The organism is Streptomyces sp. NPDC030296 (assembly GCF_055572815.1).
Window position 1 is genome coordinate 1,198 of record NZ_JBVICQ010000008.1, and the last position, 114,252, is coordinate 115,449.

The window sequence follows — 114,252 nt, forward strand, 5'->3', positions numbered from 1 at the left end:
CGTGAGGGGGAGCGTCCCTCGTACCGTCGTGACGACGACCGGGGTGGCTTCCGCCGTGACGACCGTGGTGACAGCCGTGGCGGAGACCGCGGTGGGTTCCGTGGCGGGCGCGACGACCGTCGTGACGACCGCGGCGGTCGCCCGCCGTTCCGCCGCGACGACCGACGCGACGACTTCCGGCGTGACGACCGAAGGGACGGCGACAGGCCGCCCTTCCGTCGGGACGACCGGCGTGACGACCGCGGCGAGCGGCGTGAGGGGGAGCGTCCCTCGTACCGTCGTGACGACGACCGGGGTGGCTTCCGCCGTGACGACCGTGGTGACAGCCGTGGCGGAGACCGCGGTGGCTTCCGCGGGCGGGACGACCGGGGTCGCGACGACCGTGGGCGTGGGCCCCGACGTGACGACCGGGGCGGTCGGCCCGGCGGTTTCCGCGGGCGTGACGACCGGCGCGACGACCGGCGGGACGACCGGCGTGGCGGTGGGCGCTTCCGCGACGAGCGGGACCGGGACCGGGAGCCCATCAAGCGGCTGCCGATTCCCGAGGACGTCACCGGCGAGGAGATCGACAAGGACGTACGGCAGGAGCTGCAGAGCCTGCCCAAGACGCTCGCGGACGATGTCGCCAAGAACCTGGTCATGGTCGCCCGGCTCATCGACGAGGACCCCGAGGGCGCGTACGGCTACTCCAGGGTCGCCCTGCGGCTTGCGTCGCGCGTCGCCGCCGTGCGGGAGGCGGCCGGCTTCGCCGCGTACGCCAACCAGAAGTACAGCGAGGCGCTCGCCGAGTTCCGGGCCGCGCGGCGGATGACCGGCAGCGTGGACCTGTGGCCCGTCATGGCGGACTGCGAGCGTGGTCTCGGGCGGCCCGAGAAGGCGCTCGACATGGCCGGGGCGCCCGAGGTGCACAAGCTGGACAAGGCCGGTCAGGTCGAGATGCGTCTCGTGGCGGCCGGAGCACGCCGGGACATGGAGCAGCTCGACGCGGCCATCGTGACCCTGCAGAGCCCCGAACTGGCCTCCAACTCCGTCCAGCCGTGGACCGCGCGACTGCGGTACGCGTACGCCGACGCGCTGCTCGCCGCAGGGCGTGACGGCGAGGCACGCGAGTGGTTCGCCAAGGCCGTCGAGGCCGACAAGGACGGCAGCACGGACGCCTCCGACCGGCTCGCCGAGATGGACGGCGTCGAGTTCGTCGACGCCCTCATCGAGGTCGAGGACCAGGACGAGCAGCAGGACGAGCAGCGGGACGTGCGGGATGGCGACGGCGACAGCCTGCCCGTGGAGGACGCCGAGCCTCGTGACCTGACGACCGCCGTGGACGAGGACGTCGTGGTCGTGGAGGAGGACTCCGCGGACGCCGAAGGCTCCGAGGGCGGCGTGGGCCGGGAGGCCGACAAGGACTGACCTCGGCTTGTAGAGGCACCGAAAGGGGGCGGGATCCCACGCGGATCCCGCCCCCTTTCGTATGTCGGAGGCGCCTACAGGTGCAGGGCGCGCAGGACCAGGCCCGAGGCCGGCTTCGGGCCGAACGACGTGGACTTGCGGGGCATGGTGACGCCCTGACGGGCCAGGTCGCGTACGACCTCCTCGCGTACCGGGTGCATCAGGACGGCCGTGCCGCCGTCGCGTTCCGCCTTCTCGACGGTGGCGGCCGTGTCATGGATGTACGCGACGTGTGCGGGGGAGTCCTCGGGGATGCGCCACACATGGCGCAGGAGCGTGGCGTGCAGGACCGTCGCGTCCAGGGTGCGCCAGGCCGGCGGGCGGTCGGCGGGGATCGTCCGGGCGAGGAGGTCCGCGTCCGGGCGGTCCACGAGGTGGAAGGCGCCGTCGCCGGCGAGGAGGAAGGCGTTGCCGGCGCGGGCCGCGTCCGCCAGGGCCGACAGGGCGTCCGGCAGCGGGACGTCCAGACGCTGAACGCGGAAGTGGCCGTCCAGGGCGGCCAGCGCGTCGGAGACCGGAAGGCCGTGCAGGAGGCGGTGGATCGCCCGGACCCGCAAGGGGTAGCGGGCCGTGTCCACCAGCAGGACCAGGCCGTAGTCCCAGGGGCTGGGGGACGGGTGCTCGGTGTGCAGGCGCAGATAGGTCGCCCAGCGGTGGTGGCCGTCGGCTATGAGGGCCTGGTGACCCGCGAGGTCCGCCTGGATCTCGGTGAGGTCGCCGGGGTCCGTGACCGCCCACAGGCGGTGGCTGAAGCCGTCCTCGGTGGTCGTGGCGAGGAGCGGGGGCCCTTCGACGGTCCGCTCGACCACGGCGGTCGCGCCGGTGGAACCGTTGCCCCGGTACGTCAGGAGCAGCGGCTCCATGTTGGTGGAGGTCGCCCGCATCAGGGCCGCGCGGTCCGTGATGACGTGCGGTATGACGTCCTCGTGGGGGAGGACCACGCCGTCGGCGGGCTCCGAGAGGCGCAGGGCACCGATGAGACCGCGCTGGAGGATGCTGCCGTCACCCTGTTCGTAGACGTACAGGCCGGGCTCGGGGTCGGCGGCCAGGACGCCGTCGGCGAGCCAGCTGCGCAGCGTCTGTGCCGCCTGTTCGTTTCTGGCGGTCGGGGTGTCGGCCTGGGGAAGGATCAGGCGGACGATGTTGTACGGGTCGGCGGACTCGAGGTGGAGCAGACCGTCCGGCCGCACGACCACGTCGTACGGCGGGGATGTCACGGCGGCCAGGCTGCCGACCCGGTCGGGGTCGTAGCGAAGGCCCCGGAACGGGGTCAGTTCGAGGCCGCTGCGCGCCGGGGTCTCCTCCGCGGGACCTGCGTTCTTCATTGGTGCATCGTATGTGTGTCAGTGCCATGCGCGATGATCGGGTGAAGCGATCGGACCGATGGACGACCGGGTGGGTACGCGCGCGTACCGGTGTCGAGCGAGGAGCGGTGTGCAATGAGCCAGACAGTCAGGACGCGGCCCGACGGCAGTGGGCAGGCCCTGAGCGAGGCCTACGACACGGCGCTGCTCGACCTGGACGGCGTGGTGTACGCGGGCGGCAGCGCGATCGCGCACGCCGTCGAGTCGCTCGCAACCGCCCGGGCGGGCGGGATGCACCTGGCGTACGTCACGAACAACGCGCTGCGGACACCGGACGCCGTGGCCGAACACCTCACCGAGCTGGGCATACCGACCGAGGGCGGGGACGTCATCACGTCGGCGCAGGCCGTGGCCCGGCTGATCAGCGAACAACTGCCGGCCGGTGCGCGCGTGCTGGTCATCGGCGGTGAGGGGCTGCGGGTCGCGCTGAGTGAGCGGGGACTGGAACCCGTCGAGTCCGCCGACGACGACCCGGCGGCCGTCGTGCAGGGGTACGGCGGGCCCGACCTGCCCTGGGGGCGGTTCGCGGAGGCGAGTTACGCCATCGCGCGCGGGCTCCCGTGGTTCGCGTCCAACACCGACCTGACGATCCCGAGCGCGCGGGGCATCGCACCGGGGAACGGGGCGGCGGTCCAGGTCGTACGGATCGCCACGGGAGCCGAGCCGCAGGTGGCGGGCAAGCCGCTGCCGCCGATGCACAAGGAGACCATCCTGCGGACCGGCGCCCGGCGGCCGTTGGTGGTGGGAGACCGGCTGGACACGGACATCGAGGGCGCGTTCAACGGCGAGGTCGACTCGCTGCTCGTCCTCACCGGAGTGACCGACGGCGCCCAACTCCTCGCCGCCCCGCCGCAGCACCGGCCCACCTACGTCGACGCCGACCTGCGGGGGCTGCTCACCGGACAGCCCGAAGTCGCCGCGGACGGCGCGGGGTTCCGGTGCGGGGGCTGGACGGCGACCGCCGACGGCGACCGGCTGCTGCTGGACGGCGAGGGCGAGCCGCTCGACGGGCTGCGGGCGCTGTGCGCGGTGGCGTGGACGGCGGCCGGCGGCGGCTCGTGCGAGCTGGACGGTGAGAAGGCGCTGGCGCGGCTCGGGTTGTGAGAGACGCGGGGGCGCGGTGAGGGTTCCCCGCCGGTGTGCAAGGGCGGGATCGAGCCGTAAGGGAGGATAGGCTAACCTAACCGGGTGTTGGTCGAGAGTCCCCCCGAACCGCGCGCGGAGACCGCCTCCGTGCCCCCGAAGCGCAGAGCAGCGATGCGTGCCGCCGGACTCCTCGTGTCCGTCGGCCTGCTGACCCTGGTCGCGCTGGCGAGCATCGCGATCGGCGCGAAGGAGCTGTCCCTCGCGCAGGTCTGGCACGGCCTGTTCGAGGAGACGGGGACGTACGGTGACGTCGTCGTGGGGGAGCGGATCTCGCGCACCCTCCTCGGGCTGCTCGCCGGGGCCGCGCTCGGCCTGGCCGGGGCCGTCCTCCAGGCGCTCACCCGGAACCCGCTGGCCGACCCCGGGCTGCTCGGCATCAACGCGGGCGCGTCCGCCTCCGTCGTCACCGCCATCACCTATTTCGGCGTCACCTCGCTGACCGGGTACGTGTGGTTCGCGTTCCTCGGGTCGGCGGCCGTGGGGGCACTGGTGTGGTTCCTCGGCGGCAGCCGGGGCGCGACACCCGTACGGCTCGCGCTGGCCGGTACGGCGATCAGCGCCGCCCTGTACGGCTACCTCCAAGCCGTGATGATCATGGACGGGGCGGCGCTGTCCAAGATGCGCTTCTGGACGGTGGGTTCACTGGCCTCGGCGACCGACGAGACGATCGAGCAGGTGCTGCCGTTCCTGGTGGTCGGCACGGTCGTCGCACTCCTGCTCGCCCGGCCGCTGAACGCGGTGGCCATGGGCGACGACACCGCCCGTGCCCTCGGCGCCGACCTCAACCGCACCCGGGCGCTCTCCATGGCCGCCGCCACCGTGCTGTGCGGGGCCGCCACCGCCGCCTGCGGGCCGATCGTGTTCATCGGGCTGATGGTCCCGCACGTCGTCCGCTCGTTCACCGGGCCCGACCTGCGCTGGATCCTGCCGTACGCGACCGTCCTGTCGCCGGTGCTGCTGCTCGGCGCCGATGTCATCGGCCGGGTGGTGGCCCGGCCCGCGGAACTCCAGGTCGGCATCGTCACCGCGATCCTCGGCGGCCCGGTCTTCATCTTTCTCGTACGACGGCGGAGGACGGCGCAGCTGTGAAGACGAGAGTCATGAGCAAGCCCGCCGTGCGCAACCGTGCGCTCCGCTCGCCCGGCGGCCTCTCCGTGCGCCTCGACGTACGGGCGTTCGTCGTCGTCGTCCTGCTGCTGCTCGCGGCCCTCGTCGCGAGTGTCGTGCTCATCGGCACCGGCGACTTCCCGATCCCCGCCGCCGACGTCGTCAGGACGCTGCTCGGCGACGGCGACCCGAGCCAGGAGCTGATCATCAACGATCTGCGGCTGCCGCGGGTCCTCGTCGGGCTGCTGGTCGGGGCCTCGCTCGGCCTGGGCGGGGCGCTGTTCCAGTCCATCTCCCGCAATCCCCTGGGCAGTCCGGACGTCCTCGGCCTCTCGCAGGGCGCCACGGCCGGAGCGCTCGTCGTCATCGTGCTGTTCTCGGGGGACGCCGACCAGGTCGCCCTCGGGGCGCTCGGCGGTGGCCTGTTCACCGGCCTCGCCATCTATCTGCTGGCCTGGAAGCGGGGCGTGCACGGCTACCGGCTGGTGCTCGTCGGCATCGGAGTCTCCGCGGTCGCCACGGCCGTCAACGGCTATCTGATCACCAAGGCCGACATCGTCGACGCGGCCCGCGCGGTCGTGTGGATGACCGGATCGCTCAACGGGCGCGACTGGGAGCAGGTCGGGCCGCTGCTCATCATGTGCGCGATCCTCGTGCCCACGGTCCTCGCCAACGCGCGCGGGCTGCGGATGATGGAGATGGGCGACGACGTGTCGTACGCCCTCGGCGTGCGCGTCGAGCGGGTGCGGATGCTGCTGATGGTGTCCGCCGTGCTGCTCACCGCCGGGGCCACCGCCGCCGCCGGACCCGTCAGCTTCGTCGCCCTGACCGCGCCCCAGCTCGCCAAGCGGCTGACCCGGTCCCCCGGCCCCAACCTGGTGCCCTCGCTGTGCATGGGTGCCGCCCTGCTCGTCGTCGCGGACTGGGCCTCCCAGCGGGCCTTCGGCGCCGACCAGCTGCCCGTCGGGGTCGTCACCGGCGTCCTCGGCGGCGTCTACCTGCTGTGGCTGCTGGTCACGGAGCGGAAGGCCGGGCGGATATGAGCCGCCCCCAGCCCAGCGCGTCGGTGACGTCGGCGGGGCCGGTGAACGAGAACAACCAGAGGAGCACTGTGAACCGCCTGTCCGCCGAGAACGTCACCCTCGCCTATGACCAGCGGGTCATCGCCGAGCAGCTGTCGGTGGAGATCCCCGACAACTCGTTCACCGTGATCGTCGGCCCCAACGCCTGCGGCAAGTCCACCCTGCTGCGCGCGCTGTCCCGGATGCTGAAGCCGTCCCGGGGGCGGGTGCTCCTCGACGGGCAGGTCATCCAGTCGATGCCCGCGAAGCAGGTCGCGCGGACGCTCGGCCTGCTGCCCCAGTCGTCGATCGCGCCCGACGGCATCACGGTCGGCGACCTGGTCGGCCGCGGCCGCTACCCGCACCAGGGCCTGCTGCGGCAGTGGTCGGCGCAGGACGAGCGGATCGTCCGGGAGTCGATGCAGGCCACCGGCGTCGCCGAGCTGGCCGACCGGTACGTCGACGAGCTCTCCGGCGGGCAGCGCCAGCGCGTGTGGATCGCCATGGCACTCGCCCAGCAGACCCCGCTGCTGCTCCTCGACGAGCCGACCACCTACCTCGACATCCAGCACCAGATCGACGTGCTCGACCTCTGCGCCGAGCTGCACGAGGAACAGGGCCGCACCCTCGTCGCCGTGCTGCACGACCTCAACCACGCCGCCCGGTACGCCACCCATCTCATCGCCCTGCGCGGCGGCGAGGTCGTCGCCGAGGGCGCGCCCGGCGACATCGTCACCGCGGAGCTGGTCGAGGAGGTGTTCGGGCTGCGCTGCCAGGTCATCGACGACCCGGAGACGGGCACACCGCTGGTGGTGCCGGCGGCCCGCCGGGCGCGGACCGGCGCCGAGGGGCGCGAGCGGGGCGTCGGCCGGGAGGCGCAGGCCGCCGCTACAGAAGCTTCCTGAGCTGGAGCAGGTCACGGAAGCCCGCCTCCAGCTTCACCCGGCCCGAACCCCAGGCCTTGGCGAAGTTCAGCTCCCCGTGGACGAGGGCCACCAGGTCGTCGCCCGTCATGGCGAGCCGGATCTGGGCCTTCTCGGACGGCGGGCCCTCAAGGGTGTCGTGCACCTCGATCCGGCCGTCGCGCATCCGGCCCACGAAGGTGACGTCGAGGTCCTTGATGTGGCAGCTCACCGAGCGGTCGAGGGTCGTCGCCTCGCGCACGTGTCCATCGGCGCCTGCCATGTTGTCCGAGAGCTTTTCGAGCGCGGCGCGGCACTCCTCAATCGTTGCCATCGCGGTCGACGGTACCCCAGGGCTTCGGGGTAGCGTCGGGGCATGAGCGACTCTGTGTCCGAGGCCACCGCGGGGGAGGAGACGGCCGACGCGGTCGTCGAGCCGGAGGACGACCCCGCGGCCCCGGCCCCGCTGAACGTGGCCCGCACCGCCACCGGCCACCCGGACGTGGACGCCGCCCTCGACCGGCTGGCCGACGCCGACCACCTCGCCACCGACGGCCACGTCGAGGTGTACGAGGATGTGCACCGGGGGCTGCGTGACGCGCTCACCGCGCTCGACGCCCGCCCGGGACCTCCGGCGCCCCCGACGCCGTACAGCACGAGGAGCTGAACCGAACGTGGCAGGTGTGGCACGACGCCGTCTCGACGCCGAGTTGGTCCGGCGGAAGCTCGCGCGGTCGCGTGAGCACGCGAGCCAGCTGATCGCCGCCGGGCGGGTCACGGTCGGCAAGACCGTCGCGACCAAGCCCGCCACCCAGGTGGAGACCGCGGCCGCCATCGTCGTCGCGAGCGACGACGGCGATCCCGCGTACGTGTCCCGAGGCGGCCACAAGCTCGCCGGGGCGCTGGAGGCGTTCGTCCCCCGGGGCCTGGCCGTCAAGGGGCGGCGGGCGCTGGACGCCGGGGCCTCCACCGGCGGCTTCACCGACGTCCTGCTGCGGGCCGGCGCCGCCCATGTCGTCGCCGTGGACGTCGGATACGGCCAACTCGCGTGGACTCTGCGGAGCGATGAACGCGTCACCGTCAAGGACCGTACGAACGTACGGGAGTTGACGCTCGAAGCGATCGATGGGGAGCCTGTGGATCTTGTCGTGGGGGATCTGTCCTTCATCCCGCTCGGCCTGGTACTGCCCGCCCTGGTGCGGTGCGTGAAGCCGGACGCCGATCTGGTGATGATGGTCAAGCCGCAGTTCGAGGTGGGGAAGGAGCGGCTGGGCAGCGGGGGAGTCGTGAGGAGTCCGGAGCTGCGTGCCGAAGCGGTGTGCGGGGTGGCGCGCCGGGCCGGTGAGCTGGGGCTCGGGGTGAAGGGCGTGACGGCGAGTCCGCTGCCCGGACCCTCGGGCAACGTCGAGTACTTTCTGTGGCTGCGTGCCGGGGCACCCGCGCTGGACCCGGCCGACGTCGACCGAGCAGTTGCGGAGGGGCCGCGGTGACTCTGGACCGAACTCGAACCGTTTTCCTGCTGACCCACACCGGGCGGCCGGCGGCCATCCGCAGTGCGGAACTCGTGGTGAAGGGCCTCCTCCACCACGGGCTGGGCGTACGCGTCCTGGAGGCCGAGGCGGAGGACATCCCACTCCCCGAAGAGGTGGAGCTGGTCAAGGAGGCCACCCCGCAGTGCCTCGACGGGTGCGAGCTGCTCATCGTCCTCGGCGGTGACGGCACGCTGCTGCGCGGCGCGGAGTTCGCCCGCGCCTCCGGGGTGCCGATGCTCGGCGTCAACCTAGGCAGCGTCGGCTTCCTCGCGGAGGCCGAGCGCGACGACCTCGACAAGGTTGTCGACCGCGTGGTGACCAAGGCGTACGAGGTCGAGGAGCGGATGACCGTCGACGTCGTCGTTCACCGGAACGGGGACATCGTCCACACGGACTGGGCGCTGAACGAGGCGGCCGTGCAGAAGGCCGGCGCCGAGAAGCTCCTCGAGGTCGTCCTGGAGATCGACGGTCGGCCGGTAACCGGGTTCGGGTGCGACGGCATCGTGCTGTCCACGCCGACCGGGTCGACCGCGTACGCCTTCTCCGCAGGCGGGCCCGTCGTGTGGCCGGAGGTCGAGGCGCTGCTGATGGTGCCGATCAGCGCGCACGCGCTGTTCGCGAAGCCGCTGGTGACGTCGCCGGACTCGGTGCTCGCGGTGGAGGTGCTGCCGCACATCCCGCCAGGGGTCCTGTGGTGCGACGGGCGGCGGACGGTGGAGTTGCCGCCGGGGGCCCGGGTGGAGGTCCGGCGGGGCGCCGTACCGGTCCGGCTGGCCCGGCTGCACCACGCGTCGTTCACGGACCGCCTCGTGGCCAAGTTCGCGCTGCCCGTCGCGGGGTGGCGGGGGGCACGGCACTAGCCGTTCGCAGCAGGGGGCGGGTGGCTTCCGGCGGCCGGGGGTTGCGTCGGAGCCGCTCGCGGGGCGCCTTGTACCTCCCCTGAGTGACATCGGGGACGGGGGGCGTCGCACTTCCCTCCCTCGACCTCGTATGGTCTTGTCCGTGTTGGAGGAGATGCGGATACGGTCGCTCGGAGTCATCGACGACGCGGTCGTCGAGCTGTCACCCGGCTTCACCGCGGTGACGGGTGAGACGGGCGCGGGCAAGACCATGGTGGTCACCAGTCTCGGTCTGCTGCTCGGCGGCCGGGCGGACCCGGCGCTCGTGCGGATCGGCGCGAAGAACGCGGTCGTCGAGGGCCGGATCGCCATGCCCGACGGCGCCTCGGCGGTCGTCCGGGCCGAGGAGGCCGGGGCCGAACTCGACGACGGGGCGCTGCTGATCAGCCGTACCGTTTCCGCCGAGGGACGGTCGCGGGCGCACCTCGGCGGGCGGTCCGTGCCCGTGGGCGTCCTCGCGGAGCTGGCCGACGAACTGGTGGCCGTGCACGGGCAGACCGACCAGCAGGGGCTGCTGAAGCTGTCCCGGCAGAGGGCGGCCCTCGACCGGTACGCCGGGGACGCGGTGGCCGTGCCGCTCGCCAAGTACGGCGAGGCGTACCGGCGGCTGCGTGCCGTCGCCGTCGAACTCGACGAGATCGTCACCCGTGCGCGTGAGCGGGCCCAGGAGGCCGACCTGCTGCGCTACGGGCTCGACGAGATCGCGGGCGTCGAGCCGCGCGCCGGCGAGGACGTGGAGCTGGCCGAGGAGGCCGAGCGGCTGGGGCACGCGGAGGCGCTGGCATCCGCCGCGACGGCCGCGCACGCCGCGCTCGCGGGCAATCCCGAGGACCCCGAGGGCGTCGACGCCTCGACGCTCGTCGCGGGCGCCCACCGGGCGCTGGAGGCCGTTCGTTCGCACGACCCGGCGCTGGCCGCGCTCGCCGACCGGATCGGCGAGATCGGCATCCTGCTCGGCGACGTCGCGGGTGAGCTGGCGGGATACGCCGACGACCTGGACGCCGACCCGCTGCGGCTCGCGGCCGTGGAGGAGCGGCGGGCCGCCCTCACCGCCCTCACCCGCAAGTACGGCGAGGACATCGCCTCCGTGCTCGCCTGGGCCGAGCAGAGCGCCCAGCGGCTCACCGAACTCGACGGCGACGACGAACGCATCGAGGAGCTGACCGCCGAGCGGGACGCGCTGCGCGTCGAACTGGGCGGTCTCGCACAGGCTCTGACGGACGCCCGGCAGGAGGCCGCGGAGCGGTTCGCCGCCGCCGTGACCGCCGAGCTGGGCTCGCTCGCCATGCCGCACGCGCGCGTGTCGTTCGAGATCCGGCAGACCGAGGACCCCGAGGGCGTCGAGGTCGGCGGACGCACGGTCGCGTACGGGCCGTCCGGCGTCGACGAGGTCGAGCTGCTGCTCGCCCCCCACCCGGGGGCGCCGCCGCGGCCCATCGCCAAGGGCGCCTCGGGCGGTGAGCTGTCACGGGTGATGCTGGCCGTCGAGGTCGTGTTCGCGGGGACGGACCCCGTGCCGACGTACCTCTTCGACGAGGTCGACGCCGGTGTCGGCGGCAAGGCGGCCGTCGAGATCGGCCGACGGCTCGCCCGGCTCGCGCGGTCGGCGCAGGTCGTCGTCGTCACGCACCTGCCGCAGGTCGCCGCCTTCGCCGACCGGCAGCTGCTGGTGGAGAAGACCAACGACGGCTCGGTGACCCGGTCCGGCGTGAAGGTCCTGGAGGGCGAGGACCGGGTACGGGAGCTGTCACGCATGCTCGCCGGCCAGGAGGACTCCGAGACGGCACGGGCACACGCCGAGGAACTGCTGGCGGCGGCGCGGGCGGACGCCTGACCGCCTGCGCGGCCCGCGCGGGCGTCGCCGTCCTCCGGGCCACGGCACCCGGTGGCGCCCCCCCGCTGGCAGCGCACCAACCACACCGGCCGGACCGTCACCCTGTACGCCGGACCGGGGGCCACGCTCGCTCGGCACCCTGCTCGCGGCCGGCCGGAGCTGCCCAGCCGCCGAGTTTGCGATCCTGGCCGCCGGGGCGTGCGGGACGGACGACGACGTCGTCGGCGCCGGGGATCCGAGACGCGGGTTCCGCGCCCACCCGAGGGGCTCGCTGCGGGCGTGGTGGCGGCGGGCGACGTCGGGGCCGTCCTGGCCCGGCCGCGGTCGCCGGTGTGTGGCGGGCAGGAGTGGGGCGGGAGTGGTGTGGAGGGGCAACGTCGTGCGGGAGTTCACTCGTGTGAGTGACGCTGGGTGTCGTGTTGCCCACGGGTGCGCCGTTCGTGCGGTCCGGCGGTGCCGGAACACCCGTACGGCCTGGCATCCTTGGACAGGTACGACGTAGCGAGACGTGCTACGCAGACCACGCAGAAGCGGCCTCGCGCGGTCCATCCTCGCCGCCGGATCCTTCTGTACGTTTCTTCGTGACCGTCCGACCCCGAACCAGGAGCCCCGGCCACGTGAGCCACGTGAGCAGCCACTCACCGCACGGCCAGTCGCCGCTGCGAACCGTGCAAGTGCTCGGCGGCGGCAGCGCGGTGAGCAGCGCGCATGTGCGGTCGCTGGCCTCGGGACTCGTCGCCCGGGGCGTGCGGGTCACCGTGTGCGCCCCCCACGAGACCGAAGGCGTCCACGACTTCACCGGCGTGGGGGCCCGCCACATCCACGTGCCCCGCAGCAGCGACCCCGCCTCCGTGGCCACCCTGCGCAACGCCTGCGCCGACGCCGACCTGGTCCACGCGCACGGCCTGCACGCCGGCTTCCGCGCCACCCTCGCGCTCGGCGGGCGGCGCACCCCGCTCGTGGTCACCTGGCACACCCGGTCCTACGCCGAGGGCGCGCGGGCCCATCTGCTGCGGCTGCTGGAGCGGCGGGTCGCCAAGGCCGCCGCCGTGGTGCTCGGGACCTCCTCCGAACTCGTCGACCGCGCCCGCAGCCGGGGCGCCCGCGACGCCCGGCTCGCCGCCGTCTCCGTGCCCGCGCTCCGCCGGAACGGCGACGACACCGACCGGCACCGCTCCAAGACCCGGGCCGAACTCGGCGCCACCGAGAGGCCGTTGCTGGTGGCCGCAGGCTCGCTCGACCGGTACCGGGGGTACGACACGCTCCTCGACGCGGCGCGGGAGTGGCGCGGCCTCGACCCCGAGCCGCTCGTCGTGATCGTCGGCGAGGGGCCGCAGTGGAGCGCCCTCCAGCGGCGCATCGAGGACGAGGAACTGCCCGTACGGCTCATCGGGCGGCACGACGACATCGGCGAGCTGGTCGCGGCCGCCGACCTGGCGTTGCTGCCCGGCGGACCCGAAGCGCGCTCGGTCCTCGCCCAGGAAGCGCTCCACGCGCGCGTACCGCTCGTCGCGGCCTCCGCCGGATCGGTGCCCGAACTCGTGGGCGACGCCGCCGCGCTCGTCCCGTTCGGGGACGCAGGGGCGTTCGCCGAGGCCGTGGCGTGCCTGCTCAAGGACCCCGCGCTCCAGGAAGAACTGCGCGACCGGGGCACCCGGCAGGCCGCGACCTGGCCGACCGAGGACGAGACGGTGGCCCAGGTGCTCAGCGTCTACGACGAGTTGACCGACCTCCGGCCCCTCATGTGAGGCCACACCCGCGTGCCTTGAGGTCGCCTCCTACGGCACGTGTCTGCGGGCCTTGAGCGCCAGGCTCAGGGCCAGGACCGTCTGCGGGTCGTCCAGGTCCGTGCCGAGCAGTTCGCCGATGCGGGCGAGGCGGTTGTAGAGGGTCTGCCGGTTGAGGTGCAGCTCGCGGGCCGTCTCCGCCTTGCGGCCCGCGTGGGCGAGGTACGTCTGCAGGGTCGGCAGCAGCGGCGGCCGGGAGCGGCTGTCGTGGTCGAGGAGGGGGCCGAGCGCGCGGTCCACGAAGGCGGCCAGGTCGGGTTGGTCGCGCAGCCGCCACAGCAGCAGGTCGATGTCGAGCCGCCGGGCGTCGTACCAGGGGCGGTCGGCCAGCCCCTGCGCGGCCGTCGCCGTCTCCGCCGCGTGCCTGAGCCCCGCCGAGGCGGCCGCCCAGTCCCCTGGCACCCCGACGACCACCACGGGCGGCCGTCCGCCCGGCCGCTGCAAACCGGCCCGCTCCACGCCCGCCCGCAGCGCCGCCGCGACCTTGTCAGCCACCGCCGGACGCTCCGCCTCCTCACGCAGGCCCACCAGCAGCGGGACGCGGCCCTCGACCGGCCGGACCCCCAGCAGGACGGGGACGCCCACCAGGGTCAGCTCCTCGGCGACCGCGCGGGCCAGCACCGCCCAGCCACCGCCCGGCGACAGGCCGTCGGCGAGCCGCATCACCACCGGCAGCAGGGGCCCGCCGCCCGGTCGGAAGCCCAGCACACGGGCCTGGGCGGGGGCGTCCTCCGCCTCGATACGGCCCTCGGCGAGATCGGTGAGGAAGTCGCCGCGCCCGCGCGCCGCCAGCTCCTCCTCCTGCCGGGCCTGCATCAGGACGACGGCGAGGACACCGGCCGCACGCTCGGCGGCCATCCGGTGCACCGGCGCCAGGGGAGCGACCACGGGCAGGAGGACCAGCCGGGCCCGTACCGAGCCCGTGCCCGGTCCGCCGCCCGGTACGTCGACGATGGTCGTCCCGGCCGGCGGCTCGTCCTGGTGCCGGTCCCGCAGCCCCTCCCACACCTGCAGCGGATCGGTGTCGGCGGGCCCGGCCCCGGCGGCGTACAGGAGCCGGCCGTCGGCGGTCTCCAGGAAGACCGGGTTGCGGCTGAAGTCGGCCAGGATGCCGAGGACCTGGGGCACCCCACCACCGCCGAGCAGCGCCTCGGTGCAGCGCCGGTGGACCTCCTCGGCCTGCTGCAGGAGCGCGTAGTGGCCGTTGACGATCTCGGTGTGGATCTCCTCGGTGACCGTCACGAACGCCACCTCGCGGTGCAGCTGGACCAGCGGGAGACCGGCCGAGCGCGCGGTCTCCACCAGGGCCGGGGGAAGGCGTGTGAACCGCGTGCCCAGCTCGACGACGAGTGCCGCGATACCGCGGTCGGCCAGCGTCCGTACGAACGCCCGCTGGTCGGCGGGGCGCGTACCGAGCCCGTAGCCCGTGGTCAGCAGCAGCTCGCCGCCCTTGAGGAGCGAGGCGATGTTGGGGACCTCGCCCGCGTGCACCCAGCGCACGGTCCGCTCCAGCCGGTCGGCGCCGGCCAGGACCTCCGGCAGCCCGCCGCGCAGCCCGGGCAGCTCCAGCGCCCGCCGCACGGTGATACCTGCCTGTGCCTCACGACCGTCGGCGGGTACGCGGCTGTCACGGGTGTCCATGGACCGGACGGTACCCGCGCGCGGGCCGACCGGGCATCTTCGCGCCGGGAGCCGCTCGCGGGAGCGCCCGGCGCGGAGCACTCAGTGGCCGGGGGAGGGGCGCTCAGCGGCCCGGGGGAGGGGCGCTCAGTGGTCCGGGGAAGGCGCGCTCAGTGGTCCGGGGAGCGCTCAGTGGGCGGCGGGCCGGCCCTTGGGGTCGCGCGGCGGGATGTTGTGGTTGAAGCGGAACACGTTGTCGGGGTCGTACTCGGCCTTCACCGCCATCAGCCGCCGGGCGTTCTCGGCGCCCAGGCCGGCCAGGACCCGGCCCTCGCCCTCGTCGCCGATGAAGTTCAGATAGACCGCGCCGGTGCTCCACGGCCGGACGTGCTCGCGGACGTCCCGTACCCACTGGACGGCCCGCTCGTCGTCCGCCGGGTCCTCCCAGACACCGAAGGGGTGCACGGCCCATGGCGCACCGCGGTACGGCACCGGGTACTCGGCGGGGCCGTCGGCGACCGCGCCGCCGTACGGGAAGAGGATGTGCTGCGAGTTGGTCGGCACGGGCATCGACCGGGCCTCGGCGCAGAAGACGTCGACCACCTCGTCCGGCAGGCCGGTCAGGTACTCAGCCGACCAGTAGTTCCGCAGTCCGGGCGGATCGTCGATCATGCACTGCACGTCCGCGTACGGCATCGCGCCGACGACCTCGGCCTCGTGCGGCAGCGCCAGCAGCGGCTGGGCGACCTTGCGCATGTCGTCCTCGGTGCCGGCGTACGTGAGGAGCATCCCGCAGACGAGCCGGCCCACCATGTGCTCCGGGACGAACTCCTCGGGTGGACCGGTGAAGTACAGGACACCCCCGCCGGCCTCGCGCGGGCCGTTCTCGAGGACCTCGCGGTAGACGCGGACGACCTCCTGGCCGTGCTCCGGCTCGTACAGCAGCAGGGCGATCGCGAAGGCGGGCAGTTCGTGCAGACGCAGGGTGAGGGCGGTGGCGACGCCGAAGTTGCCGCCGCCGCCGTGCAGGGCCCAGAACAGCTCCGGGTTCTCCTCGGCGGTCGCGTGGACCGCGCGGCCGTCGGCGGTCACCAGTTCCACGCCGAGGAGGTTGTCGATGGCGAGGCCGAAGGCCCGTTCGAGCCATCCGCTGCCGCCGCCGAGGACGAAGCCGCCGACTCCGGTGGTCGAGGCCCGGCCGCCGGTGGTGGCGAGACCGTACGGCTCGGTGGCGCGGTCGAGGTGGCTCATGGTGGCGCCGCCCTCGACCCGGACGCTGCGCGCGGCGGGGTCGACCGTGACCGAGTGCATCCGGCGCAGGTCGATGACCAGGCCGTTGTCGTTGAGGGCCGATCCGGCCACGCTGTGGCCGCCGCCGCGCACCGCGATGTTGAGGTCGAGGTCACGGCCGAAGCGCACGGCCCGTACGACATCGGTCGGGTTCTCGCACTGGGCGATCACCGCCGGACGTCGGTCGATCATCCCGTTGAACACCGTCCGGGCGTCGTCGTACCCGGGGTCCCCCGGGGCGAGCGCATCGCCGGTCAGATCCTCGCGGAGTTCGGTCAGCGCCGTGTGGGCCTTGGAAAGGGGAGCCATGACCGGCCCCTTTCAGCCAGGAGACAGGACTTCTTCCAGGCTAGGCGGGTACGGCGGATCGGTCCTGTTCGAACACGGGGGCGCCCATGGGGTGGACGCGAACCCCCGGACCAGGCGCAAGCGCTTGCTGCATGCGCCTGGTCGTGCGCCGATCCGCCGCCGTGCGCGACGGATCGGGGGGCGTGCGTCAGCCGCCGTACGCCCCCGAGGCGGTCAGGCGGAGGGCCGTGTCGATGAGGGGGACATGGCTGAACGCCTGGGGGAAGTTGCCGACCTGGCGCTTCAGCTCCGGGTCCCACTCCTCGGCCAGGAGGCCCAGGTCGTTGCGGAGCGACAGCAGCTTCTCGAACAGCTTGCGGGCCTCGTCGACGCGGCCGATCATCGCCAGGTCGTCCGCCATCCAGAACGAGCAGGCGAGGAAGGCGCCCTCGTCGCCCGGCAGCCCGTCCACGCCCTCGTCCGCACCGGCGGTCGGGTAGCGCAGGATGAAGCCGTCCGGGGTCGACAGCTCCCGCTGGATCGCCTCGATGGTGCCGATGACGCGCTTGTCGTCCGGCGGCAGGAAGCCCATCTGCGGGATCAGCAGCAGGGAGGCGTCCAGCTCCTTCGAGCCGTACGACTGCGTGAAGGTGTTGCGCTCCTTGTCGTAGCCCTTCTCACACACGTCCCGGTGGATGTCGTCGCGCAGCTCGCGCCACTTCTCCAGGGGGCCGTCCGCGTCACCGGACTCGATGAGCTTGATCGTGCGGTCCACCGCGACCCAGGCCATGACCTTGGAGTGCACGAAGTGGCGGCGCGGGCCGCGGACCTCCCAGATGCCCTCGTCGGGCTCGTCCCAGTGGTCCTCCAGGTAGCGGATCAGCTTCAGCTGGAGCAGGGAGGCGTAGTCGTTGCGGGCCAGACCCGTCATGTGGGCCAGGTGCAGGGCCTCGGTGACCTCGCCGTACACGTCCAGCTGGAGCTGGTGCGCGGCGCCGTTGCCGACCCGGACGGGCGCGGAGTTCTCGTAGCCGGGGAGCCACTCCAGCTCCGCCTCGCCCAGCTCCCGCTCACCGGCGATGCCGTACATGATCTGCAGGTTCTCCGGGTCGCCTGCGACCGCCCGCAGCAGCCACTCGCGCCAGGCGCGGGCCTCGTCCCGGTACCCGGTGCGCAGCAGTGAGGAGAGGGTGATCGCCGCGTCGCGCAGCCAGGTGTAGCGGTAGTCCCAGTTGCGGACGCCGCCGATGTGCTCCGGGAGGGACGTCGTCGGCGCCGCGACGATCCCGCCGGTCGGGGCGTACGTCAGGGCCTTGAGCGTGATCAGCGAGCGGACCACCGCCTCGCGGTACGGGCCGTGGTACGTGCAGTGCTCCACCCACTCCCGCCAGAACTCCTCCGTGGCCTGCAGCGACGGCTCGGGCTCGGGCAGCGGCGGCGGTTCCTTGTGAGAAGGCTGCCAGGAGATGGTGAAGGCGATGCGGTCGCCCGGGGTCACCGTGAAGTCGGAGTAGGTCGTCAGCGCCTTGCCGTAGGTCTCGCACTCGGTGTCGAACCACACGGAGTCCGGGCCGGCGACGGCCACCGTGCGCCCCTCGTGCTTGTGCACCCAGGGCACGACCCGGCCGTACGAGAAGCGCATCCGCAGCGCGGAGCGCATCGGGACCCGGCCGCTGACGCCCTCGACGATGCGGATCAGCTGGGGGGCGCCGTCACGGGGCGGCATGAAGTCGGTCACACGGACCGTGCCGCGCGGGGTGTCCCACTCGGATTCCAGGATCAGCGAGTCGCCGCGGTACCGGCGGCGGGATGCCGTCGGCGGCTCGGCGTCGGCCGCGTGGGCGGGGCCCAGGCGCCAGAAGCCGTGCTCCTCGGTGCCGAGGAGGCCCGCGAAGACGGCATGGGAATCGAAGCGGGGCAGGCACAGCCAGTCGACCGTCCCGTCCCGGCAGACCAGGGCAGCGGTCTGCATGTCTCCGATGAGTGCGTAGTCTTCGATGCGCCCGGCCACGTGCAACTCCAGTCGAACGGCCACGTCGCCCCCCGAGGGGCGGTCGCTGTGCGGTGTGCGGTCAAGGGACCCGAGGGATCGACAAAGGATCCATGCTTCCAGAGTGATCCAAGGGCTGGTGTCATGCGATGTCGCTCAACGATCCTCAACGCATATGAGGCCATCGTTGCTCAACGAACTGACGAGCTCGCATGTTTCCGGAGACGGGCGGGGGTGGTGCCGTTTCCCCGGCCGGGCTCGGCAGCGAGTGTCCGAAGAGGATACGACGCACCGGGGGGCTGCGCGTGCCGCTCCAGGCAACGTGAGTGGGCCGAACGAGTGAGCCAGGGGTGACCCGCGGCCGGTATTCGCCGACTGTCGTACGAAGTCCGTGGCGGCCCGTACGCGGAGAGTGGCCGGAAGCGATCGTGGCCGGTCGCTGATACCCTGGTAGCCCGTGGACCGGTGGGCGCCCCGACTCGCAAGGGACCCCCGAACCGCAGCGACGGCACCCCCCGACGACCCGATCGGGCGGCGGCCGACCCGCACCCAGAACCGCGACCACGGGAGCCCCCTCTTGGCCATGCCGCCCGCTGCTTTCCGAAACAGCACCACGACGACCAAGCACATCTTCGTCACCGGGGGTGTCGCCTCCTCGCTCGGCAAGGGGCTGACCGCCTCCAGCCTCGGCATGCTGCTCAAGGCCCGCGGCCTGCGCGTGGTGATGCAGAAGCTCGACCCGTACTTGAACGTCGACCCCGGCACGATGAACCCCTTCCAGCACGGTGAGGTGTTCGTCACCAACGACGGCGCCGAGACCGACCTCGACATCGGACACTACGAGCGCTTCCTAGACCGCGACTTGGACGGCTCTGCCAATGTCACTACAGGGCAGGTCTACAACACCGTCATCGCCAAGGAGCGGCGCGGCGAGTACCTGGGCGACACCGTGCAGGTCATCCCGCACATCACCAACGAGATCAAGCACCGCATCCGGCGCATGGCGTCCGACGAGGTCGACGTCGTCATCACGGAGGTCGGCGGCACGGTCGGCGACATCGAGTCGCTGCCGTTCCTGGAGACCGTCCGCCAGGTCCGCCACGAGGTCGGCCGTGACAACGTCTTCGTCGTCCACATCTCGCTCCTGCCGTACATCGGCCCCTCCGGGGAACTGAAGACGAAGCCGACGCAGCATTCGGTCGCGGCACTGCGCAACATCGGTATTCAGCCAGATGCGATCGTGCTGCGCTGCGACCGCGAGGTGCCCGCCGCGATCAAGCGGAAGATCTCCCTCATGTGCGACGTCGACGAGGCCGCCGTCGTCGCCTGCCCGGACGCCCGCTCGATCTACGACATCCCGAAGACCGTGCACGGCGAGGGCCTCGACGCGTATGTCGTCCGCAAGCTGGACCTGCCGTTCCGCGACGTGGACTGGACGACCTGGGACGACCTGCTCGACCGCGTCCACAACCCGCGGCACGAGATCAACCTGGCGCTCGTCGGCAAGTACATCGACCTGCCCGACGCCTACCTCTCGGTCACCGAGGCGCTGCGCGCGGGCGGCTTCGCCAACCGGGCGCGCGTGAAGATCAAGTGGGTCACCTCCGACGACTGCAAGACCCCGGCCGGCGCCGCGGCGCAGCTCGCCGACGTCGACGCCATCTGCATCCCCGGCGGCTTCGGCGACCGCGGTGTCTCCGGCAAGGTCGGCGCCATCCAGTACGCCCGCGAGAACCGCATCCCGCTGCTCGGCCTCTGTCTCGGTCTGCAGTGCATCGTGATCGAGGCGGCGCGCAACCTCGCCGACATCCCGGACGCCAACTCCACCGAGTTCGACTCCGCCACCGCCCACCCGGTGATCTCCACCATGGCCGAGCAGCTCGACATCGTCGCCGGTGAGGGCGACATGGGCGGCACGATGCGCCTGGGCATGTACCCGGCCAAGCTCGCCGAGGGCTCGATCGTGCGCGAGGTGTACGACGGCAAGGAGTACGTCGAGGAGCGCCACCGCCACCGCTACGAGGTGAACAACGCCTACCGCGCGGAACTGGAGAAGAAGGCGGGCCTGCAGTTCACCGGCACCTCGCCCGACGGCAAGCTCGTCGAGTACGTCGAGTACCCGCGCGAGGTCCACCCCTACCTGGTAGCGACGCAGGCGCACCCCGAGCTGCGCTCCCGTCCGACCCGCCCGCACCCGCTCTTCGCGGGTCTGGTCAAGGCCGCCGTGGAGCGGAAGACCGCAGGAAAGTGACAGCAAGTCGCGGCTGGTGACGGTCAGTTGCGCGACGCAGGAGTTGTACGGTGACCGGGGTGCGCCTCTTTCGGGAGGTGCGCCCCGGTTTCATGGCACGTGTGGGAGGACGAGTCGACATGACGATCAAGGACACCGCCGAGGAGTGGGAGGTCCGGGCGAGCGAGACGCCGTTCACCGGCAACAAGACCTCCGTGCGCACCGACGACGTGGTCATGCCCGACGGCTCGGTGGTCCGGCGGGACTACCAGGTCCACCCCGGTTCCGTCGCCGTTCTCGCCCTCGACGACCAGGACCGCGTGCTGGTGCTCCGCCAGTACCGCCACCCCGTGCGCCAGAAGCTGTGGGAGATCCCGGCGGGCCTCCTGGACGTGCCGGGCGAGAACCCGCTGCACGCCGCCCAGCGCGAGCTGTACGAGGAGGCGCACGTCAAGGCGGAGGACTGGCGGGTGCTGACCGACGTCTACACCACCCCCGGCGGCTGTGACGAGGCCGTCCGCGTCTTCCTCGCCCGCGACCTCTCCGAGGCCGACGGACGGCGCTTCGAGGTGGAGGACGAGGAGGCCGACATGGAGCTGGCCCGGGTGCCCCTCGACGAGGTGGTCCGGGGTGTGCTGGCCGGGGAGCTGCACAACAACTGCCTGGTGGTGGGCGCGCTGTCGCTGGTGGCGGCGCGCAGCGGCGACGGGGTGGACGCGCTGCGTCCGGCCGAGGCGCCGTGGCCCGCCCGCCCGTTCGAGTCGTAGGGGCCGTAAGGGTCGTTCTCCTCGTGGCGTCAGTCGTACGATCTTCTGATCCGATCGAGGGATCCGTCCGCCCCGCTCCGCCGAGATCGTCGCAGAGCGTGAACTAGGCTCGGGAAACGCCCGAACCGGAGTCCCGGCGGGCTGGCTCGTGCGGTGGGACGGGAGTGTGGCCCGTGGCGGATCAGGCGGTGGACACCGGGGGAGCCCCGGCGTCCGGAACAGGGCGGCCCCCGGCTGTCGAGGCCGCCCCCACGGACAGTCAGTTCCTCGGCAGGGCACGGGAGTTGAAGGAGCTGCGGGCCGACATCGACCGCGCCGGGCTCAACACCCTCGCCGGCCGCAAGGCACCGCACGCGCGCGTGCTGCTCATCGCCGGCCGGCCCGGCTTCGGCCGCACGGCGCTCGCCGAGGAACTCGTCCGGCAGATCGCCCACGGTTACCCCGACGGGGTGCTGCGGGCCCGCCTCGCCGAGCCGGACGGCACCCGCGTCCCGGTCGAGCGGGCTGCCGGTCACCTGCTCGGCGAACTCGGTCTCCCGGTCCCCGCCGGGGCCGACGAGGACGACCTCAGCGAGGCGCTCCGGGAGGCGCTGGCCGACCGCCGGGTGGTGCTGCTGCTGGACGACGCGGTCGACGCCGAGCAGGTCGACGCGCTGCTTCCGGACACCCCCGACTCCCTGGTCGTCGCGGTCTCCGGGGGGCCGCTGACGGGCATTTCCGACGTCCGCCCGTGCACCCTGGGCGGACTGGACACCAAGTCCGCGGTGGCCCTGCTGGAACGCTTCACCGGCTCGGTGCGCGTCACCGTCGACCCGCGCTCCGCCGAGATCCTCGCCGAGGTGTGCGCCGCCCAGCCCGCCGCGCTGCGGCTCGCCGGGGGATGGCTCGCCGCCCGGCCCACCGTCGCCGTCTCCGACCTGGCCAAACAACTGCGCGCCGAGGAGGACGAGGGCCCGGTTCTCGCCCGGGTCTTCCGGCTCTCGTACGCGGCGCTGCCGGGTGCCGCCGCCCGGATACTGCGCCTGCTCGCCCTCGCTCCGGCCGGCCTGGTCGACCCGCACATCGCCTCCGGGCTCGCCGGCTGCTCCGTCGGTGCGGCCCGCACCGCGCTGGACGACTTCGTGGCCCTGGGGTTCCTGCACCGGGCCGACTCGGCGATGCCCCAGTACGAGGTCCCCGGCTGCCTCCAGCCGCTGCTGCGCGCCGCCGCCGAGAGCCAGGAGAAGCCGCGCGAGCTCCAGCTGGCCCGGGCCCGGATGCTGGAGCGGACGGTACGGCTGCTCCAGTCCTGCCGGGCCATCACCGAGACCGACAGCCCGCTCGCCCGCGAGAAGCTCCTGGAGATGCCCAAGGCGCTGCGGTTCCCGAGCCCCAGGGCCGCCGAGGAGTGGCTGCGGGTGCGTCGGCCCGCGCTGCTCGCCGCCGCCCGGCTCGCCGTCGCCGACGGCCAGCTGGACACCCTCGCCCGACGGCTGATGTCCCAGCTCGTCCGGGCCCTGGTGGCGCACTTCGGCACCCAGGCCGTGGCCGCCGACCTGTACGGCGTCCACCGGCTGGTCCTCGATGTCGCCGAGCGCCGGGACCTGCCGCGCGAGAAGGCGGCGGCCCTGCTGAACCTGGGGGACCTGGACGCCCGCACCGGCCGGACGAGGGCGGCGCTCGCCCGCTACCGGGCCGCCCTCGACGCCGGACGGCAGGCGAACGACCCCTACGCGACCGGCCGCGCGATGGAATCCGTAGGCGGCGCCCACCAGGAGCTGGAGGACTACGAACGGGCCGCCGACTGGTACGGCAGGGCGCTCGCCCAGCGCCTGGCCCGGGACGAGCGCGAGGACGCCGCCCGGCTGTACGGCCGGATCGCCACCGCGTACACCTACGCGGGCCGCTACGGCGAGGCGCTGCGCAACTGGAGCTCGGCCCTCACCGGCCACCGCAGGCTCGGCGATGTGGGCGCCCAGGCGAGGGCGTTGAGCGAGATGGCCCGCGTCCAGGAGTACGCCGGGCGCCCCGAGGAGGCGCTGTCCACCTGTCAGGAGGCGGTGGAGTGGGCGCGGCGCGCCGGGGACGTCCGGTTGCAGGCCGCGCTCCAGATCCGGCTCGCTGACACCCTGGAACGGCTCGGCGACCCGGCGGCGGCCCGGCTGCACCGGGGGGCCGCCGAGCGGCTGCTCGACGGCGAGAACAGGCCACCCGAGACCGGCGGGACCGGCGAGACGGAGCCGGAACATGGCCCTAACGCCTACGAAATCCGTAGTGCATCCGCAAAAGATTGATGCATTGAAAGGCTAGACAGCGGGGATACCTTCATTAGACTGGCTGCGCCGCCGGTTCTCCTGCGGTGTCTCCCGGTGCGCTCCGATGCGTACGGGTATGTCCTGCATCGTGCGGGCATGTACCGATTATGCGTGCGCGCCCCCACACCCCTCCGATCCAAGGACCGTGATCGACGTGAAGGTCGGCATCCCCCGCGAGGTCAAGAACAACGAGTTCCGAGTGGCGATCACCCCGGCCGGTGTGCACGAGCTGGTGCGCCACGGCCACCAGGTCGTCGTCGAAGAGGGCGCCGGCGTCGGTTCGTCGATCCCGGACGCCGAGTACGTCGCCGCCGGCGCCCAGATCCTGGCCACGGCCGACGAGGTGTGGGCCGCCGCCGACCTGCTGCTGAAGGTCAAGGAGCCCATCGCCGAGGAGTACCACCGCCTCCGCAAGGACCAGACCCTCTTCACCTATCTGCACCTGGCCGCGTCCAAGGAGTGCACCGACGCGCTCGTCGAGTCGGGCACCACCGCGATCGCCTACGAGACCGTCGAGCTGCCGAACCGCGCGCTGCCGCTGCTCGCCCCGATGTCCGAGGTCGCGGGCCGGCTCGCTCCCCAGGTCGGCGCCTACCACCTGATGCGCGCCAACGGTGGCCGCGGTGTGCTCCCCGGCGGTGTGCCGGGTGTGCTGGCCGGGCGAGCCGTCGTGATCGGCGGCGGTGTCTCCGGCTGGAACGCCGCGCAGATCGCCATCGGCATGGGCTTCCACGTGACCCTGCTCGACAAGGACATCAACAAGCTCAAGGAAGCCGACAAGATCTTCGGTACGAAGATCCAGACCGTCGTCTCCAACGCCTTCGAACTGGAGAAGGCGTGCCTGGAGGCCGACCTCGTCATCGGCGCCGTCCTCATCCCGGGCGCCAAGGCGCCGAAGCTGGTCACCAACGAGCTGGTGTCGCGGATGAAGCCGGGAAGTGTCCTTGTCGACATCGCGATCGACCAGGGCGGCTGCTTCGAGGACTCGCGGCCCACCACGCACGCCGAACCGACCTTCAAGGTCCACGAGTCGGTCTTCTACTGCGTCGCCAACATGCCCGGCGCGGTGCCCAACACCTCCACCTACGCGCTGACCAACGCCACGCTGCCGTACATCGTGGAACTCGCGAACCATGGCTGGGTCGAGGCGCTGCGCCGCGACCCCGCGCTGGCCAAGGGCCTCAACACCCATGACGGGGCGGTCGTTTACCGCGAGGTCGCGGAGGCGCACGGACTGGAGCACACCGAACTGGCCTCGCTCCTCGGCTGACCGCAGGGCCGTCGACGGGCTGCTTTGAGTCACCTTTGAGTAAAAGGCGATACGTCAACACAGGTCGTCAACAGCGGTTTCCCGGCCGGATCTTGCCCGACAAGGTCCGGCCGGATGTGTGTATGGTCACTTTGCGACACTCGCGCAACTCGCCTCGAACGTAACCCTTCGGATGTTTCACGCACCGGTGAAACCTGCTGTGCGACGGCCCTACGCCCTTGACAGTCGCATGTTTCATTGCCGACACATCGGGCCGGGTCCGGCGGATTGTGTTGCTGCGGACCGCCGACACGCCATAGAGTCGCCAACCGTCGGCATGGTGCCACGCTGACCTATCTAGAAGTTTCCTGGTCACCAAGGAGGTAAGACGACTTGTGAATGAGTCGACATTTACTCCCGGGGGTGGTCAACCAGGAATGCCTGCGCGGGTCTCGGGACCCACGGGGTTCGCGGCTGTCGGCTCCGTCGCAGTCCGCACCTTCGCAGCCCACCAGGGTCACCAGTCCTCAGGGGTGACTCAGCCAGCACACCAGAGCATGGATGGCCAACACGTGAACGCCATGGCCGGCGACGGAAGTGGCGGGGTCCACAACCACTTCGCCGACTACGACGAGCTGCCCGACGGGCACTTCTACGACCCCGACGCCGAGTACGAGCCCGATCCGGAGTACGCGGCGACGCTCGCGCCCGACGCGGCCCGTCAGCGCCGCGAGCGCATCGGCCCGACCGGGCGCCCGCTGCCGTACTTCCCGATCCCGGGCCCGCTGACCGACCACGGCCCCGCGAAGATCATCGCGATGTGCAACCAGAAGGGCGGCGTCGGCAAGACCACGTCGACCATCAACCTGGGTGCCGCGCTCGCGGAGTACGGACGCCGGGTCCTCCTCGTCGACTTCGACCCGCAGGGCGCCCTCTCGGTCGGCCTCGGGGTGAACCCGATGGAGCTCGACCTCACGGTCTACAACCTGCTCATGGAGCGGGGCATGTCGGCCGACGAGGTCCTGCTGAAGACCGCGGTCCCGAACATGGACCTGCTGCCGAGCAACATCGACCTCTCGGCGGCCGAGGTCCAGCTGGTCTCCGAGGTCGCGCGCGAGTCCACGCTCCAGCGGGCGTTGAAGCCGCTGATGGCCGACTACGACTACATCGTCATCGACTGCCAGCCCTCGCTCGGTCTGCTCACCGTGAACGCCCTGACGGCCGCCCACAAGGTGATCGTGCCGCTGGAGTGCGAGTTCTTCGCGCTGCGCGGTGTCGCGCTGCTGACGGAGACCATCGAGAAGGTCCAGGAGCGGCTCAACCCCGAGCTGGAGCTCGACGGCATCCTCGCCACCATGTACGACTCCCGCACGGTGCACAGCCGTGAGGTGCTCGCGCGGGTCGTCGAGGCGTTCGACGACCACGTCTACCACACGGTCATCGGGCGCACGGTCCGCTTCCCGGAGACCACGGTCGCCGGTGAGCCGATCACCACGTACGCCTCCAACTCCGTCGGCGCCGCCGCCTACCGCCAGCTCGCCAGGGAGGTGCTCGCCCGGTGTCACGCCGAGTGAGTCTGCCGGGGGCCGACGAACTCTTCCGTACGACAGGGGGAATGGCGCTTCAGCCGTCCACTCCCCGACGGGGGGCCAACGGAGAAGCCCGTGTGCCCGCTCCCGCCGGGGAGAGCGACGTCGGCGCGACCGTGGAGGACGCGCCGCCGTCGGTGCCCGTGCAGGGCGGGGACGGCGAGGGGTCCGAGCATGTGGCCGCGGACGCCGAGTCCGACGAGCAGCCGCGCAGCCGGTCCGCCGCCGCCGGGGCCGAGCGGGCCGCCGCCGGGCGCCAGCCGAAGCCGCAGGAAGGTTCTGCCGCCCCGGGCGCGGCCGCCGGGGCCGCGCCGCGCAAGCGGGGGCGGGCCGCCGGACGCCGGCCCAGTGGGCGGGAGCGGCACGACGAGAAGATCACCGTGTATGTGTCCGCCGAGGAGCTGATGGACCTCGAGCACGCGCGGCTGGTACTGCGCGGGGAACACGGGCTGGCCGTCGACCGCGGGCGGATCGTCCGGGAGGCCGTCGCCGTGGTGCTGGCGGATCTGGAGGCCCGCGGGGACGCGAGCATCCTCGTACGACGGCTGCGGGGGCGGTAGGAGTAGCCTGCGGGGGCTATGACCTCGTATGACCCCTCGTCGTCGGCGGCGCCTCCCGGCGGTCCCGCCGGCCGTCGGCGTGCGCTGGGGAGGGGGCCGGTGGCTCCGCCGGGTTCGCCGGTGGGTGAGTCGTCGGCCGAGGAGCGTGTCCCGGCCGAGGCCGGTGGGGCGTTGTGCCCACCCCTTCCGCCCCGCGGAACGACTGCCCACAACGCAAGCGGCGGTGACGAGCATCCCTCCGCCGATGCCGATGCCGATGCCGATGCCGAAGCCGAAACCGCGCCCAGGGCCGGGAGTGAGTCGGTCGCCGGGGTCGATGCCGGGGGTGAGCCGTTGGCCGCCCAGGCGCGGGCGGCGACCGGCGCGCCGGAGTCCGGGATCGAGGCCCCTGCCGAGGCCGACGCCCCTGCCGGGGCCGGGGCCGGGGCCGGTGGGGCGTCGGGCCCACGCGTTCCGGCACGGGGGCCTGTCCACCACGCTGACCCCGGTGGTGAGACCACATCCGCCGGCGCACCGGCCGGCGTCGAGGCGCAGGGCGACGGCGACGACGACGGCGTCTTCAAGGTTCGGCTGGCCAACTTCGAGGGGCCGTTCGATCTGCTGTTGCAGTTGATCTCGAAGCACAAGCTGGATGTCACCGAGGTCGCGCTGTCCAAGGTGACCGACGAGTTCATGGCGCACATCCGCGGCATGGGACCGGACTGGGACCTCGACGAGACGACCGAGTTCCTCGTCGTCGCCGCGACGCTGCTCGATCTGAAGGCGGCCCGGTTGCTGCCCGCCGCCGAGGTGGAGGACGAGGGCGACCTCGCGCTGCTCGAAGCCCGCGACCTGCTGTTCGCCCGCCTGCTGCAGTACCGGGCGTACAAGCAGATCGCGGAGATCTTCAACGGGCGGCTGGAGGAGGAGGCCCGGCGCTACCCCCGTACCGTCGGCCTGGAGCCGCAGCACGCGGAGCTGCTGCCCGAGGTGGTCATCAGCATCGGGGCGGAAGGATTCGCCAGGCTGGCCGTGAAGGCCATGCAGCCGAAGCCCAAGCCGCAGGTGTACGTCGACCACATCCACGCGCCGCTGGTCAGCGTGCAGGAGCAGGCCGGGATCGTCGTCGCGCGGCTGCGGGAGCTGGGGGAGGCCAGCTTTCGCGTGCTCGTCGAGGACACCGACGACACCCTCACCGTCGTGGCCCGGTTCCTGGCGCTGCTGGAGCTGTACCGGGAGAAGGCCGTGGCCCTGGACCAGGAGACCGCCCTCGGTGACCTGATCGTCCGCTGGACGGGCGGGGACGGCGACGCGGAGCCCGTGGTCACGGACGAGTTCGACCGGCCGCCCGAGCCCCCCAAGGAGGAGAAGGCGTGAGCGAGGAGACGACCGAGGCGACCGTGGTGTCAGGGGGGCTGCGTACCGTCGCCGACCTCGACCTCAAGCCCGCCCTGGAGGCCGTCCTCATGGTCGTGGACGAGCCCGCGACCGAGGAGCACCTGAGCAAGATCCTGGAGCGGCCGAAGCGGCAGATCGCCAAGGCGCTGCGGGAACTGGCCGACGACTACACCGCCCAGGGGCGCGGCTTCGAGCTGCGGCTGATCGCCGGGGGGTGGCGGTTCTACACCCGCCCCGCGTACGCGGCCGCCGTGGAGCGGTTCGTGCTCGACGGGCAGCAGGCCCGGCTCACCCAGGCCGCGCTGGAGACGCTGGCCGTGGTCGCCTACCGCCAGCCGGTCAGCCGCAGCCGTGTCTCCGCGGTGCGCGGGGTCAACTGCGACGGGGTCATGCGGACCCTGCTCCAGCGCGGGTTGGTGGAGGAGGCGGGCACGGAACCCGAATCAGGTGCGATCCTGTACAGGACGACGAACTACTTCCTGGAGCGGATGGGCCTGCGCGGCCTGGACGAGCTACCGGAACTCGCGCCCTTCCTCCCGGAGGCCGAGGCGATCGAGGCCGAGACCCAGGAAGCCGTACCGTCGTTCGATCCGGATGCCCCGGACGCGGACGACGGACCCACGTCGGCCATGACTGACACGACGACGACGGAACTTTGATGCGAAGCAGCGGTAGCGGCAAGAGCGGCGGGCGCGGTAACCACCGCGGTGCCGGCAACAACAGGGACCAGAAGCAGGGCGGCCAGGGCCGTCCCCGCAAGCCCCGCCCCGAGGAGCGCCGCTACGACGTGGGCCCCGGCGGGACGCAGGACGGCCCGAAGTCCGGGCGGGGCGCCTCCGCGCGCGGCGGCGCCAAGGGCGGCCCCAAGCAGGCGCAGCAGCCCCGCGGGCGCGGCCGTTCGGCCCCGGCGACCTCGCGCGAGTACGACGCGCGCGCCGAGGAGCGCAACCGGGAGCGGTACGCGGGCAAGAAGGACATCAAGCTGCCCAAGACCTTCCCGGGCGCCGAGCAGGAGGGCGAGCGGCTGCAGAAGGTGCTCGCCCGCGCCGGCTACGGCTCCCGGCGTGCCTGCGAGGAGCTGATCGAGCAGGCCCGCGTCGAGGTCAACGGCGAGATCGTCACCGAGCAGGGCCGGCGGGTCGACCCGGAGAAGGACGAGGTCAGGGTCGACGGTCTGACCGTGGCGACGCAGTCGTACCAGTTCTTCTCCCTCAACAAGCCCGCCGGCGTCGTGTCGACCATGGAGGACCCGGAGGGCCGGCAGTGCCTCGGTGACTACGTCACCAACCGCGAGACCCGGCTGTTCCACGTGGGCCGCCTGGACACCGAGACCGAGGGTGTCATCCTGCTCACCAACCACGGTGAGCTGGCGCACCGGCTGACGCACCCCAAGTACGGCGTGAAGAAGACCTACGTCGCGCACATCGTCGGCCCGATCCCGCGTGACCTGGGCAAGCGGCTCAAGGACGGCATCCAGCTGGAGGACGGGTACGCGCGCGCCGACCACTTCCGGGTCGTCGAGCAGACCGGCAAGAACTACCTCGTCGAGGTCACCCTCCACGAGGGGCGCAAGCACATCGTGCGCCGGATGCTGGCCGAGGCCGGCTTCCCCGTCGACAAGCTGGTCCGCACAGCCTTCGGGCCGATCACCCTCGGCGACCAGAAGTCGGGCTGGCTGCGCCGACTGTCCAACACCGAGGTCGGGATGCTGATGGGGGAGGTCGACCTCTAAGCCTCCCTGTTCAGTGGTGGGCCGGTCCCGGGTTCGTGCCCGGGGCCGGCCCTTTGCCGTTTCCGGCCCCGCTCTTGGCGTTCCTTTCCCCGTAAAGGGTTGTGCGCCCACCCCCGCGCATTTATAGTCGGAATGACTATTAGTCAGGGTGACCATAAAGGAGGCGACGGGCATGACCTCACCCGAGGGCTACGACAAGTACGCCTTCGAGCCCTTCGCCGTCACCGTCGACCTCGCCGTCCTCACCCTCCGCGCGGGCACCCTTCAGGTGCTGCTCGTCGAGCGTGGCCAGGAGCCCTACGCCGGCCGCTGGGCGCTGCCCGGCGGGTTCGTGCTGCCGGACGAGTCCGCCGAGGAGGCCGCCTGGCGGGAGCTCGCGGAGGAGACCGGCGTCACGGACGCCTCGGGGCTCCACCTGGAGCAGCTGCGTACCTACAGCGAACCCGGCAGGGACCCCCGGATGCGGGTCGTCACCGTCGCGTTCGCCGCCCTGCTGCCCGACCCGCCCGTCCCGCACGGCGGCGGCGACGCGGCCCAGGCCCAGTGGCTGCGCTTCGACGCCGTCGGCCCGCTCGCCTTCGACCACGACCGCATCCTCGCCGACGCCCACGAACGCGTCGGTGCCAAGCTCGAGTACACCTGTCTCGCCACCGCCTTCTGTCCCCCCGAGTTCACGCTCGGCGAATTGCAGCAGGTCTACGAGACCGTATGGGGCACTCCCCTCGACCGGCCCAACTTCCGGCGCAAGGTGCTGGCCACGCCGGGCTTCGTCGAACAGGTGCCCGGCGCCGCCCGCCTGACCGGCGGACGCGGCAAGCCCGCCGCGCTGTACCGAGCGGGTGGGGCCACCGCCCTGCACCCGCCCCTGCTGCGACCCACCACGGAAGGACGGCCCCGATGACCATGACGCTGCTCGCGAAGCGCGCCGCCACCGGCTCCCTGCTCGGCCTCGCCCTCGGGGACGCGCTCGGCTTCCCCACCGAGTTCAACGACGTACCGTCGATCCTCGCGAAGTTCGGCCCCTGGCGGAACATGGAGCTGCCGAGGCCCGCGATCGTCACCGACGACACCCAGATGACCCTCGCGCTCGGCCACGGGCTGCGGGCCGCCATGGACCGCGGGGTGCTCGGCCCCGAGGCCCTGGAGAAGGCCGTCCGCAAGGAGTTCGTCGCATGGTCCCGCTCCCCGGAGAACAACCGCGCCCCCGGCCAGACCTGCCTGGTCGCCTGCGACCTCCTCGCACGGGAGCGCCACCCCTGGCAGTTCGCCAGCCAGATCCACTCCAAGGGCTGCGGCGCCAACATGCGGGTCGCGCCCCTCGGCCTCATCGGCCCGCTCAGCGACGAACAGCGCGCCGGCGCCTCCCAGTTGCAGGCCGCCCTCACCCACGGCCACCCCACCGCGCTCGCCGCCGCCGACCTCACCGCCCACGCCGTACGCCTGCTCGCCCAGGGCGCCGAACCGCTCGGCCTGGTCGGACAGCTGCGCTCGTACGCCTACGAGAACCGCTCCCGCTACCACGCCCGCTGGCTGGGCGACCTGTGGACCTACAGCCAGGACCCCTCGCCCGAGCACTACATCGCCCGCGGCTGGGACGAGTGCCTCGACGCCCTGGACCGCGTCCAGCAGGCCCTGCGCACCCCGTCCCCGGAGACCGACCCGTGCCTCGCCACCGGGGAGGGCTGGATCGCGGAAGAGGCCCTCGCCACCGGACTGCTGTGCTTCCTCCTCTTCGTCGACGAGCCCGTCACCGCGTTGCGCCGCGCCGCCTGCACCTCCGGCGACTCGGACTCCATCGCCTGCCTCACCGGTGCCTTCGCGGGCGCCCACCACGGTCCGGCCGCCTGGCCCGCGGAGTGGGCCGACCGGATCGAGTACCAGGGCGACCTCGTGTCGCTGGGGGCGCTCTGGGACGCTTGAGGGATGACCGACGCCCTCGACATCGACCTGGCACCCGTGGTCGCCGAACAGCCCGATCCCCTGCTGTTCGCCACCGTCTCCGGAGCCCACCTGTACGGCTTCCCCTCCCGCGACTCCGACGTCGACCTGCGCGGTGTGCATCTGCTGCCCGCCGCCGACCTGGTCGGGCTGAGGGAGCCGGAGGAGACACGGTCGAGGATGTGGGACCGGGACGGCGTCGAGATGGACCTCGTCACCCACGACCTGCGCAAGTTCGTACGGCTGATGCTGCGCCGCAACGGCTATGTGCTGGAGCAGCTGCTCTCCCCGCTCGTCGTGCACACCGGCGACGCGCACCGCGAACTGATCTCCCTCGTGCCGGGCGTCCTCACCCGGCACCACGCCCACCACTACCGGGGTTTCGCCATCACCCAGTGGCGGCTGTTCGAGAAGACCGGTGAACTCAAGCCGCTGCTCTACACGTTCCGGGTGCTGCTCACCGGCATCCACCTCATGCGCGGCGGCGAGGTGCAGGCCCATCTGCCGAGCCTGCTGCCGCTGGTCGAGGAGGCCCCCGCGTATCTGCCGGACCTCGTCGCGGCGAAGGCGGCACAGGAGCACGGCAAGGCCGAGGTGGATCAGGACCGCGTGGCCGAGGACGTGGAACGGCTGCAGAAGACGCTCGACGAGGAACAGGCACTGTCAGCGCTGCCGGAGACCCCCGCCGCGTACGACGCCCTGCACGACTTCGTGATCCGGGTCCGCCTCGACGGCCCGAAGGGCTGACGCGCGCCGGGTCCGGAAGAGAAAGTCCTCGACCCGGGCCCGGTCCGGTTCCGCCGGCAGCGGGGAGCGGGCCGCCGCCTCAGCGGTCTCCGCGGCCAGCCGGGCCATCCACGCCTCGACGCGGTCCCAGGAGACCTCGCCGCGCTTGACCGCCAGCAGGGGTTCGCGCTGGTCGCCCACGTCGATGGTGAGCGTGCCCGTGCGCAGCAGGTCGCGGCAGCTCATCAGCAGGCGCAGCAGATGCATGGCGTGCTTCCAGCGGGGCGCGCCGTGCGTGCGGACGTCCGCCTCCAGCTTCTTGCGCTGGCCGAGGGCGTACCGGGCGAACGTCTCCTGGGCCTGCCGCGACAGGAACGCCTCGCGCAGGGCCAGCAGCTCACGGCCCGTGTCGTCGACGTGTTCCACCAGAGGGGAGTGCAGGCACTCCAGGATGTTCGGGTTGGCCCGCAGGGCCAGCTCGCAGAAGCGCTCCAGCTCCCAGCCGAACTGCTCCTCGGCCGGCCCCTCCACATGCGTCGGCGGCTTCTCGAAGCGCCAGAACAGGGCGGTCGGCGCCAGGAACACACCCCGCCGGTCCGTGTCGCTGTCGTCCGTCGCGAGACCGAAGGCGCGTGAACCCATCACACAGGAGTAGATCGTGTGGTCACGGACCAGGGCGTGGGTGTGCGAGGGCTGCATGCCGGGAGCGTACGGGGCCGGTTCAGGCCAGCCGAATCGAATTTCCCGAGACCGTGATCTGCTCGGCGGGCAGCGGCCGCTGGGCCGGGCCGCTCTCCACCGCGCCGTCGGTGACGCTGAACTTGCTCTCGTGGCAGGGGCAGTTGATCGTGCCGTCCTCGACCGTGGTCACGAGGCAGGCGCGGTGGGTGCAGACCGCCGAGAACGCCTTGAAGTCGCCCTCCTGGGGTTGGGTGACGACGACCTTCTCGTCCTTGAAGATCCTGCCGCCGCCGACCGGGATGTCAGTCGTCGTCGCCAGCGCCTCGCCCCCGCCGCCCGCGCCGGTGCCCTCCGGGGTCGAGGTCCCGTCCGAACCGCCGTCGTCACCGCCCCCGCCGCAGCCCGCGAGCAGTGCCGCCGTGCCCGCCGCACCTGTCGCCAGCACCGCGCGTCGTGTCGTACCCGTCGTCATGTCGTCACTCCGAAGAACACCGCAGAAGCTTCAATTCAGGACAGGGTGCCACAAATGACTTCACGTGCGGGTGTCTCGGCAGGCGGGCGCCGCGCGCCCGGTCAGGCCGGGCTCACTAGGCTGGACGGGCAAGGAGCCGTGACGCACAGCAGGTAAGGAGCCAAACCGTGGCGGTACGAGCGGTCCGGGGCGCCGTCCAACTCGACGAGGACCAGGCGGCGCACATGGAAGAGCGGGTGGGTGAACTGCTCACCGCCGCCCTGGAACGCAACGGGCTCACCCAGGACGACCTGATCAGCATCTGGTTCACGGCCACGCCGGATCTGCACAGCGACTTCCCGGCCGCCGCCGCCCGCAAGCTCGGCATCGTCGACGTACCGCTGATCTGCGCGCAGGAACTCGACATCGAGGGCGCGATGCCCCGCGTCGTACGGATCCTCGCGCACATCGAGTCCGACCGGCCCCGCTCCGAGATCGCGCACGTCTACCTGGGCGCCGCGGCCGCACTCCGCAAGGACATCGCCCAGTGAGAACCGCACTCGTCATCGGCACCGGCCTGATCGGCACCTCCGCCGCGCTCGCCCTCGCCCAGCGCGGTGTGACCGTCCACCTCACCGACCACGACCCCGAGCAGGCCCGGACGGCGGCCGCGCTCGGCGCCGGCACCGACGAGCCGCCCACCGGGCCCGTGGACCTCGCGGTCGTCGCCGCCCCTCCCGCGCACGTCGCCGCGACCCTCGCCGACGCCATGCGCCGGGGCCTCGCCCGCGGTTACCTCGACGTGGCCTCCGTCAAGGGCGGCCCCCGGCGCGAGCTGGAGGCGCTGGGCATGGACCTCTCCGCCTACATCGGCACCCACCCCATGTCGGGCCGGGAGAAGTCCGGGCCCCTGGCCGCCACCGGCGACCTCTTCGAGGGCCGGCCCTGGGTGCTCACCCCGACCCGCGACACGGACACCGAGGTCCTGAACCTCGCCCTGGAGCTGGTCTCGCACTGCCGGGCCGTGCCCGTCGTCATGGACGCCGACGCCCACGACCGGGCCGTCGCCCTGGTCTCGCACATGCCGCACCTGGTCTCCAGCCTGGTCGCCGCCCGGCTGGAGCACGCCGAGGAGGCCGCCGTACGGCTGTGCGGGCAGGGCATCCGGGACGTGACCCGCGTCGCGGCCTCCGACCCGCGCATGTGGATCGACATCCTCTCCGCCAACCCCGGCCCCGTCGCCGACCTCCTCACCGACGTCGCCGCCGACCTCGACGAGACCGTCCAGGCCCTGCGCGCCCTCCAGGCATCCGACGAGGCCAAGCGCCGCGAGGGCACCACCGGCATCGAGGACGTCCTGCGCCGCGGCAACGCCGGCCAGGTCCGCGTCCCCGGCAAGCACGGCTCCGCGCCCCGCGTCTACGAGACCGTGGCCGTCCTCATCGACGACCAGCCCGGCCAGCTCGCCCGGATCTTCGCCGACGCGGGCGCGGCCGGGGTCAACATCGAGGACGTCCGCATCGAGCACGCCACCGGCCAGCAGGCCGGTCTGGTCCAGCTGATGGTGGAGCCGAAGGCGGTGCCCGTGCTGTCGGGCGCCCTGCGCGAGCGCGGGTGGGCGCTGCGGCAGTGACACCGGCCCGTCCGCTCGTCGGGCGGCCCGGAGCGGGGGCGCCGTCGCGGGCTGGGCCGGACGGGCTACGCGCACCCAGTACCCTTGTCCGGGGCGCCTTCCGTCTCGCCCCGCCACCTCGGAACAGGAAAGGTGCCCCCCAGTGGAACGCGCCACAGTGATCGTTGCCATCGACGGCCCCTCCGGCACGGGCAAGTCGAGCACCTCGAAGGCCGTGGCCGCACAGCTCGGGCTGAGCTACCTCGACACGGGCGCCCAGTACCGGGCGATCACGTGGTGGATGGTCACCAACGGCATCGACATAGACGACCCGTCGGCCATCGCCGCCGTGGCCGGCAAGCCGGAGATCATCTCGGGCACCGACCCCTCCGCGCCGACCATCACGGTCGACGGCACGGATGTCGCCGCCCCGATCCGCACCCAGGACGTCACCTCCAAGGTCAGCGCCGTCAGCGCCGTACCGGAGGTCCGCGCGCGGATCACCGAGCTGCAGCGTTCCATCGCCGCCGACGCAAAGAACGGCATCGTCGTCGAGGGCCGCGACATCGGCACGACCGTGCTGCCGGACGCCGACCTGAAGATCTTCCTCACCGCCTCCCCGGAGGCCCGCGCGGCCCGCCGCAGCGGCGAGCTGAAGAGCACCGACGTCCAGGCGACCCGCGAGGCCCTCCTGAAGCGGGACGCCGCCGACTCCAGCCGCAAGACCTCGCCGCTCGCCAAGGCGGACGACGCGGTCGAGGTGGACACCTCGGACCTCACCCTCCAGCAGGTCATCGAGTGCGTCGTCACCCTCGTCGAGGAGAAGCGGGCGGCGAAGTGAGCGAGGCGTCCCCGGAACGCGCCCCCTCGGGCCGCACCCCGTCGGCCGAGGCCCCCTCGGTACGGGGCGCCGAGGTCGGCCGGCGCATCGGCGTCGGCCTGATGTACGGGCTGTGGAAGCCTCGCGTGCTGGGCGCCTGGAAGGTCCCCACGACCGGCCCGGTGATCCTCGCCGTCAACCACTCCCACAACATCGACGGCCCCATGGTCATGGGTGTGGCGCCCCGGCCGACGCACTTCCTCATCAAGAAGGAGGCGTTCATCGGTCCCCTCGACCCCTTCCTGCTCGCCATCGGACAGGTCAAGGTGGACCGTTCGACCGCCGACCGCACCGCCATCACCCAGGCGCTCGCCGTCCTGGAGCACGGCGGTGTGCTGGGCATCTTCCCGGAGGGCACCCGGGGCGAGGGCGACTTCGCCTCGCTGCGCGCCGGGCTCTCCTACTTCGCCGTCCGCAGCGGCGCGCCGATCGTCCCGGTGGCCGTCCTGGGAAGCACGGAGCGACGCGGACGGTTGATCAAGGGGCTGCCCCCGCTGCGCTCCCGCGTCGACGTCGTCTTCGGCGACCCGTTCGAGGCGGGCGACGGCAGCGGCCGCCGGACGCGCAAGGCCCTCGACGAGGCGACCGAGCGCATCCAGAAGCAGCTCGGCGCACACCTGGACCACGCCCGCGGGCTCACCGGCCGCGGGTAAAACGCCGGGCGTCCGATCGGGCGCTGGGCGACACTGAGTAGTGGCTCGGCCGGCGGACCTGCCGGCCGCTCCACCGATCACCACGATGAACGACGAGGTACGGACTTCATGAACGACCAGTTTCCCTCCGAGCACGAGCACGGAGAGCTTGGCGACGCCGAGTACGCGGAGTTCATGGAGCTCGCCGCGGAAGAGGGCTTCGACCTGGAGGACGTCGAGGGCGCCCTCGACGAGGCGGGCCACGGCCCGCTGCCCGTCCTCGCCGTCGTGGGCCGCCCGAACGTCGGCAAGTCGACGCTCGTGAACCGCATCATCGGCCGCCGTGAGGCGGTCGTCGAGGACAAGCCCGGCGTCACGCGCGACCGCGTCACCTACGAGGCCGAGTGGGCGGGCCGCCGCTTCAAGGTCGTCGACACCGGCGGCTGGGAGCAGGACGTCCTCGGCATCGACGCCTCCGTCGCCGCCCAGGCCGAGTACGCCATCGAGGCCGCCGACGCCGTGGTCTTCGTCGTCGACGCCAAGGTGGGCGCCACCGACACCGACGAGGCCGTCGTCCGGCTGCTGCGCAAGGCCGGCAAGCCCGTGGTGCTGTGCGCCAACAAGGTCGACGGCCCGAGCGGCGAGGCCGACGCGGCGTACCTGTGGTCGCTGGGCCTCGGCGAGCCGTACCCGGTGTCCGCGCTGCACGGCCGGGGCACCGGCGACATGCTGGACGCGGTCCTGGAGGCCCTGCCCGAGGCCCCCGCGCAGAGCTTCGGCACCGGCGTCGGCGGCCCCCGCCGGATCGCCCTGATCGGCCGCCCGAACGTCGGCAAGTCCTCCCTCCTCAACAAGGTGGCGGGCGAGGAGCGCGTCGTCGTCAACGAACTCGCGGGCACCACCCGCGACCCGGTCGACGAGCTGATCGAACTGGGCGGCGTCACCTGGAAGTTCGTCGACACGGCGGGCATCCGCAAGCGTGTCCACCTCCAGCAGGGCGCCGACTACTACGCCTCGTTGCGCACCGCGGCCGCCGTCGAGAAGGCGGAGGTGGCGGTCATCCTCATCGACGCCTCCGAGTCGATCTCGGTGCAGGACCAGCGGATCGTCACCATGGCCGTCGAGGCGGGCCGTGCCATGGTCATCGCCTACAACAAGTGGGACACCCTCGACGAGGAGCGCCGCTACTACCTGGAGCGGGAGATCGAGACCGAGTTCGGCCAGGTCGCCTGGGCGCCCCGGGTCAATGTCTCGGCGCGTACCGGCCGGCACATGGAGAAGCTGGTCCCCGCGATCGAGACGGCCCTCGCCGGCTGGGAGACCCGGGTGCCGACGGGCCGCCTCAACGCCTTCCTCGGCGAGCTGGTCTCCGCCCACCCGCACCCGATCCGCGGCGGCAAGCAGCCCCGTATCCTCTTCGGCACCCAGGCGGGCACCAAGCCCCCGCGTTTCGTCCTCTTCGCCTCCGGCTTCATCGAGGCGGGCTACCGCCGCTTCGTCGAGCGCCGGCTGCGTGAGGAGTTCGGCTTCGAGGGCACCCCGATCCACATCTCCGTCCGTGTGCGCGAGAAGCGCGGCAAGAAGAAGTGACGGCGACGGGGCACACCCGAGGGGGCACGGGCGTGCACGCCTGATCGGACACGTACGAGGAGGGCGGCTCCCCGCAGGTCGGATGACCTGGGGGAGCCGCCCTCCTCATGCGTCCGCGCCGCTGCAAGGCGGAGGAGGGCGTCAACGCGGAGCGTCGGCAACCGACGACAACGCCGCAGATGCGCGTGCCAAGCCCCGCGACCCAGGCATGATCCAAACGGCAGGCCCCTAGAGGCCCCGGCGTGGGTTGGGTGGCAGTGGGGACGGGATGTGGTGCATCCCCGTGTGGCCGGTGGGGATCCGGCCGACCGCCTGCCACACGGTGGTCGTCGTGGTGGTCTGCCCGGACTGGCTGTCGCGCTGGGTCGCGAGGTGCCCGGTCGAGTGCCGGGCACCGTACGAGCCGGCGCGCTGGCCGCCCGAGCCGTGCTGGAGGTTCCCGAACCCGGTGAACCTCAGCTCCTCCTCGCCGTGCCGGTCACCCGGCAGGGCCCGATAGCACCTGACCCACTCCGCGTAGAGCGTGTCGTAGATCGGTGTGGTCGATGGGCCGCCCGAAGGGTCCTGCGTCGGCCGCATGGACGGGATCGACGAGTAGGACTGGCGGCGGGGAACGTCAAATGCGTGCACGTCTGTGCCAACGACCCCGCCGGGCAAGGGATGCGGGCCGTACACCATTCAGCCTCCGGCCCGGGGGCCGTGCCCGGGGCAGGGATCCGCGGGGTGCGGTGCGACCGGGCCGGCCGTCAGGTCCCGGCGAGCGGCAGCGTCGCGGCCACCAACTTGCCGTTCCCCGCGGCCTTGTCGAGCGCCTCCCGCAGCAGGTCCTCCCGCGGCTGCCGCCCGATCGACCCGACCGGCGCCGCGAACAGCAGCACCTGCTGGTGCTTGTTCGCCGCCGCCCGCCAGCTGTCGGCGACCTGGAGCGCCTGGTGCGCCTGCCACCAGGCGACCGGGGTGCCGCCGACGGGGCCCGGCTGCAGGATGGCGTGCAGCTGGCCCATCGCGAGCAGTACCGACCAGCCGTGCAGCACGGGCGGGACGGAGTCGATCTGGGGGAGCGGCATGAAGCCCTGCTCGATGAGCAGCGGCAGGAAGTCGTCACCGGCGCCGGTGGTGCCCGGGCGGGCGATCGGCGCGGTCGGCTCGACCACCAGCGCCGGGTGCAACTCGCCGCTGAGCAGGATCAGTCCGCTGGTGACGCCGAGCACGGCCTGCTCGGGGGCGGCCTGGGGGACGGCCGATCCGGCGATGGACCGGGCGGCGCCCTGCAACTGCTCCTCGGTGACCTGGACGACCTGGGAGGGCAGGCAGGTGGCGTGGGCGAAGGCGAGCACGGCGGTCTCGTCGCCGACGAACAGGACGGTGCTGGTGCGCTCCTGCTCGGAGTCCCCCGGGGTACGGCAGGACGTGCAGTCGTAGCCTCCGGGGGCGTTCTCTCCGGCGAGCAGCCGGTCGGCTTCTTCGTCGCCGATCTCGGCGCGTACCTCGTCGCTGACCTCGAGCATGCGCGGCACGGGTGGCTCCTCGGGATGCGGTGCGTGTCGGATGCCGGGTGGCGCCCGGCCCGTGAGCACGGAGGTTCCGGCTCATGAAGGAGACAACGGGCTTTCTGTGGCCGGAGTCACGCTCGAGGACGAATGGAATCGAACCATCCGGAGCGGAGGGTGAATTCGCCCGCGGAATCGGTTACTCAGCGTCAACTCGTTGAGCGGTTCAGGCACTTGCCCCGGTGAAGTGGCTCACAGAACACCAAGGCATCTGGCCGACAAATCCGGAAATCAGCGAATGAAGTGGGTGGCCGGAATTGGCTGCTACTGGCGGTAATGGTGAACTGGCCTCGGAGGACGGGCGATCAGTTGCTGACAACCAGTCAAGTTCCCTAGATTCCCGGCCGTGTGCAACGAGCACCGCTCGGGTACGTCCGCCGGCCGCACCACAGCCAGCTCGACCGCACCACCCCGCCGGCGGACGGGGCTGAGCGCGCACCCGCGTCCCGTGCGACGCGGAGCGCGCCCCGCCTTGGGGGACCCCGAGTCCTTCGAGAGGGAACTACATGTCCGCATGTGCCGACAACACACGCGAGAACACTCGCATCACGCGGAACGCCCGTAGGGCGAAGGCGCAGGACGCCCGCAGGACACGTACGACCGCGGTCGTCGCCGGGGCCGTGCTGCTCGCCCCGCTGGGACTGCTCACCGCCGCCGGCAACGCCGCCGCGGCCGACAGCGGAGTGTGGGACCGCATCGCCAAATGCGAGAGCGGCGGCAACTGGCGCATCAACACCGGCAACGGCTACTACGGCGGACTCCAGTTCGCCGCCACGACCTGGCGCGCCTACGGCGGCACCGCCTACGCGCCCACCGCCGACAAGGCGTCCAAGGCCCAGCAGATCGCGATCGCCACGAAGGTCCAGCGCGCCCAGGGCTGGGGCGCCTGGCCCGTCTGCGCCGCACGCGCCGGAGCGTACGGCAGCGCGCCGGCCGCGCCCTCGAACGGCTCGGCGACCACCGAGTCCACCCCGGCCGGCAGTACAGGGAACGCCGCCAAGCCTTCCAAGAGCGTGCCCTCGACGACGCCGTCGCGCTCCTCCGGCCACCCGGACCGCAGCGCCTCCCGAGGCGACTACACCGTCCGCCGGGGCGACACCCTGAGCGGCATCGCCGCCCGGCAGGGCACCACCTGGCAGAAGATCTACGCCGCCAACAAGGCCGTCATCGGGGCCGACCCCGGTCTGATCGTCCCCGGTCAGCGCCTCGACCTCTGAGCACCCCCCGGCTCCGTGCCCGCGGGTCCCGTCCGGCGCGCCGCCCGGACGGGCCCCGCGCCCTTCGCCCGAGCTCAGGGCAGTTCGCCGGCCTCGCCGCAGAACGCCACCGTGCCGCGCCGCAGTTCGTAGACGAGCGGGGACGCCTCCCGCAGCGCCGGCGGCAGGCGCTGCTCGGCGACGACCACACAGGCGTCCAGACCGCTCAGGAGGGCGTACGTGCGCGCCGCGACCGACGGTGACATGCCCTGGGCCGGCTCGTCGACGAGGACGACACGCGCGCGTGCCAGGAGGGCACGGGAGAGCGCGAGCATGCGCTGCTCACCGCCGGAGAGGGTGCCGGCGCGGCGGACGAGCAGCGGTTCGAGCGCCGGGTACGCCTCCAGGGCGGGGGAGACGTCCCGCGCGGCGAGTTCGAGGTTCTCGCGCACGGTGAGCGAGCCGAACACCGCCCGCCGCTCGGGTACGAGGACGAGACCCCGCCGGGCCCGCTCGTACGCCTCCAGCCGGGTGATGTCGGTGCCGTCCCACTCCACGGCCCCGGCGGTGAGCGGGACCGTGCCCGCGAGGGCCCCGAGCGCGGTCGTACGACCGGAGCCGTTGCGGCCCAGCAGGACGGTCAGACCGGGGCCGGGCGCGGCGACGGTGAGGCCGTGCAGGGCCTCAAGGGGGCCGTAGCGGACGCGGGCGCCCCGGAGCGCGATGAGGGTCATCGTCCGGCCGCCGGGTCGAGGGGGTCGCGTGGGTCGGCGGAGCCGAGGGCGCGCAGCACCTCGGCGGACGGGCCCGAGGTCACGATCCGGCCCGCCGCCATGACGTGCACGACGTCCGCGAGCCCGGCGACGAGGTCCAGGTCGTGCTCCACGACCAACAGGGCCGTGCCGTCGTCGGCGAGGGCACGCAGGACCCGGGCGAGGGCGGCCACCTCGTCGGTGTCGAGCCCGGCGGCCGGTTCGTCGAGCAGCAGCACGCTGGGGGACCCGGCGAGGGCCCGCGCCAGTTCGACCCGGCGCAGGGTGCCGGTCGGCAGTCCGGCGGCCGGGAGCGACGGCACCGGCCCGTCCAGCCCGAGCAGCCGCAACGTGCGCTCCACGGCCCCGGGGTCGGCGATCCGGCCCTGTTCTGCGCCCACCCTCACGTTCTCGGCCACCGTCAACGACGGGAAGACGGCCAGCTGCTGGAACGTCCGTGCGACACCGAGCCGGGTCCGGGCGTGCGCGGGCACGCGCGTGACGTCCCGTCCGCCGAGCCGCACCTCTCCCCGGCTCGGCCGCAGCGTTCCGGCGAGACAGTGGAAGAGCGTGCTCTTCCCGGCCCCGTTGGAGCCCACGACGGCACTGACCCGCCCCGCGGGGACATCGAGATCGACACCGTCCAACGCGATGAAACCGCCGTAGCTGACGCGGAGCGCTCGGGCCTGGAGGGGGACGGAGGGTTCCTGGCGAGGGGGTGGGGTCGAGGTCGGTGGAGCCGGCCGGGTGCTCGGGGTGGCCCTCCGGGGCGTCGGACCGGGCTTCCGGCCCCGGCCACCGCCGGGCTCGGCGGCCGGCGGTGCGGCGGCGTCAGGTGTCGGTCGGGGCGCCTCCGGTGGTGCGGCGGTGTGGGACGCAGGACGCCCGTTCCCTGCCGCGGCCCGCAGCCGGGCCCGTACCCGGGCCCCCAGCGGTGTCGGTGTGGGGCTCCGCTCCGGGCGCAGACGGGTGAGGGCCGTGCGGGCCGCCTCGTAGGGGCCGGCGGGGAAGCGGCCGATCAGGGCTGCCAGGACGCCGATCACCGCGGCGGCGACGCCGCCCCGCGTGCCCGCGTCCAGGCCGACGAGCAGGGCGGCGGCCGCGAGCGCGCCGAGCGTGCTGTCGGCGCCGAGGACGACGATCGCGGCGAACCACAGCAGGCCGCGGACGGGGTCGAAGGCGGCGGGGTCGAAGGCGCGGACGCCCATCGCGAGCATGCCGCCGCCGAGGGCGGCGAGGGCGGCGCCCACGACGAAGGCGGCCAGTTTGAGGGAGGGGACGGGGACGCCCGCCGCCGCGGCCCCGGCCTCGTCGTCCCGCATCGCGGCGAGGGCCCGGCCGGTGCGGCCCCGGCGCAGCGCGTGCGTGGCGAGGAGCGCGCCCCCGAGGAGGCCCAGCTCCAGGACGTAGTACGCGCGGTCGCCGTCGAGGCCCGCCGGGCGGCCCAGGGTCAGGCCGGACGTCGCGTATGGCTGGGCGAGGACGAAGCGGCTCACCCCGACGCCGACGGCGAAGGTCGCCAGCGCCAGGGCCAGGCCGTGGCGGCCGATGGCGGGCCAGCCGGTCAGCAGGCCCAGCGGCGCGACCAGCAAGGCCGCCACCAGCAGGGCGGCAAGCTCCGGCAGGGCGGCCGGCAGCGGGAAGCGGCCCGCCGCCAGCAGCGCCGTGAACAGGGCGCCCAGGCCCGCGTACGCCGCCTGCCCGAGGGAGATCTGGCCGCCCCGGCCCATCACCACGACCAGGGACAGCAGGATCACGCCCAGCGCCGGGACCTGGACGGAGGTGTGCAGGTCGCGGCCCGCGAAGCCGAGGGGGATCAGGAAGAGAAGGACCGCCACGATCCACGCCCCGGCGGGTGTCCGGGCGCGGCCGGTCGCCGGGCGCGGCAGCGCGTCGCGGGTGCCGACGCCGGGCAGGACCAGGGCGGCGACGAGGAGCGCCACGACGAAGAGGTTGGCGCCCATGGCCTGGATCAGGGGCTCCGTCCGGCCCGACGGGTGGAACCGGGTCAGCTGGCTCTGCGCGACGCCGATGCCCAGCGCCACCAGGACGGCCACCAGCAGGCTGCGCATCCGGGCGGCGACCGCGACGGCCACCACCTCCATCACCAGCAGCGGCATGCCGTACGGGTCGAGGCGTACGTAGGGGGCGAGCAGGACGCCCGTCAGGCCGGCCGTGAACGAGCCGAACGCCCAGCCCGCGGCGGCGACCCGGTCCGCGTCGATCCCGCCGAGGACGGCGAGGGACCGGTCGTCCACGACCGCTCTCAGCTCCCGCCCGAATCGCGTCCAGCGCCGGGGCGTCCGGCGCCCGCCGGAAGGGCGCAGTACCGCGCCCACCACCGCCGCGACGGCCAGGGCCACCCCCAGTTGCCCCCACGGGTCGGCCGCCACCAGCGTCGGCGCGTCGTCCCGCGCCCCTTGGCCCCACAGCAGCGCCGCCCCGCCGACGAGCAGCACGAACACGCCGATGGAGGCCACCAGGGTCTGCGCCGGGTCCCCGCCGAGCACGGCGAGCGGACGGAACACGAAGCGCTCCAGGGCGAGGCCGATCGCCGGGGCCACCACCAGCAGCGTCACCACGGCGGACGGCCACAGGGGCCAGTGCCACTCGACGGTGAACTGGCGGAGCAGATACGCGCAGACCATGGCGATCGCCCCGTGCGCGAAGTTGAGCACCCCGGTGGCCCGGTAGGTCACGACGAGGCCGATCCCGGTCAGGGCGGCCGCGCCGCCGACGGACAGACCGGCCAGCGTGAGGTCGTACGTCAGGGAGGCCATCAGCCCTCCGGTGGGCCGGCCGTGTCGTCGCGTCCGGGCGGGTCGCAGACGGGGCACGGGCGCAGTCCGCTCCCGGGCAGGGCCCCCGCGTCCACGGGCACCGCGTCGGCCTTGCCGGCGGCCAGCGGGCAGTCCGCCCGGTGCCAGAGGGTGCCGCCGGGCACGCGGAGCAGCTCGTCGCTGGTGGCGAGGGGCGTGGCCGCCGCCCGCCCGGACGCGTCGGCGTCGGCGGGCTCGGTGGCGACCAGGAGGCCGTACAGCTCCTCGACCCGGGTCGCGGCCAGGGCGCCTGGGCCGTGGGCGAGGAGGACCGCGCCCGCGACGATCAGGGCGGCGCCGGGGACGGTGCAGGAGGCGAGGTACGGCAGCTGGCGTTCGGCGAAGCGCTCGCCGGAGACGCCGTACCAGCCGACGACACAGAGCACCGCGCCGCCGGCGAGCGCGGCCCAGCCGGCCCAGAGGACGGGGTGCGCGGTCCGTGGAGGGGGTGTCCGCATCCGGGGCTCCCACACGTCGTGTCTGACGGGTTCTCAGATATGCCGATGGAGTTGCACTATGCCTTGTGCGAGCTGACCCTGAAAGAACCGGGCGCCTACCGCCCGGACCGACACCCGGTGGTGAGCCAGATGGTTCTCGGGAGCGACCTCAGGCGGGGGAACGCACGGCGGGGCCGCGGCCCTGGGGGAAGCCCCGGGAGAAGCGGGAAGGCCACGGCGCTGGCCGCCGCGCTGGCCCTCTTCCTCGCTCCGGCCCTCGCGGCGTGCAGCGACGACAGCGGCGGGGGTGGCGACGCCACACCGCCCATCCCCTCGGTGGAGAGGACGACGGGCGAGCCGGACGGGGCGAGCGCGAGCGGACCCGCGGACGCGACGGCGGCCGAGAAGGAGATCCGCCAGAACTGGGCGACGTTCTTCGACCCGACCAGCTCCAAGGAGGACCGGCAGGCCGTCCTGGAGAACGGCGAGCGGATGGGCCCGGTCCTCGACGCCTTCAGCGGCGACGAACGCGGACAGCGGGTCGAGGCGAAGGTCACGAAGGTCGAGTTCACGTCGGCGACGGACGCGGACGTGACGTACTCGCTCCTGATGAAGGGCGCCACGGTCCTGCCGGACTCGGCGGGCACGGCCGTCGAGCAGGACGGCACCTGGAAGGTCTCCGTCAAGACACTCTGCGGGCTGGTGGGGCTGAGCGGTGCGTCGGCGGTCCCGGGCTGCTGAGACCGTCGCCGCGGCCCTGCTCCTGCTGCTGACCGCGGCCTGCGGCAGCCGCCTCCCGGAGAGCGACTTCGAGGACCGGTCGACCGCGCCGCCGGCCACCGGGCGGCCCGGCGCCCCGATCCGCGTCGGCATCATCGCCAGCGCCACCAGTCCCGTCGGCGGCGACGCCTTCACCGGGCCGCGCGACGGGGCGAAGGCCTGGTTCACCGCCCTGAACGCACGCGGCGGCATCGACGGCCGCGAGGTCGAGGTGCGCGAGTGCGACGACGGCGGCAGCGGTGTCGGCAACAACGAGTGTGTCCACCAGCTCGTCGAGGAGGACCGGGTGGTCGCCCTGGTCGCGACCACCGCCCTCGACTACGCGGGCGCCACGCGTGTCTCCCACGCGCGCGTGCCCGACATCGGCGGCCAGCCCATCGGCCCGGCCTACGACACCTACCCGCACCTCTACAGCGTCTACGGCAGCCTCGCGCCCCGCGACGGCACCACCGGCTGGGACGGGAAGCAGTACGGCGGCACCGAGGTCTACCGCTACTTCAAACGCGAGCACGGCGCCCGCACCGCCGCCGTGGTGTCGTACAACCAGGCCGCGTCGGCCGCGTACGCCCGGCTGATCGTCGACGGGTTGAAGGCCGAGGGGTACGAGGTCGTCACCGAGCAGCTCGACTTCGCGCTGCCCAACTTCCGCGCGGCCGCCGCCGACATCGAGGAGCGGGGCGCCGACCTGGTCTTCGACGCGATCGACGGCCACGGCAACGCCCGGCTCTGCGCGGCGATGGACGAGGTCGGCGCCGAGGTGACGGCCAAGGTCACCAACGTGCAGAACTGGACCTCCACGGTCGCCGAGGACTACGCGGACGCCCCGCGCTGCCGCAACGCCCTGTGGGCCACCGGCTCCAGCCGCAACTACGAGGACACCGGCCATGCGGCCGTACGGGAGTTCAGGGACGCCACCGAGGGACTGGGGACGCACTCCCAGTGGCAGTTGGAGGGCTGGGCCGCCGCCATGTGGTTCACGGACGCGGCGCGCTCCTGCGCCGGCACCGAGGAGGGCGTCACGCGCGCGTGCGTCGACCGGTTCATGAACCGCGACGAGCCGTACACCGCCGACGGACTCCTCCTGCCCGTCCGCTTCGAGCGGCTCGCCGAGCCGCCGGCCACCCGCAGGACCTGTCTGTCGGTCGCCCGCTGGCAGGACACCCGCGGCTGGGTGAGCCAGGGGGACATGGACCAGAACTGCTTCGTGGTACCGCAGTTGCCCTACCGGCCCTGATGCGAAACGGCCCCGACGGGTTCCCGAAACCGGTTACCGATCGCGCAACCGTTCCGTGACGAGGGAAGGGGCGCGCCGCATGACGTCCCCGGCCCGCCGTCCCACGGCCCCCGGCTGCGAGGACGAGCCCGCCACGAGCCCGCGCGCCGACTGCGTCGCCGACTTCGCCGGCGGCCTGACCTTCGACCTCACCGACGAGGGCGGCCTCGACCCGGCCCATCTGCTCCTGCGCCGCCGGGGCGGCCGGGAGGAGGTGCGCCTGCCCCTCACCCCGGTCGGCGGCGATCGCCTGAGGGCGGCGCTGCCCGGCAGCGCGGCCCTGCCCGAGGGCCGCTGGGACGCCTATCTGCGAGCGGTGGGTGCCGAGCCGCGCCGGCTCGCCCCCGGCCTCAACGACCTGCGCTCCCTGGTCGACCGGACCCCCGGCGCGGCCGCCGAGCGGGTCGTCGTCCGCATCCCCTACGCCACCAAGCACGGCAACCTCTCGATCCGCAGCTGGGAGCGCGCTCCGCACGCCGAGGCCGGAGCCCTCCACATCGGCGACGGCGAACTGACCCCCAGCGCCCGCCTCTACGGCACCGAACCCGCCCCGGACGCGTACGCCGAGGCCGCCGACCGGCACAGCGCGTTCCCGCCCGTCCGGGCCGACGTCACCCCGGCCCCCGGCGGCCTCCGCTTCACCCTGGCCTACGGCGCGCTGCGGCCCGGCCTGTGGGACCTGTGGCTGCGACCCGGCGGCGAGGCCGGGCCTCGGGTGCGGATCGCACGGCTGCTCGACGACATCGTCGACAAGAAGCCCGTCCACGTGTACCCCACGGTCGGCGTCGACACGGAGCACGGTCCGGTGGAGGCCACCCCGTACTACACGGTCGACAACGATCTGTCGGTCACGGTCGCCGCCGTGGGCTGAGCCGCACCGGGCCGGCGACGGTCGAGGACAGTGACGGCCGAGGACAGTAACTGTCCTCGACCGCTGGCAGACTCGCCCCCATGTTGGAGACATCGGCACGTCTGCTGCGGCTGCTCTCGCTCTTGCAGGCCCACCGCGAATGGTCCGGCTCCGAGCTGGCCGACCGCCTCGGCGTCACCCCCCGCACGGTCCGCCGGGACGTGGACCGGCTGCGCGAACTCGGTTACCCCGTCAACGCCAGCCCCGGCACCGGCGGCGGCTACCAACTCGGCGCCGGCGCCCAACTGCCGCCGCTGCTCCTGGACGACGACGAGGCGGTCGCCGTCGCCGTCGGGCTGCGCACGGCCGCGGGCCAGGGCGTCGAGGGCATCGGCGAGTCCTCCGTACGGGCCCTCGCCAAGCTCGAACAGGTACTGCCGAACCGGCTGCGCCGCCGGGTCGGCGCCCTCAACGCCTTCACCGTGCCGCTGCTGCGCGGCCCCCAGCCCTCCGCCGTCGACCCGGCGGTCCTCACCGACCTCGCCCACGCCTGCCGGGACGCCGAGCGCCTGCGCTTCGAGTACCGCGACCACGGCGGCGCCACCACCCGCCGTACGGTCGAGCCGCACCGCCTGGTGTGCACCGAGCGGCGCTGGTACCTCGTCGCCTGGGACGTCGACCGCGACGACTGGCGCACCTTCCGCGTCGACCGCGTCACGCCCAGGCCGCCGCACGGGCCACGCTTCACCCCCCGCGAGGCACCGGCCGCCGACCTCGCCGCCTACGTCTCCGAGGGGATCTCCACGCGCGCGTACGCGGCCCACGCCGTCGTCCGGCTGCTCGTCCCCGCCGAGGAGGCCGCCGCTCGGCTCTCACCCGCGGCGGGCACCCTGGAGCCCCTCGACGACGACAGCTGTCTGCTGCGCACCGGGGCGGCGAACCTCGACGTGATGGCCATCCACGTGATGATGACCGGCATCGCGTTCGAGGTCGTCGAACCGCGGGCGCTGACCGAGACGATCAGGACCCTTCGCGACCGTCTGACGGCCGCTCTTGACCGAAGCGCGGATGAGGCGTCCGCTCCTGGCCCTTCCGAGTCTGGGGCGGCGTGATCGCGGCGAACCTCGGATGGTGCAGGTCGAACGCCGGGGACTCGGAGCGGACCCGGGGCAGCGTCACGAAGTTGTGCCGCGGCGGCGGACACGACGTCGCCCACTCCAGGGACCGCCCGAAGCCCCACGGGTCGTCGACCTGGACCCGTACGCCGTACCGGGAGGTCTTCCAGACGTTGTAGAGGAACGGCAGCGTCGACAGGCCCAGCAGGAACGCGCCGATCGTCGAGACCGTGTTGAGGGCGGTGAAGCCGTCGGCGGCCAGATAGTCCGCGTACCGCCGCGGCATGCCCTCCGCGCCCAGCCAGTGCTGCACCAGGAACGTGGTGTGGAACCCGATGAACAGCGTCCAGAACTGGATCTTGCCGAGCCGCTCGTCCAGCATCTTCCCGGTGAACTTCGGCCACCAGAAGAACAGCCCCGCGAACGTCGCGAAGACGACCGTGCCGAACACCACGTAGTGGAAGTGCGCCACCACGAAGTACGAGTCCGTCACGTGGAAGTCCAGGGGCGGCGAGGCCAGGATCACCCCCGTCAGACCGCCGAACAGGAACGACACCAGGAACCCGGTCGCCCACAGCATCGGCGTCTCGAACGACAGCGAGCCCTTCAGCATCGTCCCCGTCCAGTTGAAGAACTTCACCCCCGTCGGCACCGCGATCAGGAAGCTCATGAACGAGAAGAACGGCAGCAGCACCGCCCCGGTGGCGAACATGTGGTGCGCCCACACCACCACCGACAGCCCGGTGATCGCCATCGTCGCGCCGACCAGGGTGAGATAACCGAAGATCGGCTTCCGGCTGAAGACCGGGATGATCTCCGTGATGATCCCGAAGAACGGCAGCGCGATGATGTAGACCTCGGGATGCCCGAAGAACCAGAACAGGTGCTGCCACAGCAGCGCGCCGCCGTTGGCCGAGTCGAAGACCTGCGCGCCGAACCGCCGGTCGGCCTCCAGACAGAGCAGCGCAGCCGCCAGCACCGGGAACGCCATCAGGATCAGGATCGACGTGAACAGCGTGTTCCAGGTGAAGATCGGCATCCGGAACATCGTCATACCGGGGGCGCGCATCCCGATGATCGTGGTCAGGAAGTTCACCGCGCCGAGGATCGTGCCGAACCCGGACAGCGCCAGCCCCATGATCCACAGGTCGGCCCCGATGCCCGGTGACCGCTCCAGGCTGTTCAGCGGCGCGTAGGCGAACCAGCCGAAGGCGGCGGGACCGGACGGCACCAGCAGCGACGCCATGACGATCAGCCCGCCGAAGAGGAACAGCCAGTACGACAGCATGTTCAGCCGGGGGAAGGCGACATCGGGCGCGCCGATCTGCAACGGCATGATCTCGTTGGCGAACCCGGCGAAGGTCGGGGTCGCGAAGAGCAGCAGCATGATCGTGCCGTGCAGCGTGAACAACTGGTTGAACTGCTGGTTGTCCACGATCTGCAGGCCCGGCCTGGCCAGTTCGGCCCGCATCACCAGAGCCGTCAGACCGGCCGCCAGGAAGAACAGGAACGACGTGACCAGGTAGAGATGGCCGATCTTCTTGTGGTCCGTGGTGGTCAGCCAGTCGACCACCACCCCACCCGGCCGCCTGCCCCTCCGTACGGGTCGTGCCGACGCCGATACGGTCTCGGTCCCCATCGCTCGCCCCTTCGCTGCCGCGTCCCGGGCCCGTGATGCACGCCATGATGCTCGCGCCCCGGCCGCTCCGACAGGGGGCGTACGGGGGAAGTGTGCGGGAACCGTGTATTTCCCATGAGGTCCCCGCTTCCCGGAGCCGTCCGGGAAGCGGTGGGAAAAGGCCGGACATGCACCGGACGCACGGCCCCGGACCTGCTTTCCTACGGGCTATTCGAGATGGTGCCGAAGCCCTCCGGAATTGTGTTCGCCAGCGCGGACAAGGCCCGCGGAACCGCTCGTACGTGTGACGAAGTTGGGCCGAAACGCGTGTCGTGGTTCTGTGACAGAAGCGTGACTGCGGGGGGACAGCGCCCCCTTCGGCCGCCTAACGTGGCGGGCATGGCACCGATTCCGCACTCGCCCGAAGAGCCCCGGGACAACCCCGACTCCTACGTCGGTCTGGAGGCGCCGAGCGCCGAGCGACGCGCCCTGGAACACGGCTGGTCCACCGTCAGAAAGCTGCCGCCGGGCGCGATCATCACCATGGAGTACCGCTTCGGGCGGCTCAACCTGGAGGTCGAGGACGGCCGGGTGAAGCGCGCCTGGAAGGGCTGATCCCCGGCCTGGCAGAAGGCAGAAGGCAGAAGGCAGAACGGGCGAAGGCCCGGCTCCTGGTGGCCGGGCCTTCGCGGTGCGGGGCGTGGAGTGTGCGTACCCTGCCCCGCTGTCTCGTGTCAGCCGCCCGCGACCGGCCGGGCCGTGGAGGTCCCTCGCGTCATACGGTCCGCGTGGGGCGGCCGACGGTGGCCGAGCGGGGTGATCGGCGTCCGTTCCGACCTGGCCAGATGCGGGGTGGAGGGCAGGTGCAGCGGCATGATCGGGGCGTGGGCGGCGCGGGCCGCGATCCCCGTGTCGCGGACGCCCGCCGCCTCCTCGCCCGGTGTGCGCAGCGTGCTCGTGCCCACCGGCGCCGGGGTCGGGGCCGGCGCGGGGGCCGTCGTACGGCGGTCGCGCCAGGTGTCCCGCAGCGAGAAGATCCAGGCCTCGGCACGGGAGATCAGCGGTTCGAACCAGGGCAGCGCCAGCAGGATCAGCAGACCCGCGGCCCAGCCCAGCAGGACGTCGCTGAGCCAGTGTGTGCCCAGGTACACGGTGGTGAGGCCGACGCCGAGCGAGGTCACGGCGGACAGCGCGGACAGCCAGCGCCTGGCCCGCGGGGTCGACGCCAGATACGCCAGGATGCCCCAGGTCACCACGGCGTTCGCGGTGTGGCCCGAAGGAAATATGTCCCCGCCCAGCCACATCTCGTTGGAGCCGATCTCGGTCGCGTAGTGCGGGCCGAGTCTGCCCATGCCGAGCTTGGCCGCGCCGACCGTGATGTTCAGCAGCAGCAGCGAGACGCCGAGCGCGAGCAGCGGGCGCAGGGTGTGCTGCCGCCAGGAGCGCCAGCCCAGCCAGGCCGCGACCATCACGGCGGTGGGGCCGCGCTGGCCCAGGACGACGTAGTAGTCGAGGAAGGCGTGGATCTCCGGCCACTGCTGGTACGGCCGGAAGAACATGATCTGCCAGTCGAGCCGCACGAGCCACGAGGTGATGATCACGGCCCACACGATGGCCACGTAGAAGGCGAGGGTCGACGAGAACAGCACCACGCGGTGCCGCGTCATCACCGGCACGTCGATGTGGGCCGGTCGCTCAGGCTCACGGTCCAGCCTGGAGAAGACCCGGTCCAGACGGGTCGGCTTTAGTTCGGTACGCACTCAATCGACGTTACAGCGAGTGAGCTCCGGTGCGGCGTGAATCACCGGCTTTGTGATGACGCCGTGATGTGGGATTGCTCTCAGATTGATGTTTATCTCTGCTGAATGTCGAATGGATGGACCGCTCAGCCTTCAATTCCATGGCCGAATGATGGTCGGTCGTTTTGCGGTCCTTTTGAATTCGTTCACCGTGTGCTTGCGCCGAATTACGCAACCGCTTCCGGCCGCCGGGTGACGCTCAGGGCGGACCGGAGCCATTCAGCCAGAACGCCCCGTAGGCCGCCGACACGGCCGCGACGCCGCCCAGCACCGCGGTCGACCTCGGGGTCCGCACCCGGGCCAGGGCCAGGGCGAGGGGGAGGAGCAGCGGGAAGGCGGGCATCAACAGGCGCGGTTTCGAGCCGAAGTAACTCGACGCGCACAGGGCCAGCGCGGTCACGACCCCCGCGTAGACCAGCAGCGGGAGCGGCTGGCCCTGCCGGACGCAGATCACGTACAGCCACACCACCGCCGCCACACCGGCGACCAGACCGACGCCCGCCAGGGCCGACGGGAACGACGTGAACTTGTCGGCGACGAACCGGGCGAAGGCGTAGCCCCCGTCGAAACCATTGCGCCAGCCCGCCTGGACGTCGAGATAGCCGAGCGGCCCCTTGCCGGTGCGCTCGCCGACCCACAGCACGTAACCGGCGGCCCCCAGGGGCGCGAGGAGCATGCCGAGGGCGCGCGGCCACCAGGGAGTGCCCCCCGACGCCCCCGAGCTCCGGTTCCGTACGAACGAGGGAGCGGCATCGGGGGCGCCGGAAAGCGAGAGAGTCCGGTCCGGGGCGCCGGCGGGCGAGGGGGCGGTGGCCGGGTCGTGGTGTCGCTGCCGTACGTACGACGTGATCGCCGCCGTCCATACCGCCGCGACCACCGCCAGGCCCACCGGGCGGGTCAGGCCCGCGAGGGCGGCCAGGGCGCCCGCCGTCACCCAGCGGCCGGTCAGGACGGCGTACAGGGACCAGGCGGCCAGCGCGGTGAACAGCGCCTCCGTGTACGCCATCGACTGCACGATCCCCACCGGCAGCACCGCCCACAGCAGCACCGCGCACACCCCGGCCCGCCGGCCGTACACCAGGTCGACGACGGCGAAGATCCCCCAGGCCGCCCCGAGCGAGGACAGCGTGCCGACGGCCAGACCGGCGTGCGCGTACGACAGCGGCGTCACCGCCGACACCCCACGCTCCAGCCACGGCAGCAGCGGGAAGAAGGCCAGGTTCGAGTGGACGTCGCCGTTGGGCAGGCGCACCTCGTAGCCGTAACCGAGCTCGGCCACCCTCGTGTACCAGAGCGCGTCCCAGCGGGCCGACAGCAGCGTCAAGGCGCTCTTGTCGCGCGCCGCGCTCCACAGGGTGAGCACGACGATCCCCAGGGCGCGCACGGCGGCGTACCCGAGGAGTGCGGGGGCGGCCCGCCGGAGGAGGGGCGGCGCCGGGCGCGTAGCAAGATCGGTCACGCGCTCGATTATCGGCGGTGCCCGGAACCGGCCGGGAGGTCCGCCCGTGATGGTCGGTGAGGGACCGTGACGGACGACCCACCAGCGGGCGATGGAGGAGCCATGGAGAACCCGTGGACGGTCGGCGGGGTGTCGCACGCCACACACCCCCGAAGCCGTCCATGAGACACCCGCCACGCTTCACCGGCCGGAACTCGCGTACCCTGACGGCTCACTCGCCTTTCGTTGCGCGGGTCCGGGCCGCCGCTCTCCCGGGCCGCAGCCGCCGGGGAGTCCCCGCCCCGCGGTCCCGCCGAACGCGAGAGCATCTGGGAGGTACGTACATGTCCGGGACGCCCACGGCCGCCGAGCGATGCCGTAGGGAGGCCGGGGCCGGTGCAAACCGATGGGTCGTCCTCGTCGTCCTCTGCGTCAGCCTGCTGCTCGTCGCCGTGGACGCCACCGTGCTGCACGTGGCGGTGCCCGCCGTCACCGAGGACATCAAGCCCGGCGCCATCGAGCTCCTCTGGATCGTCGACGTCTACCCGCTCGTCTGCGCCTCGCTGCTGATCCTCTTCGGCACCCTCGGCGACCGCGTCGGCCGCAGACGCGTCCTGCTCCTCGGCTACGCCCTGTTCGGTGTCGCCTCCGGACTCGCCGCCTTCGCCGAGAACCCGCAGGTCCTGATCGCGGCCCGGGCGCTGCTCGGCGTCGGCGGCGCGATGATCATGCCGGCGACGCTGTCGATCCTGCGGCAGGTGTTCCCCGACCGGCGCGAGCGCGCCCTCGCCATCGGCGTCTGGAGCGCCGTCGCCGCGGTCGGCGCGGCCGTCGGACCCCTGCTCGGCGGGTTCCTGCTGGAGCACTTCTGGTGGGGCTCCGTCTTCCTCGTCAACATCCCCCTGATGCTCGTCAGTCTGCCCGTCGGACGCCTGCTGCTGCCGGAGTCGACCGGCGACCGCGACGGACCGTGGGACGTCGTGGGCGCGCTGATGGCCGCCGTCGGACTCTTCGGTGTCGTCCTCGGCGTGAAGCGGCTCGGCGGCGGGCACCCCCCGTTCGACCCGGCTACGGCGGTGGCGCTTCTCGGGGGCGGGGTCCTGCTGGCCGCGTTCGTGCGCCGGCAGCGGCGCCGGAGGCATCCGCTGGTCGACCTGCGGATGTTCGCGCGGCCCGCGTTCAGCACCTCCGTCGGCTGCATCGTCCTCGCCATGCTCGCGCTGGTGGGCCTCGAACTGATCGCCGCGCAGTATCTGCAACTGGTCCTCGGGCTCTCCCCGCTGGAGACCGGGCTGCGGCTGCTGCCGCTGACCATCGCGGCGATGGCGGCCGGGCTCGTCGGCTCCCATCTGCTGCACCGCTTCGGCCCGCGCCGCATGGTGTCACTGGGCTTCTGCCTCACCGCGTTCGCCGTGGTGCTGCTCACGGCGATGGGCCGCCAGGACAACGCGGCGCTGCTGCTCACCGGGTTCGTCCTGCTGGGCTTCGGCCTGGAGACGACCTTGTTCGCGGCGTACGAGTCGATGCTGAGCGAGGCGCCCGCGTCGTCCGCCGGCGGGGCCGCGGCGATCGGTGAGACCTCCTACCAGCTGGGCGCGGGCATCGGCATCGCCCTCCTCGGCAGCGTGATGAACGCGGCGTACGCGCCGGGGTTGTCGTCGGTGTCGGGGGTGCCCTCGTCGGCGTCCGCGGCGGCGGGGCACTCGCTCGGGGAGGCGTACGAGGTCGCCGGGCGGTTGGGCGGGCCCGCCGGGGAGGCGCTGCGGCACGCGGCCCGTGACTCCTTCGTGCACGGTCTGCATGTGACGCTGCTGGTGAGCGCGGGCCTGTTGGTGCTGGGCGCGGTCATGGCGCTGCGGCTGCCGCGGGCCATGGAGTGCGAGGCGGACGTCCCGGGGCCGAGGGAGGCGACGGCGACGCCCGTCCGGGCGGAGTCGGTGCGCTGAGCCGTCCGGCACTGGGCGTGGCCGGGGCGTGTGGGTAACCTGCCTAGCGTTGCTAGTTTTAGTGAGCCGGAGGTTGCCCTCATGTCCGTGCCCGCGAAGTCGCCGTCCTTCGACCCCGCCGATCCGCTCGGCATCGACGACCTGCTCGAACCCGAGGATCTCGCGGTGCGGGACACCGTGCGCAGCTGGGCCGCGGACCGGGTGCTGCCGTTCGTCGCCGAGTGGTACGAGCGGGGCGAGCTGCCGGAGATCCGCGAGCTCGCCCGGGAGCTGGGGACGATCGGGGCGCTGGGCATGTCCCTCGAGGGGTACGGGTGCGCGGGGGCGAGCGCCGTGCAGTACGGGCTCGCCTGTCTGGAGCTGGAGGCCGCGGACTCCGGGATCCGGTCGCTGGTGTCCGTGCAGGGCTCCCTCGCCATGTACGCCATCCACCGGTTCGGCAGCGAGGAGCAGAAGGAGACCTGGCTGCCGCGGATGGCGGCCGGCGAGGTCATCGGGTGCTTCGGGCTGACCGAGCCCGACCACGGGTCGGACCCGGCCTCGATGCGGACGTACGCCAAGCGCGACGGCACCGACTGGCTCCTCAACGGGCGCAAGATGTGGATCACGAACGGGTCCGTCGCCGGGGTAGCCGTCGTGTGGGCGCAGACGGACGACGGCATCCGCGGGTTCGCCGTACCCACGGACACCGCCGGGTTCTCGGCGCCGGAGATCAAGCACAAGTGGTCCCTGCGTGCCTCCGTCACCAGCGAACTCGTCCTCGACGACGTCCGGTTGCCCGCCGACGCCGTACTGCCGGAGGTCAAGGGGCTCAAGGGGCCGCTCAGTTGTCTGTCGCACGCCCGGTACGGGATCGTGTGGGGCTCGATGGGGGCGGCGCGGTCGAGTTTCGAGGCCGCGCTCGACTACGCGAGGACCCGGGAGCAGTTCGGGAGGCCGATCGGGGGCTTCCAGCTCACCCAGGCCAAACTCGCCGACATGGCGGTCGAGTTGCACAAGGGGATTCTGCTCGCCCACCACCTGGGGCGGCGGATGGACGCGGGACGACTCCGTCCCGAGCAGATCAGCTTCGGCAAGCTGAACAACGTACGAGAGGCGATCGAGATCTGCCGTACCGCCCGCACGATCCTCGGTGCGAACGGGATCTCCCTGGAGTACCCGGTGATGCGGCACGCGACCAACCTGGAGTCCGTGCTCACGTACGAGGGCACCGTCGAGATGCACCAGCTCGTGCTGGGCAAGGCGCTCACCGGGCTCGATGCCTTCCGGTGACCGGGGGCACCGGAAGGCAGGGCGGTGAGCCGCCCTGCCTCAGCTCTGGTTGAAGAAGCCGTCGGCCGGCCGGCCGACGGCCTCGCCGCTGACGATCTCCGTGTCGGCGGGGGTCAGCAGGAACACGCGGTTGGAGACCCGCTCGATCGAACCGCGCAGACCGAAGATCAGGCCGGCCGCGAAGTCGACGACACGCTTGGCGTCGGCGGGCTCCATGTTCGTGAGATTCATGATGACCGGGACGCCGTCCCGGAAGAGCTCGCCGATGTGCCGTGCGTCGCGGAAGCTGTCCGGGGTGACCGTGCCGATCCGGCGGCCCTGCTCGTGGGCGGACTCGGACGCGACCTTCACGCGAGGGTCGGTGACCCATGCCTCGCCGGACCCGGACTCCCGCTCATCGGCGTAGTCGTCGTCGTAGTAACGCTCGTCATCGTTGTCGTCGACGAGGCCAAGCCAGGCACTCGCCTTGCGCACCGATCCCATGGACGCCTCCTCTCACAGCGGTCTTTTTCTCTTTCCGCATCCCTATCGTCGTCCATGATGCGGATGTCTCGCCAAGTGGATAGACGCCGCACGGGGGTTTCGTGACGGTACTGGTGCAGAACGAATTCGTCGAGAGTCCATGTGCCCCAAGGGCTGTGCTGTACACGTCTGCTGACTGGGAGTGAAATAATATTGTTCGCGGCGTTTGGGTGAGTGTCGAGCGTCCGGGTGAACGTTCCGGCGGCTACGATGCGGCGCAGTTCAGGCAGGTGCGCGTGGCCGTTCGGAGCGCGCGACAGACACGGGGGACGTCGTGTTCGGAATCGTGAGGCCCTGCGGCCATCGGCTCGGCGAGGGGCTGAAGACCCAGTGGATGGCACATCTGTGCGGACTCTGCCTCGCGCTGCGCGGGGATCACGGGCAGTTCGCGCGCATCGTCACGAACTACGACGGTCTGCTGGTCTCGGTTCTGACGGAGGCTCAGGCCGAGCGCACCACCGACTGGCGGCGCACCGCCGGGCCCTGCCCGCTGCGGGGGATGCGCACCGCTTCCGTCGCGCAGGGCGAGGGCGCTCGGCTCGCCGCCGCCGTCTCACTGGTCCTCGCCTCGGCCAAGGTGCGCGACCACGTGGCCGACGGCGACGGACTGCTGGCGCGCAAGCCGGTCGCGTCCGCCGCGCGCCGGGTCGCGACGAGCTGGGGGCGCGCGGGCGCGCGCACCGGCTCGGACCTCGGCTTCGACACGGCGGTGCTGGTCGACGCCGTGGACCGGCAGCTCGGCATCGAGGCACTCGCCGGGCCGGGAACACCGCTCTTGGCGGTGACCGAGCCGACCGAGACGGCGACCGCGGCGGCCTTCGCCCACACCGCGGTGCTCGCCGGACGCCCGGACAACGTCGAACCGCTCGCCGAGGCCGGCCGGCTCTTCGGACGGCTCGCCCATCTGCTGGACGCGGTCGAGGACCGGGCCGACGACGCCGCCTCGGGCGCGTGGAACCCGCTGACCGCGACCGGGACGTCCCTGCCCGAGGCCCGGCGGCTCGCCGAGGACGCCCTGCACGGCATCCGACTCGCCCTGCGCGGGGTCGACTTCGTCGACGGCAAGCTGGCCCATCTGCTGCTCGTGCACGAACTCCGGCGCTCCGTCGACCGGGCGTTCGGCACGGTGCCGGTCTGCGCGGCGCACCAGCACGGCGGGCCCCCGCAGCACGGCAACCCGTACGGAGGCGGCACCGGGAACCCGTACGGCGGGGCGGGCGGGAACAATCCCTATGGCGGGCCCGGCGGAAGCCCGTACGGGGGCGGCGGCGCCTATGGGGGCAGCGGCGGCGGGCCCGGCGGCTTCGGCGGAGTGCCGCAGCCGCAGCCGCCGAGGCGGCGGGGGTTCTGGGCCGGTTGCGGGATGTTCTGGTTGCTGTGCTGCACCTGCCAGTTGTGCTGCGCGAAGGAGTACGAAGGGCCGTGGTCCCGGAAGAAGCGGGAGGGCTGCTGCCGGGACTGCGACTGCTGCGATGCGTGTGACTGCTGCGACTGCTGACCCGCGGCCGGGCAGGGGATGCCGCTGCCGGCCGCGCGTGCGTCGTCGCGGGTGAGCGTGGTGAGGGGCGTGCGATGAGGGGTGCGCGTGTGAAGGCGAGCGTGCGGGATTGAGGGAGAACGCGAACGGCGCCCCGTGCTACGGGCGGGGCGCGCGGTGGGGTCGGCTCAACAGGAAGAGGACCACACGCGACCGAAGTCGATGTGGGAGCGCTTGACCAGCCACTGCTGCGAATGCATGAGCCCCAGTGGAACAGGCATCCGGTTGTGCGTCAACCGACTTGAGACGTAGCGCTCACAGTGCGGACAGCCTTGACAGTGCGGGGAACCGCCCCCGTACTCTCGGCACAGACCGCTGCTGAGGGGCTCGGTCGTGCGCGTCCCGGTACGCGCCGCGTGTGAAGGCGCCGTGTTCGACTCGACGTGCCACGGAGCCTTTCGCATGCCCTTTGCCTTTTCTCCTCCCCTTTCCCGCCGCCTTGTCGCCGCTTCCGCCGCTCCTGGGCGTTTCTCCGGGTCACGGCGGTCGCGATGAGCGACGCCGGTGGGAGCCCGCCGCGACCGTCGCTGGTGATCGTCGGGGCCGGGCCGCGGGGGACCGGGATCATCGAACGCATCGCCGCCAACCTGGGCGGGGCCCACGACGGACCCGGCTTCGACATCCATCTCGTCGACCCGTACCCGCCGGGCGCCGGACGCATCTGGCGGGCCGACCAGTCGCCGCTGCTGTGGATGAACTCGCAGGCCGAGGACGTCACGATGTTCACCGACGAGACGGTACGGATGGACGGCCCCGTACGGGAGGGGCCCACGCTGCACGAGTGGGCCGGACTCGACGGGCGGCACTTCACGGACCGGCGGATCCAGGGCGCCTATCTGAAATGGGTGTACGAGCGGGCCGTCGCCGACCTGCCGCCGGCGGTCACCGTCCGCCACCATCCGCGGCGCGCCCTACGGGTGGACGGTCCCCGTGACGGCCGGCAGCGGGTGTGGCTGGAGGGACGCCCCCGACCGCTCCCCGCGGACCTCGTCATCCTCGCGCTCGGCCACCTGGATGCGGAACTCGACGACGAGCAGCGCGCGTTGGGTGCGTACGCCGAGGCCCACGGACTGGTCCATCTGCCGCCGGACTTCACCGCCGACAGCGACCTGTCCCGGCTCGCGCCCGGTGAAACGGTGCTCGTACGGGGCTTCGGGCTCGCCTTCGTCGACCTCATGGCGCTGCTGACGGAGGGGCGCGGCGGACGGTACGAGGGCGACCCGGACGGCGAGCTGACCTACGTCCCGTCCGGGCGGGAGCCCGTCCTGCACGTCGGGTCGCGGCGCGGCGTGCCGTACCGCTCGAAGATCGGGTACGGGCTCGAGGGCGAGCGGCCGCCGCTGCCGCGGTTCTTCGGGCCGACCGAGGTCGACGAACTGCTCGCGCGTCAGGGCGGGTTCGACTTCCGGCGCGACGTGTGGCCGCTGATCGAGAAGGAGCTGGGGTTCGCTCACTACCACCGGCTGTACACCGCCCACCCCGAGCGGACGGCCATGGACCGGGCCGGTTTCGAGGAGAGGTACGCGGCGATCGAGGACGCGGCGGAGCGCGCGGCCCTGGTGGCGTCCGCGGTGCCGGACCCCGCCGACCGGCTGGACCTGGCCGCGCTGGACAGACCGTTGGCCGGGGCGCGCTACGGGTCGTACCGGGAGTTCCAGGAGGGGCTGCGGGCCCATGTCGAGGGGGACCTGACGCGCCGTCACGACCCGGCGTACAGCCCTGACCTCGGCGTCTTCCTCGGGCTGCTGTCGGTCTACGGGCAGCTGATCCGGCTCGGGGACATCGGCCCCTGGTGGCACGGGTTCTTCAGCTACCTCGCGTCGGGACCGCCCGGCCCCCGGCTGCGGCAGCTGCTCGCGCTGTCGCGGGCGGGCGTCCTCCACTTCGTCGGCGCGGACATGGCCGTCGCCGCGGAGGACGGGGTGTTCCGCGCGTCGAGTCCCACGGTGCCCGGCGCGACGGTCGAGGCGAGGGCGCTGGTGGAGGCACGGCTGCCGGAGCCGACGGTCGCGCGGGCGCGGGACGCGTTGCTGCGCGAGCTGTACGACGACGGGGGTGTGACCGAGACACCGGAAGGGCTGCTCGCCGTGGACCCGGCGGACGGGCGGCTGCTGGACCGAAAGGGGCGCCCCCACCCTCGGCGCTTCGCGCTCGGGCCGTACACCGACAGCCGCGCACCGGGCGCCTTCACCCGGCCACGCACCGGCGGCCCGGCGTTCCGCCAGAACGACGCGACCGCCCGCGCCGTCCTGGCGTTCCTCGGGCAGTCGTCGTATCGGTCGGTGGCGTGAGGGGAGGGGGAGGCGCCGGCTGGGTGAGCCGGTGCGGTGAGGGGGCCTGTGAGGGCTGTGGGGCGGCGGGGCGACCCGGGTGAGTGGGCGTGAGGTGGGGGGCGGGAGCGGGAGTCGGTCGGGAGTCGTCGGGCGGTGGTGGTGAGCGGTGGAAGGGGTTGGTCGTATGGGGTCGGGGTTCGGGCGGGGGGTGTTGCATCTGGCGGCGGGGGTGGATCTTCGGGGGGCCTGGGAGGGCGGCGCGTTCGTGGAGTTGGGGCGGCTCGCGGAGCGCGGGGCCCTGGACTTCGTGACACTCGGGGCCACGGGTGGGCGGCCGGGGCCGGACCCCTCGGCGGTGATGGCGCGCATGGCGCCGGAGACCCGGCGGATCGGGCTCGTGCCCACGCTCACGACGACACACGCCGAACCGTTCCGGGTGGCGGCCGCCGTGGCGACGCTCGACTGGGTCAGCCGGGGCCGCGCGGGCTGGTGGATCGACGTCTCGGCCACGGTCGCGGAGGCCCGGCCGCCGGGGCGCGGCCCCGCCCAACTCGGCGAAGCGCTGTGGCAGGAGGCCGGTGAGGTCGCGGACGCCGCCGCCCGGTGGTGGAGCGGCGCGGAGGACGGTGCCGCACGGTGGTGGAACGGCGCGGAGGACGGTGCCGCACGGTGGTGGAACGGCGCGGAGGACGGTCCCGGGGCGGGGAACGCGGCGAAGGGGGACCTCGCCGAGGGGGATGCCGAAGGAGCCGCCGAGGGCGGTGCCGAGAACAGATACGCCCGGACCGTCGGGGTCGTGGGTGGTGAAGGCCCCGGTGCCGGGCCGTCGGCCGTGCCCCCGTCGCCTCAGGGGCGCCCCGTACGGGTCGTCGACGCGACCGGGAGTGAAGCGCGGGGGACCGCGGCCCGGTGCGCGGACGTGGTGCTCGTGCGGGCCGCCGCCCCCGAGCAGGCCGCCGCCGTACGGGAGGAGGTGCGGGGTGCCGCGGCCGGGTTCGGCCGTGACCCCGACGAGGTGCGGACGCTCGCGGCGCTGCGTGTCGATCTCGGCGGCGGTGAGCACGCGGCGGAGCCGGGGCACGGCGGCGGTGGGCCCCGGTGGAGCGCACAGGGCCCGCTGTACCGGGGCGGGCCCGTCGACCTGGCCGAACTGGTCATCGCCTGGCACCGGGCCGGTGTCGTCGACGGCTTCCACTTCACCCCCGTCGAGCCGCGCCGTGATCTGGAGCGGCTCGTCAACGGGACCGTGGCCCTGCTCCAGCACCGTGGTCTGTTCCGTACCTTCTACCCCGGCAGCACCCTCAGGGAGCACTTGGGCCTCGCCCGTCCGGCCGAAAGGTGTACCGCCGCCGGGCGGTGGTGACCCTGCCCGACGGGGCGTCATGAGCCTGCAGCCTCAGGGGTGTGCCAGCATGGGCCGCGGGACGTCCGGGATTCACACAGAATCCCCACAACTCAGTCAGTGAGATCAACTGCCTTGCCCCCTGGGCCGGTTGGTGTTCGAGCGGCCGAAAGGCACTCTTGCGGGGATCGGTGGTACGGCCGAATACTTCCCCGCAGCGCCTTGTCAGGAGCACGGCATGTACGGAATCCGGACACGTGCCCCTGATTCGCGCCTCACGGGCCCAAACCCCACGCGGGCCCCCGACTTCCCTTTAGGAGGGAACGAACAGTGAGGATCAAGCGCACCACTCCCCGCAGCGGTATCGCGAGACGGACCCGGCTGATCGCCGTGGCCACCGGACTCGTGGCCGCGGCCGCCGCGACAGTCCCCACCGCCACCGCGGCAGACGCCCGAACGTTCAGCGCGGCGGAGCTCAAGAGCGCCAGCGCCGCGGTGCTCAAGGCGGACATCCCCGGTACCGCCTGGGCGGTCGACGAGAAGACGGACAAGCTCGTCGTCACCGTCGACAGCACCGTCTCCCAGGCCGAACTGCTGAAGATCAAGGAAGCGGCGGGCGACAAGGCCGGCGCTCTGACGATCAAGCGGACGCCGGGCAAGTTCAACAAGCTCATCAAGGGCGGCGACGCCATCTATGCGAGTAGCTGGCGCTGCTCGCTCGGCTTCAACGTCCGCAGCGGGAGCACCTACTACTTCCTGACCGCCGGTCACTGCACCGACGGCGCGGGCACCTGGTACTCCAACTCCGGTCGTACGACGGTCCTCGGCCCGACCACCGGGTCGAGCTTCCCGACCAACGACTACGGCATCGTGCGCTACAGCAACACGTCCATCGCCAAGGACGGCACCGCGGGCAGCGTGGACATCACCAGCGCGGCCACCCCGAGCGTGGGCACCAACGTCATCCGTACCGGCTCCACCACCGGTACCCGCACCGGACGCGTGACCGCTCTCAACGCGACCGTGAACTACGGTGGCGGCGACATCGTGTACGGCATGATCCAGACCACGGTCTGTGCCGAGCCCGGCGACTCCGGCGGCCCGCTCTACGGCAGCAACGGCGTCGCGTACGGTCTCACCTCCGGCGGCAGCGGCAACTGCAGCTCCGGTGGCACGACCTTCTTCCAGCCGGTCACCGAGGCCCTGAGCGCCTACGGCGTCAGCGTCTACTAGGCCGACCGGATCAGTCGGACCGCCGACCGGCCGCCGTGCCGGTCGGGCGGGCCGGCCCCGAGCGGGTGCTCTTCCCCCCGGCACCCGCGTCCGACCGTATGGCGTATCGCGGTCAGTAGTTCGAGCCCCCGCACGTGACGACGTGCGGGGGCTCGTCCTGTTGCGGCGGAGGGACCACCGACGGGAACTTCCGTCACAGGACGCTCCGCAGGGAACTGGGCCTCGGAGGGTCGACTTTCAGACAGGACCAGACCTCACCCGTTGCGCGGGAGGTCGTTGCGTTCTGTGTTTGCACTGTGAATTCGCATGGGGCATTACCGGACGGTAATGACATGGGAGGCGTGCGCCCACGGTGTGTGCTCGTCCTGAAGTCGACCTTGTGTGCTCCCTGTGCGCCTCGGAATAGTTGGCGCCGCACAGTTGGCATGGACGCGGCGTTTTTACCGTCCGCCGCCTCCATGTCCGTATTCCTTACGGCCGAACGGGGTCCCCACAACCTCTTCGGCCGACCCCCCACAGGAGGACGTGAGTTGAAGCACCGACGCATACCCAGGCGCCGTGCCGTCGTGACGGGTGCGGGCATCGCCGCGCTGGTCGCCGCGGGAGTGACCTTCCAGACTGCGAACGCGAGCGAGACCGCGCCGACCGCCCAGCCGAAAGCGCTCTCCGTGCTGGCGGCCGGAAAGCTCGCCTCGACCCTCGGTGAGGACCTCGGCGCCGACGCGGCGGGAACGTACTACGACGCGAAGAGCAAGCTCCTCGTCGTGAACGTGCTCGACGAGGCCGCCGCCGAGACCGTCGAGGCGGCCGGCGCCAAGGCCCGGATCGTCGAGAACTCCCTCGCCGAGCTCAAGAGCGCCCGTACGACCCTCAAGGACGACGCCACCATCCCCGGCACCTCCTGGGCCACCGACCCCACCACCAACAAGGTCGTCGTCACCGCCGACCGCACCGTCTCCAAGGCCGAGCTGGCGAGACTGACCGAGGTCGTGGACGGCCTCGGCGCCACGGCCGAACTCAAGCGCACCAAGGGTGAGTTCAGGACGTTCGTCGCGGGTGGCGACGCCATCACCGGCGGCAGCGGGCGCTGCTCGCTCGGCTTCAACGTGGTCAAGGGCGGCGAGCCGTTCTTCCTGACGGCGGGTCACTGCACCGAGGGCATCTCCACCTGGTCGGCCGGTGGCCAGGTCATCGGCCAGAACGCGGACTCCAGCTTCCCGGGCGACGACTACGGCCTGGTCAAGTACACGGCGGACGTCGACCACCCCAGCGAGGTCAACCTCTACAACGGCTCGACCCAGGCCATCAGCGGCGCCGCCGAGGCGACCGTCGGCATGAAGGTGACCCGCAGCGGCTCGACCACCCAGGTCCACAGCGGCACCGTCACCGGCCTCGACGCCACCGTGAACTACGGCAACGGCGACATCGTCAACGGCCTCATCCAGACCGATGTCTGCGCCGAGCCCGGCGACAGCGGCGGCTCCCTCTTCTCGGGTGACAAGGCGATCGGCCTCACCTCCGGCGGCAGCGGCGACTGCACCTCGGGCGGCGAGACGTTCTTCCAGCCGGTCACCGAGGCGCTGTCGGCGACGGGCACACAGATCGGCTGAGCAGATCGGCTGAGGCCGAGCGCGCGCCGGGCCTCCGGATCGGTTCAGAGCCCGGCACGCCGGAGGGCCGCCGTACGACCGGGGCCCGCGGCTCACGCCTCGGCGGGCCGGCGATCCGGCTCCCGTCTCAGGGCCGCCATCACCAAGGTGATGGCGGCCCCCGCCGTTGCCCAGACGGAGAGCACCAGCAGGGGACGGTGGTGTCGTTGCCCTCGAAGTACGCGATCGAGCGGGCCATCCGGACGCCCGCGCCCGGCGGGAGCGCCGGACCGATCGCCGCCCGCGCTCGGGTTGCCGGCGACCACCACCAGCGGCACGGCGACCCCGATACCGGCGATCCCGAAGACGCACTGGAGCGCCGGCGTCGCCGCGCCCACCACGAAGACGACCAGTGCCCCCAGACCCCACAGCGCCGCCACGCTTTCGGGTAGGGCGTGTTGGCGTCCCCGAGGCCGGCCGGGGCCACGTCCACCGTCCGCAGCGTGCGCCCCTCGGACCGCTCCGACACGCCGACGAGGGCGGCCGGCGCGTTGGCGAGGGAACGGCCGCCGCCGGAGGCGACCAGCAGGTCCCGGTGCTTCGGGTGGTGCAGGGCACCCACGTACGAGGCGATGAAAAGCAGCTGGAGGGCGAGTACGCCGACGACCAGCAGGGTGGCCCGCGGGGTGACCCCGTCCCTCAGCTCGTCGAGGAAGGACGGCGGGGAGGACGGTGGGGAGGCCGGGTCCGGTGCGGAGGCGGGGTCCGCCGCGGGGGACGGGCGGGGGCTGCCGGCCGGCTGCGTCATGTCGTCAAGGTCCGAGCCGCCGCGTGTTTGCGCAGGTGGGGCGGGGCCGAACGGATGTCGTACAGAGGTTCGAAAAGTGGTCTATGGTGGAGACGAGCAGGCTGTGAACTGATGTTCGATTGATCGAGTGCGGGAGGTGCGGTGCCAGGCTTCACGCATCTGCACACCGCCTCCGGGTTCTCCCTGCGGTACGGCGCCTCGCACCCGGAGCGGCTGGCCGAGCGTGCCTCCGAGCGCGGTATGGACGCCCTCGCGCTCACCGACCGGGACACCCTCGCGGGCGCGGTCCGGTTCGCCAAGGCCTGCGCGGCGGCGGGTGTCCGTCCGCTGTTCGGGGCCGAGCTGGCGGTGGGGGCGCCCGCCCCCTCCGCGCGGCAGGCGCGACGCCGGGCCCCCGTGCGGGGCGGTGCCTTTGTCGATGAGTCGACTCCGCGGGTGACGTTCCTCGCCCGCGAGGGGGCCAAAGGGTGGGCCGAGCTGTGCAGAATCGTTTCGGCGGCACATGGGGGGAGCGATGAGGACGGCGGCGGCCGGGGGACGGGCGGCGGCGCGGCCGGTGGCCGGGGTGACGCAATCGGTGTTCGGGGCGCGACCGGTGTTCGGGGCGCGGCAGCCGGCCGGGGAGAGGGGCCGCCCCTGCTGCCTTGGACGGAGTGCGCCGGCGACGGCCTGACCGTGCTGCTCGGCCCCGCCTCCGATGTGGGCCGTGCGCTCGCCGCCGGGCGCCCCGACCGTGCCGCGAAGCTCCTCGGCCCCTGGCGGGAGCGGTTCGGCGACGCCCTGCGGCTGGAGGCGGTGTGGCACGGTCGTCAGGGCACCGGCCCCGGCTCGTTGCGGCTGGCCGCCCGGACCGTCGGCTTCGCCGCCGAGCAGCGGATCCGCCCGGTGCTCAGCAACGCCGTCCGGTACGCCGACCCCGGTATGGGTCCCGTCGCCGACGTGCTGGACGCGGCCCGCCGGCTGGTCCCCGTCGACCCCCGGGGCGAGCTGGACTCCGGTGAGGCATGGCTCAAGGACGCCGGTGCCATGCTGGCCGCCGCCGAACGGATCGTCGAGGCCGCGGGCTACCGCCGCGACACCGCGTACCGCCTGCTGGAGCAGACCCGCGCCACGGCCGCCGAGTGCCTGGTCGACCCGGAGGACGACCTCGGCCTCGGCAGCGTCCACTTCCCGGAGCCGCACCTCGTCGGCGCCGGCCGCCGCACCGCCCAGCGTGTCCTCGCCTCCCGGGCGGCGGCGGGCATGCTGCGGCTCGGCTACGACACCCGGCGCGACTACTGGGAGCGCGTGCACCAGGAGCTGGACGTCATCGCCCACCACGGCTTCGCCTCCTACTTCCTCACCGTCGCCCAGGTCGTCGACGACGTACGGCGGATGGGCATCCGGGTCGCCGCGCGGGGTTCCGGCGCGGGCTCCCTCGTCAACCACCTCCTCGGGATCGCGCACGCCGACCCCGTCGAGCACGGGCTGCTGATGGAGCGGTTCCTGTCCAAGCGCCGGGTGGTGCTGCCCGACATCGACATCGACGTGGAGTCCGCGCGCCGGCTGGAGGTCTACCGCGCAATCATCGGCCGCTTCGGCGCCGAGCGGGTCGCGACGGTGGCGATGCCGGAGACGTACCGCGTCCGCCACGCCGTCCGCGACGTGGGCGCGGCCCTGTCCATGGACCCCGCCGACATCGACCGGATCGCCAAGTCCTTCCCGCACATCCGGGCCCGCGACGCCCGCGCGGCGCTGGAGGAGCTGCCCGAGCTCAGGGAGCTGGCGGGGGAGAAGGAGAAGTACGGCAGGCTGTGGGAGCTGGTCGAGTCCCTCGACGCCCTGCCGCGCGGGGTCGCCATGCACCCCTGCGGGGTCCTCCTCTCCGACTCCTCCCTCCTCGCCCGTACGCCGGTGATGCCGACCAGCGGCGAGGGGTTCCCCATGTCGCAGTTCGACAAGGACGACGTCGAGGACCTCGGGCTGCTCAAGCTCGATGTGCTGGGCGTGCGGATGCAGTCGGCGATGGCGCACGCGGTGGCCGAGGTGGAGCGGGCGACGGGGGAGCGGGTCGACCTGGACGCGCTCGACTTCGAGCGCGGTGAGGGCGACCCGGCCACGTACCGGCTGATCCGGTCCACCGAGACGCTGGGCTGCTTCCAGATCGAGTCGCCCGGCCAGCGGGACCTGGTGGGGCGGCTCCAGCCGTCGACCTTCCACGACCTCGTGGTCGACATCTCCCTGTTCCGGCCCGGTCCGGTCGCCGCCGACATGGTGCGGCCGTTCATCGCGGCCCGGCACGGGCGGGCGCCGGTCCGCTACCCGCACCCCGATCTGGAGGCGCCGCTGCGGGAGACGTACGGCGTCGTCGTCTTCCACGAGCAGGTCATCGACATCGTGCACCTCATGACCGGCTGCGGCCGGGACGAGGCGGACCGGGTGCGGCGCGGGCTCTCCGACCCCGAGTCGCAGGGGCGGATCCGGGTGTGGTTCGCGCAGCACGCCGCCGCGAAGGGGTACGACGCCGAGACGATCGCCCGGACCTGGGAGATCGTCGAGGCCTTCGGCTCGTACGGTTTCTGCAAGGCGCACGCGGTGGCCTTCGCGGTGCCGACGTACCAGTCGGCGTGGCTGAAGGCGCATCACCCGGCGGCGTTCTACGCGGGGTTGCTCACCCACGACCCCGGGATGTACCCGAAGCGGCTGCTGCTGGCGGACGCGCGGCGGCGGGGGGTGCCGATCCTCCCGGTGGACGTGAACCGGTCGGCGGCCGCCCACCGCATCGAACTGGTGTCTGAATCAAGGGGGGCGGAGGGGCCTTCCACGAAAATCTGGGGGCTGCGGTTGGCCCTGTCCGATGTGCACGGCATCAGTGAGGCCGAGGCGGCGCGGATCGCGGACGGACAGCCGTACGCCTCGCTGCTGGACTTCTGGGAGCGGGCCCGGCCGAGCCGTCCGCTCGCCCAGCGGCTGGCCCAGGTCGGCGCGCTGGACGCCTTCGGCGCCAACCGGCGCGATCTGCAGCTCCACCTCACCGAACTGCACCGGGGCGCCCGGGGCATGGGCGGCGGGGGACAACTCCCGCTGTCCGGCGGCCGTGGCACCGCCCCGGCCGGGCTGCCCGACCTCTCCTCGGCGGAGCGGCTCAGCGCCGAGCTGGGCGTGCTGTCGATGGACGTCTCCCGCAATCTGATGGACGACCACCGCACGTTCCTCGACGAGCTGGGCGTGGTGTCGGCGCGACGGCTGCGCGAGGCGCGCCACGGCGAGACGGTGCTGGTCGCGGGCGCCAAGGTGGCGACCCAGACCCCGCCGATCCGCTCCGGCAAGCGGGTCGTCTTCACCACCCTCGACGACGGCACCGGCCTGGTCGACCTCGCCTTCTTCGACGACTCCCACGAGGCGTGCGCCCACACCGTCTTCCACTCCTGGCTGCTGCTGGTGCGCGGAGTGGTGCAGCGGCGCGGCCCGCGCAGCCTCAGCGTGGTGGGGTCGGCCGCCTGGAACCTCGCCGAGCTGGTGGAGCTGCGGCGCGAGGGCGGCCTCGACGCGGTCGCCCCGCGACTGGCGGAGCCGGCGCCCCCGAGCGGCGGCGACCCGACGCACGGCCGCCGCATCCAGCTGCCCACCGGCTACGAGATGCACCCGTGGGCCGATCTGCGGCCCGCGGGCGAGGAGCCCTCGAAAGTACGGAAGTTGTGGCACCAGAGTCCAGGGAGTGCGGGATGACCATCCTCTGCGTACGTTTCCAGCTGCCGCCGAAGTACGAGGCCGCCCTGCCCGGGCTGCTCGGTCTGCTCGAGGACTTCACCCCGGTCGTCCAGGCGCTGCCGCCCGACGGCGCGCTGGCCGATCTGCGGGGCGCCGAACGGTACTTCGGCCGGGGCGCCGAGGAGCTGGCCCGGCTGATCCGGGTCCGCGCCCTCGCGCTGTACGGCATCGACTGTGTGATCGGCGCCGGGCCGGGACCGCTGCTCGCCCGGATGGCCCTGGGGCAGGCCGAGCCCGGCGAACCGTGCGCGGTTCCCGAGGGCCTGGTCGTGGACTTCCTCGCCGAGCGGCCCGTCGCCGCGCTGCCCGGCGTCGGCACCGCGACCGCCCGCACCCTGTGCGAGTACGGCCTCGACACCCTCGGCCGGGTCGCCGCCGCGCCCCTGTCCACGCTCCAGCGCCTGGTCGGCGCGCGGACCGGCCGCGAACTGCACGAGAAGGCGAACGGCGTCGACCGGGGCCGGGTCGTCCCCAACGCCGTCTCCCGCTCCCTCGCCGCCGAACACCCCTTCCCGCACGACGAGCTGAACCCCGACCGGCACCGCCGCGCGCTGCTCCTCGACGCCGAGGAGCTGGGCTCCCGGCTGCGCGCCCTGGACAAGGTGTGCCGCACCCTCACCCTCACCGTGCGCTACGCCGACCGGTCCTCGACGACCCGCACCCGCACCCTCCCGGAGCCGACCGCCCACTCGCCGGAACTCACCCGCACCGCCTACGGGATGTACGGCGCCCTCGGTCTCCAGCGCGCCCGCGTCCGCGCGATCGCCCTGCGCGCCGAGGGGCTCAGCCCCGCCGAGGAGGCCTCCCACCAGCTCGCCTTCGACCCCACCGACGACAAGCTCCGCCGGATCGAGGAGGTCGCGGACCGGGCGCGGGCGAAGTTCGGCCCGCGCGCGATCCTGCCGGGGACGCTGGCGGCGTGACATCCACGGGGGGCGCTGCCTGGGGATCCGCGCCGAGGGTGAGTCGACGGGGGCCCCCACGGGGCGTCAGTTGGCCCACGGCGGCACGATCCGTGTGCCGTCGGCCAGCTCGGCCTCCAGGCCCAGGGAGGTGGTGACCCAGGTGACGGCGGTCTCCGCCGTCGGGTTCTCCACGGTGAGGGTCGTCCCCGCGTTGACGATCAGGGTGTCGCCCGCCCCGACGCGCTCGGTGCGGCCGTCGAGCGTGATCAGCAGTTCCCCGTCGAGCAGATGGAGGATCTCCTCCTTGGTGACGGTATGGGCGGGCGCCTTGGTGCCGGCGGGGATCTCCCCCCGCCAAGCCGCCAGTTCCCTGCTGCCGGTACGGGGCGCGGCGTACGAGACGAAGCGGGCGCCGTGGATCTCATGGGCGACGGCGTCGGACGAACGGACTACGGGCATAAGGGCCTCCTGAGAAGATGGTCAAGCAGCTTGACTATATGCATCGATGGTCAAGCAGCTTGACCAGTTCGTCAAGAGTGTTTCAATGCGGGCATGCAGAACTCCGAGGCCCTCGGGCTCACCGCCGCCCTGCTCGCCGTCGCGGGTGAGCTGACGCAGCGCATCCATGACGGGGTCGTCGCCCGGGGCTTCGAGGGGCGGCCCGCGTACGGGTTCGCGTTCACCCGGCTCGCCCCGGACGGTGCGACGGTCACCGAGCTCGCCCGCCATCTCGGAGTGACCAAGCAGGGTGCCAGTCAGCTCGTCGAGGAGCTGGTCGCCAAGGGGTACGTCGAGCGCCGGTCGCACCCCCGTGACGCCCGCGCCCGGCTGGTCGTGCTGACCGAGCGGGGATGGGCCTGCACCCGGGCCGCGGAGGAGGCGGCGGCCGAGGTGGTCGAGGGGTGGAGCGGCGCGCTCGGCGGGGAGGCGGAAGTGCGGGCGCTGCGCGAACAGTTGGCGCGCATCGCCCCCTATGGCCCCATCAGGCCCGCCTGGTGACGGTTTCGCCGTCCCATATCAGCGTCCACGGGCACCGCTTGAAGTTTTTACTGACGCGTAACTTCCCAGTTGTACTACCCGCCCGTAACTTGGCTGGATAGAACAGCATCCTCGTGATCCGGATCACAGGGCGAACGTCGTCGCACGTCCCTTGAGCCGCAAGGAGATCACCCGATGCTGCCCTGGAAGCGCCTCATCAGACCGCTGGCCGCCCTGCTCCTCGCCGCCGCGGCGACCACCGTCCCCGCCACCTCCGCCGCGGCCGCCGACACGGCCGCCACCTCCAGCCGTGGCTGGAACGACTACGCGTGCAAACCCTCCAGCGCCCACCCCCGCCCCGTCGTCCTCGTCCACGGAACGTTCGGCAACTCCGTGGACAACTGGCTGGGCCTCGCCCCGTACCTGGTCAACCGCGGGTACTGCGTCTACTCGCTCGACTACGGACAGCTCCCCGGCGTCCCCTTCTTCAACGGCCTCGGCCCGATCGACAAGTCGGCGCGACAGCTCGACACCTTCGTCGACAAGGTGCTCGCCTCGACCGGCGCCGCCGAGGTCGACCTCGTCGGCCACTCGCAGGGCGGCATGATGCCCCGCTACTACCTCAAGTTCCTCGGCGGGGCGGCGGAGGTGAACGCCCTCATCGGCATCGCCCCCTCCAACCACGGCACCACCCTGGGCGGCCTCACCCAACTCCTCGACTACTTCCCCGGCGCGGGCGATCTGCTGTCCACCGCCACCCCCGCCCTCGCCGACCAGGTCGTCGGCTCCCCGTTCCTGACGAAGCTCAACGCGGGCGGCGACACCGTTCCCGGCGTCACCTACACGGTCCTCGCCACCAAGTACGACGAGGTCGTCACGCCCTACCGGTCCCAGTTCCTCGACGGCCCGAACGTACGCAACGTCGTCATCCAGGACCTGTGCGCCGCCGACCTCTCCGAGCACGCGGCGATCGGGCTCCTCGACCGCATCGCCTTCCACGAGGTCACCAACGCCCTCGACCCCGCCCACGCCACCCCTACGACCTGTCTGTCGGTCGTCGGCTGACACGTGCACACACGCCGGGTCACCCGTGGCGCGGGTGACCCGGACGTACACCGCCGGGGCCTGTCCGACCTGAGCCGCCGGGCAGGCCCCGGAGTCCGTCAGCCGCCGTGCCGGCCAGCGTTGGCGGCACGGCGGCGGGCCGCGGCGAACAGCAGCGAGGAACCCGCCGCCAGGACCGCCGCGCCACCGATCGCCACATATGCGGTCACGCCGACCCCACCCGTCTCGGCGAGGTTCTCCCGGGCGCCGTCGGGCTCCTCCTCACCGGGGGCGTCACCGCCGTCGACCGGTCCGTCGGCCGACCTGGCGGCCGTGCCCCCGGTGTCGGTCCCGGCGGAGGACTTCGCGGCCCCCGCCGGGGTCGGGTCCGTCGTCGTGGCCGCGTCGTCGTCACCGTGGCCGCCGTGCTCGACGGTCGACTTGTCGGCGCCGTCCGCGATCTGCTCGTCGGAGGGCGCGCTCGGCGGCGCGGACGTCTCGCCGCCGGAGCCGGAGCCGGAGCCGGAGCCCGTGCCTGCACCTGTGCCCGTGCCCGTGCCTATGCCCGTGCCGCCGAAGGTGACGTCCGAGCAGGAGTAGAACGCCTCCGGGCTGTCCGAGCGCTGCCAGACCGTGTACAGCAGATGCCTGCCGGAGCGCTGCGGGAGCGTCCCGGAGAACGTGTAGAAGCCGTCCGACGCGGCCGGGTCGGTGGAGGTCGCGACCGGGTGCGCGAGATCCAGGTCGTCCCACGCGAGCGGCTGCGAGGGGGCGTACCCGGGCTTGGTGACGTACACCTTGAACGTCCCCTTGTGCGGCGCGGTCACCCGGTACTTGAACGTGTACGAGCCGCGGCGCACGCTTGTCGCCGGCCAGTCGGCGCGGGCCAGGTCGAGGCCCTTGAACGCCCCGTTCCCCGCGCTGCACAACTCCCCGTCCGGTACGCGCTCCTGGTGCCGGCCGGCGACATCGCCGATCCGTACGCCGTTCCAGTCGTACAACGCCTGTGTGCCCCCGGCCGCGACCGCCGCCCGGCACGCCGCAGACCGCGGGTTCTCGGGGCCCTCCGCGTAGCACTGCGCCACCCGGCTCACCGGGTCGCCCAGCGAACCGTGCGCCGCGGCGGACCCGGCGGCGCACACGGCCAGGGCGAACGGGGCGGCACCGACGACACCGGCGGTGACGAACGCGGCGGCCTTGCGGCGGGCAGCGGGCATGGCGGTACTCCTCGAAGCGGTTCCGGGTTACCGGGTTCTCCGGGCGGGCCGGGATTCCGGTCGATCAGCAAGCTAGCCCCAGGGAACCGCGAGATCGCCTGCTGAGGGCGGGTGCGGGAGATCCTTATGGTCGCGTTAAGGAAGGGCTAACCGGGGGCTCAGGAACACCGGCCGCCGAGCCGTCGATGATCCCGTTCTTACCCGGGCGCGGAACAATGCGACCACCTATGACGGGTTGACGACCGGTTGACGACTGGTCGGAGTGACGAAGAGGAGCATCCATGACCGACGTACGGGGAACGACCGTGGACATCCCCACCCAGGACGGCACCGCCGACGCCTACTTCGTCCGTCCCGACGACGACGCCCCGCACCCCGCGGTGCTGTTCTACATGGACGCGTTCGGACTGCGGCCGCACCTGAGGGCGATGGCAGACCGGCTGGCCGGGGCCGGCTACGCGGTCCTCGTGCCCAATGTCTTCCACCGCAGTGGTCGCGCCCCGGTCTTCGACCTGCCCGACTTCATCGACCCCGGTGCGCGCCCCGAGCTGTGGGACCGGATCCTCCCCGTGATGCTGGCGCTGACACCGGACCTGGCGGTGCGGGACGCCGAGACCTACCTCACGTGGCTGGCGGACAGCCCGCACACGACGGACGGGCCCGTCGGCATCACCGGCTACTGCATGGGCGCCGGGCTGGCCCTGCGCACCGCGGGCGCCTTCCCGGAGCGGGTCGCGGCCGTGGGCGGGTTCCACGGGGGCCGCCTGGCGACCGACGCCCCGGACAGCCCGCACCTGACGGCGGACCGCATCACCGGCGAGGTGTACCTCGGGTACGCCGACAACGACTCCTCCATGCCGCCCGAGCAGATCGAGCTGCTCGACAAGACGCTTGCCGAGGCGGGCGTCACCCACCGCACCGAGGTGTACACGGGAGCCCCCCACGGCTACACCCAGGCCGACACCGCCGCCTACGACGCCGAGGCGGCGGAACGCCACTGGACGGCCCTGCTCGACCTGCTCGGCCGCACCCTCGCGTGCCCCCGCCCATGACGGACGGGGCGGAAGGGGCGGTCGGCGAGGGCGTCAGAAGGGCGGTGCGCACGGACGTCGACGCCGTGCGGGCCGTCACGGACGCCGCGTTCCGCCCCTACATCGAACGCATCGGGGTCGTACCGCAGCCCATGGAGGCGGACCACGCGGCGAACGTGGCCGCGGGCCGCGTCTTCGTGACCGGCGACCCCGTGACCGGCCTGGTGGTCGTCGAGGCACACGACGACCACCTGTTCCTCGACGTCATCGCCGTCCACCCCGACGCCCACGGAGGGGGCGTCGGGCGACGGCTCCTGGACTTCGTGGACACACACGCGCGTGCCCTCGGTCTGCACGAGATCAGGCTGTGCACGAACGCGATGATGTGGGAGAACCGGAAGATCTATCCGAAGTTCGGATACGAGGTCGTGGAGCGGCGGGTGGAGGGGCCCTACGACAGGATCCACTACCGCAAGCGGCTCGGCTGACCGGCCGGGGGCGGGGTCAGCCGTCCGGCCACCAGGTGCGCGCGATGTCCTTCCGCACTTCCCGGCGCTCGACGGGGCGCTCGTCGGCCTCTTCCCGCACCCGGCGGGAGTCGGACTTCCTCAGGGGCTTCTGCACGGTCGTACGGCGCATGGCTGCCTCCTTGCGTCTACCGTGTTCCGCGATTTCACGGAGGTAGACCTCTTCCGGGAGCGTTACTCATCGGGTCGTGCTGTGTCAGTGGCGGCTGTCACCCTCTGGACTGTCAGTGGCAGGTGTCACTCTGGCGGCATGACCAACATCGACGACGGCGAAACCTCCCGGAGCCCCGAAACCGCGAAGAAGTCCGTCCCGAACGACCCGTCCCCGCCCGTCGACTGGGACGCTCGGGCAGCCGTTTTCGACGACGAACCCGATCACGGCCTGCGGGATCCCGTCGTCCGGGAGGCGTGGGCGGCCCGCCTGCGCGACTGGCTGCCGCGCCGCCCCTCCGACGTCCTGGACCTCGGCTGCGGCACCGGCAGCCTGTCACTCCTCGCGACCGAGCAGGGGCACCGGGTGACCGGCGTGGACTCCTCCCCGGCCATGGTCGGCCGCGCCCGCGCCAAACTCGCCGGGCACCCGGCCGTGTTCCTCGTCGGCGACGCGGCGGCACCGCCCGTCGGCGAGGAGCGCTTCGACGCCGTCCTCGTCCGGCATGTCCTGTGGGCCCTGCCCGACCCGGCCCGCGCACTGCGCCGCTGGTGCGGGCTGCTGCGGCCTCGGGGACGCCTCGTGCTCGTCGAGGGCGTGTGGGGGACGCTCGGCCCGGTCGGCATACCCGCCGAGCGGCTGCACGGGCTCCTCGCACCGCTCGTCTCCGACGCGGTGGTGGTCCGGCTCGACGACGACGCGCGGCTGTGGGGCAAGCGGGTCGAGGACGAGCGGTACGCGGTGGTCGCGGACCTCTGACCCGCCGGGCGCGGCACACCACGCTCCCCGCCCCGCTTCTCCCGGTCAGCTCAGCAGGGCCGTGAAGCCGCCCTCCTTCGCGAGGAGTTCCAGCTCGTCCAGCGCGGCCAGGGCCGCCGCCGCGGCCCGCGGGTCGGTGGTCAGGAGCCCGCTGTCCGCGAACTCGTCCTCGTCCAGGCGCACCACGGCCGTGCCGTCCGCGGAGCGCCACAGGTCCAGGTCGAGGTCCTCGACGACGAGTTCCCCGCCGGACCGCACGGCGGGACGGGTGATGTCGCAGTACCAGCCCTTCAGACCGCCCCGCCCGTCGCGGACCTCCTTCACGGCGTACCACCGGTCGCGCCAGTAGTACTCGGTGAAGACGTCACCGGGCTCGAACCGCACGAAGCCGAAGTCCCGCACCCCGGGGCTCGCCCAGTCGGCGCGGACGACGACCCGGACGCCGTCGTCGCCCAGCAGCCGGGCGGGATAACGGATCTTCGTGCGCCCCGCCTTCAGCAGGACGACCTCCAACTCGCCGGTCGGCTCAACCGAGTTCCCGGACATGGCGTACCTCCGTCGCGCACACTTCGTAACCGAACCACTTGTTGATCGCGATCATCGGCCCGTTCCCCGCGTCGTTGCCGGTGAACGCCTCCGCGTAGCCGGCGGCACGCGCGCGGTGCAGCGAGTCGTTCTTGGCGAGCTTCGCCAGGCCCCGGCCGCGGAAGGCGCGGGCCGTGCCCGTCATGCCGGTGGAGTAGCGGGCCCCGCCGTCCGTGCGGGCCGCGGTGAACGCGGCCGGTGTGCCGTCCACCACGACCACCGTGCTCAGCGCGTGGTCGAGCAGCGGATGGCGGAAGGTCCCGGTGAGCCACTGCTCGTAGTCGTCGAACTCGGCGCCGATGTCGCTCGGTTCGTCCGCCGTGGTCTCCGCGTCCAGCACGAACAGCGGGCGCGGGTCGTCGGCGAAGTCGGCGACCGTCCGCAGCTCCACACCGGCCGGCGGCTCCCGCAGCGGGGGCAGGGTGCCGGTCGCGAGGTCCAGCCGCAGGAAGTGGGCGGACCTGCTGCCCGTGTAGCCGCGCCGCTCGGCGAACGCCCGGTCGTCCGGGGTGTCCAGCACCCACGAGAACAGCCGCGTCGCCCCCACCGCCGCGAGCCGCTCCTCGGCGGCGCGCACCAGCAGGGAGCCCGCGCCCCGGCGTACGCGCTCCGGGTGCACGTACACGTTGAGGTAGCCCTGACCCGGCATGGGGCTGTCGTGGGCGACGCCCAGCTGCGCGGTCCCGATCACCTCGCCGTCCGCCTCCGCCACCAGATGCCCGACATGGGCCTCGGGGACCGCGTGGGCGGCCTCGTGGACGACCGCCTCGGGGGTGCTGACCAGGAAGGGGAGGGCGCGCCCGCGTACGTCGACGAAGGCCTCGGTGTCCGCGGGGTCCGCGATCCGGAGGTCGCGCACGATCACTGTCATGGGGTCGCACGGTACGTGGACGGTGTCGCCGGTCGCCTCCGAATTTCCGGTGGGCGTGCGACGACCGGGGCCTGTGCGTACGGGACAATCGCCGCGTGACCTTGAACATTCGCATCGTGGAGGGGGGCGCGCCCTACGAGCAGGTGCGCGCCCAGATCTCGGAGCAGGCCCGGTCCGGGGCGCTGCCCGTGGGGTACCGGCTGCCGACCGTGCGGGGGCTCGCCGAGCAGCTCGGGCTCGCGGCCAACACCGTCGCCAAGGCGTATCGCGCGCTGGAGACCGACGGGGTGATCGAGACGCGGGGACGCAACGGCACGTTCGTGGCCGCCGCCGGGTCGGCCGCGGAGAAGGAGGCGGCGACGGCCGCCGCGGGGTACGCGGAGCGGGCGCGGCGTCTGGGCCTCGGCGAGGCGGAGGCCCTCGCGGCGGTCCGGGACGCCCTGCGGGCGGTCTACGGCGACTGAGCGGCCCGGCGTGGCCCGGCGGGGGCGTCAGCCGGGCAGCCGCTCGGGGGTTCTCGTGACCGTCAGCCCCGTTCTGCGGGCCGCCCGGGCGAAGGTCATGGCGTCCAGCACGGCCGCCGCGTGGGGGTCGTTGTTGAAGTAGGCGTGGACGTCGGCGCTGTCGGGCCAGGTGGCGGCGATGCGGTGGACCCAGGTGGTGAGAGCCTGGCGGCCGTAGTGGGGCCAGGTGTGGGCGCGGCCGACATGGAAGCGGACGTAGCCCCAGTCGGTGGTGCGCCACAGGGGTGTCGCGGGGCGGGAGCGGACGTCGGCCCAGCACAGGGCGGCGGAGCGGGCCTCCAGGATCCCGCGCACCTCGTCGGTCCACCACGACTCGTGGCGGGGCTCCACGGCGACGCGTGTCCCGGCGGGGAACCGCGCGAGGCAGGCGTCGAGGAGGGGCGGGTCGGCGCGGAGGGTGGGCGGCAGCTGGAGGAGGACCGGACCCAGCCGGTCCCCGAGGCCCTCGGCGCGGCTCATCAGGCGCTCGACGGGTTCCTCGGGGTCCTTGAGCCGTTTGATGTGGGTCAGGAAGCGGCTCGCCTTCACCGCGACGACGAAGCCCGGCGGGGTCCGGTCGTGCCAGGCCCCGAAGGTCTCGCGGGACGGCAGCCGGTAGAAGGCGTTGTTGTTCTCCACCGTGGCGAAGCGCGCCGCGTACTCCTCCAGCCAGAGGCGGGTGGGGCAGCCCTCCGGGTAGAAGGCGCCCCGCCAGTCCTTGTACTGCCACCCCGACGTGCCGACGAACAGGGTCATATCTCCATCAAAGCACCCGGGCGGCGGACCTACGCACTCGGCGGCCGGGGCGCGGGCTACAGGTACAGGCCCGCGTCCGCGCCACCGCGGGGTTCCGGGAGGGACGTGGGCGAGGTGCCCCGGCGCAGGGCGTACAGCTCGGCCAGGGTCGCGCCCTCGCGGCCGACGCCCTCGTCCGTGCCGAGCCAGTTCACCGCCTCCTGGCGGGTCAGCGCGCCGACCTCGATCCGGGCGAGACAGCGGCCGGGGCGGACGACGGCCGGGTGCAGCCGCTCCAGGTCCTCGTTGGTGGTGACGCCGACCAGGACGTTGCGCCCCTGGCCGAGGAGGCCGTCGGTGAGGTTGAGCAGCCGGGACAGCGCCTGGCCGGCGGTGTGCTTGGCCTCGCCCCGGATCAGCTCGTCGCAGTCCTCCAGCAGGAGCAGACGCCAGCGGCCCTTGCCGGTGGCGTCCTCCTCGCCGATCGCGATGTCCATCAGATAGCCGACGTCGGAGAAGAGACGCTCGGGATCCAGGACGCAGTCGACCTGGCACCAGTCCCGCCAGGAGCGGGCCAGCGTCCGCAGGGCGGAGGTCTTGCCGGTGCCGGGCGGGCCGTGCAGCAGCAGGAGCCGGCCCGCGATGTCCTCCGGGGTCGTCTTCATCAGACGGTCCATCGCGTCCGCCACCGGCGCCGTGTAGTTGGGCCGCACCTCTTCCCAGGTGCCAGCCGAGATCTGCCGTGTCGTACGGTGCGGGCCCCGGCGCGGCGAGACGTACCAGAAGCCCATCGTCACGTTCTCCGGCTGCGGTTCGGGCTCGTCGGCCGCGCCGTCCGTGGCCTGGCCCAGCACCTTCTCCGCCAGTTCGGCGGTGGTCGCCGTCACGGTGACGTCCGCGCCCCGGTTCCAGCGGGACACCAGCAGCGTCCAGCCGTCGCCCTCGGCGAGGGTCGCGCTGCGGTCGTCGTCCCGCGCCACGCGCAGGACGCGCGCGCCCGGCGGCAGGAGAGTCACACCGGTGCGCACCCGGTCGATGTTCGCCGCGTGCGCGTACGGCTGCTCGCCCGTCGCGAAGCGGCCGAGGAACAGCGCGTCGACGACATCGGACGGGGAGTCGCTGTCGTCGACGTTGAGCCGGATCGGCAGAGCGTCGTATGGGTTCGCAGACATGCCGCCATGATCCGTCACGCAGGGCTCGCCGTGCATCCGCTTTGCGTGGCGAGTCGTTTGTCGGTGACAGAAGCTCCCCCACCGCCACCCCGCGCCGTTACTGTTGCCCATGATGCGACGGCATGGGTGGAATTCGGGGGACCGGCGGTGGCGGCTCACCGCGCTCCTCGGCGTGGGGGCGGCCGTGCTGGCCCTGATCGTGACCCTGCTCAACACGCTGCCCGGCGAAGGCGGCACCGCCGGCACCTCACGCGACGGCGACAAGGTGCACGGCACGCCCGCCGTCCCGCCCGACGGCCTCGGACCCGAGGTCGGCTGGGGTTTCACCCACACCCAGTTCAGCGCGGACGAGGGCAGCCGGGCCGCCGTCGAACGGGTCGAGAAGCGCCTGGGCGAGCGGCCGCTGCCGCAGATCCAGCACATCATGGGCTGGGGCTCCGGCAACCCCGAACCGGTCGAGGGGCGCTACGACTTCGACGAGATGGACCGGCGCATCGACTTCGTCCGCGCCACCGGCGGCACGCCCGTCGTCACCCTGTGCTGCGCCCCCGACTGGATGAAGGGCGGAGAGTCCGGGGCCGGCGACACGGACTGGAGCCAGTCCGCCCTGGAGACCGCGCCCGAGCCCGAGCACTTCCAGGACTTCGCCGACCTCGCCGCGACCGTCGCCAGGCGCTACCCGGACGTACGGCACTTCATCGTCTGGAACGAGTTCAAGGGTTTCTGGAACAACGCCGAGGCCCGCTGGGACTACGAGGGCTACACCCGCCTGTACAACCTCGTGTACGAGACCCTGAAGAAGGTCGACGAGGACATCATGGTCGGCGGTCCCTACCTCGTCATGGACAGCCTCGACCCCCGGCAGAAGCAGGACGCGTCGACGTCCCTGACAGGCCCCTGGGGCGCCATGGACCAGCGGATCCTCGACGCCTTCGACTACTGGAACGAGAACAGGGCGGGCGCGGACTTCGTGGTCGTCGACGGCTCCAGCTACACCGCGGACGACGAGCTGCTGCCGGACGAGTTCGCCGCCACGGAGAAGTTCACGGCCGTGAGCGAGTGGGTGCGGGGGCGCGCCCCGGGGCTGCCGCTGTGGTGGGCGGAGTACTACGTGGAGCCCGCCGACGCGAACGACGACCGCCACGGCTGGTCCGAGACCCGGCGGGTCGCCGTGCAGGCCGCCGGGCTGATCGGCATGGCGAAGGGCGGCGCGACCTCCGCGTTCTACTGGAACCCGGAGGAGCGCAGCGGGGAGTGCCCCGGATGCCTGTGGACCCCGACCGACACGAGCGGCGGCGGCAGGGCGCTGCCCATGTACGACCTGCTGGCCCGGTTCGGCGCGGAGTTCCCGCCGGGCACGAGGTACGAGACGGTGTCGGTGGCCGAGGACGACCGGCCGAACGTGCGGGTGCTGGCCGACGACGACGCGGTGCTGGTGGTCAACACCCTCGACCGGAAGATCAGCGCGAAGATCGACGGGCGGCGGTTCGCGATGGGGGCGTACGAGGTGCGGTGGCTCAAGCGGTGAGCCCCCGCCGCACGCCCCTCATGGGGCGCCTCCCATGGTCAGGAACCGCTGCACCAGTGACGCGAGGAGCAGGGCCAGCAGAGGCAGGCTGAACCAGAAGCTGCCCTGCAGCCACCGGAGTTGCCGGACGCTGGGGCGGACCGCCACGCGTACCACCTCACGGGTGGTCAGCAGCACGATCAGGGCGATCGTCGCCAGACCGCCGACCACGGACCACGGGGTCCAGGTCACCTGTGGGCCGATCGGCCCGGGATCGGGCGCGGGGGCCTTGCCCGTCCGACCGCGCAGGGCGAAGATCGTCGCGTCCTCGTCGGCGAAGACTTTTTTGAGTTCCTCGCGCGCGTCGAGGTTGCGGATGAGCCGGGCGTCCCAGTTCGCGGGGTAGCCCGAGTCCAGCTGGAGGGACGTGGCCTGGCCGCGGTTGACGATGAGGTAGGAGTTCGGGCCCGCGTCCTTGAGCGACTTGACCAGGCCCGACACCAGGACCGGGTCGACCGGTGCGAGCGTCGGCACGTACTCGACCTTCTCCATGTCCCGGGCGCCCCACGGCAGCGCGGGCGTCACCGAGTTCACCGGGTCGTCGCTGAGCCAGAGGAGCCGTACGGTGGGCTCGTCGTGGGCGTACACGTACTCCATGGCGGCGACCTCGCCGGTGCGGACGCGCTCGAAGGGCTCGTTGCCCCAGCGGGCGACGAGGAAGCCGCCGATGAGGACGAGGCCGGCCACGAGGGCGGCCAGCGGGGCGAGGCTGCGCCGGTCCTTGGCACGTTCCCCGGTGGTCGCGCCGGAGCGCGGGAACAGGGCGAGGGCGGCGAGCAGCGCGGCGCCCGGCAGGGCGAACATGAAGACCCGCAGGGCCATCTCGCCGCCGTACGACTGCATCCCGAAGCCGAGGAACGGTACGAAGGCCAGGACGAGCAGGGAGCGTTCGCGGTATCTGTTCGAGCGGCGGCGCAGGAAGCCGTGGCAGGCCAGCAGCATGACCAGGCCGGCGAGGGCCACGCGCGCGTACAGCACGAGTTTGTGCGTGGAGCTTCCCTCGCCGATACGGCCGGAGACCGAGGAGGTGACGTTCCCGCCGACGCCGCCGACACCGCCGAAGAGTTCGTCGAAGTGGCCCGACCAGTACGGCTCGGCGAGGAAGCCCACCCAGACGGCGACCAGGACGGCGAACAGGAGGGGCAGACCGCGCAGTTCGCAGCGGCCGACCAGGACGAGGGCGGCGAGGACGCCCAGCATCACGAACGGGGTGAGCTGGTGGGCCGGGACGGTCGCCGCGTACAGCGCGATGAGGACCACCAGCAGCACCGCGCGCTGCCCGCGGTCGGTCGGCTCCACCTCGGCCTCGCCCGGCCGGACCTCGGCCCACAGCATGCGCGGGGCGCGGAACCACACCAGGAGGATCGCCACGAAGGCCAGGTAGAGGAGGTAGGTGAAGCCCTGCGGGGAGAAGTAGTCCTGGCCCACCCAGCCGCTCAGCACGAAGATCCACACACCCGTCCACCTGGCGCGCCAGTTCGCGCGCACATGGCGGGCGAGGAGGAACATCGGGGCCAGGTAGAGCAGCTGCATGGCGGTGGGCCACCAGCGGATGATCTCCGTGAAGTCGTCGACACCGCAGGCCCTGCCCACGAACGCGGCCGCCGCGAAGAAGCCCGGCCAGCTCCAGCGGGCGTCCAGGTCGGGGACCGCCGAGCCGGTGCGGTCGATGTGGTCGAGGAAGCCGAGGTGCTGCCAGGCCGTCGCGAACCGCGGCTCGGTCTCGATCACGGCGGGCAGCGCGTGCAGGGACACGACCGTGGCCAGCAGCGTGACCAGCAGCAGACCCCGGTGTTCGCGGCGCAGCCACAGCAGCGCGGCGAACACGCCGGCCAGCAGCGCGGTCCCGGCCAGCGTGGGCAGGGGCAGCACCGAGACGAGGCCGAGCCCGTCCATGCCGTCCAGTGCGGAGTCGTCCAGCGCGAGCGCGGGCACCCAGTACAGCAGCAGCGCCACCACCAGGAGGCAGCCGAGGACGACCCCGGCGCGGGTGGGGCGCGGCAGCCGTTCCCGGCGGGCCCCGGGCGACGGTGGCTCCGCCGGGGGCGGGGCGGGCGGTGGTGCCGGTTCCCGCACGTCGGGCTCCCCGGCGGCCTCCGCCACGGGGGATGCCGGTGGCCGGTTGAGGTGGAGCGGCCGGGTCGGCCGGTCCTGGGCCCAGGCCGGCCGGTGGTCCTTGCGGACGGCCGGGGTGCCGGCGGGCGGGGTGCCGGGGCCGGGGCGTACGTCGGGGCGGCGTTCCATGTGGTCGAAGTCGAGATGCGGGCCGAGGGCGAGGGTGTCGGAGTCGAGCCGCCGGGACCAGGCGCCGCTCTCCTTCCTCGCGGCGGACGCCACCCGGCCCAGGTCGGCGAGGTCGCCGTCGGGCGCCGCGTCCTCGGGGACCGCGGCGGGCGGCGCCGTGCGGACGATCCGCCAGAGCCGGGGCGCGGCGATCAGCACGATCACCGCGAGACTGGAGATCTCGGCGACACCCGCGCCCAGCAGACCCATGCGGGGGAGCAGCAGCAACGTCAGCCCGAGGACCAGGGCGCACAGCAGGCCCTGCAGCCACGCCAGTCCGGCGGTACGGCTCTGGGCGCGCAGCACCGCGAAGTACGTCTCCATCACCACCCGCAGCACGGCGCCGACCGCGAACCAGCGCAGCAGCCCCGTCGCCGCGTCCGCGTAGCCCGGCCCGAACACGGCGAGGATCCACGGCGCCCCGAAGAACAGCACCCCGCACACCGGCAGCATGATCCGGGCCATCCGCCGCAGCGCGGCCCGGGTGTTCGCCGCGAGCCGCGCCGGGTCGTGCGCGCCCTCCACGGTCAGCGAGGCACCCATGTTGATGGCGAGGAGGTTGACGGTGCCGCCGATCGTGGTGGTGATGTAGAAGTACGCGTTGTCGGTGGAGCTGACCTGGGCCGCGACGATCACCGGGACCAGGTAGACCACCGCGAGGGAGAACAGCGAGCCGGTGTAGTCGCCCGCGAGGAAGCGGCCGATCTCCCGCAGCGACGGCGGGTGGGCCCGGCCCTCGGTCGCCTTCACATGCCGGGGGACGAGCCGCCGGAACACCAGCCAGCCCAGCGGCAGCACGGACACCGCGATCGCCGCGACCCAGGACACGAACACACCCATGGTCGGGATCGCCGCGGCGAACACCACCAGCAGCACCAGCTTCACCGCGGAGAACACGGTGTTGCCGACGGGCACCCACAGCGCGCTCCGCAGCCCGGTCAGCACCCCGTCCTGAAGGGTCAGCAGTGACCAGGCGACCACCGCGAGCACGAAGAACACGGCCTGCCGCGGGTCGTGCAGGAAGCGGTACGAGGACCCCCACAGGCCGAGCGTCAGCAGGAACACCCCGGCCGCGAGCGCCACCGCCACCGAACTGCCCGCGTACGTACGGAAGACCAGCCGTCCCGTGGCACGCCCCGCGACCGGGATGAACCGGGCGAGGGCCCCCGTCAGCGTGAGCGCGGCGAGCCCCGCCAGGAGCTTCATCGCGGCGATCGCGGCCGAGCCCTGCCCGACCGCCGCCTCGGTGTAGTACCGGGCCGCGGCCAGCCAGAAGCCGAGGCCGAGCACGGCCGAGATGCCGGTGTTCAGCATCAGGGCGTAGGCGTTGCGGAACAGCTGGTTGCCGCCGGCCCCCCTGCCGAGGCCGGGCAGCCGCAGCCGGCGGGCGGGGCCGGGCCGTGGCCCGGTGGTGTCCGACGTGCCGGTGTCGGCCTGCCCGGCCGTGGTGGTCGTCGTGTCAGACACGGGAACGGATGGCCTTTCCCACCTGTCGTGCTCTTCGGACCATGGCGTACCCCTTGGTCAGGGCGCGGTCCCGGGCGAAGCCGCGGGCGAGGGCGCGCCCCTGGACCAGCCGCTCGAACTCCTCGGCCCCGGTGGAGCGCCGCACGGTGACCCGCCGCAGCGCGTACGGACCCTGCCGGCGCCGGGCGAGCGCGTTGCCGACGGCGAGCGCCTGCGCGAACCCCGTCTCCCGCACCGCGACCCGCACCCGGCGGCTGGAGTAGCCGTACGGGTAGGCGAACGAGACGGGCGGGGTGCCCAGTTCGTCGGCGACGATCCTGCGGCAGCGCCGCAGCTCGAACCGGAGCCGGTCCTCGTCGAGCATGTCGAGCTGCGGATGGGTGTGGCTGTGTCCGCCGATCTCCACGCCGTGGTCGGCGAGTTCCCGGACCTGGTCCCAGTCGAGCATGGTGTCGAGGGCGCCGCCGTCGTCGTACGGGCCCTTGATCCAGGCCGTGGAGACGAACAGGGAGGCCGCGAAGCCGTGCTTGGCGAGGACGGGCAGGGCATGGCGGTGCACGCCCTCGTAGCCGTCGTCGAAGGTGATGAGCACGGGCCGGGCGGGCAGCGGGCGACCTGAACGCCAACTGTCCGCCAGGGTGACCGTGTCGACCGGGGTGAGACCGAGGTCCCCGATCACCGCCATCTGCTCCGCGAACGCCTCCGGTGCCACGGACAGGGCACGGGTGGCGTCGCTGGGCGCGGTGGCGACGGCGTGGTACATCAGGACCGGTACGGCGTCCTCCGTCATGACGAGCCCCCCTCGCCCCCCTCGGCGGCCGGGATCCCGCCGACGGAGAACGTGACGTCCCCCCGGCGGGCCCGGACGCTCCCCACGACGTACCCCCCGGCCGCCGCCGTGACCCCCGCGACGATGGCACCGGCGCGGCCCGCGCCGCCCCGGCGGCCGAGCAGCGCGTCCCGCAGGCCGCGCGCCACCCCGGCGGGCAGGACGCGCGTGGTGTAGCGGCGCTCCGACTCCAGGCCCTTGCCGGCGCCGACGCTCCGCGCGACCAGCGCCTTCGACAGGCCCTCGGCGTAGGTGCGCGCGCGGAAGTACCCGAAGCGCTCGCGCGCGCCGGGCACCCGGTGGTGGATGACCGCACGGTCGTCGAGGAGGAGGATCGCGTCCGGCCTGGCGCGGGTCAGCCGGATGCACAGCTCCGTCTCCTCGCAGCCGAGGGGGTGTCTGTCCCCGTCGCGGCCGATCCCGGTGGCGAAGCCCCCGGCCGCGTCGAAGGCGGCGCGACGGAACGAGGCGTTGCCGCCGAGCACATTGCGCACCCGGGCGACCCCGCCGGGCAGGCCCTTGTAGGCGCAGCCCACCACCCAGTCGAACTCCTCGGGGAACCAGGCCGGGCGGCGGCCGGAGGCCCAGACGGGCACCGTACGGCCGCCGACGGCCATGACGCGGGGGTCGGTGTACCCCTCGGCGAACCAGCGCAGCCAGTCGCGTTCGGCGACGGCGTCGTCGTCGAGGAAGGCGATGATCTCGCCGGACGAGGCGGCGATGCCCGTGTTGCGGCCGGCGGACAGGCCGCGGGGGCCCGCGTTGGCGAGCACTCGGACCTCACCGCTCTCCCGGTGTTCCTTGTACTCCCTGGTCAGACGCTCCAGCAGGGCCTGGTTGTGGTCCACCACCAGGAGCGTCTCCAGGGCCGGCCGGGACTGCGCGCGGACCGAGGCGACCGCCGCGAGGATGTCCTCCCAGCGGTCCTCGGTGTACGCGCAGATCACGACCGACACGGACGGTCCGTTCAAGACGCCTCTCCTCGGCCGGAGACGAGCATCGTCGCGCGCGAACGCCGCCGCAGCGCACGCCGGTTGGAGCGCTCCTTCAGGATCACCCGCAGCACGCGCAGCCCGTCGCGCACGGCCCGCAGATTGCTCGCGCCGTGGATGCGGAGGTACTCGTGGCTCGGAATCTCCTGCACCCTGAGACCGGCCTTGACGACCCTGATGTTCATCAGGGTCTCGACCTCGAACCCGGTGCAGTCGAGGTCGATCTTGTCCAGGCAGTGCCGCCAGAAGGCGTTGTAGCCGTAGCAGAGGTCGGTGTAGCGGGCGCCGAACTTGCGGTTGACGACCGTGCAGAGCGCCCAGTTGCCGAACTTGCGGATCAGTGTCATGTCGTCGGTGGCGCCGCCGTTGGCGAAGCGCGACCCCTTGGCGAAGTCCGCACCCGAGACCAGGGCGGAGACGTACGACAGGATCTCGTGGCCGTCGGCCGAGCCGTCCGCGTCGACCATCACGATGATGTCGCCGGTGCACGCCTCGAACCCGGTGATCAGGGCGTCCCCCTTGCCCTTGCCCTGCTGTTGCACGACCTTGACGCCGGGCCACACCTCGCGGGCCACCTCGACGGTGTTGTCGGTGGAGTTGCCGTCGACGAGGATCACTTCGTGGATCCAGTCCGGCAGTGTCTTGAAGACGTACGGGAGGTTCTCCGCCTCGTTCATGGCGGGGATGACCACGCTCACCGGGGGAGCGATGGCCAGATGGGTGGAGACCGGCCGATAGGTGCCTGAGGCGACCGTGATGGTGTCGTCGGGCTCCTCGGCCGTGTCGGTATCGGATATCGCCGGGCGCAGAACTGAGCTCATGAGTCTGGTCCCTCTCGTCCGGTGGACCGCCCGCCCCTGGGCGGTCCGGCTATGTGTCCGGTTCGAAAGGGGGGTTCTCACCCACGGCACGCGAAATCGATCTCCGTATCGACCCCTTGGTGCATGACAGGGTGAGCTGGCAAAGCTGGCCGACTGTCGCGACTCGGCAGTCGGTCGCGCGGCACGACTCGGCGACCGATGCGGTCACCGAGTGCGGCACCCCCCTACCGCGCCCCGCGCCGGGACCGTCACGCCCCTCGAGCCCTCCCCTTGGGACCACTGTCGACGGACCGATGCGGGTGGATGTAAGACGGTATTGATGGTTGAGCCCGTATGGCAAGGCCTACTGCGAGGCCTCACATTTTTGTTGTTGTGTCCGTTACCTACAGCCCTGACCGGATTCTACCCATCCGTTTCAGTGCTCTGTCCGCCGACGCGAACAGCTCCGGCCGGGCCAGCACGGCGTTCCGCAGCGCCCGGACGGGGGCGCGACGGGCCCGGTGCCCCAGCGCCACGGGGTGACGCCGGGTGACCCACCCCTCGGACACGGAGATCTCCCGTGTCTTCAGGGAGTCCTTGTACTGCTTCTGGCCCCGGCCGAGATCCAGGTACGCGATCCCGTCCGCGGCGCCCTCCTCCGCCATGTGCAGATGCAGCAGCAGCCCCGGCGAGAACCTCGCGAACGCCGGGTCGTACGCCGGGAACCAGCAGGTCAGCACCCGCTCGGAGCGGAGCCCGAAATGGGCCGCGACCGGCTTGCCGTCCGCGTACAGCACGGACAGCTGGCCGGCGAAGGAGTCGGAGCGGGTGTGGAACAGCTGCTGGACGAGCCGGATGATCCACGGGTGCGCGAAGCGGTCGCTGCGACCGGTCCTGCGGTACTGGGCGGACTTCCAGGCCATCAGGGTGCGCAGGATTTCCGGGTCGCGCTCGTCGTGCACATAGCGGACCTCGCGCACCGCGCGGCCGAGCCTGCGTTCCTTGGCGAGCGTCGAGCGGACGAACTTCGGGGAGGCGGCCCGCAGTCGGCCCAGATAGGCCTCGTAGCCCTGTTCGAGGTCCATGACCGGTGACGGGAAGGTCCCGGTGACGTGTGCCGCGAACGGCGTCTGTCCCTCCGCCAGGTGGTCGAACTCCCAGACGGCGAGCCCGCAGGCCCGCAGCAGCGCCTCGGCGTCCCAGGTGAACCCGGGGCGGTGGACGACACCCTGGCAGTCGGACAGTCCCAGGCCGACGGCCCGGCCCACCCCGACGGCGGATCTCTGGAACGGGAAGAACGCCGCCGGTTCACCGCCCTCGCGCAGGACCGCGATCCGCACCCCGCGCCGGCACCGGCCGACGGCGAGGGCGAACTCGGGGGACAGGAACGGGTTCGCCAGCTCGGGCGCGCCGTGGAGGTGTGCCTTCGACTGCAGGGCGGTCCAGGCCGCCCGGTCGGCGGCGCTCAGTTCGCCTGGGCGGTACACGCTGATGTCCACGTCTCAGGTCCGTCTTCTCTCCGTACGGTCGCGCACGCGCCGTACCAGGCTCAGCAGGAGAACGAGCGAACTGATCACGGTCACGGCCGCGATCCCGCCGGTCACCGACCAGGAGTGGGTGGCGATCATGCCTTGTGCGACGAGGAGGTTCACCGCGATCGCGCCCGCGACGGACGCCACGACGCGGCCGAAGGGTTCCAGCCCGCGCAGCGCGGCCCCGATGGCGGCTCCGGGCGCGGCGAGGAGGAAGAACAGCGTGAACGGGCCGCGCAGGACCGAGTCCGCGTCGGCGAACGCGAGCACCGCGCCGGTCCCCGCCACGGCCGTGGCCACGCCCGCGAGCAGTGGCCCGCCGCTGTCGGACAGGGATGGCTTGGTACTCAAGGTCTGCATTGGCGACTTTGCCCCCCGAAGCGCCGGATGCCGGGCTTCAATGTCGCTCAGCGGGCGCGGGACCGTCAAGATGCGGAACCCGACGGTGCGCACTCGCGCGGAAGGTCGGCGGAGAAGCGACGGCGGGGGGATCTCCGGGCCCGGGGACGAGGACTCCCCGGAGACGGCGGGCGCCTCCGGGGAACTCGAGTGCGGACGGACCGTCCCGTGTCGGAGACCTCAGGAGACCTCAGGAGACCTCAGGGGACCTCACACGGGCTCAAGGGCTCAAGGGCTCAGGGGCCCTCGGGAGACCGGGGACGGGCCGGCCGGTGTCACGGGACGATCTGGAGCAGGCGGTTCGGGGAGCCGGAGCCCGGGCTGGTGACCTTGCCCGTGACGGCCCCGCCGGTCAGTGCCGTGGCGACCTGGGCCGGGGTGGCCGAGGGGTGGCCGGTCAGGTAGACGGCGGCGGCGCCCACGACGTGCGGGGTGGCCATCGAGGTGCCCGAGATGGTGTTGGTGGCGGTGTCGCTGGTGTACCAGCCGGCCGTGATCGACGAACCGGGGGCGAAGATGTCCAGGACCGAGCCGTAGTTCGAGTAACTGGCCCGGGCGTCGGTGTTGGTGGTCGCGCCGACAGTGATCGCCTCGGTGACCCGGGCGGGGGAGTACGAGGAGGCGTTGGCGCTGCTGTTGCCGGCCGCGACGGCGTAGGTCACGCCGCTGGCTATGGAGTTGCGGACGGCCGTGTCGAGGGCCGCGGACGCGCCGCCGCCGAGCGACATGTTGGCGACCGAGGGGCCGCTGTGGTTCGCGGTCACCCAGTCGATGCCCGCGACGACGCCGGCCGTGGTGCCCGAGCCGGAGTTGTTCAGCACGCGCACCGCCACGATCTTGGCCTGCTTGGCGATGCCGTAGGTGGAGCCCGCGATGGTGGTCGCCACGTGGGTGCCGTGCCCGTTGCCGTCCTGTGCCACGTTGTCGCCGTCGACGGCGTCGTAGCCGTTGGTGGCCCGGCCGCTGAGCTGGGAGTGCGTGATGCGGACGCCGGTGTCGATGACGTACGCCGTCACGCCGCCGCCCGCGGAGTCCGGGTAGGTGTACGTGCCGGAGAGCGGAAGTGACGCCTGGTCGGAGCGGTCCAGGCCCCAAGGCGCGTTGGACTGGGTGGCGTCGGCGGTGAGGATCTGGTTCTGCTCGACGGAGGCGACCGCCGGGTCGGCGGCCAGTCTCCTCGCCTCGGCCGCCGAGAGCTCGGCCGAGTAGCCGTTGAGCGCGGACCGGTAGGTCCGCTTCACCGTTCCGCCGTACTCCTTGACCAGACTCTTCCCCTCGCTGGAGGCGGCCTTGAGGCCGGTGCCCTTCTTCAGGGTGACGAGGTAGCTGCCCTTGATGGCGGTGGGGGAGTTCGCCGCGAGCACCGTGCCCTCGGCGGGGGCGGCCTGGGCGGGCAGTGCGGTGGGGCCGCCGAGCAGGGCGGCCGTCGCCAGGGCGGTGACGGCGGTGACACGGATCCTCTTGCTGCGCAGGTGTGCCATTACGAGGGAGTCCTCCTCATGGGCGGCGCACGCCAGATGGGGGGCGTGCGTCTGTGGGGGGCGTGCGGGATCGCACTCGCGACCGGGAGCGTCACGTTCCGCTCACGGCTCCCAGCAGCGTGGTGGCCGCACAAGCGCGGCACAAGGGAGTTGGGGTCTTGTCATGCGTATGTCACACGCTCGCAATCGAACGGGAGTTGAACGAGGTGGCATTGGGTTGATTGGGGCCCAAAAGTATTGACATGAACACTTCCGATCAACACGCGTAGTCGCTACGACAGTTGATACAGAGTTCCTGCTAAAGGGAGGTTCCATGAGACGTTCCCGATTTGCGGTCTTCACGACCTCACTCCTCCTCGCCGTCGCCGCCACCCTGACCGGGACCGCGGCGGCGCAGGCATCCGAAGAGGCCGCCGCCACCGGCTATGTGGCCCTCGGTGACTCCTACTCCTCCGGTGTCGGCGCCGGGAGCTACATGTCCTCCAGCGGTGACTGCAAGCGCAGCACGAAGGCCTACCCGTACCTCTGGGCGGCCGCCAACTCCCCCTCCTCCTTCGACTTCACGGCCTGCTCCGGCGCCCGAACGGGTGATGTTCTGGCGAGTCAGCTCGGCCCGCTGGGCGCCGGAACCGGACTCGTGTCCCTCTCCGTCGGCGGCAACGACGCCGGGTTCGCCGACGTGATGACCACGTGCGTGCTCCAGTCCGACAGCTCCTGCGTCTCCCGGATCAACACGGCCAAGGCGTACGTCGACTCGACGCTGCCCGGCCAGCTCGACAAGGTGTACTCGGCCGTGCGGGCGAAGGCACCGGCCGCCCACGTGGTGGTGCTCGGCTACCCCCGCTTCTACCAGCTGGGCGGCACCTGCCCCGGGCTGTCCCAGACGAAGCGGTCCGCCATCAACAACGCGGCCGACTACCTGAACACCGCGATCGCCAAGCGCGCCGCCGACCACGGATTCACCTTCGGCGATGTCCGCTCGGCCTTCACCGGGCACGAACTGTGCTCCGGCGACCCCTGGTTGAACAGCCTCAACCTGCTGAACATCGGCGACTCGTACCACCCGAAGGCCGCGGGGCAGACGGGCGGCTACCTCCCGGTGTTCAGGAACGTGGCCTGACACCGGCCACGGCCCTCACGAGCACGCCCTGTACCCACTCTGGACACGCCCTGAGTACGCCCTGAGCACGTCGACCGGACCGGCTCCCGGCTCCCCGGGGCCGGCCCGGTCAACCCCGTACCGAGGCTCGGTCGTGATCCTCGCGACCGGCCTTACGCCTGCGGCTTCACCGCGCGGTCGTAGGCCCCGGCCTCGTCGTCCGAGTCGCCGGGGTCCCCCGAGTCCGAGGGGGTGCCGCCCGTGGTCGGGGGCTCCTCCTCGCACGTCACGGAGAACGCGACGGAGTTGGACTTCGTCCGCACCGGCCCGCGCACCTCGACGGTGATCTCGTCCTCGTAGGTCGTGTCCGGCGCGTACGTCGTGACGACGATCCGGTCCTGCCGGCTCTTCCCGCCGCCCTCCGGGAACGACAGCGTCTTCCACTCGGTGTCCGGCGCCTTGCTGCTCGCGGTCACCCAGCGGTACTCGACCTCCACGGGCACCCGGCCCACGGTGAACGTCGCCGTGAAACGCGGGGCGTCGCCCTCGGACGGCGGACAGGCCCCCGAGTAGTGGGTGGCCTCGCCCGCGACCACCACCTTCACGGACTGGGCCGGCGGCTTGCTGGTCGTCGGCCCGTCGTCCGGAGTGTCGGAGGGCCCGTCGTCCTCGGTGGTGGGGTCGTCCCTCGGCTCGTCGGACGTACCACCGCCGCTCGTTCCCCCGTCGCTGCCGCCCGAAGTGCCGGCCCCGTTGGTGGTGTTGCCGTCGGCCCCGCCGTCGTCCCGGTTGACCCAGGCGTACGTCAGCCCCGCGACGGCCAGGGCGAGCGCCGCGATACCCGCGATCAGGAAGACGAGGGCACGCCGCTCGCGTCCCCGCGCGCCGGCGGGCACCGCCGAGGGGCCCGTCGCGACGGCCGGGCCCGTGTACGGCGGCGTCGGGGCCGCGTACCCCGCCGTGTCCCGTCGGGTGGGCCCGCCACCGGCCGGGGACGTGGTCACCGTCGGGGCGTACGGGGCCGCCCCGGCCGTGGTGGTCCCGGAAGGGGTGCCCCCGGTGGCGATGATCCGCAGGTCCCGTTCGGCCTGCTCGGCCGGGAGCCGCTCCGCCGGGTCCTTGCGCAGCAGCCCCTCGATCACCGGGGCCAGCGGGCCCGCCCGGCGCGGCGGCGGCAACTCCTCGTCGACGACCGCGCGCAGCGTGCTCAGCGGAGTGTCCTGCCGGAAGGGGGAGTTGCCCTCGACCGCGGCGTACAGCAGCACACCCAGCGACCACAGGTCCGACTCGGGCCCCGGCGTCCGGCCGAGCGCGCGCTCGGGGGCGAGGAACTCGGGCGAGCCGATCACCTCGCCGGTCATCGTCAGCGCGGAGCTGCCCTCCACCGTGGCGATGCCGAAGTCGGTCAGGACCACACGGCCGTCGTTGGACATCAGCACGTTGGCCGGTTTCACGTCCCGGTGCAGGACCCCCGCCTCGTGCGCGGCGCGCAGCGCGGCCAGCACCTCGGCGCCGATCTGCGCGGTGCGCTGCGGGGAGAGCGGTCCCTCGGCGTCCAGGAGGTCGGCGAGCGACAGGCCGCGCACCAGCTCCATCACGATCCAGGGGCGGCCGTCCTCCAGGGCCACGTCGTACACCGTGACGACATTGCGGTTGGCGACCCGCGCGGCCGCCCACGCCTCCCGCTCCAGCCTGGCGTACATCCGCTCGACGTCGGACGTCGGGATACCGGCCGGGGCCCGTACCTCCTTGACCGCGACCTCACGGTGCAGCACTTCGTCACGGGCCCGCCACACCGTTCCCATGCCGCCCTGGCCGAGCGGGGTCAGCAGACGGTAGCGGCCCGCGATCACACGTTCACTGCCCGGTTCTTCGGACACGGACATCCCCCATCATTCGCATCCGCGCGACGTCTCCACTCCGTGCGATTTCTCCCCAAAAGTAGCTCAGAGGAACGCGGATGCCGCCCCCTTGACCACCAAACCCGCCCCGAGGGCGACGACCAGCAGCGCCGACGCCAGCGGGACGGTGCGGCGGACCAGCGCCGCGGTGGGGCCGCCGAGCCGGCCCTGACCCTTGTCCATCACGCGCGCGGCCCAGCCGCCCGCCTTCACCACGGCGTACCCGGCCGCGGTCAGCGTGAGCGCCAGACCGATGCCGTACGCCAGCACCAGCAGCAGGCCGAACCACGCCTTGCCCATCGCCGCCGCGCCGACCAGTACGACCACCGCGGAGGGGCTCGGCACCATGCCGCCCGCGAAACCCAGGAGGATCGTGCCGCGCAGGGTGGGCGCGGTGGGGTGGGTGTGGGTGAAACCACCGTGGGTGTGGGTCAGACCACCGCCGAGCAGGGAGCGCTTGGGGGCGGGGGTGTGGTCGTGGTCGTGGTCATGGCTGTGACCGTGCTGGTGCCCGTGGTCATGGCTGTGCTCGTGGGCGGTGCCATGGCTGTGGGTGTGTGCCTCGGCCGGGGCCGTTTCGGGCTCGTGGGTGTGGGCGTGGGCCTCGCCGTGTGTACGCGGGTGCGCGTGCGCGAGGACGAGCTGCTTCTGGGGCTCGGGCTCGGGCGCGTGGTCGTGTGTGGGGGAGTGGCCGCCCCCATGGCTGTGGTCGTGGCTGTGGCTGTGGCTGTGGCTGTGGGAGTGCCCGTGCCCATGGCTGTGGGTGTGACCGTGACCGTGGTCATGGTCGTGGTCGTGCGTGTGCTCGTGACCTTGGCCGTGCCCATGTCCATGTCCATGTCCATGTCCGTGTCCCGGCGTCAGCGCGAGTTTGCGGTTCAGCCAGGCACGGCGGGCCAGGGTCACGCCCGCCGTCATCACGAAGAGACCGCTCGCGATGCCCAGCCAGGTGATGACGGACGGGGCGGCGGCGGAGCCGGCGAGGACCAGCAGCCCGAGGGCGACCACGCCCAGGGTGTGGGTGATCGTCACCGACGCGGCCATGGGGAGCACATCGCGCATCCGGGCGCGGTCGCGGGCGGCGGCGGTCGCGGCCATGAGCGTCTTGCCGTGGCCCGGGGCGAGCGCGTGCATCGCGCCGAGGAACAGGGCGATGCCGAAGGCCAGCGCGCCGAAGCCGAGGGTGAGGTCGTGGCTGGAGACCAAATCGTCCAGGGCCCGTGTCCAGCGGTCCGCGCCGCGCGGGAGGATCGAGGCCCCCGGCGCGTCGCCCTCGCGCTCCGCCAGCGCGGGACCGCCGGGCCGCACCTGGAGGGACGCGGCCGCGGTGTCCTCGGGGGACTGGAGCAGTTCCTGGGGGTAGTCGGTGAGCCGGTCGGACACCGACTCCTCCGGCACGTCCGACCCGGTCAGGGTCATCCGGTCGCCCTGCGCGGTGACCTCGCGCCAGCCGGGTCCGGAGTCCACGGCGGCGTGGAAGCGCACGTCGACGGCCCGGTCCGGCAGGGCGGCCCGCAGCCGGCACTCCACACGGAGGGTCCTCAATCCGGCCTGGCCCGGCCGCTCCTGGGCCCGGCTCGACGCGACGGTCACCTCGACGGCCCGTCCGTCGACCGTCACCTCGGTGTCCCCGGCGGCCGTCGCGCACCGCTCGCGGGCCCACCCCGCCCTGCCCAGGCGCTCGATGGCGGGCTCGGCCTGGGTGGCGGGGATCTCCGCCAGGTCCTCCACATGGAGGATCCTGAGCTGTCCGGGGGCGGCGACCAGCCCGTCGTACCGGTTGACGGTGAAGTTGCCGAGAGGGTGCGCGCTGGCGGTTCCGCTGGGCACGAGCACCAGGGCACAGGCGGCCGTGAGGACCGCCGCGCAGGAGGCGAACAGGCGCCTAGGGGCGGTCACTTGGCCTCCAGAGCCTTCAGGGCCGTACGGGCCTCGGCGGCGCCGCGCGGTGCGAAGCCGGGGTTCAGATCGAGTGCCGCTTCGAGGGAGGCCTTCGCCGCCTTCTTCTCGCCGGCGCCGTACTCGACCATCCCCCGGTGGTACAGGAACGTGGCGTCCTTGTAGCCGGGAGCGGTGGCCCGCCTGGCGTACGGCAGGGCCTCCTTGTCGCGGCCGTTGACGTGCAGTGCCCAGGCGAGGGCGTCCGCCGTGTGAACCGTCTCGCGGCGCTTCCACTCCGCCTCGGCCGCGCGCAGGGCGGCCTTCTTGTCGCCGTGGTCGGCGGCGGCGAGCGCCGTGTCGAGGTCGGCGTTGACGCCGTTGGCGCGGGCGATCGCGGTGTAGGCGTTCACCAGCGCGTACTGGTCGCGGGCCGCCGACTTGTCGCCCTTCGCGTCGTACAGCTCGCCGAGCAGGACCAGCGGGCCGGGCAGCGGGTAGGCGGACACGACCTGTTCGAGTCCGCGGACGGCCTCGGTGGTGTCGCCGCTCGCGGCCTGGGCGCGGGCGCGGCCCTCCAGGGCGGGGAGGTAGGTGTCGTCGGCGCCCAGGGCGCGCGCGTAGTGGTCGAGCGCCGTCTTGACGTCGCCCTGCTTCCAGGCCAGTTGGCCGAGCTGGGTGGCCACGTAGGCGATGTCACCCCGCGTGACCGCCGAGTCGAGCGCCTGCCGCAGGACGCGGCGGGCGGTCTTCACATCGCCCCGCAGCTCGTGCACATAGGCGTAGCGAGTGAACACGGGGATGCCCGGGCGGCGGGTGTCGGCGACCTTCGCCGCCTTCAACGCCTCGTCGTAGCGGCCGAGTTCGACGAGGGCGTCGATCCGGCTGCACAGCGCCCGTTCGCTGTACGGGTTCTCCTTCAGGGCCCGGTCCGCGTAGCGCAGGGCGTCCTCGAACTCGTGCCGGGCCGCGGCGAGCGCGGCGAGGCCGACGAGGGCCGGGTCGTTGTCCGGGCGCAGCTTCAGGGAACGGTTCAGGGCCTTCTCGGCCTGCGGGTAGCGGGAGGGGTCGCCCTTGGTGCGGGCCTGTTCCACATAGGCGAGGCCGAGGGTCGACCAGGAGCCGAAGTCCCGCGGCTGGTCCTTGAGATGGGCCTGCAACGCCTTGACCGACGTGTCCAGGTCCCCGCCGGCCAGCTGCGCCGCCGGGAGTCCCGGCGAGGAGGAGAGAGCGACCGTCCCGTCGTCGTCCCGGGCGCCCAGCGCGATCGCGAACCCGGTGAACGCGACGGCCAGCGCGGCCGCGCACGCGGTGAGCCGCAGCAGCCGCCCCCGGACGGGCTCACGAACCGGCTCACGAACGGGCGCGACGTCGCCGGAATCGGTACCCGACTCGGTGCCATCGTGCCCGTCGGCCTCGGGAGCCCCCTCGTCGGGGCGCGGACGTCCGTCCTGCGACGCGCTGTCGTTCGTACGCGGGGACATGCCCTCTCCTCAAAGTCCTTGCCGAGCAACGGTGGTGACGTCGGTGGGGCGCGGCCCGCGCCGTGGGGGATGGATACGAGCGGACCGCGCCGGTCGGTGGGCCGGGCCCCCGTGGGACCCGGCCGGGGTGGGCCTAGTAGTAGGCCCGGTCGTTCCGGCGGCGCCACCACAGCAGGCCCGAGCCGATGAGCAGGACACCGACCGCGCCGGCACCCGCGGAGGCCGCGATCAGCGTGGTGTCGTCCATGCCGGCCTCGACGCCACCGCCCAGCGCGCTGCGCACGTTGTTCGTGGTGTTGCCCTTGACCGTCTTGCCCCGGGAACCGGCCGTCGGCAGACCGACGTACGGGAAGGACTTGCCGAACTTCTTGTCGTTCTTGTCGACCGCGTCGCCCAGGTCGTTCTTGGCGCCGACCAGTTCGCCCTCGACCACCTGGAGCGCGATGTCGATCACGTCGTCGGTGAGCCGGCGCCCGTTCGGGAAGCCCTGGTTGTCACCGTCGAGGACACCGAGCCGCTTCGGGTTCGCGGTGGGCTTGATGGAGGTGTTGAGGCGCAGCTGCTCCGACGGGGTCACGTGCGGCGGCTGGTTGAGGCCCTTGACACCCTTCAGGAAGACGTCGACGAGGTCGTTGCGCGGCGTCTTCGGGGCAGGGATCTTGTAGATCGCCTCGATCAGCTTCGGCAGCTCCGGCTCGGTGACGTTCTTCAGGAACTGGGCGTCCTCCGTGGGCGAGGACGCGTTGAACCGGTCCTTGTCCTTCAGCGGGTTGACGACCTCGTTCACCAGCGGCATGCCGAGGCGCGACACCTGGTGGAAGCGGCCGTTGGCGCCCTTGCGCTGCGTCGTCGACCATATGCCGACGATCGGCTGGTCCTTGGAGTAGGCGAGCGCCTCGCTCGGCACCTGGAGCGCGATCGAGTTGACGTTGTAGCCCTTGAGGGTGTCCCGCCCGACCTCGGAGAGGTCACCGCCGTACAGCAGGTCGAAGACCCGCAGGTCCAGGAAGAACGGGTCGTCGGCCTGGCCGGCGAACGTCGTCACACCGCTCGCGGTCTTGTAGACGGCCTCGTCGCGCAGCTTCTTGAAGTTCGGCATCGACGCCTTGCCGACGTTGGAGGGCGCCACCCACACGTCGTCGGCGAGCTTCGTCCGGGACACCGGGCGGCGGTCCCGCAGCTTGATCAGCTCGATGTCGTACGTCTGCGTGATGTTGAGGTCCGGGTCGTCCAGGCTCTCCACGACCCCCGTGTTGTACAGGAACGTCCTGTCGTTCTTCGTCTTGGTGTCGAACGTGTAGCGGAAGATCAGGTCTTCCTTCGCGTCGCCGTCCTGGTCGACGCGGATGTCGTACTGGGCGTCCTCGGAGAACGGGAAGAAGTTCGGTCCGCCCGCCGGCTCCTCGAAGGGGATCCAGTTCGCGACGATCGTCGTCGTGTCCGGCCTGTCCGGGCTGACGAACGCGTACACGTCGGTGTTGTCGAACTGCGGCTCCCCCGAGATCAGGGGGGCCTCACGGTGACTGGAGGCGGAGGCCGTCCCCGGCTCCAGCACGGTGACGCCGGCGGCTGCGAGCCCTCCGGCGGCCAGCGAAGCACAGATGAGGGCCGCGATGCTCCGCCGCCCCGCGCCGCTCTTGGAAGTAGGTGTCGTCATGCCGTCCGTCCTCTGTCCCAACTTGCCTGACGAACGCCATTCGGAGCGGTCGGCAGGGTGGATTGGTCGAATCCCAAACGTTCTTACGGCGCGTTTGAAAGGTTGTCTCAGCGGAAAGCGGGATTCCTCGATCGAGATCGCGTTCGGAGCCCGGCACGAGCCCAACCGGAGCCCGTCAGGAGCCGATCCGGCCGGATCCGATCGGATTCGTCGACGGGGGACCCGCGTTTTGGGCACGCTGATCCGTAACCCCATCCGGAGGTGGGTCGGTTGCGAATGCCTTACGCGCGGGGATGGCCGTGCTCGGCCGGAGGCGAGGGGGAGCGAGTGGAGGCGGACAAACTCCTGGTCCGGGTGGCCGGAGGTGACCAGCGGGCCTTCGAGGAGCTGTACACCCTGGTGTCCGGGCCGGTGTTCGGTCTGGTGCGCCGGGTCGTACGCGACCCCGCGCAGTCGGAGGAGGTGGCCCAGGAGGTGCTGCTCGAACTCTGGCGCTCCGCCGGCCGCTTCGACCCCGCCCGGGGCAGCGCCCTGTCCTGGATCCTCACCCTCGCCCACCGGCGCGCGGTGGACCGGGTGCGCAGCGCGCGCGCCGCCACCGAGCGCGAGCAGCGCGAGGGCCGCCGGGCCCACGCCACCGCCTTCGACCAGGTCGCCGAGGAGGTCGAGGCGGGCCTCGAACGCCAGTGGGTGCGCCACTGCCTGGAACGGCTCACCACGCTCCAGCGCGAGTCGGTCACCCTCGCCTACTACGACGGCTACACCTACCGTGAAGTGGCCGAGCGGCTCTCGCTGCCCCTCGGCACGGTCAAGACCCGTATGCGCGACGGACTCACACGGCTGCGCGAATGCCTGGGAGGAGTCGCATGAGCGCCCTGATCGGCCTCGTGGCACATGAGGCCCCGTTCGGTTCCACGGCGCACCGCGCCCGGGTGCCCGAGGGAGGCGCGGCATGAGCCTGTTCCGCCGCGAGGACCTCCACTCGCTCGCCGCCCCCTACGCCCTCGACGCCCTGGAACCCGACGAGCGCCGCCGCTTCGAGAAGCACCTGGAACGCTGCGACCGCTGCCCCGCCGAGGTGCGCGCCCTGGCGGAGGACGCGGTCCGCCTCGCCTGGTCGACGGCCGTCCCCGCGCCGGCCGCGATGCGCGACCGGGTGCTCGCCGCCGTACGGAGCACTCCCCAGGAGGCCCCGGCGCAGGCGCGGCCCCAGCAGCATCTGCCGCCGCACGTCTGGGGCACCGCGCCGCCACCGAAGGCGCGCGCCCGTACGCCCCGGATGCGCCCTTTGTTCATGCCGCTCGCCACCGTCACCGCCGCCGGCGCGCTCGTCGTGGCGTCGTTCTTCGCCGTCGAGGCGAACCGGACACAGGATCAGCTGGACGCGGAGCGCGCGCAGTCGCGTGAGATCGCCCACGTTCTCACCGCGCCGGACGTCCGGGCGACCCGGGAACAGGACGCGAAGGGCAATGGAATCGGAGTGATCGCTTCCGCCGAGGAGGGGACTGCGATCGTGACCCTCGCCGGATTCGAGGACCTCCCCCGCGACCGGGTGCACCAGCTCTGGCTCATGCGCCCCGACGTGCAACCACGCTCCCTGGGCCTCTTCGACGGCGACACGCCCTTGGTCACGAACGGATTGGACACCGATGCGACGTCACTCGCCGTGACCGTCGAGCCCGACGGGGGATCAGCACAGCCCACCAGCCAGCCAATTGTCCAACTCGCCCTGAAATCAGTAGGATTCGGAGAGTAATCGACAACGCCCTTACGGGGTAGGTGTATACCGGGACCGTGATTCCCGAGTGCTCGGGTGGGGCGATATGGTTACGCTGCCCGGGCCGGGTGGACTCGAACGGGTGGGGAGTGACATGGAACAGATAACAGTCCGCAGGGCGCGAGTGCCTGCGATCACCTGCGGGAGCAGTGCGACCAGTTCGCGCCTCGACCGCCATCTCTCGGTGCTGAGCGGCCCCGCCGTGCCGCAGCGTGAGACGGCCGAGGCGACCTCGCTGATGCGCGAGATAACGGCGCGTTCCCCGCACGAGAAGCGTGCCGCCAAGGACACCCGCGTCGGCCGTGTCTCGCTGTTCGCGCCCCTGAGGCGGTTGCGCCGCTCGCTCTTCGGCAGCCGCTAGCACCAAGGATCTTCAGCAGGAAGCCCGCGCTCAGGCGATCACACCGTCCCGGCGCAGCGCTGCGATCTCGTCGCCCGTCATCCCCACGGCGCGCAGCAGCGACTCGGTGTGCTCCCCGAGCGCGGGTACCGCCCCCATCCGTGCCTCGTCCCCGCCCGGCAGCGTGATGGGCGGCAGCAGCGCCCTGAGCGGCCCCACCGGTGAACCCACTTCCCGCCACCGGTCCCGGGCCGCCAGTTGCGGATGCTCCGCCAGGTCGTGCACGTCCCGCAGGCGTGCGCACGCGATCCCGGCCGCCTCCAGTCGCGCCACCGCCTCGTCCGCGTTCAGGACGCCCAGCGCCTTCGCCACCGCCTCGTCCGTACGGTCCCGGTGCGCCACCCGGGCCGGGTTGGTCGCGAACGCCGGGTCATCGGCCAACTCGGGACGCCCCAGCACCTGTTCGGTGAGCCGTCGCCACTCGCGGTCGTTCTGCACCGACAGCAGCACCCGGCCGCCGTCCGCCGTCGGATAGGCGTCGTAGGGCGCGATCACCGCGTGCGCGAGGCCCGTCCGCACCGGGGGAGTGCCGCCGTGCAGGGTGTGGTGCAGCGGGTGCCCCATCCACTCGGCGAGCGCCTCCAGCATCGACACCTCCACCGGCCCGCCCCGACCGGTGGTGCCCCGGCGGACGAGCGCCGCGAGGACCCCCGAGAACGCGTACATCCCGGCGGCGATGTCCGCCGCCGGGATGCCCGCCTTCACCGGCTGCTCCGGGGTGCCCGTCACCGACACCAGCCCGGCCTCGCACTGCACGAGCATGTCGTACGCCCGCTTGTCCGCGTACGGCCCGGACGCCCCGTAGCCGGAGATGTCCACCGCGATCAGCCGGGGGTGCGCGGCGCACAGGGTGGCGGCGTCCAGACCGAGCCGGGCCGCCGCGCCGTGCGCGAGGTTCTGCACGAACACGTCGGCGTCCGCCACCAGCCGCCGTACGACGTCCAGGCCGCGTGGGTCCTTCAGATCGAGGGCGAGGGACTCCTTGCCCCGGTTGCACCACACGAAATGGGAGGCGAGGCCCCGCGCGGCGGTGTCGTAGCCGCGCGCGAAGTCACCGCCGTCCACCCGCTCGACCTTGATCACACGGGCGCCGAGGTCGGCGAGCTGCCGGGTGGCGAAGGGGGCCGCCACGGCCTGCTCGACGGCGACGACGGTGAGGCCGTCGAGGGGCAGGGGATCGCCGGTGCCGGTCGGTGAGCGCATGCCGTGGATCATGTCCCCGGCGGGGTGCCGTTGTCAGCAGGGCGTGCCGAGCGTCACGTGCCCCGCCCCGTCCTCCGCCTCCTGATCACCTGAGGCCGGCCCGTCCCCCGAACGGGCCGGAGGTCACCTGGGGCCGGCCGCGTAGGTCCGCACCGCGAGCGGTACGAACACCGCGAGGAGGACGGCGCACCAGGCCAGCGAACCGGCGACCGGGTGGGCGACCGGCCAGGCGGCGCCGTCGGGGACGGGCGCGTTCCCGAACAGGTCGCGCAGGGCCGTGGTGACCGCGCTGATCGGGTTCCACTCGGCGGCGGTGCGCAGCCAGCCCGGCAGACCCTCGGTCGGGATGTACGCGCTGGACAGCAGCGGCAACAGGAAGGTCGCCCCGCCCAGTTGGCCGGCCGCTTCCTCGTCGCGGGTGAGCAGGCCCAGGAAGACACCGATCCACACCGCCGTGAACCGGAACAGCAGCAGCAGGGCGAACGCGCCGGCCGCCGCGAGCGCGCCGCCCTCGATCCGCCAGCCGACCGCCAGCCCCACCAGCAGGAACGGCACCGTCCCCGCGGCCGTGAGGACCAGGTCCGCCGCGACCTGGCCGAGCGGGACGGCGGCCCGGCTCATCGGCAGGGTGCGGAACCGGTCCATGACGCCCCGGTGGGTGTCCTGCGCGGCCTGGAACATGCCGGTCATGATCCCGCCGGCCGCCGTCGCGACCAGCAGACCGGGCACCAGGAACCGCCGGTACTCCTCGCCCGGCACGGCGAGGGCGCTGCCGAAGACGTACCCGAAGAACAGCAGCATCGAGATCGGCATCGTCTGGGTGAGGATGAGCAGCCCCGGATTGTTCCGGGCCCGCCGCAGCTGACGGCCGAGCATGGCCGCGCCGTCGTACACCAACGCGCTCATGCGGCATGCTCCTTGACGTCGGAGTGGTCGGAGTGGTCGGTCGCGGGTGCCTCCGTGAGGCGGAGGAACACGTCGTCGAGGGTCGGTGGGCGCAGGCTCGCGTCGAGCAACGGCACCCCGGCCGCGTCGAGTTCGCGGACGAGACGGGGAAGCGTCAGCGTCGGGTCGAGGGAGACCGCGCCGACAGCGTGCCGGTCGCGGTCGAACGACGGCTCGGCCCCGGTGAGTTGGTCGAGGACGCCCGCCGCCGCGACCATCGCGTCGGCGTGCGCGACGACCACCTCCGCGTACGACCCGATGAGCGCCTTGAGCTGGGGCGGCGAGCCGCTGTGCGCGATCCGGCCCCGGTCCATCAGCACCACCTGGTCGGCGAGCCGGTCGGCCTCCTCCAGATACTGCGTCGTCAGCAGCATGGTCGTCCCCTCCGCCTTCAGGGCGCCCACGGCGTCCCAGATCTGGCTGCGGCTGACCGGGTCGAGCCCCGTGGTCGGCTCGTCGAGGAAGAGCACCGCCGGGTGCCGTATCAGGCTCGCCGCCAGGTCGAGCCGGCGGCGCATCCCGCCCGAGTACGTGGAGACGGGCCGGTCGGCGGCCTCGGCCAGCCCGAAGCGGTCGAGGAGTTCACCGGACCGGGCGGCGGTGTCGCGGACGCGGTGCAGCCGCGCGAACAGCCGCAGGTTCTGGCGCCCCGTGAGGTCCCCGTCCACCGACGCGTACTGCCCGGTCACCCCGATCGCCCGCCTTACGGCGTGCGGCTCCCGTACGAGGTCGTGCCCCGCGATCCGCGCCGAGCCGGCGTCCGGCCGCAGCAGCGTCGCCAGCAGCCGTACGGCGGTGGTCTTGCCCGCCCCGTTCGGGCCGAGCATCCCGACGACCGAGCCCCGCGCCACGGCCAGATCCAGGCCGCGGACGGCACGGACCTCCCCGAAACGCTTCTCCAGACCTTCACTAAGTACAGCGTACGTAGAAGTCATGGGTCGACCATAGCGCACTACGTACGCTGTACGTAACTAGGATGGTGGCCGAGGTGATGATCGATGGCTGGCCGACCGGCCGTACCCCACGTGATCTGGGCGCGCCCCGAGCGCACCGGCCGCGGCCCGAGGCCCGCGTTCAGCCGGGCGGACATCGCGGCGGCGGCGGTCCGGCTCGCCGACGAGGGCGGGCTCGACGCCGTGTCGATGCGGCACGTCGCGGCCGAGCTGGGCTGCGGCACCATGTCGCTCTACAACTACGTGCCGCGCAAGGAGGACCTGTACGAGCTGATGGTCGACGCCGTCGGCGGCGAGCACGAGCTGTGGGAGCCGAGCGGGGACTGGCGGGCCGACCTGCGCCGGGTGGCCCACCAGACACGGGAGCTGATGCGCCGGCATCCGTGGCTGCCGCGGCTGATGTCACCGGTGTACGGGTTCAGTCCGAACGCGTTGCGGTTCCTGGAGCACTGCCTGGCCTGCATGGACCCGCTCGACGCGCCGTACGGCACGAAGCTCCAGCTCCTGGCCCTGCTCAACGGGTGTGTGACGACCTACGTCGCGAACGAGCTGGCGACGGCGGAGCGGACGCGCGCGCTGCCGTGGTCCGAGGAGCAGGAGAACCAGGTGCGGATCGCGTACCTGGGCGGGCAGATCGCCTCCGGGGCGTATCCGCGGATGGCGGCGGCGTTCACGGAGGACGCGGGGCCGATCGACCTGGAGGCCGTCTTCGACTGGATGCTGGACAGGGTGCTGGACTCGTTCGCACCCTGAGGCCGTGCCGGGCGGCGGGCCGCTCACAGCAGGGTGAACTGGCCCTCCGGGCCCTCCTCGTCGTGGTCCAGCACCGAGGCCGGCCTGCGCGCCGACTCCACCACGGGGAGGACGCCGGCTGTGTGCAGGTCCTCCGATGAGAGGTGGTCCTTCACCGTCAACCCGTTCTGCTCCGGACGTAGTTCGGCGAGCAGTGCCAGGACCGTGATCAGCTCCAGGAGTTCCGACGTCCAGCTCTGGGGCCAGGTCGCGGGGCGTACGGCCTCCAGGGTGCCGGGTTCGGCGGGCTCCGTGCGGCGGGCGAACCACGCGTCGAGGATGCGGACACCGCCGACATGGAAGTCCCAGGCCCCGGCGGGCACCGGTGAGACGCGGCCCTCGTCGAGCAGGAGCGCCTCCTCGTCGGGGTCGTAGCGCAGTTCCACGGGGCGGGCCGGGAGCGGGGCGCGGACGTAGGGGCGCCGGCCTCCGGGGAGCTTGGGGCGGTCGCCGTCGCGGCGCATCAGCCAGAGGGCGCGGCGGCCCAGCCCGACGCCACGGGACCAGGTGTCGGCGTCCGCGGTGAGCGGGACCTCGATGCCCCGGGGGCCCGGACGCGCGGTCACCAGGATCCAGCCGAGGACGTCCAGGGGGTCCAGGCGGTCGGCGCCGACGCGGTCGGCGAGGAACTCCGTGAGACCCGGTGCCAGATTCGGTTCCCGGCCACCGGGCCGCCGGTACAGGGGGCGGACCCGGCCGACGCGCGGACCGTGCGGGGGAGTCAGCGGCAGGACCGCCGTGGCGAGGAGCAGCGGCCCGGACGGTTCGGGCGCGGGCGTCTGCTCCACCACGAACACCTGGTGCTCGTCCACGACCCGCCACAGCTCGGGGCGGGCCGCGTCGATCAGACGGTGGTCGGGGATGAGCCACTGCTCGTCGAAGGGCGCGGCGAGGACCCGTACCGGCTCGGGGCACGGGCCCGACTCGCGGACCAGCCGCCCGGTGCCGCCGGACCGGCCCGGCAGGCCCGGGACGGCGGACGTGAGGGTGCGGGAGCGCGTGGCGCCGAACAGGGCCTCGCGGTCCGGGCCCTCCGCCTTCATCAACGCGTCCCAGCGGGCCCTCAAGGCCGCCGCGTCGGGCGCCGCCGGCCACGCCCGGCCCAGCCGTGGCGGTGCGACGGACCACGGCATGAGGTCCGCCAGGAGCGGAGCGTCGTCGTGCGTCACGCGGGGCATCGTACGACCTCGTCAGTGGGCGTCGAGGGTGACCGTGAAGGAGAAGCGGTCGCCGCGGTAGTGGATGACCGCGACGTCCAGGACGCGGCCCGACTCGTCGTAGGTGACGCCCGTGTAGTGCAGGATCGGGCTGAGCAGGGGGATCTGGAGCAGACGGGCCGTCTCCGGGTCCGCGAGGCGCGCCTCGACGGTGTCGGTGATCCGGCTGATGGCCACGCCGACGGCGTCCCGGAGCACCTTGGTCATCGGCCAGCGGAGCAGGTCCTCCCGGTGGATGCGTTCGGCCAGCTCGGGGCGGACGTAGTTGCGGGCGTGGTTGGTGGGTTCCCCCGTCCGCTCGTCGCCGCGCAGCCGGTGATAGGTGGCCACCTCCGTCAAGTCGGGGAAGTAATCCGAGAGTTCACCCGACAGAGGGGTGCTTCCCTCGTCCAGCAGCTCGGTCGTCATACCGGACTGCTGGGCCACGATCGCGTCCACCGAGCCGAGCAGCCGCACCGGCGTGCCCCGTTGCGCGCCCGGCTCGATGAACGTGCCGCGCCGCCGGTGCCGGCTGATCAGCCCCTCGTCCTCCAGCTCCTTGAGCGCCTGCCGCATGGTCAGCACGCTCACCCCGTAGTGCCCGGCCAGTTGCTCCTCGGTGGGCAGGCGCAGCGGATCGTGGGGCGACCGGCCCAGTATCGAGGCGCGCAGGGACTGCGAGACCTGATACCAGAGAGGCAGCTTGCGGTTCAGGACGATCGAGTCCGGGGCGAAGGAGGTCACGACGCTATCCGTACCCGGCCCGGCGCGTTCAGCGCAACGGACCGAAGTGACGCTGGAGGCCCGACCACACCTCGTCGTACCCCTGCTGGAGGTGGTCCGCCCCGGCCGCCTGCGCGGTCGTCAGGATCGGCCACCGCGTCTCGAACATGAAGGCAAGCCCGTCGTCGACCTTCTGCGGCGCCAGCTCGGCGGCGCTCGCCCGGTCGAAGGTCTCCCGGTCGGGGCCGTGCGCGGACATCATCGTGTGCAGCGAGCCGCCCCCGGGCACGAAACCCCCTTCTCCGGCCGTCTTGGCGTCGTACGCGCCCTCGATGAGGCCCATGTACTCGCTCATCACGTTCCGGTGGAAGTACGGCGGCCGGAACGTGTCCTCGCCCACCAGCCAGCGCGGAGCGAACACCACGAAGTCCACACCGGCCAGCCCCGGGGTGTCCGACGGCGAGGTCAGGACGGTGAAGATCGACGGGTCCGGGTGGTCGTACGAGATCGAGCCGATGACGTTGAACCGGCGCAGGTCGTACACGTACGGCGTGTAGTTTCCGTGCCAGGCCACCACGTCGAGCGGCGAGTGGTCGTAGGTGGCCGTCCAGAGGTTCCCGCAGAACTTGTTCACCACCTCCACCGGGCCCTCCACGTCCTCGTACGCCGCCACCGGCGCCCGGAAGTCACGGGGGTTCGCCAGGCCGTTGGCGCCGATCGGGCCGAGGTCGGGCAGGCGGAAGGGGGCGCCGTAGTTCTCGCAGACGTAGCCGCGGGCGGTGGCGTCGAGGAGCTCGACACGGAAGCGGACCCCGCGCGGGACGAGGGCGACGTCGCCGGGCTCCGCGTGGAGCAGGCCGAACTCGGTGCGCAGGAGCAGGCCGCCGCGCTCCGGCACGATCAGCAGCTCGCCGTCGGCGTCGCTGAAGACCCGCTCCATGGAGGACGTGGCGTGGTACAGGTGCACGGCCATGCCGGCGCGCTGGGCCGCGTCGCCGTTCCCGCCGAGCGTCCACAGCCCGGCGAGGAAGTCGGTGCCCGCCGGGGGCTCCGGCAGGGGGTTCCAGCGCAGCCGGTTGGGGTCGGGGACCGTCTCGGTGAAGGGGGCCGTGCGCAGCGTGCCGTTGTCCGCGCGGGTGAAGGCCGGGTGCGCGGCCGACGGGCGGACACGGTAGAGCCAGGAGCGGCGGTTGTGCGCCCGCGGCTCGGTGAAGGCGGTACCGCTGAGCTGCTCCGCGTACAGGCCGAGCGGGGCGCGCTGGGGTGAGTTGCGGCCCTCGGGCAGCGCGCCCGGGACCGCCTCCGAGGCGTGCTCGTTGCCGAAACCGGAGAGGTACTCCAGCCCCTCGGCGGTCTTCCTCGCGTCCCCGCTCATGATCGCTCCCTCGCGCTCCTGATTCCTATGCATCACCGTAGGATTCGGGTCGGGCGGGCGCAAGAGGGCCGGTGGCCGGGCGCGGCACGCCGCGCCGGGCCGTGTCGCCACATCGGGTGCCATCGGGACGCCGCGGAGAACCGGAGTCGAGGTGGATCCGTCTTGTCAGTGCGGTGCTCTACGCTCCCGGCAGGGCCCGGACGTGCGGATGTTCGTCGTCCGCCGTGTTCGACCGCTGAGCGGGAGTGGCGGTACCGGCCGTACCTGTATCCGGAAGCTCATCGGACCTCGGCGGAAAGGCATCATGAAGCCCGTGTCCCAGGCGACCTCCTTGCGCCGCGCACCCGTGCAGCGGCGCAGTGCCGAACGACTGACCAGGATCCTCGACGCCTGCGCCGACCTCCTCGACGAGGTGGGCTACGACGCGCTGAGCACCCGTGCCGTGGCGCTGCGCGCGGGTGTGCCCATCGGCTCCGTCTACCGCTTCTTCGGCAACAAGCGCGCGATGGCCGACGCGCTCGCCGAACGCAACCTCGCCCGCTTCACCGAACGCGTCGGACGCCGGCTGGAGGGCACCGGCGACCGGGACTGGCGCACCGCCATGGACGCCGTCCTCGACGAGTACCTCGACATGAAGCGCCACGCCCCCGGCTTCGCCCTCATCGACTTCGGCAACCAGATCCCCGTCGGCGGCAGCCGCCAGGAGCCCAACACCCGCGTCGCCGACCGCCTCTCGGAGCTGCTCTCCGACTACATCGGCCGCACCCCCGACGAGGAGCTGCGCCGCGTCTTCCTCATCGCCGTCGAGACCGCCGACACCCTCGTCCACCTCTCCTTCCGGGTCTCCCCCGAGGGGGACCCGCGGATCATCGAGGAGATGCGGCAGCTGTTGCGGGCCTATCTCGCGCGCGTCCTGGACTGACCGGATCCGCCCCGTCCCCGCTCGCCCCTCCCGCTGATGCATACCGGTCGGTATGCTCGGCTGCGGCGCCGCGCCCTCCGTGCGCGCGGCGCCCGTCCGAGCGCCAACGCCGTCGCCCTCCGGGAGGACCCGTGTCCACCACCCCCGACTCCCGCACCGCCCTGCGGATCTGCCCGCTCTGCGAGGCCACCTGCGGGCTCACCCTCACCATCGAGGGCACCCGGGTCACCAAGGCCCGCGGTGACCGGGACGACGTCTTCAGCAAGGGGTTCATCTGCCCGAAGGGCGCCTCGTTCGGCGCGGCCGACGGCGACCCCGACCGGCTGCGCACCCCGCTGGTCCGCAAGGACGGGGAACTGCGGGAGGCCACCTGGGCGGAGGCCTTCGACGCCGTCGCCGCCGGACTGCGCCCGGTCGTCGAGGCGCACGGCCCGCACGCCGTCGGCGTCGTCCTCGGCAACCCCAACGTGCACACCATGGCGGGCGCCCTCTACCCGCCCGTCCTCCTCGCCGGGCTCGGCACCCGCAGCCTGTTCACCGCCTCCACGGTCGACCAGATGCCCAAGCACGTCTCCAGCGGACTCCTCTACGGCGACGCCCACGCCATCCCCGTACCGGACCTCGACCGCACCGACCACCTGCTGCTCCTCGGCGCCAACCCGCTGGAGTCCAACGGCAGTCTGTGCACCGCCCCCGACTTCCCCGGCAGGCTCAAGGCGCTCAAGGCCCGCGGCGGCACCCTCACCGTCGTCGACCCGCGGCTGACACGCACCGCCAAGCTGGCCGACCGGCACGTGGCCGTCCGCCCCGGCACGGACGCGCTGCTCCTCGCGGCGATGGCGCACGTCCTGTTCGAGGAGGACCTCGTCGACCTCGGCGATCTCGCCCCGAACGTCCTGGGCGTCGAGGAACTCGCCGCAGCCGTGCGGGCTTTCAGCCCCGAGGCCGCCGCCGACGCCTGCGACGTGGACGCCGGCGTGATCCGGGCCATGGCCCGTGAACTGGCCGCCGCGCCCACCGCCGCCGTCTACGGCCGCATCGGCAGCTGCACCGTCCCGCACGGCACCCTCGCCAGCTGGCTGGTCGACGTCCTCAACATCCTCACCGGCAACCTCGACCGGCCCGGCGGCGCCCTGTTCCCCCTCGCCGCCACCGACAAGACGCCACGGCCCGCCGGACCCGGCCGCGGCTTCGCCCTCGGCCGCTGGCACAGCCGGGTGAGCGGCCACCCCGAGGCCAAGGGCGAACTGCCGCTGTCCGCGCTCGCCGAGGAGATCGACACCGCCACACCCGAGGGCAGCCCCGTCCGCGCCCTGGTCGTCGTCGCCGCCAACCCCGTGCTCTCCGCGCCCGACGGCGACCGCCTCGACAAGGCGCTCGACTCGCTCGACTTCATGGTCAGCGTCGACCCCTACCTGAACGAGACCGCCCGGCACGCCGATGTCGTCCTGCCGCCGCCCCCGCCCTCGCAGGCCCCGCACTTCGACTTCGCTTTCAACGCGTTCGCCGTCCGCAACCAGGTCCGCTACAACCGGGCCGCCGTACCCCTGGAGGACGGCCGCCTGGCGGAGACCGAGATCCTCGCGCGCCTGACCCTCGCCGCCACCGGCATGCACGGCGCCGATCCCTCCGCCGTCGACGACCTGGTCATCGGCCAGACCCTCGGCAGGGCCGTCAAGGAGGCCCACTCGCCCGTCCACGGCCGGGACCCCAAGGAGTTGGCCGCCCTGCTCACCGGTGAGAGCGGCCCCGAACGGCGGCTCGACATGATGCTGCGCCTCGGCCCGTACGGCGACGGCTTCGGCGCCGACCCCGAAGGCCTGAACCTGGAGCGACTGCTCGCCCACCCGCACGGCATCGACCTCGGGCCCCTCCAGCCCCGGCTGCCCCAGCCGCTCAAGACGGTCAGCGGCAAGGTCGAGCTGCTGCCGGGGCCGATCGCCGACGACCTGCCGCGGCTTCGCACGGCCCTCGGGGAACGCCCGGACGGCCTCGTCCTCATCGGCCGCCGCCACCTGCGGTCCAACAACAGCTGGCTCCACAACGTGCCCGCCCTCACCGGCGGCACCAACCGCTGCACGCTGCACATCCACCCCGAGGACGCCGCACGCCTCGACATCACCGACGGGGACGCCGTACGGATCAAGGGCGCCGGGGGAGAGGTCACCGCCCCCGCGGAGGTCACCGACGGCGTACGCCGGGGCGTGGTGAGCCTTCCGCACGGCTGGGGACACGACCGGCCGGGCACCCGGATGAGCCACGCCGCGCTCGACCCCGGCGTCAACGTCAACCAGCTCCTCGACGGCTCGCTCCTTGATCCACTGTCGGGCAACGCGGTCCTCAACGGAGTGCCCGTGGAGCTCGCGCGAGCAGGCGCAACGCTGTGACCTGGAGTTTTGCGCTTATTGCTCGCATGTCAACATCTTGTTAACGCTTGTGGAGCCGCCCTAACGTCGTCGCACCGCCGGTGCCCTGGTGGGAGTTCAAGGGCGAACGTTAGGTATCCACATGTTGACCATCCTCGGCTTTGCCATGATCGCGACCTTCCTGGTCCTGATCATGATGAAGAAGATGTCGCCGATCGCGGCGCTCGTGCTGATCCCCGCTCTCTTCTGCGTCTTCGTAGGGAAGGGCGCCAAGCTCGGCGACTACGTCATCGAGGGGGTGGGCAACCTCGCGCCCACCGCCGCGATGCTCATGTTCGCCATCGTCTACTTCGGCCTCATGATCGACGTCGGCCTCTTCGACCCGATCGTCCGAGGCATCCTGAAGTTCTGCAAGGCCGACCCGCTGCGCATCGTCGTCGGCACGGCCCTGCTCGCCGCGATCGTCTCGCTCGACGGCGACGGCTCCACCACCTTCATGATCACCGTCTCGGCGATGTACCCGCTGTACAAGCGCCTGAAGATGAGCCTCGTCGTCATGACCGGTGTCGCCGCCACGGCCAACGGCGTGATGAACACGCTGCCCTGGGGCGGCCCGACCGCCCGCGCCGCCACCGCGCTCAAGCTCGACGCGGGCGACATCTTCGTCCCGATGATCCCGGCGCTCGCCGTCGGCCTCCTCTTCGTCTTCGTCCTCTCCTACTTCCTCGGTCTGCGCGAGCGCAAGCGCCTCGGTGTGCTGAGCCTCGACGAGGTCCTGGAGCAGGACAAGATCGTCAAGGACGAGGAGCAGGAGCAGTCCGAGGAGACCGTGCTCGTCGGCGCGGGCGCCTCCGCCGCCGGCTCCGGTGACGACAAGGTCCGTACGGCGAAGACCGCCGGCGGCGCCGGCTCCGGCACGGACGCCGACCCCGAGGGCGACGACGCCGACGACGTCCGCCTCCAGGGCCTGGACCCCGATCGCCCGACGCTGCGCCCCAAGCTGTACTGGTTCAACGCGCTGCTCACGGTCACGCTGCTCACCGCCATGATCATGGAGTGGCTGCCGATCCCGGTGCTGTTCATCCTCGGCGCCGCGCTCGCCCTGACGGTCAACTTCCCCCACATCCCCGACCAGAAGGCCCGGCTCGCCGCCCACGCCGACAACGTCCTCAACGTCTCCGGCATGGTCTTCGCCGCCGCCGTCTTCACCGGCGTCCTCCAGGGCACCGGCATGGTCGACTCCATGGCCAAGTGGATCGTCGACGGCATCCCCGAGGGCA

At 72.6% G+C, this 114,252-nt stretch carries 97 protein-coding genes and 1 pseudogene (1 of these 98 only partly in view); 57 read left to right on the forward strand and 41 right to left on the reverse strand.

Features of this window, described 5'->3' with window-relative positions:
- Positions 1–531 precede the first annotated feature (531 nt).
- Positions 532–1,407, forward strand: a complete 876-nt coding sequence (locus tag ACZ4Z3_RS22920; RefSeq protein ID WP_468503101.1) for a tetratricopeptide repeat protein — start codon at positions 532–534, stop codon at positions 1,405–1,407.
- 74 nt (positions 1,408–1,481) lie between these two features.
- On the opposite strand, the gene ACZ4Z3_RS22925 is transcribed toward ACZ4Z3_RS22920, so the two are convergent.
- Positions 1,482–2,771 carry a DUF1015 family protein gene (locus ACZ4Z3_RS22925; RefSeq protein WP_468502754.1) on the reverse strand — a complete coding sequence of 430 codons (1,290 nt, stop codon included), beginning with the start codon at positions 2,769–2,771 and terminating at the stop codon, positions 1,482–1,484.
- A 114-nt stretch (positions 2,772–2,885) separates the two neighbouring features.
- Between ACZ4Z3_RS22925 and ACZ4Z3_RS22930 the strand changes: the two genes are divergently transcribed.
- The 4 genes from ACZ4Z3_RS22930 (at position 2,886) to ACZ4Z3_RS22945 (ending at position 7,029) form a co-directional block, all read left to right on the forward strand.
- The gene (locus ACZ4Z3_RS22930) at positions 2,886–3,914 is read left to right on the forward strand and encodes an HAD hydrolase-like protein (protein ID WP_468502755.1); all 1,029 of its coding nucleotides are present in this window, start codon (positions 2,886–2,888) and stop codon (positions 3,912–3,914) included.
- Positions 3,915–3,998: 84 nt separating this feature from the next.
- Positions 3,999–5,045 (forward strand): FecCD family ABC transporter permease, encoded by a 1,047-nt coding sequence (locus tag ACZ4Z3_RS22935; protein WP_468502756.1) that lies wholly within the window; start codon positions 3,999–4,001, stop codon positions 5,043–5,045.
- A gap of 11 nt (positions 5,046–5,056) precedes the next feature.
- Entirely contained in the window at positions 5,057–6,106 is a 1,050-nt protein-coding gene (locus tag ACZ4Z3_RS22940) for a FecCD family ABC transporter permease (protein ID WP_468502757.1), read from the forward strand.
- Positions 6,103–7,029 (forward strand): ABC transporter ATP-binding protein, encoded by a 927-nt coding sequence (locus ACZ4Z3_RS22945; protein WP_468502758.1) that lies wholly within the window; start codon positions 6,103–6,105, stop codon positions 7,027–7,029. Before ACZ4Z3_RS22940 ends, ACZ4Z3_RS22945 begins: the two co-directional genes overlap by 4 nt.
- Here the strand turns inward: ACZ4Z3_RS22945 and ACZ4Z3_RS22950 are convergent.
- Positions 7,013–7,360 carry an SCP2 sterol-binding domain-containing protein gene (locus ACZ4Z3_RS22950; RefSeq protein WP_468502759.1) on the reverse strand — a complete coding sequence of 116 codons (348 nt, stop codon included), beginning with the start codon at positions 7,358–7,360 and terminating at the stop codon, positions 7,013–7,015. The two genes, ACZ4Z3_RS22945 and ACZ4Z3_RS22950, sit on opposite strands and share 17 nt — an antisense overlap.
- 42 nt (positions 7,361–7,402) lie before the next feature.
- Here ACZ4Z3_RS22950 and ACZ4Z3_RS22955 point away from each other — a divergent pair, with 42 nt between their 5' ends.
- From ACZ4Z3_RS22955 to ACZ4Z3_RS22975, 5 genes are all read left to right on the forward strand, one after another.
- Positions 7,403–7,693: a hypothetical protein gene (locus ACZ4Z3_RS22955; RefSeq protein WP_055521211.1), complete on the forward strand. Its 291-nt coding sequence runs from the start codon at positions 7,403–7,405 to the stop codon at positions 7,691–7,693.
- Between the two features lie 7 nt (positions 7,694–7,700).
- Complete coding sequence (locus ACZ4Z3_RS22960; RefSeq protein ID WP_468502760.1) at positions 7,701–8,516, forward strand: TlyA family RNA methyltransferase; 816 nt, start codon at positions 7,701–7,703, stop codon at positions 8,514–8,516.
- Positions 8,513–9,418 carry an NAD kinase gene (locus tag ACZ4Z3_RS22965; RefSeq protein WP_099965749.1) on the forward strand — a complete coding sequence of 302 codons (906 nt, stop codon included), beginning with the start codon at positions 8,513–8,515 and terminating at the stop codon, positions 9,416–9,418. Before ACZ4Z3_RS22960 ends, ACZ4Z3_RS22965 begins: the two co-directional genes overlap by 4 nt.
- 130 nt (positions 9,419–9,548) lie before the next feature.
- The gene (gene recN / locus ACZ4Z3_RS22970; protein WP_468502761.1) at positions 9,549–11,291 is read left to right on the forward strand and encodes a DNA repair protein RecN; all 1,743 of its coding nucleotides are present in this window, start codon (positions 9,549–9,551) and stop codon (positions 11,289–11,291) included.
- A 617-nt stretch (positions 11,292–11,908) separates the two neighbouring features.
- On the forward strand, positions 11,909–13,039 hold the full coding sequence (locus tag ACZ4Z3_RS22975) for a glycosyltransferase family 4 protein (protein WP_468502762.1): 1,131 nt from the start codon (positions 11,909–11,911) through the stop codon (positions 13,037–13,039).
- A 30-nt stretch (positions 13,040–13,069) separates the two neighbouring features.
- Here ACZ4Z3_RS22975 and ACZ4Z3_RS22980 read toward each other — a convergent pair whose 3' ends face one another.
- The 3 genes from ACZ4Z3_RS22980 to ACZ4Z3_RS22990 form a co-directional block, all read right to left on the reverse strand.
- Complete coding sequence (locus tag ACZ4Z3_RS22980; RefSeq protein WP_468502763.1) at positions 13,070–14,719, reverse strand: PucR family transcriptional regulator; 1,650 nt, start codon at positions 14,717–14,719, stop codon at positions 13,070–13,072.
- Between the two features lie 168 nt (positions 14,720–14,887).
- The gene (locus tag ACZ4Z3_RS22985) at positions 14,888–16,297 is read right to left on the reverse strand and encodes an FAD-binding protein (RefSeq protein WP_468502764.1); all 1,410 of its coding nucleotides are present in this window, start codon (positions 16,295–16,297) and stop codon (positions 14,888–14,890) included.
- Positions 16,298–16,484: 187 nt separating this feature from the next.
- Entirely contained in the window at positions 16,485–18,287 is a 1,803-nt protein-coding gene (locus ACZ4Z3_RS22990) for a glycoside hydrolase family 15 protein (RefSeq protein WP_055538873.1), read from the reverse strand.
- Positions 18,288–18,849: 562 nt separating this feature from the next.
- On the opposite strand from ACZ4Z3_RS22990, the gene ACZ4Z3_RS22995 reads away from it, so the two are divergent.
- The 12 genes from ACZ4Z3_RS22995 (at position 18,850) to ACZ4Z3_RS23050 (ending at position 32,749) form a co-directional block, all read left to right on the forward strand.
- Positions 18,850–20,517, forward strand: coding sequence for a CTP synthase (locus ACZ4Z3_RS22995; RefSeq protein ID WP_468503102.1), 1,668 nt, complete (start codon positions 18,850–18,852; stop codon positions 20,515–20,517).
- Positions 20,518–20,636: 119 nt separating this feature from the next.
- Complete coding sequence (locus tag ACZ4Z3_RS23000; protein WP_468502765.1) at positions 20,637–21,263, forward strand: NUDIX domain-containing protein; 627 nt, start codon at positions 20,637–20,639, stop codon at positions 21,261–21,263.
- Positions 21,264–21,436: 173 nt separating this feature from the next.
- Positions 21,437–23,536, forward strand: a complete 2,100-nt coding sequence (locus ACZ4Z3_RS23005) for a tetratricopeptide repeat protein (protein WP_468502766.1) — start codon at positions 21,437–21,439, stop codon at positions 23,534–23,536.
- Between the two features lie 166 nt (positions 23,537–23,702).
- Positions 23,703–24,827 carry an alanine dehydrogenase gene (gene ald, locus ACZ4Z3_RS23010; protein WP_468502767.1) on the forward strand — a complete coding sequence of 375 codons (1,125 nt, stop codon included), beginning with the start codon at positions 23,703–23,705 and terminating at the stop codon, positions 24,825–24,827.
- Positions 24,828–25,243: 416 nt separating this feature from the next.
- Positions 25,244–26,380, forward strand: a complete 1,137-nt coding sequence (locus ACZ4Z3_RS23015; protein ID WP_079054846.1) for a ParA family protein — start codon at positions 25,244–25,246, stop codon at positions 26,378–26,380.
- The gene (locus ACZ4Z3_RS23020) at positions 26,365–26,955 is read left to right on the forward strand and encodes a hypothetical protein (RefSeq protein WP_468502768.1); all 591 of its coding nucleotides are present in this window, start codon (positions 26,365–26,367) and stop codon (positions 26,953–26,955) included. The genes ACZ4Z3_RS23015 and ACZ4Z3_RS23020 overlap by 16 nt, the downstream gene beginning before the upstream one ends.
- 18 nt (positions 26,956–26,973) lie before the next feature.
- Complete coding sequence (locus ACZ4Z3_RS23025; RefSeq protein WP_468502769.1) at positions 26,974–28,311, forward strand: segregation and condensation protein A; 1,338 nt, start codon at positions 26,974–26,976, stop codon at positions 28,309–28,311.
- A complete protein-coding gene (scpB, locus tag ACZ4Z3_RS23030) occupies positions 28,308–28,991 on the forward strand; it encodes an SMC-Scp complex subunit ScpB (protein ID WP_468502770.1) in 684 nt (227 codons plus the stop codon). Before ACZ4Z3_RS23025 ends, scpB begins: the two co-directional genes overlap by 4 nt.
- Complete coding sequence (locus tag ACZ4Z3_RS23035; RefSeq protein WP_055541894.1) at positions 28,991–30,064, forward strand: pseudouridine synthase; 1,074 nt, start codon at positions 28,991–28,993, stop codon at positions 30,062–30,064. Before scpB ends, ACZ4Z3_RS23035 begins: the two co-directional genes overlap by 1 nt.
- Before the next feature lie 172 nt (positions 30,065–30,236).
- Positions 30,237–30,965: an NUDIX hydrolase gene (locus ACZ4Z3_RS23040; protein WP_468502771.1), complete on the forward strand. Its 729-nt coding sequence runs from the start codon at positions 30,237–30,239 to the stop codon at positions 30,963–30,965.
- Positions 30,962–31,984 (forward strand): ADP-ribosylglycohydrolase family protein, encoded by a 1,023-nt coding sequence (locus ACZ4Z3_RS23045; protein WP_468502772.1) that lies wholly within the window; start codon positions 30,962–30,964, stop codon positions 31,982–31,984. The genes ACZ4Z3_RS23040 and ACZ4Z3_RS23045 overlap by 4 nt, the downstream gene beginning before the upstream one ends.
- A gap of 3 nt (positions 31,985–31,987) precedes the next feature.
- Positions 31,988–32,749: a nucleotidyltransferase domain-containing protein gene (locus tag ACZ4Z3_RS23050; protein WP_468502773.1), complete on the forward strand. Its 762-nt coding sequence runs from the start codon at positions 31,988–31,990 to the stop codon at positions 32,747–32,749.
- On the opposite strand, the gene ACZ4Z3_RS23055 is transcribed toward ACZ4Z3_RS23050, so the two are convergent.
- Together ACZ4Z3_RS23055 and ACZ4Z3_RS23060 are read right to left on the reverse strand one after the other, a co-directional pair.
- Positions 32,666–33,427, reverse strand: coding sequence for a nucleotidyltransferase domain-containing protein (locus tag ACZ4Z3_RS23055; protein ID WP_468502774.1), 762 nt, complete (start codon positions 33,425–33,427; stop codon positions 32,666–32,668). The two genes, ACZ4Z3_RS23050 and ACZ4Z3_RS23055, sit on opposite strands and share 84 nt — an antisense overlap.
- A 22-nt stretch (positions 33,428–33,449) precedes the next feature.
- A complete protein-coding gene (locus tag ACZ4Z3_RS23060) occupies positions 33,450–33,881 on the reverse strand; it encodes a Rieske (2Fe-2S) protein (RefSeq protein WP_468502775.1) in 432 nt (143 codons plus the stop codon).
- Positions 33,882–34,048: 167 nt separating this feature from the next.
- Between ACZ4Z3_RS23060 and aroH the strand changes: the two genes are divergently transcribed.
- From aroH to der, 5 genes are all read left to right on the forward strand, one after another.
- A complete protein-coding gene (gene aroH, locus ACZ4Z3_RS23065; RefSeq protein ID WP_468502776.1) occupies positions 34,049–34,411 on the forward strand; it encodes a chorismate mutase in 363 nt (120 codons plus the stop codon).
- Positions 34,408–35,493, forward strand: a complete 1,086-nt coding sequence (locus ACZ4Z3_RS23070; protein ID WP_468502777.1) for a prephenate dehydrogenase — start codon at positions 34,408–34,410, stop codon at positions 35,491–35,493. Before aroH ends, ACZ4Z3_RS23070 begins: the two co-directional genes overlap by 4 nt.
- A gap of 142 nt (positions 35,494–35,635) precedes the next feature.
- Positions 35,636–36,313, forward strand: coding sequence for a (d)CMP kinase (gene cmk / locus ACZ4Z3_RS23075; RefSeq protein WP_468502778.1), 678 nt, complete (start codon positions 35,636–35,638; stop codon positions 36,311–36,313).
- Positions 36,271–37,005 (forward strand): lysophospholipid acyltransferase family protein, encoded by a 735-nt coding sequence (locus ACZ4Z3_RS23080; RefSeq protein ID WP_468502779.1) that lies wholly within the window; start codon positions 36,271–36,273, stop codon positions 37,003–37,005. The genes cmk and ACZ4Z3_RS23080 overlap by 43 nt, the downstream gene beginning before the upstream one ends.
- A gap of 108 nt (positions 37,006–37,113) precedes the next feature.
- Positions 37,114–38,574 (forward strand): ribosome biogenesis GTPase Der, encoded by a 1,461-nt coding sequence (gene der / locus ACZ4Z3_RS23085; RefSeq protein WP_468502780.1) that lies wholly within the window; start codon positions 37,114–37,116, stop codon positions 38,572–38,574.
- Between the two features lie 228 nt (positions 38,575–38,802).
- On the opposite strand, the gene ACZ4Z3_RS23090 is transcribed toward der, so the two are convergent.
- The gene (locus ACZ4Z3_RS23090) at positions 38,803–39,153 is read right to left on the reverse strand and encodes a hypothetical protein (protein ID WP_468502781.1); all 351 of its coding nucleotides are present in this window, start codon (positions 39,151–39,153) and stop codon (positions 38,803–38,805) included.
- Positions 39,154–39,320: 167 nt separating this feature from the next.
- Entirely contained in the window at positions 39,321–40,091 is a 771-nt protein-coding gene (locus tag ACZ4Z3_RS23095) for a hypothetical protein (RefSeq protein ID WP_468502782.1), read from the reverse strand.
- Positions 40,092–40,630: 539 nt separating this feature from the next.
- Between ACZ4Z3_RS23095 and ACZ4Z3_RS23100 the strand changes: the two genes are divergently transcribed.
- On the forward strand, positions 40,631–41,341 hold the full coding sequence (locus tag ACZ4Z3_RS23100; protein WP_468502783.1) for a transglycosylase family protein: 711 nt from the start codon (positions 40,631–40,633) through the stop codon (positions 41,339–41,341).
- Between the two features lie 74 nt (positions 41,342–41,415).
- On the opposite strand, the gene ACZ4Z3_RS23105 is transcribed toward ACZ4Z3_RS23100, so the two are convergent.
- From ACZ4Z3_RS23105 to ACZ4Z3_RS23115, 3 genes are read right to left on the reverse strand one after another with little or no spacing between them, the layout of a single operon-like run.
- Positions 41,416–42,054: an ATP-binding cassette domain-containing protein gene (locus ACZ4Z3_RS23105; RefSeq protein WP_468502784.1), complete on the reverse strand. Its 639-nt coding sequence runs from the start codon at positions 42,052–42,054 to the stop codon at positions 41,416–41,418.
- On the reverse strand, positions 42,051–44,852 hold the full coding sequence (locus ACZ4Z3_RS23110) for an ABC transporter permease subunit (RefSeq protein WP_468502785.1): 2,802 nt from the start codon (positions 44,850–44,852) through the stop codon (positions 42,051–42,053). The genes ACZ4Z3_RS23105 and ACZ4Z3_RS23110 overlap by 4 nt, the downstream gene beginning before the upstream one ends.
- Positions 44,852–45,349 (reverse strand): hypothetical protein, encoded by a 498-nt coding sequence (locus tag ACZ4Z3_RS23115; RefSeq protein WP_468502786.1) that lies wholly within the window; start codon positions 45,347–45,349, stop codon positions 44,852–44,854. The genes ACZ4Z3_RS23110 and ACZ4Z3_RS23115 overlap by 1 nt, the downstream gene beginning before the upstream one ends.
- A gap of 129 nt (positions 45,350–45,478) precedes the next feature.
- Between ACZ4Z3_RS23115 and ACZ4Z3_RS23120 the strand changes: the two genes are divergently transcribed.
- From ACZ4Z3_RS23120 to ACZ4Z3_RS23135, 4 genes are all read left to right on the forward strand, one after another.
- The gene (locus ACZ4Z3_RS23120; RefSeq protein WP_468503103.1) at positions 45,479–46,069 is read left to right on the forward strand and encodes an MTB12 C-terminal domain-containing protein; all 591 of its coding nucleotides are present in this window, start codon (positions 45,479–45,481) and stop codon (positions 46,067–46,069) included.
- Entirely contained in the window at positions 46,044–47,342 is a 1,299-nt protein-coding gene (locus ACZ4Z3_RS23125; protein ID WP_468502787.1) for an ABC transporter substrate-binding protein, read from the forward strand. Before ACZ4Z3_RS23120 ends, ACZ4Z3_RS23125 begins: the two co-directional genes overlap by 26 nt.
- Positions 47,343–47,421: 79 nt before the next feature.
- Positions 47,422–48,252 (forward strand): hypothetical protein, encoded by an 831-nt coding sequence (locus ACZ4Z3_RS23130; RefSeq protein ID WP_468502788.1) that lies wholly within the window; start codon positions 47,422–47,424, stop codon positions 48,250–48,252.
- A gap of 80 nt (positions 48,253–48,332) precedes the next feature.
- Complete coding sequence (locus ACZ4Z3_RS23135; protein WP_468502789.1) at positions 48,333–49,343, forward strand: helix-turn-helix transcriptional regulator; 1,011 nt, start codon at positions 48,333–48,335, stop codon at positions 49,341–49,343.
- Here the strand turns inward: ACZ4Z3_RS23135 and ctaD are convergent.
- Positions 49,252–50,985 carry an aa3-type cytochrome oxidase subunit I gene (ctaD, locus tag ACZ4Z3_RS23140; RefSeq protein ID WP_468502790.1) on the reverse strand — a complete coding sequence of 578 codons (1,734 nt, stop codon included), beginning with the start codon at positions 50,983–50,985 and terminating at the stop codon, positions 49,252–49,254. The genes ACZ4Z3_RS23135 and ctaD overlap by 92 nt on opposite strands.
- A 378-nt stretch (positions 50,986–51,363) precedes the next feature.
- Between ctaD and ACZ4Z3_RS23145 the strand changes: the two genes are divergently transcribed.
- Positions 51,364–51,579, forward strand: coding sequence for an I78 family peptidase inhibitor (locus ACZ4Z3_RS23145; RefSeq protein ID WP_055512626.1), 216 nt, complete (start codon positions 51,364–51,366; stop codon positions 51,577–51,579).
- A gap of 119 nt (positions 51,580–51,698) precedes the next feature.
- On the opposite strand, the gene ACZ4Z3_RS23150 is transcribed toward ACZ4Z3_RS23145, so the two are convergent.
- Both ACZ4Z3_RS23150 and ACZ4Z3_RS23155 read right to left on the reverse strand, forming a co-directional pair.
- Positions 51,699–52,724: a phosphatase PAP2 family protein gene (locus ACZ4Z3_RS23150; RefSeq protein WP_468502791.1), complete on the reverse strand. Its 1,026-nt coding sequence runs from the start codon at positions 52,722–52,724 to the stop codon at positions 51,699–51,701.
- A 238-nt stretch (positions 52,725–52,962) separates the two neighbouring features.
- Entirely contained in the window at positions 52,963–54,222 is a 1,260-nt protein-coding gene (locus ACZ4Z3_RS23155) for a hypothetical protein (RefSeq protein WP_468502792.1), read from the reverse strand.
- A gap of 323 nt (positions 54,223–54,545) precedes the next feature.
- On the opposite strand from ACZ4Z3_RS23155, the gene ACZ4Z3_RS23160 reads away from it, so the two are divergent.
- Both ACZ4Z3_RS23160 and ACZ4Z3_RS23165 read left to right on the forward strand, forming a co-directional pair.
- Entirely contained in the window at positions 54,546–56,147 is a 1,602-nt protein-coding gene (locus ACZ4Z3_RS23160) for an MFS transporter (protein WP_468502793.1), read from the forward strand.
- Between the two features lie 81 nt (positions 56,148–56,228).
- The gene (locus ACZ4Z3_RS23165) at positions 56,229–57,419 is read left to right on the forward strand and encodes an acyl-CoA dehydrogenase family protein (RefSeq protein ID WP_468502794.1); all 1,191 of its coding nucleotides are present in this window, start codon (positions 56,229–56,231) and stop codon (positions 57,417–57,419) included.
- Positions 57,420–57,458: 39 nt separating this feature from the next.
- Here the strand turns inward: ACZ4Z3_RS23165 and ACZ4Z3_RS23170 are convergent, their stop codons facing one another.
- Positions 57,459–57,902 (reverse strand): cell division protein SepF, encoded by a 444-nt coding sequence (locus tag ACZ4Z3_RS23170; RefSeq protein ID WP_055538119.1) that lies wholly within the window; start codon positions 57,900–57,902, stop codon positions 57,459–57,461.
- A 313-nt stretch (positions 57,903–58,215) separates the two neighbouring features.
- On the opposite strand from ACZ4Z3_RS23170, the gene ACZ4Z3_RS23175 reads away from it, so the two are divergent.
- The 5 genes from ACZ4Z3_RS23175 (at position 58,216) to ACZ4Z3_RS23195 (ending at position 65,936) form a co-directional block, all read left to right on the forward strand.
- A complete protein-coding gene (locus tag ACZ4Z3_RS23175) occupies positions 58,216–59,439 on the forward strand; it encodes a DUF5685 family protein (protein ID WP_468502795.1) in 1,224 nt (407 codons plus the stop codon).
- Positions 59,440–59,969: 530 nt separating this feature from the next.
- Positions 59,970–61,769, forward strand: a complete 1,800-nt coding sequence (locus tag ACZ4Z3_RS23180) for an FAD/NAD(P)-binding protein (protein WP_468502796.1) — start codon at positions 59,970–59,972, stop codon at positions 61,767–61,769.
- A 166-nt stretch (positions 61,770–61,935) separates the two neighbouring features.
- Positions 61,936–63,114, forward strand: coding sequence for an LLM class flavin-dependent oxidoreductase (locus ACZ4Z3_RS23185; protein ID WP_468502797.1), 1,179 nt, complete (start codon positions 61,936–61,938; stop codon positions 63,112–63,114).
- A gap of 309 nt (positions 63,115–63,423) precedes the next feature.
- Positions 63,424–64,326: a S1 family peptidase gene (locus ACZ4Z3_RS23190; protein WP_468502798.1), complete on the forward strand. Its 903-nt coding sequence runs from the start codon at positions 63,424–63,426 to the stop codon at positions 64,324–64,326.
- A gap of 530 nt (positions 64,327–64,856) precedes the next feature.
- Positions 64,857–65,936: a S1 family peptidase gene (locus ACZ4Z3_RS23195; protein ID WP_468502799.1), complete on the forward strand. Its 1,080-nt coding sequence runs from the start codon at positions 64,857–64,859 to the stop codon at positions 65,934–65,936.
- A 92-nt stretch (positions 65,937–66,028) separates the two neighbouring features.
- Here the strand turns inward: ACZ4Z3_RS23195 and ACZ4Z3_RS23200 are convergent.
- A pseudogene (locus ACZ4Z3_RS23200) lies at positions 66,029–66,723 on the reverse strand (hypothetical protein).
- A 141-nt stretch (positions 66,724–66,864) separates the two neighbouring features.
- Between ACZ4Z3_RS23200 and ACZ4Z3_RS23205 the strand changes: the two are divergent.
- Together ACZ4Z3_RS23205 and ACZ4Z3_RS23210 are read left to right on the forward strand one after the other, a co-directional pair.
- The gene (locus tag ACZ4Z3_RS23205) at positions 66,865–70,431 is read left to right on the forward strand and encodes a DNA polymerase III subunit alpha (RefSeq protein WP_468502800.1); all 3,567 of its coding nucleotides are present in this window, start codon (positions 66,865–66,867) and stop codon (positions 70,429–70,431) included.
- The gene (locus ACZ4Z3_RS23210; protein ID WP_468502801.1) at positions 70,428–71,396 is read left to right on the forward strand and encodes a DNA polymerase Y family protein; all 969 of its coding nucleotides are present in this window, start codon (positions 70,428–70,430) and stop codon (positions 71,394–71,396) included. The genes ACZ4Z3_RS23205 and ACZ4Z3_RS23210 overlap by 4 nt, the downstream gene beginning before the upstream one ends.
- 66 nt (positions 71,397–71,462) lie before the next feature.
- Here ACZ4Z3_RS23210 and ACZ4Z3_RS23215 read toward each other — a convergent pair whose 3' ends face one another.
- Complete coding sequence (locus tag ACZ4Z3_RS23215) at positions 71,463–71,837, reverse strand: cupin domain-containing protein (protein WP_468502802.1); 375 nt, start codon at positions 71,835–71,837, stop codon at positions 71,463–71,465.
- A gap of 93 nt (positions 71,838–71,930) precedes the next feature.
- On the opposite strand from ACZ4Z3_RS23215, the gene ACZ4Z3_RS23220 reads away from it, so the two are divergent.
- Complete coding sequence (locus tag ACZ4Z3_RS23220; protein WP_468502803.1) at positions 71,931–72,377, forward strand: MarR family winged helix-turn-helix transcriptional regulator; 447 nt, start codon at positions 71,931–71,933, stop codon at positions 72,375–72,377.
- 174 nt (positions 72,378–72,551) lie between these two features.
- The gene (locus ACZ4Z3_RS23225; protein ID WP_468502804.1) at positions 72,552–73,421 is read left to right on the forward strand and encodes an esterase/lipase family protein; all 870 of its coding nucleotides are present in this window, start codon (positions 72,552–72,554) and stop codon (positions 73,419–73,421) included.
- A gap of 98 nt (positions 73,422–73,519) precedes the next feature.
- Here the strand turns inward: ACZ4Z3_RS23225 and ACZ4Z3_RS23230 are convergent, their stop codons facing one another.
- Positions 73,520–74,617, reverse strand: coding sequence for a lytic polysaccharide monooxygenase auxiliary activity family 9 protein (locus ACZ4Z3_RS23230; protein WP_468502805.1), 1,098 nt, complete (start codon positions 74,615–74,617; stop codon positions 73,520–73,522).
- Between the two features lie 281 nt (positions 74,618–74,898).
- On the opposite strand from ACZ4Z3_RS23230, the gene ACZ4Z3_RS23235 reads away from it, so the two are divergent.
- A complete protein-coding gene (locus ACZ4Z3_RS23235) occupies positions 74,899–75,669 on the forward strand; it encodes a dienelactone hydrolase family protein (protein WP_468502806.1) in 771 nt (256 codons plus the stop codon).
- Complete coding sequence (locus ACZ4Z3_RS23240; protein ID WP_468502807.1) at positions 75,666–76,136, forward strand: GNAT family N-acetyltransferase; 471 nt, start codon at positions 75,666–75,668, stop codon at positions 76,134–76,136. The genes ACZ4Z3_RS23235 and ACZ4Z3_RS23240 overlap by 4 nt, the downstream gene beginning before the upstream one ends.
- Before the next feature lie 16 nt (positions 76,137–76,152).
- Here ACZ4Z3_RS23240 and ACZ4Z3_RS23245 read toward each other — a convergent pair whose 3' ends face one another.
- The gene (locus ACZ4Z3_RS23245) at positions 76,153–76,287 is read right to left on the reverse strand and encodes a hypothetical protein (RefSeq protein WP_258193464.1); all 135 of its coding nucleotides are present in this window, start codon (positions 76,285–76,287) and stop codon (positions 76,153–76,155) included.
- A gap of 138 nt (positions 76,288–76,425) precedes the next feature.
- On the opposite strand from ACZ4Z3_RS23245, the gene ACZ4Z3_RS23250 reads away from it, so the two are divergent.
- Positions 76,426–77,085: a class I SAM-dependent methyltransferase gene (locus ACZ4Z3_RS23250; RefSeq protein ID WP_468502808.1), complete on the forward strand. Its 660-nt coding sequence runs from the start codon at positions 76,426–76,428 to the stop codon at positions 77,083–77,085.
- Positions 77,086–77,130: 45 nt separating this feature from the next.
- On the opposite strand, the gene ACZ4Z3_RS23255 is transcribed toward ACZ4Z3_RS23250, so the two are convergent.
- Positions 77,131–77,631, reverse strand: coding sequence for a ribonuclease FAU-1 family protein (locus ACZ4Z3_RS23255; RefSeq protein ID WP_468502809.1), 501 nt, complete (start codon positions 77,629–77,631; stop codon positions 77,131–77,133).
- Positions 77,612–78,541 (reverse strand): GNAT family N-acetyltransferase, encoded by a 930-nt coding sequence (locus ACZ4Z3_RS23260; RefSeq protein ID WP_468502810.1) that lies wholly within the window; start codon positions 78,539–78,541, stop codon positions 77,612–77,614. The genes ACZ4Z3_RS23255 and ACZ4Z3_RS23260 overlap by 20 nt, the downstream gene beginning before the upstream one ends.
- A gap of 95 nt (positions 78,542–78,636) precedes the next feature.
- On the opposite strand from ACZ4Z3_RS23260, the gene ACZ4Z3_RS23265 reads away from it, so the two are divergent.
- Complete coding sequence (locus ACZ4Z3_RS23265) at positions 78,637–79,005, forward strand: GntR family transcriptional regulator (protein WP_055522884.1); 369 nt, start codon at positions 78,637–78,639, stop codon at positions 79,003–79,005.
- Positions 79,006–79,032: 27 nt separating this feature from the next.
- On the opposite strand, the gene ACZ4Z3_RS23270 is transcribed toward ACZ4Z3_RS23265, so the two are convergent.
- Positions 79,033–79,800, reverse strand: coding sequence for a DUF72 domain-containing protein (locus tag ACZ4Z3_RS23270; RefSeq protein ID WP_468502811.1), 768 nt, complete (start codon positions 79,798–79,800; stop codon positions 79,033–79,035).
- Positions 79,801–79,856: 56 nt separating this feature from the next.
- On the reverse strand, positions 79,857–80,951 hold the full coding sequence (locus tag ACZ4Z3_RS23275; protein WP_468502812.1) for a DUF5925 domain-containing protein: 1,095 nt from the start codon (positions 80,949–80,951) through the stop codon (positions 79,857–79,859).
- A gap of 112 nt (positions 80,952–81,063) precedes the next feature.
- On the opposite strand from ACZ4Z3_RS23275, the gene ACZ4Z3_RS23280 reads away from it, so the two are divergent.
- Positions 81,064–82,479, forward strand: a complete 1,416-nt coding sequence (locus ACZ4Z3_RS23280; protein WP_468503104.1) for a GH39 family glycosyl hydrolase — start codon at positions 81,064–81,066, stop codon at positions 82,477–82,479.
- An 18-nt stretch (positions 82,480–82,497) separates the two neighbouring features.
- On the opposite strand, the gene ACZ4Z3_RS23285 is transcribed toward ACZ4Z3_RS23280, so the two are convergent.
- The 7 genes from ACZ4Z3_RS23285 to ACZ4Z3_RS23315 all read right to left on the reverse strand — a co-directional run bounded on the left by ACZ4Z3_RS23285 (position 82,498) and on the right by ACZ4Z3_RS23315 (position 92,301).
- Positions 82,498–86,268, reverse strand: a complete 3,771-nt coding sequence (locus ACZ4Z3_RS23285; RefSeq protein ID WP_468502813.1) for a lipopolysaccharide biosynthesis protein — start codon at positions 86,266–86,268, stop codon at positions 82,498–82,500.
- Positions 86,261–87,058 (reverse strand): polysaccharide deacetylase family protein, encoded by a 798-nt coding sequence (locus ACZ4Z3_RS23290; RefSeq protein WP_468502814.1) that lies wholly within the window; start codon positions 87,056–87,058, stop codon positions 86,261–86,263. Before ACZ4Z3_RS23290 ends, ACZ4Z3_RS23285 begins: the two co-directional genes overlap by 8 nt.
- Positions 87,055–88,068 carry a glycosyltransferase family 2 protein gene (locus tag ACZ4Z3_RS23295; protein ID WP_468502815.1) on the reverse strand — a complete coding sequence of 338 codons (1,014 nt, stop codon included), beginning with the start codon at positions 88,066–88,068 and terminating at the stop codon, positions 87,055–87,057. Before ACZ4Z3_RS23295 ends, ACZ4Z3_RS23290 begins: the two co-directional genes overlap by 4 nt.
- A complete protein-coding gene (locus ACZ4Z3_RS23300) occupies positions 88,065–88,910 on the reverse strand; it encodes a glycosyltransferase family 2 protein (protein ID WP_468502816.1) in 846 nt (281 codons plus the stop codon). The genes ACZ4Z3_RS23295 and ACZ4Z3_RS23300 overlap by 4 nt, the downstream gene beginning before the upstream one ends.
- Before the next feature lie 383 nt (positions 88,911–89,293).
- Positions 89,294–90,388: a GNAT family N-acetyltransferase gene (locus tag ACZ4Z3_RS23305; protein ID WP_468502817.1), complete on the reverse strand. Its 1,095-nt coding sequence runs from the start codon at positions 90,386–90,388 to the stop codon at positions 89,294–89,296.
- A 3-nt stretch (positions 90,389–90,391) separates the two neighbouring features.
- Positions 90,392–90,781 carry a hypothetical protein gene (locus ACZ4Z3_RS23310; RefSeq protein WP_468502818.1) on the reverse strand — a complete coding sequence of 130 codons (390 nt, stop codon included), beginning with the start codon at positions 90,779–90,781 and terminating at the stop codon, positions 90,392–90,394.
- A gap of 314 nt (positions 90,782–91,095) precedes the next feature.
- On the reverse strand, positions 91,096–92,301 hold the full coding sequence (locus tag ACZ4Z3_RS23315; protein WP_468502819.1) for a S8 family peptidase: 1,206 nt from the start codon (positions 92,299–92,301) through the stop codon (positions 91,096–91,098).
- A 313-nt stretch (positions 92,302–92,614) separates the two neighbouring features.
- On the opposite strand from ACZ4Z3_RS23315, the gene ACZ4Z3_RS23320 reads away from it, so the two are divergent.
- The gene (locus ACZ4Z3_RS23320) at positions 92,615–93,421 is read left to right on the forward strand and encodes an SGNH/GDSL hydrolase family protein (RefSeq protein WP_468502820.1); all 807 of its coding nucleotides are present in this window, start codon (positions 92,615–92,617) and stop codon (positions 93,419–93,421) included.
- Positions 93,422–93,573: 152 nt separating this feature from the next.
- Here ACZ4Z3_RS23320 and ACZ4Z3_RS23325 read toward each other — a convergent pair whose 3' ends face one another.
- The 4 genes from ACZ4Z3_RS23325 to ACZ4Z3_RS23340 form a co-directional block, all read right to left on the reverse strand.
- Positions 93,574–95,286, reverse strand: a complete 1,713-nt coding sequence (locus ACZ4Z3_RS23325; RefSeq protein ID WP_468502821.1) for a serine/threonine-protein kinase — start codon at positions 95,284–95,286, stop codon at positions 93,574–93,576.
- Positions 95,287–95,346: 60 nt separating this feature from the next.
- Positions 95,347–97,200, reverse strand: a complete 1,854-nt coding sequence (locus tag ACZ4Z3_RS23330; RefSeq protein ID WP_468502822.1) for a nickel transporter — start codon at positions 97,198–97,200, stop codon at positions 95,347–95,349.
- Entirely contained in the window at positions 97,197–98,663 is a 1,467-nt protein-coding gene (locus ACZ4Z3_RS23335; RefSeq protein ID WP_468502823.1) for a tetratricopeptide repeat protein, read from the reverse strand. Before ACZ4Z3_RS23335 ends, ACZ4Z3_RS23330 begins: the two co-directional genes overlap by 4 nt.
- A gap of 133 nt (positions 98,664–98,796) precedes the next feature.
- A complete protein-coding gene (locus tag ACZ4Z3_RS23340; protein ID WP_468502824.1) occupies positions 98,797–100,320 on the reverse strand; it encodes a DUF4331 domain-containing protein in 1,524 nt (507 codons plus the stop codon).
- Between the two features lie 327 nt (positions 100,321–100,647).
- Between ACZ4Z3_RS23340 and ACZ4Z3_RS23345 the strand changes: the two genes are divergently transcribed.
- The 3 genes from ACZ4Z3_RS23345 to ACZ4Z3_RS23355 all read left to right on the forward strand — a co-directional run bounded on the left by ACZ4Z3_RS23345 (position 100,648) and on the right by ACZ4Z3_RS23355 (position 102,458).
- The gene (locus ACZ4Z3_RS23345) at positions 100,648–101,190 is read left to right on the forward strand and encodes a sigma-70 family RNA polymerase sigma factor (protein WP_468502825.1); all 543 of its coding nucleotides are present in this window, start codon (positions 100,648–100,650) and stop codon (positions 101,188–101,190) included.
- Positions 101,191–101,272: 82 nt separating this feature from the next.
- Positions 101,273–102,076, forward strand: a complete 804-nt coding sequence (locus tag ACZ4Z3_RS23350) for an anti-sigma factor (protein WP_468502826.1) — start codon at positions 101,273–101,275, stop codon at positions 102,074–102,076.
- Between the two features lie 115 nt (positions 102,077–102,191).
- Complete coding sequence (locus tag ACZ4Z3_RS23355) at positions 102,192–102,458, forward strand: hypothetical protein (protein WP_055541681.1); 267 nt, start codon at positions 102,192–102,194, stop codon at positions 102,456–102,458.
- 30 nt (positions 102,459–102,488) lie between these two features.
- Here ACZ4Z3_RS23355 and ACZ4Z3_RS23360 read toward each other — a convergent pair whose 3' ends face one another.
- The 3 genes from ACZ4Z3_RS23360 to ACZ4Z3_RS23370 form a co-directional block, all read right to left on the reverse strand.
- Positions 102,489–103,712 (reverse strand): CaiB/BaiF CoA transferase family protein, encoded by a 1,224-nt coding sequence (locus ACZ4Z3_RS23360; RefSeq protein WP_468502827.1) that lies wholly within the window; start codon positions 103,710–103,712, stop codon positions 102,489–102,491.
- 111 nt (positions 103,713–103,823) lie between these two features.
- Entirely contained in the window at positions 103,824–104,606 is a 783-nt protein-coding gene (locus tag ACZ4Z3_RS23365; RefSeq protein WP_468502828.1) for an ABC transporter permease, read from the reverse strand.
- A complete protein-coding gene (locus ACZ4Z3_RS23370) occupies positions 104,603–105,580 on the reverse strand; it encodes an ATP-binding cassette domain-containing protein (RefSeq protein ID WP_468502829.1) in 978 nt (325 codons plus the stop codon). The genes ACZ4Z3_RS23365 and ACZ4Z3_RS23370 overlap by 4 nt, the downstream gene beginning before the upstream one ends.
- 63 nt (positions 105,581–105,643) lie before the next feature.
- On the opposite strand from ACZ4Z3_RS23370, the gene ACZ4Z3_RS23375 reads away from it, so the two are divergent.
- The gene (locus ACZ4Z3_RS23375) at positions 105,644–106,351 is read left to right on the forward strand and encodes a TetR/AcrR family transcriptional regulator (RefSeq protein ID WP_468502830.1); all 708 of its coding nucleotides are present in this window, start codon (positions 105,644–105,646) and stop codon (positions 106,349–106,351) included.
- A 23-nt stretch (positions 106,352–106,374) separates the two neighbouring features.
- Here ACZ4Z3_RS23375 and ACZ4Z3_RS23380 read toward each other — a convergent pair whose 3' ends face one another.
- Genes ACZ4Z3_RS23380 through hmgA form a run of 3 tightly spaced genes read right to left on the reverse strand, consistent with a single transcriptional unit; the run spans position 106,375 to position 109,684 of the window.
- The gene (locus tag ACZ4Z3_RS23380) at positions 106,375–107,568 is read right to left on the reverse strand and encodes a type ISP restriction/modification enzyme (RefSeq protein WP_468502831.1); all 1,194 of its coding nucleotides are present in this window, start codon (positions 107,566–107,568) and stop codon (positions 106,375–106,377) included.
- A 12-nt stretch (positions 107,569–107,580) separates the two neighbouring features.
- On the reverse strand, positions 107,581–108,330 hold the full coding sequence (locus tag ACZ4Z3_RS23385) for a GntR family transcriptional regulator (RefSeq protein WP_468502832.1): 750 nt from the start codon (positions 108,328–108,330) through the stop codon (positions 107,581–107,583).
- Between the two features lie 28 nt (positions 108,331–108,358).
- Entirely contained in the window at positions 108,359–109,684 is a 1,326-nt protein-coding gene (hmgA, locus tag ACZ4Z3_RS23390; RefSeq protein ID WP_468502833.1) for a homogentisate 1,2-dioxygenase, read from the reverse strand.
- A 304-nt stretch (positions 109,685–109,988) separates the two neighbouring features.
- Between hmgA and ACZ4Z3_RS23395 the strand changes: the two genes are divergently transcribed.
- The 3 genes from ACZ4Z3_RS23395 to ACZ4Z3_RS23405 all read left to right on the forward strand — a co-directional run.
- Positions 109,989–110,606, forward strand: coding sequence for a TetR/AcrR family transcriptional regulator (locus ACZ4Z3_RS23395; protein WP_468502834.1), 618 nt, complete (start codon positions 109,989–109,991; stop codon positions 110,604–110,606).
- Positions 110,607–110,737: 131 nt separating this feature from the next.
- Positions 110,738–112,993 carry a molybdopterin oxidoreductase family protein gene (locus ACZ4Z3_RS23400; protein WP_468502835.1) on the forward strand — a complete coding sequence of 752 codons (2,256 nt, stop codon included), beginning with the start codon at positions 110,738–110,740 and terminating at the stop codon, positions 112,991–112,993.
- Between the two features lie 121 nt (positions 112,994–113,114).
- A protein-coding gene (locus tag ACZ4Z3_RS23405; protein ID WP_468502836.1) for a CitMHS family transporter crosses the window boundary here: on the forward strand, positions 113,115–114,252 show its 5' portion. Its footprint extends 320 nt past the window's final position; 1,138 of the gene's 1,458 nt are visible here — the first part of the coding sequence; it begins with the start codon at positions 113,115–113,117; its stop codon lies beyond the right edge, outside the window.

Coding starts and splice junctions, on each gene's coding strand:
- ACZ4Z3_RS23275 (WP_468502812.1), bottom strand. CDS start 80,951: ATGTCTGCGAACCCATACGACGCTCTGCCGATCCGGCTCAACGTCGAC.
- ACZ4Z3_RS23365 (WP_468502828.1), bottom strand. CDS start 104,606: ATGAGCGCGTTGGTGTACGACGGCGCGGCCATGCTCGGCCGTCAGCTG.
- ACZ4Z3_RS23215 (WP_468502802.1), bottom strand. CDS start 71,837: ATGCCCGTAGTCCGTTCGTCCGACGCCGTCGCCCATGAGATCCACGGC.
- ACZ4Z3_RS23395 (WP_468502834.1), top strand. CDS start 109,989: ATGAAGCCCGTGTCCCAGGCGACCTCCTTGCGCCGCGCACCCGTGCAG.
- ACZ4Z3_RS23165 (WP_468502794.1), top strand. CDS start 56,229: ATGTCCGTGCCCGCGAAGTCGCCGTCCTTCGACCCCGCCGATCCGCTC.
- ACZ4Z3_RS23130 (WP_468502788.1), top strand. CDS start 47,422: ATGACGTCCCCGGCCCGCCGTCCCACGGCCCCCGGCTGCGAGGACGAG.
- ACZ4Z3_RS23000 (WP_468502765.1), top strand. CDS start 20,637: ATGACGATCAAGGACACCGCCGAGGAGTGGGAGGTCCGGGCGAGCGAG.
- ACZ4Z3_RS23135 (WP_468502789.1), top strand. CDS start 48,333: ATGTTGGAGACATCGGCACGTCTGCTGCGGCTGCTCTCGCTCTTGCAG.
- ACZ4Z3_RS23370 (WP_468502829.1), bottom strand. CDS start 105,580: ATGACTTCTACGTACGCTGTACTTAGTGAAGGTCTGGAGAAGCGTTTC.
- ACZ4Z3_RS22925 (WP_468502754.1), bottom strand. CDS start 2,771: ATGAAGAACGCAGGTCCCGCGGAGGAGACCCCGGCGCGCAGCGGCCTC.
- ACZ4Z3_RS23160 (WP_468502793.1), top strand. CDS start 54,546: ATGTCCGGGACGCCCACGGCCGCCGAGCGATGCCGTAGGGAGGCCGGG.
- ACZ4Z3_RS23355 (WP_055541681.1), top strand. CDS start 102,192: ATGGAACAGATAACAGTCCGCAGGGCGCGAGTGCCTGCGATCACCTGC.
- ACZ4Z3_RS23180 (WP_468502796.1), top strand. CDS start 59,970: ATGAGCGACGCCGGTGGGAGCCCGCCGCGACCGTCGCTGGTGATCGTC.
- ACZ4Z3_RS23335 (WP_468502823.1), bottom strand. CDS start 98,663: ATGTCCCCGCGTACGAACGACAGCGCGTCGCAGGACGGACGTCCGCGC.
- ACZ4Z3_RS23040 (WP_468502771.1), top strand. CDS start 30,237: ATGACCTCACCCGAGGGCTACGACAAGTACGCCTTCGAGCCCTTCGCC.
- ACZ4Z3_RS23230 (WP_468502805.1), bottom strand. CDS start 74,617: ATGCCCGCTGCCCGCCGCAAGGCCGCCGCGTTCGTCACCGCCGGTGTC.
- ACZ4Z3_RS23235 (WP_468502806.1), top strand. CDS start 74,899: ATGACCGACGTACGGGGAACGACCGTGGACATCCCCACCCAGGACGGC.
- ACZ4Z3_RS22980 (WP_468502763.1), bottom strand. CDS start 14,719: ATGGACACCCGTGACAGCCGCGTACCCGCCGACGGTCGTGAGGCACAG.
- ACZ4Z3_RS23240 (WP_468502807.1), top strand. CDS start 75,666: ATGACGGACGGGGCGGAAGGGGCGGTCGGCGAGGGCGTCAGAAGGGCG.
- ACZ4Z3_RS23225 (WP_468502804.1), top strand. CDS start 72,552: ATGCTGCCCTGGAAGCGCCTCATCAGACCGCTGGCCGCCCTGCTCCTC.
- ctaD (WP_468502790.1), bottom strand. CDS start 50,985: ATGGGGACCGAGACCGTATCGGCGTCGGCACGACCCGTACGGAGGGGC.
- ACZ4Z3_RS23360 (WP_468502827.1), bottom strand. CDS start 103,712: ATGATCCACGGCATGCGCTCACCGACCGGCACCGGCGATCCCCTGCCC.
- ACZ4Z3_RS23310 (WP_468502818.1), bottom strand. CDS start 90,781: ATGCAGACCTTGAGTACCAAGCCATCCCTGTCCGACAGCGGCGGGCCA.
- ACZ4Z3_RS23300 (WP_468502816.1), bottom strand. CDS start 88,910: ATGAGCTCAGTTCTGCGCCCGGCGATATCCGATACCGACACGGCCGAG.
- ACZ4Z3_RS23325 (WP_468502821.1), bottom strand. CDS start 95,286: ATGTCCGTGTCCGAAGAACCGGGCAGTGAACGTGTGATCGCGGGCCGC.
- ACZ4Z3_RS22995 (WP_468503102.1), top strand. CDS start 18,850: ATGCCGCCCGCTGCTTTCCGAAACAGCACCACGACGACCAAGCACATC.
- ACZ4Z3_RS23055 (WP_468502774.1), bottom strand. CDS start 33,427: ATGCAGCCCTCGCACACCCACGCCCTGGTCCGTGACCACACGATCTAC.
- ACZ4Z3_RS23245 (WP_258193464.1), bottom strand. CDS start 76,287: ATGCGCCGTACGACCGTGCAGAAGCCCCTGAGGAAGTCCGACTCCCGC.
- ACZ4Z3_RS22930 (WP_468502755.1), top strand. CDS start 2,886: ATGAGCCAGACAGTCAGGACGCGGCCCGACGGCAGTGGGCAGGCCCTG.
- ACZ4Z3_RS23145 (WP_055512626.1), top strand. CDS start 51,364: ATGGCACCGATTCCGCACTCGCCCGAAGAGCCCCGGGACAACCCCGAC.
- ACZ4Z3_RS23210 (WP_468502801.1), top strand. CDS start 70,428: ATGACCATCCTCTGCGTACGTTTCCAGCTGCCGCCGAAGTACGAGGCC.
- ACZ4Z3_RS23170 (WP_055538119.1), bottom strand. CDS start 57,902: ATGGGATCGGTGCGCAAGGCGAGTGCCTGGCTTGGCCTCGTCGACGAC.
- ACZ4Z3_RS23315 (WP_468502819.1), bottom strand. CDS start 92,301: ATGGCACACCTGCGCAGCAAGAGGATCCGTGTCACCGCCGTCACCGCC.
- recN (WP_468502761.1), top strand. CDS start 9,549: ATGGTCTTGTCCGTGTTGGAGGAGATGCGGATACGGTCGCTCGGAGTC.
- ACZ4Z3_RS23250 (WP_468502808.1), top strand. CDS start 76,426: ATGACCAACATCGACGACGGCGAAACCTCCCGGAGCCCCGAAACCGCG.
- ACZ4Z3_RS23185 (WP_468502797.1), top strand. CDS start 61,936: ATGGGGTCGGGGTTCGGGCGGGGGGTGTTGCATCTGGCGGCGGGGGTG.
- ACZ4Z3_RS23105 (WP_468502784.1), bottom strand. CDS start 42,054: ATGACCCTCATCGCGCTCCGGGGCGCCCGCGTCCGCTACGGCCCCCTT.
- ACZ4Z3_RS23220 (WP_468502803.1), top strand. CDS start 71,931: ATGCAGAACTCCGAGGCCCTCGGGCTCACCGCCGCCCTGCTCGCCGTC.
- ACZ4Z3_RS23270 (WP_468502811.1), bottom strand. CDS start 79,800: ATGACCCTGTTCGTCGGCACGTCGGGGTGGCAGTACAAGGACTGGCGG.
- ACZ4Z3_RS23090 (WP_468502781.1), bottom strand. CDS start 39,153: ATGCGGCCGACGCAGGACCCTTCGGGCGGCCCATCGACCACACCGATC.
- ACZ4Z3_RS23375 (WP_468502830.1), top strand. CDS start 105,644: ATGGCTGGCCGACCGGCCGTACCCCACGTGATCTGGGCGCGCCCCGAG.
- ACZ4Z3_RS23060 (WP_468502775.1), bottom strand. CDS start 33,881: ATGACGACGGGTACGACACGACGCGCGGTGCTGGCGACAGGTGCGGCG.
- ACZ4Z3_RS22985 (WP_468502764.1), bottom strand. CDS start 16,297: ATGGCTCCCCTTTCCAAGGCCCACACGGCGCTGACCGAACTCCGCGAG.
- ACZ4Z3_RS23320 (WP_468502820.1), top strand. CDS start 92,615: ATGAGACGTTCCCGATTTGCGGTCTTCACGACCTCACTCCTCCTCGCC.
- ACZ4Z3_RS23350 (WP_468502826.1), top strand. CDS start 101,273: ATGAGCCTGTTCCGCCGCGAGGACCTCCACTCGCTCGCCGCCCCCTAC.
- ACZ4Z3_RS23050 (WP_468502773.1), top strand. CDS start 31,988: ATGACCGACGCCCTCGACATCGACCTGGCACCCGTGGTCGCCGAACAG.
- ACZ4Z3_RS23260 (WP_468502810.1), bottom strand. CDS start 78,541: ATGACAGTGATCGTGCGCGACCTCCGGATCGCGGACCCCGCGGACACC.
- ACZ4Z3_RS23255 (WP_468502809.1), bottom strand. CDS start 77,631: ATGTCCGGGAACTCGGTTGAGCCGACCGGCGAGTTGGAGGTCGTCCTG.
- ACZ4Z3_RS23115 (WP_468502786.1), bottom strand. CDS start 45,349: ATGCGGACACCCCCTCCACGGACCGCGCACCCCGTCCTCTGGGCCGGC.
- ACZ4Z3_RS23015 (WP_079054846.1), top strand. CDS start 25,244: ATGCCTGCGCGGGTCTCGGGACCCACGGGGTTCGCGGCTGTCGGCTCC.
- ACZ4Z3_RS23025 (WP_468502769.1), top strand. CDS start 26,974: ATGACCTCGTATGACCCCTCGTCGTCGGCGGCGCCTCCCGGCGGTCCC.
- ACZ4Z3_RS23380 (WP_468502831.1), bottom strand. CDS start 107,568: ATGCCCCGCGTGACGCACGACGACGCTCCGCTCCTGGCGGACCTCATG.
- ACZ4Z3_RS22950 (WP_468502759.1), bottom strand. CDS start 7,360: ATGGCAACGATTGAGGAGTGCCGCGCCGCGCTCGAAAAGCTCTCGGAC.
- ACZ4Z3_RS22955 (WP_055521211.1), top strand. CDS start 7,403: ATGAGCGACTCTGTGTCCGAGGCCACCGCGGGGGAGGAGACGGCCGAC.
- ACZ4Z3_RS22940 (WP_468502757.1), top strand. CDS start 5,057: ATGAGCAAGCCCGCCGTGCGCAACCGTGCGCTCCGCTCGCCCGGCGGC.
- ACZ4Z3_RS23340 (WP_468502824.1), bottom strand. CDS start 100,320: ATGACGACACCTACTTCCAAGAGCGGCGCGGGGCGGCGGAGCATCGCG.
- ACZ4Z3_RS22945 (WP_468502758.1), top strand. CDS start 6,103: ATGAGCCGCCCCCAGCCCAGCGCGTCGGTGACGTCGGCGGGGCCGGTG.
- ACZ4Z3_RS23120 (WP_468503103.1), top strand. CDS start 45,479: ATGGTTCTCGGGAGCGACCTCAGGCGGGGGAACGCACGGCGGGGCCGC.
- ACZ4Z3_RS23035 (WP_055541894.1), top strand. CDS start 28,991: ATGCGAAGCAGCGGTAGCGGCAAGAGCGGCGGGCGCGGTAACCACCGC.
- ACZ4Z3_RS23100 (WP_468502783.1), top strand. CDS start 40,631: ATGTCCGCATGTGCCGACAACACACGCGAGAACACTCGCATCACGCGG.
- der (WP_468502780.1), top strand. CDS start 37,114: ATGAACGACCAGTTTCCCTCCGAGCACGAGCACGGAGAGCTTGGCGAC.
- hmgA (WP_468502833.1), bottom strand. CDS start 109,684: ATGAGCGGGGACGCGAGGAAGACCGCCGAGGGGCTGGAGTACCTCTCC.
- ACZ4Z3_RS23110 (WP_468502785.1), bottom strand. CDS start 44,852: ATGGCCTCCCTGACGTACGACCTCACGCTGGCCGGTCTGTCCGTCGGC.
- ACZ4Z3_RS23045 (WP_468502772.1), top strand. CDS start 30,962: ATGACCATGACGCTGCTCGCGAAGCGCGCCGCCACCGGCTCCCTGCTC.
- ACZ4Z3_RS23290 (WP_468502814.1), bottom strand. CDS start 87,058: ATGACGGAGGACGCCGTACCGGTCCTGATGTACCACGCCGTCGCCACC.
- ACZ4Z3_RS23280 (WP_468503104.1), top strand. CDS start 81,064: ATGCGACGGCATGGGTGGAATTCGGGGGACCGGCGGTGGCGGCTCACC.